Consider the following 114,180-nt stretch of genomic DNA (forward strand, 5'->3'; position numbering starts at 1 on the left):
GGCACCGCACGTGTTGACTGGCACACCGCCTTCGCGAGCAGGCTCACTCCTACATTGGTATGCGCTGAGCCAATAGCTCTTCAACACCCACTCATTCTTTTTGTTCCTGGGTGATTCAGCGCGGCAGGATGTACTTCTCGATGGCCTGCGCTACGCCATCTTCGGTGTTTGTGCCGGTGATTACATCGGCCTGACGCTTCACCGCCTCTTCGGCCTGCCCCATGGCAATCGATAACCCCGCGCAGTGGAACATCGCCGGGTCGTTGCCGCCATCGCCAATCGCCGCCGTCTGCTCCAGCGGGACGCCGAGGTGCGCGGCAATGGTCGCCAGCGCGCTACCCTTGTTGGCTTCCAGCGCCGTCACGTCCAGGTAAACCGGTTGCGAGCGCGAGACCTGGGCCATGCCGTTGACCTTGGGCAACAGGCGCGCTTCAAGCTCGATCAGCAAATCCGTGTTGTTGCTGGTGGCGACGATCTTGTCGATCCGCTCCAGGTACGGCTCGAAACTCTCGACCACCACCGGCGGATAACCGAGGCCGTGCTGTTCGCGTGGCACCATCGGCCCGTGCGGATCCTTGAGCAACCAGTCACCACCGCTGAACACCCAGATTTCGACATCCGGTTGATCCGCGAAGGTCGCCAATGCAATTAACGCTGTCGCAGCGGGCAGGTAATGCGCGACCAGCAAGCTGCCATCCGGGTTGACAATGGTGCCGCCATTGAACGCCGCCGTCGGCAGATCAACACCCAGGGCTTCGATCTGCTGCAGCATGGCTTTGGGTGGGCGGCCGGTCGCCAGGCTGAACAACACGCCAGCCTCGCGCAGTGAACGAACGGCGTCGATGGTTCGCTGACTCAGGCTGTGATCAGGCAGCAACAGCGTGCCGTCCATATCGCTGAGTAAAAAACGGATCGCGTCACTCATCCCAGGCCATGCCAGACGCGACCATCGCGAGTCAGCAGATCGTTGGCAGCTTGCGGGCCGTCTTCGCCGGCAGCGTAAGTCTGTACGCTCGCGTCCTGCTGCCAGGCGTCGAGGAACGGTTGCACTGCGCGCCAGCCGTTCTCGATGTTGTCGGCGCGCTGGAACAGCGTCTGGTCACCGGTCAGGCAGTCGTAGATCAGGGTTTCGTAGCCGGTGGACGGCTGCATCTCGAAAAAGTCTTTGTACGCGAAACCCAGCTCAATGTTGGCCATGTTCAGCGCCGGCCCCGGCCGTTTGGCCAGCAGGTCGAACCACATGCCTTCGTTGGGCTGGATCTGGATGCGCAGATAGGTCGGCTGCAATTCATCGACCTCGGTGTCACGGAACTGCGCGTATGGCGCCGGCTTGAAGCAGATGACAATTTCGGTGTCGCGCACGCTCATGCGCTTGCCGGTGCGCAGGTAGAACGGCACGCCGACCCAGCGCCAATTGTCGATCATGACTTTCAGGGCGACGTAGGTTTCGGTGTTGCTGTCGGGCGACACGTTGGCCTCCTGGCGATAACCGGCCAGCGGCTTGCCATCGATCTCGCCGGCGCTGTACTGGCCACGCACCGAGTTGGCCCGCGCCTCTTCAACGGTCCATGGGCGAATCGCGCCGACCACCTTGGCCTTCTCGCCACGCACCGCATCGGCGCCGAACGCGGCCGGCGGCTCCATGGCAACCATCGCCAGCAGCTGGAACAGGTGATTGGGCACCATGTCGCGCAGCGCACCGGTGTGCTCGTAAAAACTGCCACGGGTTTCTACGCCGACGGTTTCGGCGGCGGTGATCTGCACGTGGTCGATGTAGTGGTTGTTCCAGAACGCTTCGAACAGGCTGTTGGAGAACCGGCTGACCAGAATGTTCTGCACGGTTTCCTTGCCCAGATAGTGATCGATCCGGTAGATCTGCTTTTCCGACATCACCTTGAGCAGGCAGGCGTTCAACGCCTCGGCGGTCTGCAGATCGGAGCCGAACGGTTTTTCGATGACCACCCTTCTGAACGCTTCGGGCGTTTCTTCCAGCAGTTTGGCGGCGCCCAGACGGCGCACCACTTCACTGAAGAAACGCGGCGCGGTGGCCAGGTAGAACACCGCATTGCCAGTGCCGCTGTCGGCGATTTTCGCCGCCAGCGCAGAATAAGTGCTGTCGTCCAGGAAGTCGCCCTGAACGTAGCTGATACCTTTGGCGAGCTTGGCCCACAAGGCCGGATCAAGCATCTGATCGCCCTTGCCGACCTTCGCTGCCACTTCGGTACGGATGAAGTCTTCGAGTTTTTGCGCGAAGGCTTCATCGGTAATGGCGTTGTGGTCAACGCCGACGATCCGCAGATTGTCGTCAAGCAAGCCGTCGCGACTGAGGTTGTACAGCGCCGGCATCAGCAAGCGCTTGACCAGGTCGCCGTGGGCACCGAACAAAAACAGAGTGGTCGGTGGTGCGGGTTCTGCCTTGGATTTTCTGCGGATCGTATGGGTCATTTCTTCGGTGTCTCCACGTGGCCGCCGAAGCCGAAGCGCTGGGCCGAAAGAATCTTGTCGCCAAAGGTGCCCTGGCCGCGGGAGCGGTAGCGCGAGAACAGCGAGTTCGACAACACCGGTACCGGCACCGCTTGCTCCATGGCCGCTTCGATGGTCCATTGACCTTCGCCGCTGTCAGCCACCGAACCAGAGAAACCGTCGAGCTTCGGATCGCTCGCCAGCGCATCGGCGGTCAGATCGAGCAGCCAGGACGACACCACGCTGCCACGACGCCACACTTCAGCGATGTCGGCAACGTTCAGGTCGAAACGCTGATCTTCCGGCAGGCGCTCGCTGGACTTGGTCTTGAGGATGTCAAAGCCTTCGGCGAATGCGGCCATCATGCCGTACTCGATACCGTTGTGAATCATCTTCACGAAGTGCCCGGCACCGGCAGGACCGGCGTGGATGTAGCCGTGCTCGGCACGGTGGTCCTCGGACTTGCGATCCTTGGTGCGCGGAATCTCGCCCATGCCCGGCGCCAGTGCGGCGAACAGCGGATCCAGACGCGAAACGGTCTCGGCATCACCGCCGATCATCATGCAGTAACCGCGCTCCAGGCCCCAGACGCCGCCGGAGGTGCCGACGTCGATGTAGTGCAGGCCCTTTTCAGACAGGGCCTTGGCCCGGCGGATATCATCTTTGTAGTTGGTGTTGCCGCCGTCGATGATGGTGTCGCCGGCTTCGAGCAAATTGCTCAGGGTGTTGATGGTGTCTTCGGTCGGCGCGCCGGCCGGCAGCATGACCCACACTGCGCGTGGCTTGGCCAGGCCTGCGACCAGTGCCGGCAGGTCGGCGACGCCCGTGGCGCCCTCGGCGGCCAGGGTGTCGACAAAGGCGGTATTGCGGTCGTAAACAACGGTAGTGTGCCCGTTGAGCATCAGGCGCCGCGCAATATTGCCGCCCATGCGGCCCAGTCCAATAATCCCGAGTTGCATGTGCTGATGCTCCTTACTACAAATAAATGTGTGACATTGGTTATAGCCCAACGCGACTAATGGAGGTTAGTCCAGAGCGTCCGGCGGAAGTTTCCGGGCATTGTGCCCGATCCAGACTGATAACGCCCCGAATCATGCCGAAGACACACCGACCATGAAAAATAAAAAAGTTCCATTCATGAGCGAAAGAAATCAAAATTGGCGCCGATAGCAGATCAGTACCCCGAAACCGGGACGATTTGCAGTTGAGACACGCCGTTTGCGAGGTGAGCAATGGGCACAGTACACACAGCAATGCCGCCACAAACCCTGTACGTCACGATCCGTCGCGATGAATTGCGTCAGTTGAAAGACGAGCGCGACCAATTGAAACAGGAGCTGGCGCAGCTGCGCTCGCTGACCCAGGGCGCTCAGCCCAAACCTTTGCCGGTTGTCCAGCGCAACCCGCACGCCTGACCTGCCCCGCCAGCTTCGGGAACGGCGCCTGTCGTTCCCGACATGATCCTCTTCTGCCCCTGATCAGCAACTAACGAAGTTTTCACATTCCGTTCGTGATACTCCGGCGCATTCTGGCCGTGCGTTTGCGCGCGGCCTCCGTTCGTCGGTTTCATGAAGCGTTCCGGCGGTGGTTAGTGACGATGAGCTGGAGTGCTGAATGGCATTGTTCAAACGCAGCAAAACGACTGCGACAGGTTTCGACTGGGCCGGGGTTCTCTGGCTTTTCGCGTTTTTCTGGTATTTCTCGGGTATCACCCAACTGTTGATCCAGCTGACCGGCACTTCCGGCTTCAGCGGATTCCGTCAGGCCTTTGTGATGAGCGCGGTCTGGCTCGCACCGATGCTGCTCTTCCCCAAGCGCACCAAGCTGCTGGCCGCATTGATCGGCATCGTCTTGTGGGCCTGCTCGATGGCCAGCCTGGGCTACTTCTTCATCTATCAGCAGGAATTCTCGCAAAGCGTCATCTTCATCATGTTCGAGTCGAACATTTCTGAAGCCGGCGAATACATGACCCAGTACTTTGCCTGGTGGATGATTCCGGCGTTCCTCGCGCATACCGCTTTCGCCTACTTCCTGTGGACTCGCCTGCGTCCGGTGTACATGCCCCGTGGGCGCGCTTTCGTCGCCGCCATGGCGATCCTGATTGCCGTGGTCGGCTACCCGCTGATCAAGCAGACCCAGCGCACCGGCAGTTTCGCCGGGGGCTTCGAGAAGTTCGAAGACCGCATCGAGCCTGCCGTGCCTTGGCAAATGGCCGTGGCTTACCACCGTTACCTCGATACTCTGGCCGGCATGCAAGACATGCTGCACAGCACGAGCAAGGTTCCGCCACTGCATAACCTCAAGGCAGCAGACGCCGATAAACCTTCGACCCTGGTGCTGGTGATCGGCGAATCGACCAACCGTCAGCGCATGAGCCTGTACGGCTATGGACGCAAGACCACACCGGAACTGGACAAGCTCAAGGATCAGCTCGCGGTGTTCGACAACGTCATCACCCCGCGTCCTTACACCATTGAAGCGCTGCAGCAGGTCCTGACCTTCGCCGACGAAGAGCATCCGGATCTGTACCTGTCCACGCCGTCGCTGGTCAGCATGATGAAACAGGCCGGCTACAAGACGTTCTGGATCACCAACCAGCAGACCATGACCAAGCGCAACACCATGCTCACGACGTTCTCAGAACAGGCCGACGAGCAGGTGTACCTGAACAACAACCGCAACCAGAACGCCGCTCAGTACGACGGCGACGTGATCGAGCCATTCAACAAGGCGTTGACCGACCCGGCGCAGCGCAAGTTGATCGTCGTGCACCTGCTCGGCACTCACATGAGCTACCAGTACCGCTATCCGCCGAGCTTCGACCAGTTCCAGGACCGTACCGGCGTGCCAGCCGGCGTGCGTGACGATCAGGTGCCAACCTACAACAGCTACGACAACGCCGTGCTGTACAACGACTTCGTGGTGTCCAGCCTGATCAAGGACTACGCCAAGTCCGACCCGAACGGTTTCCTGCTGTACCTCTCCGACCACGGTGAAGACGTGTTCGATTCGGCCGGCCACAGCACCCTGGGCCGCAACGAGAACAAACCGACGGCGCCGATGTACACCATTCCGTTCATGGCCTGGGCTTCGCCGAAATGGCGCGAGAACCATAACTGGAACTTCGCCGCCGATCTGGGGCGGCCGTACAGCAGCTCGCACCTGATCCACACCTGGGCGGACATGGCCGGTTTGAGTTTCGATGAGCTGGACCGCAGCAAGAGCCTGGTCAGCGACAGCTTCAAACCGCGTCCGCTGATGATCGGCAACCCGTACGAGCGTGAGCAGCGGGCGCTGATTGATTTCAGCCTGATGAAGCCGAAGAAAGTCGAGCCGACCGCCGCGAATGTCGTTCAGCAGTAACCGTGTAAAAGACGCCGGTTTCGAGAGATCACAATCGGCGTAACGCATAAAGAAAAAGCTCCGTATCGCAAGATACGGAGCTTTTTTCGTTCTGGTCAACTGTAGCGCCCGCGCATACAAGCCCCTGTCGTGACGCCTGAGAGAAAATGGGCGCAACTGCACCCTCTCAGCCCCTCCCCCCTCGAACTGGCAGCCTGCGCGCTCAGAGGGCGCCAGTTAACGTCCTTGATGCACTCGGTGCTTTCACCGCACAAAAACAAACGCCCCGAACAAGTCGGGGCGTTTGCGTGTGCTTGCGCCAGAGTGTTCTCACACTCTGGCGCTGCAGATCCGGCGTTATCAGTAAGCTTTGCCGGTCTTGTAGAAGTTCTCGAAGCAGAAGTTGGTTGCTTCGATGTAGCCTTCCGCACCACCGCAGTCGAAACGCTTGCCTTTGAACTTGTAGGCCATGACGCAGCCGTTCTGGGCTTGTTTCATCAGGGCGTCAGTGATCTGAATTTCACCGCCCTTGCCTGGCTCGGTTTGTTCGATCAGGTCGAAGATGTCCGGAGTCAGGATGTAGCGGCCGATGATGGCCAGGTTCGACGGTGCATCTTCAGGCTTTGGCTTCTCGACCATGCTGTGTACGCGGTAGATGTCGTCGCGGATCATCTCGCCGGCGATCACGCCGTACTTGCTGGTCTCCTGCGGATCGACTTCCTGGATGGCGATGATCGAGCAGCGGAACTGCTTGTACAGCTTGACCATCTGGGTCAGTACGCCGTCGCCTTCGAGGTTGACGCACAGGTCGTCCGCCAATACCACGGCGAACGGTTCGTCACCGATCAGCGGGCGACCGGTCAGGATCGCGTGGCCCAGGCCTTTCATTTCGGTCTGACGGGTGTAGGAGAACGAGCACTCATCCAGCAGTTTGCGGATGCCGACCAGGTATTTCTCCTTGTCGGTACCTTTGATCTGGTTTTCCAGCTCATAGCTGATGTCGAAGTGGTCTTCCAGAGCACGCTTGCCACGACCGGTCACGATGGAGATTTCTGTCAGGCCAGCGTCCAGAGCTTCTTCAACGCCGTACTGGATCAGTGGCTTGTTTACCACCGGCAGCATTTCTTTGGGCATGGCTTTAGTCGCTGGCAGGAAGCGAGTACCGTAACCGGCTGCTGGGAACAAGCATTTCTTGATCATATAAGTCCTTGAAAGGGCTGTGTGTACGAGTTTCGGCGCAGTCTAATCAGGCGGCGTGCACCTTACAATGCCCCGCACTGGCTAACCGATGCCAACATAGAGAAATATTCTCGCCGATAGTTCCGTTGGCGCCTTTTGGCGGCGAAAACAGAGTAGCTCAAAGACGCAGCTGCGCTGCACCACCATACGCCGATCGCCCCCCAATGTGAGCATTTGTCGGTATCATGGCGCCTTTGAACCAGCGAACGAGACAGATAGATGGCCGCGGTAAAAATCATCAACGGGTATGTGATCGACAAGAAAGACGGCAAGTGGACGCTGACCACGACCAATGGCGAACACATCGCCGGGCCGTTCGACAGTGAGCAGATGGCGACGGATGTAGCGTCGGTGTTCACAGACACCCCGGCATCGTCCAAGCGTCGTGGCAAAGATCAAGACTGATCGGCTGCGACACATGATGCCGAGCCCTGCCCTTGCGCAGGGCTTTTTTGTGGCCACCGGAAAGATCAATGAAACAAGTGGCCTATCGCTATAACCTTTTCACTGCGGCGCTGTCAGAGCGTTTAGCCCCTCCCTCGCTGAAGACGACACTCCTATGAACATGAACAGATTGCTGCCGCTGCTCGCGGTATTGGCCCTCGGTGGCTGTGCCACTTCGCAAACCACTTACCTGAACAACGGCGAACAGGGCTTGACCATCGACTGCTCCGGCGAGGCCAACTCCTGGGCCACCTGCTACGAAAAGGCTGATGCCTCCTGCGCCGGCACCGGGTATCGCATCGTTGGTACCGATGGCACGCCGGCGCCGAAGGAAAGCGACAAGACCCTGGGGGTCGATGTCGGCAACTACAAGAACCGCAGTGTGGTGGTGGTCTGCAAATAGACCCTACATGTGAATCTCGGCGAATTTGATTCCGAGCCCGCGTACGATCTCGATCAAGTCATCGAGCCGGGCAAAGGATTCGACTTCGTCGTTATCGTCCACCAGAAAATAGCTGCGCCCGGCGCTCTTCTTGAAAAACACGATCCACTCGCCCGGATTGGCCGGGTTCTGAATGACATGCGTGGCAGAAATCAGGCCTTCTGCGTGGCGCTCCCGTACTTGCTCTCGCTTCATTCGCGACTCCAGAAATGAAAATGCCGTCACAGCATGGCTGTGACGGCATTGGTGCTGATGACTATCAGTCTATCAGCCGGAAATACAGGCATTGGCAGCGTTTTGCACGTCACGCGGACGAACCGGCACATTGGACATGCGCTCGTGCAGCTTGATGCTGCTGCCGCCGGAGCGATCGTCGATATCAAACACGGCAGCCGCACCGGTCGAAAACTTCCCGGGAACAATCACTCGAACGCCATCCTTGTGCGGTTCCATCTGTAACGCGCCACGGCTGCTGGCAAGCTTTTGCGCCAGGCACTGAGCATACTCATGGGGTTTCTTGCCGGAAATCACGCTCATGGTCGGCAACGTCTCATTGATTTCGGAAACGCTCGCGCAACCACCCACGGCCAACATCAACGGCAGACACACCACACCCCACTTCATACAAACACCTCCCATAAAGACCGTCGGACAGCAGTAATGCCATTTTTCTCCGAGGCTCACTCCATTAAACCCGCATCGAATCGCGAATAACTGTTTTTAATTGTCAAAGCGGCGCTCGACGGCGGGATAATAACCCGTTCGGGCTGATAAACTGCGCCAATCGCACATGCTATCGTTTTGATTTAGTAGAAAAAGCCCTTTTGGAGGCGCCCATGAAATTCATTCACCAGCGCGAGCACCTCAACGAAGACGACATCGTCGTCATCCAATGCTCGCAAACCTGCAACATCCGTTTGATGAACGACGCCAACTTCCGCGCGTTCAAGAACGGCGGACGCCACACCTACCACGGCGGCGCTTTCGACACGTTTCCTGCGCGCATCACCGCGCCGAGCACCGGTTTCTGGAACATCACCATCGACACCGTCAACCGTCGCGCCATCAGCGTCACGCGCAAACCGACCCTGACCCACTCGATCAAAATCATCCGCCGCTCCAGCACCAAACTCAGCTGAGTCGCCCCCAACGCAAGGTAAGCACGACCGTGGCCCAAACGACCAAATACGTCATCAAATACAAGCTCAACGGTGAGCGCCGCTTCGAGTTCGCGCAACTGGAGCACGGCACTGTGGAAGAGGCCAAGGCGGCGCTGGACGCGATCCACGGCACCACTGAAGACGTGATCAGCGATATCGCCGTCAGCAAAGCCCTGTAACGCAACACATCGGATTTGACCGCAAGCGGCGGAGTGTTCTGCCGCCGGGACCTGCCCAGACTGAGCGCCCAGACCACGCGTTCAGGAGTCAGCATGTCAATGTCCCCCTCACGGCTGGATGCGCTCGATTGGGCAGCCCTGGAACAGCAACTGGATGAGCAAGGCTACGCCATCATCCGTGCGCTGCTTTCGGCCCACACCTGCGAGCGCCTGAGTGTCCTGTATCCGCAGACCGAACCGTTTCGCTCGCAGGTCGTCATGGCCCGTCACGGTTTCGGTCGCGGGCAATACAAATATTTTCGCTATCCCCTGCCGACCACGGTCGAGCGCCTGCGCAACGCGCTTTATCCGCGCCTGGTGCCGCTGGCCAACCGCTGGAACGAACGCATGGGTTTGCCCGCACGTTTCCCTGTCGCCCATGCCGAATTTCTTCAGCGCTGCCACGCCGCCGGTCAGTTGCGGCCAACGCCGCTGTTGCTGCAGTACGGCCCGCAGGACTACAACTGCCTGCATCAGGACCTCTACGGGGAGCTGGTTTTCCCACTGCAAGTTGCGATTCTTCTGTCAGCACCGGGGCAAGACTTTACCGGCGGCGAGTTCGTCATGACCGAGCAGCGGCCGCGCATGCAATCGCGCCCGCATGTGGTGGATCTGCAACAAGGTGACGCGGTGATCTTTGCGGTCAACCAGCGTCCGGTCAGAGGCACACGCGGCGACTATAAGGTGACCCTGCGGCATGGCGTCAGTCGCCTGCACAGTGGAAATCGGCATACCCTAGGCATCATTTTCCACGACGCAACATGAGCAGCATGCAACCGACCACCTTCGACCTGCTCGCCGACCACGAACCTGCGCAACAACCGCGTGCCGAGCAAATCGGTGAACAGTCATGGGTGTTGCGCGGCTTCGCGCTGCCGATTGTCGATCAGGTGTTGTCGGCGCTGGATGCCCTGCTCGCTGCCGCGCCGTTGCGCCACATGGTCACACCGGGAGGTTTCAGCATGTCGGTGGGCACCAGCAGTTGCGGGGCGCTGGGCTGGATCACCGATCGCAGCGGCTATCGTTACAGCGCCGTCGACCCGCTGAGCGGCAGGCCATGGCCGGCGATGCCACTGGTGCTGTTCGAACTGGCGCAAACAGCCGCGCAACGCGCAGGATTTGCCGACTTTCACGCGGATTCCTGCCTGATCAACCAATATATCCCCGGCGCCAAGATGTCTTTGCACCAGGACAAAGACGAACATGCCTACGCGGCGCCAATCGTTTCGTTGTCATTGGGCTTGCCGGCAATGTTCCTGTTCGGTGGTTTTGCCCGGAGCGACAAGAGCCAGCGCATTCCCCTGCTGCACGGCGACATGGTGGTCTGGGGCGGCGTCGATCGCCTGCGTTTTCACGGCGTGCTGCCGATCAAGCCAGGGCGGCATCCACGCTTGGGCGAACGCCGGATCAACCTGACTTTTCGCGTTGCCGGATGAGCCTGAAAAATTTGACCGCAAGGCGCGGAGTGTTACTGACATCGCCGCTGATTAACCTGAATCAAACAGGTCAACGGACTACTCGCCATGAAAAAGCTTTCGCCCATCATCAACGTTGAAACCGATCCACGCTGGGCCGCCGTCGTTGCGCGGGACCCGCGGGCCGACGGGCAGTTTGTCTATGCAGTGAAAACCACCGGGGTCTATTGCCGCCCGAGCAGTCTTTCGCGCTTGCCCAAGCCGCAGAACGTCGAGTTCTTCGACAACGCCGAAGCCGCCGAGGCGGCGGGTTATCGTCCGAGCAAACGCACCAGCAAGGATCAGACTGACGTCGCCACCCAACACGCCGCGACCGTGGCGCTGGCCTGCCGGCAGATCGAAACCTGCGAAACGACGCCCGCGCTCAACGAACTCGCCGAGGTGGCCGGACTCAGCCCGTTTCATTTTCACCGTGTGTTCAAGGCTGCAACCGGCCTCACGCCCAAGGGTTACGCGGCGGCGCATCGCTCACGCCGGGTGCGTGAACGACTGGCGGACGGTGGTTCGGTGACCGATGCGCTGTACGACGCAGGCTTCAACTCCAACAGCCGCTTCTACGAATCGGCCGACAAGGTGCTGGGCATGAAGCCTGGCGACTATCGCGCGGCCGGGCGCAACAACGACATTCACTTTGCCGTCGGCCAATGCTCACTCGGGGCGATTCTGGTGGCACAGAGTGAGCGCGGAGTGTGCGCGATTCTGTTAGGAGATGATCCGCATCAACTGGTGTGTGATCTGCAGGATCAGTTCCGTCAGGCCAACCTGATTGGCGCCGATGCCGGCTTCGAGCAGTTGATTGCCCAAGTGGTCGGCTTCATCGAGGCGCCAGCGCTGGGCCTCGATTTGCCTCTGGACGTGCGCGGCACGGCTTTTCAGGAGCGAGTGTGGCAGGCGCTGCGGGAAATCCCGGCTGGGCGCACCGCCAGTTACGCCGAGATCGCCCAGCGCATTGGTGCGCCGACCTCCATGCGCGCCGTCGCCCAGGCTTGCGGCGCTAATCGCCTAGCCGTGGCGATCCCCTGCCATCGCGTGGTGCGCAGCGACGGCAATCTCTCAGGGTATCGCTGGGGCGTGGAGCGCAAGCGCCAACTGCTGGAGCGCGAAACGCAGCCTTAATGGATGCCGATGTAGACCGCCACTGACTCGGGGCCGGTATAGGCCTCGAAGTCGGTGGCGTAACGGCGCTGAATCTGCGGATTGTCTGCAAAGAACGTCCAGATCCGCCCCCAGGTCGCAATGACCGCGTCAGGCAGCGTGCCCTGTGCTTCAAACACCAGATACTCACCCGCTTCAATCTGCACCGCTTCGTAGTCCTTGGTGCGCGCACTCACGGCGACGCCAGCGGTGACATCGAACGCACCCGAGGCATCGGACTCGTAAGCCGAGTACACACCATAAATTGGCGAGTTGGCGGTCTTGGCAGGAATGCTCTCGGCCAGTTCTTCGCTGAAAAACTGCCCCCACATCGGACCGATCTTTGCGGTCGCAGGTTGGTGCTCTGCGGCGTTGGTGGTACGTACGCGCAGGCCGGCAACGGTAAAGGCGTCGATTTGCTGTCGTTTCAAGTCCATCGAAATTGCGGCTCCCTGTTATAGAAGTGCGGCCACAGAGGGCCGCAATGAGGCCTACTTTGTCAGCGATTGACGTCGACCACAACCCTGCCGCGCAACTGCCCGGCGAGCAGTTTTGGTGCCGCATCAATGGCTTCGCTCAGCGCGATTTCGTGGCTGATCAATGGCAACAGGGCGCAGTCCAGATCGCGGGCCAGACGTTCCCAGGCTTCGATCCGGCGTGCCTTGGGTTGGGTCACGCTATTGATCCCGGCCAGAGTTACCCCGCGTAAAATGAACGGCGCCACCGACGCCGGGAAATCCATGCCCTGAGCCAGACCGCAGGCCGCCACCGTTCCTTCGGCACGGGTGCTGGCACAGGCGTTGGCCAACGTATGGCTGCCGACCGAATCGATCACCGCTGCCCAGCGCTCCTTGGCCAGTGGTTTGCCCGGCTGCGACAGGGTCGCGCGATCTATGATTTCGCTGGCGCCCAGTTGCTTCAGATATTCATGCTCGGACACCCGGCCGGTTGACGCCACTACCCGATAACCCAGTTTGCCGAGCAAGGCGATAGCGAAGCTGCCCACCCCGCCATTCGCGCCAGTCACCAGCACCTCGCCCTGAGTCGCGGTCACGCCGTTACGTTCCAGCGCCAGAATGCACAGCATCGCCGTGTAGCCGGCGGTGCCGATGGCCATCGCTTGCGCGGCGCTGAACGCTTTGGGCAAAGGAATCAGCCAGTCGCCATTGAGTCGCGCCTTTTGCGCCAGCCCGCCCCAATGATTCTCGCCCACGCCCCAGCCATTGAGCAGCACTGAGTCACCGGCCTTGTAGTCGGGGTGCGAACTGACCTCGACCGTTCCTGCCAGATCGATGCCCGGAACCATCGGGAACTTGCGCACCACCGGACTGCTGCCGGTAATCGCCAGACCGTCCTTGAAATTCAGCGTGCTGTACGCAACCTTCACCGTCACGTCACCATCAGGCAGCTGCGCCTCGCTGATCTGCTGCAGACTGGCGTGGTAACCGTTGTCGTCTTTGTCGATCAAAATGCCGTTGAACATGGCTGCCTCGCAATCAATGGATTCAAATCCTCGCGCCTTGAAATAACACAAAGCAACACATTGCCCCAGCCGACTTTGCGCCAATTCGCAAATCTGCAAAGTAATTCCAGAGCGGGCGGCTATGCTTTTTCGACGGTCATGCTTTCGCTGCCCTCCCTCCCGAAAGTGACCCTGTCGATGGAGCTGACAATGTCTTACCCGCGTTCATTGCTTGCGATGTTATTGCTGTGCCTGCTGACCGTTGGCACCACTTGGGCGGCCCCGGCCACTGCCACTAAACCTGCCGCAGCCGATGCCGCGCCCAGCGCGCCGACATGGCCGCAAGTAATCACCAGCGGCAAGGCCAAACTGACCGTGTACCAGCCGCAACTCGACAGTTGGGACGGCTACACCCTAAATGCCCGGGCGGCGGTCGAAGCCACCGGTGCCGATGGCAAACCCACCTACGGAATTGTGCAGTTCAGCGCACACACCCTGGTCGACAAGGCCACACGCTGGGTCGCGCTGGATCAATACAGGATCATCAAGGCCGACTTCCCCGCTGATGCCAGCCAGACCGATGTGTGGCTCGCAGCGCTGCAAAAGGATGCCGAAAGCCGCAAGAAAACCATTTCCCTCGATCAACTCGAGGCCGCCGTCGGCGTGCTGTCGGCCGAGCAGAAAGCCGACAGCGCACCGCTGGAAAACACCCCGCCGGCGATCATCAGCGCCGACGTCCCCGTCCTGCTCGTCTACATCGATGGTGACGCGGCCTACCGCGCCGTCGATGGCACCGCGTTGCAACGGGTGATCAACACCCGCCCACTGCTGCTCAAGGACGCTGAGGGCAAGCACTACCTGCACGTGTTTGATGGCTGGATGGTTGCCGACAGTCTCAGCGGCGAGTACACGCGCCTGACCACACCCCCGGCCGATCTGGAGAAAGCCAGGCAGGCGGCGATTCAGAGCCGTCAGGTCGATCTGCTGACTGGCCAGAGTGATCCGAAAGACAAGGCCCCCAGCCTGGCCAAGGCGCCACAGCCGAGAATCTTCATCGCCACCACCCCCACCGAACTGATCGTCACCGACGGGCCGCCACAGTGGTCGCCGATTCAAGGCACCAGCCTGTTGTACGTAAGCAATACCACCGGCCACATTTTCAAGGAAATCGGCGACCAGAACAGTTACGTGCTGATCTCCGGCCGCTGGTTCCGTGCCGCCGACATGAGCGGTCCCTGGACGTTTACCCCGGCGGACAAACTGCCGGCAGACTTTGCCAACATTCCCGACGACAGCCCAAAAGAAAACGTCAAGGCCTCCGTCGCCGGCACGCCACAGGCCAAGGAAGCCGCGATCGCCGCGACCATTCCGCAAACCTCGGCGATCAAGAAAAGCGCAGTGAAAATGACCGCGCCGCAGTTCGACGGCGAGCCGCAACTCAAGGCGATCAACAACACATCGCTGCAGTACGTGGTCAACAGTGCCACACCGATCATTCGCGTCGACAATGACAGCTGGTATGCGGTGGAAAACGGTATCTGGTTCACCGCGACATCAGTGAACGGGCCGTGGGTCGTCGCCAGTTCGGTACCGGCGGTGATCTACTCGATTCCGCCAAGCTCACCGATGCATTACCTCACTTACGTCAAGGTCTATGAGTCCAGCGGCGATACCGTGGTCGTCGGCTACACCCCGGGTTATCAGGGTTCGAACCTGGACCCGGCCACGGGTGTGGTGGTCTATGGCACCGGTTATCCGTACACGCCATGGGTCGGCAACGTCTGGTACGGGCCACCGGTGACGTACGGTTTCGGCGTCGCGATTCGCTACACGCCGTGGACCGGCTGGACCTTCGGTTTCGGCTTCGGCTGGAGCTGGGGCGGCAATACCGTGGCGATGGGCTGGGGCTGGGGCGCTTACCCGTGGTGGGGCAATTATGGCTGGGGTTACGCCTGGGGGCCGCACTTGTACCCGGCGCCGCTGGCCTGGGGCGGCGCCGCTTACGGTTATCGAGGTGGTGCCGTGGCCTGGGGCCCTGGCGGCTGGGCCGGCACCACCGGCAATATCTATCGTCAATGGGGTGACCGCGCGACCGTGAGTCGCTATGGCGCCGGCTACAACGCCTGGACCGGCAATCGCTGGGCGGGTCAGGTCGGGTCGTCCTATAACTCGCGCACCGGCATTGCTGCGGCGGGTCAGCGCGGGGCCGTACACAATGTCTACAACGGCAACTACGCGGCCGGACGCAGCGGCGAAGTGGTCGGGCCGAACGGTGGCGCCATTGCCGGCGGCCGGGTGACGGCGGGCAACGCACGCAATGGCACTCAGGTCACCGCCAATCGTGGCGCGGTCTACAACCCCAACACCGACAAGACCACGCAATATGGCGGCGTGAAGGGACGCAACGGCGGTGCCGCACGGGTCGGCGACAACGTGTATGCCGGGCACGACGGCAATGTCTACAAGAAGACCGACAACGGTTGGCAATCAATGGTCAAGGGCAGTCCGACACGCACGGCACCGGTCAACAACAATGCCCAGTTGCAAAACCTCAATCGCGAATCGGCGGCGCGCAACTTCGGCAACCAGCGCACCAATAACTTTCACAACTCTTCGCAAAACATGAATCGCTCCTTTGGAGGCGGCGGTGGTGGCGGACTTCATCGACGCTGACAGGGGACGATTGCCCCTGCCCTGAAAATCCGGGCTGGCCCTGAGTCCGGTTTTGCTGTTAAAAAACCGGCTCTGCCGTCCCTGCCCCGTTTCATCGTTCGGAGAACTGCTTCCATGAGTCAATGGCCTGACACCCGCTTGCTTGACCTTCTCGGCATCGAACTGCCGATCATTCAGGCTCCCATGGCCGGCGCCACGACTCCGGCCATGGTGATCGCTGTGTGCAACGCGGGCGGGTTGGGTTCGATGCCTGCCGCCATGCTGAGCATCGAGCAACTGCGCGAAGATCTGCAGACCGTTCGCGAGCACACCCGCAATCCGTTCAACGTCAATTTTTTCTGTCATCAGCCACCGGCCACCGATGAACAACGGGCACGCGACTGGAAAAATCTGCTGGAGCCTTATTACCGCGAGCTGGGTGTCGATTTCGATGCGCCGACACCGGTTTCCAATCGGGCGCCATTCGATGCGGCGGCGTGCGCCGTGCTGGAAGAGTTTCGCCCGCCGGTGGTGAGTTTTCACTTTGGCCTGCCGGAGAAGTCCCTGCTGGATCGGGTCAAGGCCACTGGCGCGAAAATCCTCTCTTCCGCGACTACCGTCGATGAAGCGTTATGGCTTGAACAACACGGCTGCGATGCGATCATCGCGATGGGTTACGAGGCGGGTGGACACCGCGGGATGTTTCTCAGTGATGACTTGAGCAGCCAGGTCGGCACCTTTGCCCTGGTGCCGCAGATTGCTGACGCGGTCAAGGTCCCGGTCATTGCTGCCGGCGGCATCGCCGATAGCCGAGGTGTGGCGGCGGCATTGATGCTGGGCGCATCGGCAGTCCAGGTCGGCACCGCCTACCTGTTCACGCCGGAAGCCAAGGTCAGTGCCTCCCATCACCAGGCGCTACGCAGCGCCAAGGAAAGCGAAACCGCCCTGACCAACCTATTCACCGGGCGCCCCGCTCGGGGGATTTTCAATCGGGTGATGCGCGAGATCGGCCCGATGTCGCCCAACGCGCCGGCGTTCCCACTGGCCGGCGGAGCATTGATGCCGTTGCGCGCCAAAAACGAAGCGCAATTCAGCAATCTCTGGGCCGGTCAGGCCTTTCCTCTGGGCGAGGAGCGGAGCAGCGCCGAACTGACCCGGCAACTGGCTGAAGGCGCCCTGGCAAAACTGGCGCGCCGATGATCCGGCACGGGGTGAGGAACGGCACAGCCTCACCCCGTGTTTATAAGCACTTCCTGTTTAGCGGCATTTCGCTATATATTTCGCTATATAGCGTTTCACCCCCTCGCATCGGTGCAGTCCACCCCCAACAATAACTGCCCTCTGCACTCGCCAATAACGGAGCTGTTACATGACCATTCGTGCCTCACGTTTTGCCCCAACTTGCCTGGCCACATTGCTGGCGGTATTCGCCTTCGGCGCCGCTCAGGCTGATGAAGTGCAGGTGGCAGTTGCCGCTAACTTCACCGCACCGATCCAGGCGATCGCTGCCGATTTCGAAAAAGACACCGGGCACAAACTGGTGGCTGCCTACGGCGCCACCGGCCAGTTCTACACCCAGATCAAGAACGGCGCGCCGTTCGAAGTGTTCCTCTCGGCCGATGACACCACCCCGGAAAAACTGGAAAAAGAAGGCGACACCGTCAAAGGCTCGCGCTTCACCTACGCCATCGGCACCCTGGCACTGTGGTCGGCGAAAGAAGGTTATGTCGACGCCAAAGGTGACGTACTGAAGAAAAACGAATACCAGCACCTGTCCATCGCCAACCCGAAAGCCGCGCCGTATGGCCTGGCGGCCACTCAGGTGCTGGAAAAACTCAAACTGACTGAAGCGACCAAAGCCAAGATCGTCGAAGGCCAGAACATTACCCAGGCTTACCAGTTTGTCTCCACCGGCAACGCCGAACTGGGCTTCGTCGCGCTGTCGCAGATCTACAAGGACGGCAAGGTCACCAGCGGTTCGGCGTGGATCGTTCCAGCCAGCATGCACGACCCGATCAAACAGGACGCAGTCATTCTGAACAAAGGCAAGGACAGCGCCGCCGCCAAGGCACTGGTTGAATACCTCAAAGGCCCGAAAGCTGCTGCGGTCATCAAGTCCTACGGCTACCAGCTCTAAATGGCACTCTCGAGTGCCGACTTTGCGGCGATCTGGCTGACCCTGAAACTGGCGTCCCTGACCACCGCGATCTTGCTGGTCGTCGGCACTCCGATTGCCTTGTGGTTGTCGCGCAGCCGTTCCTGGCTGCGCGGCCCGATCGGGGCGATCGTCGCCTTGCCCCTCGTGCTGCCACCGACCGTGATCGGTTTCTATCTGTTGCTGATGATGGGCCCCAATGGTTTTCTCGGGCATTTCACCCAATGGCTGGGCCTGGGCACCCTGACCTTCAGCTTCACCGGGCTGGTGATCGGTTCGGTGATCTATTCCATGCCGTTTGTGGTGCAACCGCTGCAAAACGCCTTCTCGGCGATAGGCACTCGCCCACTGGAAGTGGCCGCGACCTTGCGCGCCAATCCCTGGGACACTTTTTTCAGCGTGATACTGCCATTGGCCCGCCCCGGATTCGTGACGGCGGCGATTCTCGGTTTCGCGCATACCGTCGGCGAATTCGGCGTAGTGCTGATGATCGGCGGCAACATTCCCGACAAGACCCGGGTGGTCTCGGTGCAGATCTACGACCACGTCGAGGCCATGGAATACGCTCAGGCCCATTGGCTGGCCGGAGCAATGCTGGTGTTTTCGTTTCTGGTGTTGCTGGCGCTGTACTCCAGCCGCAAGACCCGTGCGGGCTGGAGCTGATTGATGATTGATGCACGTCTGAAAATCGCCTATTCAGGATTCAGCCTGGATGTCGATCTGCACTTGCCGGGGCGTGGAGTGACCGCGCTGTACGGTCATTCCGGTTCGGGAAAAACCACCTGCCTGCGCTGTATCGCCGGCCTTGAGCGGGCCGAACAGGGTTTTATCCAGGTCAACGAAGAAGTCTGGCAGGACAGCGAACGGCGCATTTTTGTCCCGCCGCACAAACGTGCACTGGGTTATGTGTTCCAGGAAGCCAGTCTGTTCCCGCACTTGTCGGTGCTGGCCAACCTGCAGTTCGGCCTCAAGCGCATCGCCAAGGCCCAGCGTCGGGTCGACATGGCGCAAGCCACCGAACTGCTGGGCATCGGTCATTTGCTGGAACGCCATCCGCAGCACCTGTCCGGCGGCGAACGCCAGCGTGTCGGCATCGCCCGCGCACTGCTGACCAGCCCGAAACTGCTGCTGATGGACGAGCCATTGGCCGCCCTCGATAGCCAGCGCAAAAACGAAATCCTGCCGTACCTGCAACGCCTGCACGATGAACTGGACATTCCGGTGCTGTACGTCAGCCACGCTCAGGATGAGGTCGCGCGCCTTGCCGATCATTTGGTGCTGCTCAGCGACGGCAAGGCGCTGGCCAGCGGCCCGATCGGCGAGACCCTCGCCCGTCTGGACCTGCCAATGGCCATGGGCGATGACGCTGGCGTGATCATCGAAGGCCAGGTCAGCGCCTACGACGCCGATTATCAGTTGCTCAGCCTGCAACTGCCGGCCACCGAGATGAACATCCGCGTGACCCACGCGCCCATGACCGTGGGCCAGGCCTTGCGCGCCAAGGTGCACGCGCGCGACATCAGCCTGAGCCTGCACGACAGTGAAGCCAGCAGCATTCTCAATCGGTTGCCGGTCACCGTGGTCAGCGAGCAGGCGGCGGACAACGCCGCGCATGTATTGATTCGGCTGGATGCCGGTGGCACGCCGCTGTTGGCGCGAATTACCCGGTTCTCCCGGGATCAGTTGGGCATCCATCCGGGCCAGCATTTGTGGGCGCAGATCAAGGCTGTCGCGGTACTGGCCTGAATTCGTTGGCACGACGGCCATGGCGCGCGGTCAATCGCTGTAACAGAGCGATTCGCCGCCAAGGACCTCCGCCATGCCCGACACTGCGCCAGCCGACCTGCTGCCACCCGATCTGCATTACGTCGACGACACCCAACCCGGCCTGACCCGCAAGAAGCTGCGCGGTAAATTCGCCTATTTCGATCCGACCGGACAGCGCATCAGCGACCCTGACGAGATCCGCCGGATCAACGCACTGGCGGTGCCACCGGCCTACACCGACGTGTGGATCTGCGCCGACCCGCGCGGCCATTTGCAGGCCACCGGCCGCGATGCCCGGGGCCGCAAGCAATATCGGTATCACCCACGCTGGCGTGAAGTGCGCGACGCCGACAAGTACTCGCGCCTGCGTGAGTTCGGCCTGGCACTGCCAAAGTTGCGTAAACAACTCGAAACCTTACTGGCCGCGCCCGGTTTCAGCCGCGACAAGGTCATGGCCACAGTCATCACGTTGCTCGACGCCACGCTGATCCGCGTCGGCAACACTCAATACGCGCGGGACAACCGTTCCTACGGCCTGACCACCCTGCGCAGCCGGCATGTCGAGGTCAATGGCAGCGCGATCCTGTTCCAGTTTCGCGGCAAGAGCGGCATCGAGCACCAGATCACCGTCAAGGATCGGCGCCTGGCGCGCATCATCAAGCGTTGCCTGGAGATTCCCGGACAAAATCTGTTCCAGTACCTGGACGACAACGGCGAGCGGCACACCGTCAGCTCGCAGGACGTCAATACTTACCTGCAGACTCTCACCGGCGCCGACTTCACCGCCAAGGACTACCGCACCTGGGCCGGCAGCGCGCTGGCTCTGGCGGTGTTGCGCGAGCTGCAATGGGAGTCGGAAGCCGAGGCGAAACGACACGTGGTGGACATGGTCAAGAGCGTGTCCAAGCAACTGGGCAACACTCCCGCGGTGTGCCGCAAGTGCTACATCCATCCAGCGGTGGTCGAGCGGTTCCTGCTGGGTGCGCTGGCCGAACTGCCGCGTCCAAGAGTGCGCAAGGGCCTGCGCTCCGAGGAAGTGGCCCTGGCGATGTTTCTGGAGCAAATGCTGGATGTGCCTTGATCGAGCCGCACAGCTGAACTAGGCTAGCCACCTTTCCCCTCTTCAGGACAACCGCAGAAAGTGAACAATCAAGCCTTCTGAAAATGTAATCGCGACACGCGCTGAATCGCGCCTGTCAGTGTTCACGACATTTTTCGGAGGTGCCGATGACTCACGTCTCGCGTACGCCTGCCCTCGTCTCCCTGAATCAAACGGCTTTTCAGTTCGCCAATGGCGAGGCGATTTTCAACGACCTGAATCTGCAATTCGATCACACCCACACCGCGATCGTCGGACGCAATGGCGTCGGTAAAAGCGTCCTCGCACGGCTGATTGCCGGACGTCTGCAACCGACTGCCGGCAGCGTTACCTGCACGGTTGTCACGGCCTATGTCGCGCAGACACTCATTGCCGAACCGGGGCAGACCGTGGCCGACGCCACGGGCAGCGCTGCCGCCCTTCAAGCGCTGGAGCGTCTGCAGCGCGGCGAGGCGACGGCGGAAGATTTCGACATCCTCGGCGAACGCTGGGACTTACCCGAACGTCTGCGCCAATGGCTGGATGATGCCGGTCTGCCGGACGTTGCACCGACGGATTTGACCCAGTCTTTGAGCGGCGGTCAGCAAGCACGACTGGCGTTGATCGGCGCCTTCCTGAGCCCGGCGCGCCTGCTGGTGCTGGATGAGCCGACCAACCATCTGGACGCCGCCGGGCGGCACTGGTTGATGAGTGAGCTGCAACGCTGGCGCGGCGCCCTGATCGTCGTCAGCCACGACCGGCAGTTACTTGAGCGCATGCAGCGTATCGTCGAGCTGACGCCATTGGGCGCCACGGTGTTCGGCGGCAACTTTTGCACGTATCAACACCAGCGGCAGATCCATCAAGCGGCGGCGCAAGCAACGCTCGATCAAAGCCGGACCGAACGCCGGCGTGAGCAGCAACGCCTGCAAAGCGAGCACGACACCATTCAGCGCCATGCCGCGCGCTCGTTGCGCAATGCCAGAACCGCCAATGTTTCGGGCTTCGAACGCGCCAGCCTCAAAGGTGCCGCGCGACAGATCATGGGGCATGTGCGTTACGACCATCAGCAACGCAAATCACAACTGGACGCCCGAGTGCGCGACGCCTACGCCAAAGTGCTCGCGGACGATGTGGTACTGATGAACATTCCAGGCAGCGCAGTGCCCTCCTCGCGCAGGGTCTGCACATTGATTGACGCCCGCCTGCCATGGCTGCCGGCACACACGCTCAATCTGACGCTTAGCGGCCCGGCACGCGTTGCCGTCAATGGCCCCAATGGCTGCGGCAAATCGACCTTGCTCAGACTGCTTGCCGAAGAACTGCACCCCGTCAGCGGCGAATGCACCCTTCATGTTCCAGTGGCCTATCTGGACCAGCATCTCGCGCTGCTGGACGATCGCCTCAGCGTTATTGAACAACTGAGCGCACTGCATAGCCCATGGAGTGAAAGCGAACTGCGCAGCCATCTGAAGCACTTGCACCTGGACGCACAACGGGTCACCCGCCCAAGCGGGTCGCTGAGCGGCGGCGAGCGCTTGAAAGCCGCGTTGGCGGTGGCCTTGTGGCGCAAGATCCCCGCGCAATTGTTGCTGCTTGATGAGCCGAGCAATCATCTGGACCTGGCCTCGGTACAGGCTTTCGAACAGGCATTGCAGACGTTTCCCGGCGCAATCGTCGCGGTTTCCCACGACCCGGACTTTCTACTGGCGTTGAAACCGACGCATCGCCTGGATTGGCATCACGCGGGATGGCGATTGCAACCGACGAACTGACTGTCTATTTTTTGCACGATTGGCCAAGGCTTCTATAGTTGATCTGACACCTAATTGCTGTGGTGACGCCATGGAAGACATATTTGTCGTGAAGCGCTGCAACAAGATCATCATTCACGGCCGCCGCGCCGGGGAAAGCCTGCATGAGCCCGCCGAGGCCATCAGTTGGTATCGAATCAACGACACCCGCACCGGCGGCTTCATCGGCGATGGCTACGACCTAGAGGACGATGCCCGACGCGAATGCCGTCGTCTCAATGCCGCCAGCGCGCCACTGCCGGCGCGCCAGTCGGCTGGCTGATGCAATTGACAGGCGGGGTCTATACTCAATTCAGCTGACGGACCAGCGCCCCAACGGCAGAGAGCTCGCAGCCCTGCGGGCTTTTTGCTGCCTCTCAACGGTTTTCTGAACGGAGGTGTTTCATGTCCGAAAAAGAGTCCATCACCACCCTCCTCACCCTGCTCGACTCCCGTCAGGCGCGCCTTGCTGCAGCCTGCAAGGAGATCGCCGACTGGGTTGATCATCAAGGCGGGCATCCGACCGCCCTGCGCATCCGTGATCGCCTGAACGACATCGAAAAAGACACGCCGCTGATCCGCAGCACCCTGTCTTCGCTGCAACCTGTCGAACGACCATTGCCGCGCTTCAGATGATTGCACAGCGATAAACGACAGTACTCGTCGTACCATTTGGCCGATGCAACGAACGCCCTGGGTCGTGGGAGGTCATAACCTGTACACGTCACCCAGGAGACTGGTCATGGTTATCCATTTCAAAACAGACGGACATCTGGCTTGTGGTCACAAGGGCAACAACCTTGCCTCGAGCCTGGAACTCAATCGCGTCAAATGCCGTAGCTGCCGCAATACCGATGCCTTCAAAGAGGCGCGCAAAACCCAGCGCAATGCTGCACGCCGCGCAGCCCGTCTTGCCAAAACCGATCACGGTGCGTCGAACTGGCGCTCGGAATGGATCGAACGATTGACCGCACTGGCCGGGCCGCAGCGTCTGCCACGAGGCTTTCACGGGCAGGCGTTTGTCTAGATCCGACTAAAAATGGGCCGACATGATCGGCCCATTGGCTTGAGACGCCTTCCGTATTTTTTAAAAGCACCTTTCCTCGATTCTCCTGCCCCACCGGCCATCTCTTTTATTCAACGCCGATTTGAAAGTGCCCATAACCTGTGCTTTAAACAGTGAGCCACGAGATCGGATTCCGTGGTTTATCGCGCCAGGAAGGCGCCGGCCAACAGAGGCGGATTGTCTCCAGGTGTGCCCGGAAACAACTAAAAGGATTTTAGCTATGACTTTGTCTTTGCAAGATCTCAAGCCCGACCAGATCGAAGCGTTCAAGAAGCAGTCACAAGTTGCATTCGACGCTGAAATCAAACGCCGACAGGATGTCGTCGCTGCACAACCGGCACTTCGTGAGGTTCTCCACCAGAATGTGCATCCACAAACGCTGTGCGGTTGCGGCTGTCAGCAGAACATCTGCGGCTACTTCAACTTTTCAGGGTGCGGATGTGGCTGCGGCCCTCAGACCGAGACGATCCAGATCAGCTCATCTCTTTGCAATATCGGTCCTGAAGCGCCCCAGCAAGGGACAAGTGTCCGGTTCATCGGCCAAGCGACAGGAACCGGCACCAGCCTCAATATTTCCAACGCCTATCTGCAGGGCACAGTGCCTGATGCGGAGAATCTGATCGGCATCCAGCTGACACTGCAACTGTCGATCAATCAAGGGGCACTCTCACTTGCCATCCTGGAAGGAAACCGGTTGTTAGCCGTACTGGTCCATCCATCGCAATATGCCGCCAACATCAACGGCCAGTTCTATGGCAGTGGTTTTGGTACGTTCACCCGAGCGTGAAGTAACTGACCTGGACAAACGGTCCGAGTCAAAAAAAGCCCCGGCCTCAACCGCCGGGGCTTTTTATTGCGCCTGTGCAACGCCAGCTCGAATGTTAAAGTTTGAGCGTACTTTCAAGGACGACACCTCGTGCGCGCACAAAGATTTGCTGTATCGGCTGCGATGTTCACCCTCAGCCTTTCTGCTCACGCTGCCTCCGCCTGCATCGTGACTGCCGAAAAGCGTTTAAACGAAATAGGTTAAGCGTCGGCCAGGTTCGCAGACCGGTGGACCTTGGAATCAGCCAACACGCCCTCATAACAATGGCTATACGCACTGCCACCGAGAGGAAGCAAAAATCATGACCGGACAAACCGAAACCGCCATTCTCGCCGGCGGCTGCTTCTGGGGGATGCAGGATCTGCTGCGTCGCTATCCCGGCGTGCTGCAGACCCGAGTCGGATACACCGGCGGAGACGTAGCGAATGCCACCTACCGCAATCACGGCAACCACGCCGAAGCCATCGAAATCGTGTTCGATCCGGCCGTGATCAGCTACCGGCAGATCCTCGAGTTCTTCTTCCAGATTCATGACCCGAGCACGCCCAACCGTCAGGGCAACGACCGCGGTCCCAGCTATCGTTCGGCAATCTATTACCTCAACGAGCAGCAACGCGATATCGCCGAAGACACCGCTGCCGATGTCGATGCCTCAAAATTGTGGCCTGGCCGTGTAGTCACCGAAATCGAGCCGGCGGGACCATTCTGGGAAGCGGAGCCCGAGCATCAGGACTACCTGGAGCGGATCCCGAATGGCTACACCTGCCACTTCATCCGTCCGAACTGGAAGCTGCCCAAGCGCGGCTGAGGACCTGTCGGTCGACTTCGGCAGAGGCTCAAGTCAGTCCGACAGGACAGCCGTGAGCAGGGTCTTCGGCTCCAGAAAAGCACTCATCCCCCACTTGCCCATTTCGCGCCCAAGGCCTGAATGCTTGAACCCGCCGAATGGCGCACGCGGCTCGTGGGCCAGGGTGTTGATGAGTACACGTCCCGAGTCGATCTGCCGAGCGATATTCACACAGCGTTCGCGGCTTTTTCCCAGCACCAGGGCACTCAGTCCATAGTCGGTATCGTTGGCAATGCTGAGCGCATCGGCGTCATCCTCGTAAGGAATGATCGTCAGTACCGGGCCGAAGATTTCGTCACGCGCAATGCGCATCCCGTTGTGCGCATCGGTGAAGATCGTGGGCTTCACGAACCACCCGGCGTGCAAGCCTTGCGGGCGCCCTTCGCCACCTGCCAGCAACCGCGCACCCTCGTCCTGGCCAATACGGATGTAACGCTGTACCCGCTCCCATTGCTTCTGGCTCACCATCGGACCGATGTCGGTATCGGCGTTGCGCGGATCACCCGAACGAATCTGGGCGACCGCCTCTTTCGCCACACCTTCGAACTCTGCCAACCGGCTGCGCGGCACCAGGATGCGTGTGCCCGCGACGCAGGCTTGGCCGCTGTTGAGAAACCCGGCCTGTAGCACCAGCGGCATGACCGCTTGAAAATCAGCGTCGTCGAGCACCACGGTGGGCGACTTGCCGCCAAGCTCGAGCGTCACGCGTTTCATGGTGTCAGCACCGGTCCTTACCAAGTGCTGACCGACTGCGGACGACCCCGTGAACGAGATTTTGGCAACGTCGGGATGATGGGCGATTTCCTCGCCCACCACATCGCCTCGTCCGTTGACAATATTGAATACGCCCGGTGGCAACTGCGCTTCGTGCAACGCCTTGAGTACAACCTGCGTTTGCAGCGCGCTCATCTCGCTGGGCTTGATGACAGCAGTGCAACCTGCTGCCAGCGCCGTCGCCAGTTTGTTGCAGATGAAGCCGGCATTGCTGTTCCACGGCGTGATCAGACCGGTAACGCCCACAGGTGTCAGAATGACCCGTGCCATGCCGACCTGCTCCTCGAACTCGAACGTCTGCAGTGCATCGATTGCCTGCGCAATCACATCCGCCGGATAGGTTGCCATCCAGCGCCCGCGAACCGCAGGCGATCCATATTCCAGAAGGATGGCTTCCAGCAACTCCTCCTCCCTCGCCGCCACAGCCCGGTGCATGCGTTGCAATGCGCCAATGCGCTCGTCCCGAGTGGTACGAGACCAGGCCGGGAATGCGGCCTTGGCAGCGGCAATTGCATGCTGAGCGTCCACCGCGTCGCCCAGTCGAACCTGGCCGATAACCTCTTCGGTGCTCGGATTATGCAGGTCGAACCACTCCTGACCGTGGGGAACGACGTATTCGCCGTTGATGTAGATGTGTTCAATGCGCTGCATGACGACTCCTCACTCAAATTGACTCGGCTGAATCGAGCCTCTGTGAACCGAAGTCTAAGAAGGGTTTATTATTCCGATAAGCCATCCATTGATTGATGAAGCATCCGCATTTTCAGGACAATCCATGCACAAGACAGGAATGACCGAGCTGGAAGTGGTTCTGGCCGTTGCGCGCCGCAACAGTTTTCGTGGCGCAGCGCAGGAACTGGGCATGTCCACCACCGCTGTGAGCAGCGCAGTGGCTGGCCTCGAAGCGCGCCTGAAGGTGCGTCTGTTCAATCGCTCCACGCGCAGCGTCGCCCTCACCGATATCGGGCAACGTTATGTAGAGCGTATTGCTCCCGCCTTGGCCCAGATCAAAAGTGCCGGCGAAGAAGCCAGCGTCGGCCTCGATCAACCCAGTGGCACCTTGCGCATCAATGCGCCCTATGGCGCGGCCTACCTGTTGCTTGAGCCGCTGTTCAAACAATACGCGCAGCGCTATCCCGAGGTACGCATCGACATCGTCAGTGAAGCCAGCATGATCGACATCGTCGCCGGAGGCTTCGACGCCGGGATTCGTCTGGCGGAGTCCGTCCCCCAAGACATGATTGCCGTCGCGCTGTCAGACGATATCCGCATGCTCGTGGTAGCAACGCCTGAGTACCTCGAGCGCCACGGCGTGCCTGAGCATCCGCGAGACCTGCTGACTCACCAGAGCATCGGCATGCGCATGGCTCATGGCGGCCTCTATCACTGGGAACTGCAGCGCGACGGCGAAAAACTGCAAATGGATCTGCCGGTGCGCTTTGCATTCAACGAGTTGCTCGCGATCAAACAGGCCGTGGTGTCGGGCCTTGGCATCGGCTTCATTTCCGAATGGTTCATCCAGCAAGAACTGGCCAGTGGCGCACTTGTGCCGGTGCTGATGCCCTGGTGTCCTTCGTTTGACGGACTGCGGCTTTATTACTCGGGGCACCGCTTCGTACCGGCGCGATTGCGCGCGTTGATTGCTCTGGTGCATGAATTGCGGCCCGGCGTAACTTGATCCAGAACGCATATTTTGTGTTCGAAAACAGAGCGTCGCCTTAGCACAGTTCAAACCTTCGAGGATGAACATACGTTCATCGCAAGCAGGGCTCAATGCGTCTAGCCTGCGGGTTCCAACATAGTGACTACAGGAGTACCCCACCATGTTCTCGCACGAAAGCATACCGCTGATTGCCATTTTCATCATCATGCTGCTGTGCGTGCTTGCGGCCTTTCTACATCCGGTTCACGCACTTTTCAGTTGGATTCGCAGGCGCCGGGATAGATCATCCACCCGGATTTGCAAAGAAGCCGATTCGCGCTGAACATTTATCCTGACAGGCCCGGACAAACCCGGGCTTTTTGTTTCCTGCCTGGAGGCGCGGAAACGAAAAAGCCCAGCGCAGGGCTGGGCTCAGTTTTTTTTGTACGACGGCCGAAGAGGTGCACCTCGAGACGGCAACAGCCCACGCCTCGTCGATGGCGAAGCTCGTCGCAGATCACAACATCTCATCATTGCCTCAATGTCGCAGGCTTCACACAGGAATCTCGGCGAGCAGCCTATGCGAGCGACCGCTCGTGCTCGCTCTCGTGAACGTAAATCCACGAGATGCCCGATGGAGAAGCGTGGTCGACGCGCATAAGCGCTGAGTCGACTTTCTTCTTGGTAATGCCATCCTTGACCAGATCGAAGACTGCGAGGAAGAAATCCCCGGGAAGCGGTGTGATCGAGAGATTGGTGATATGCGATTCCGGGCTTCCGGCACGCTTGCCGTACAGCCCCCAAAGTCGCTCCCAATAGTCCGCCCGACTCATGATCTGACCGTCGGTGAGCACCACTCGGAACTCGCTGGACAGCGCATCGTACAAGGGTTTGATCGCACCTTCAGATTGGGAAGACACGCCGCGTGACCACGGGAAAAAGAGGTTGTACCAACGGTACACCTCGGCTTTGACGAGCGCTGTTTTGTCTGAGGTTGCAAGTGTTTGACTGATAGCCATCTGTGTTCTCCATAACACGTTAAAGGTGGCGGGTTTTGCGTTACAGACTCAACGTCTGCTCCCCATCGCCTGAGCGATGCACCGCGCCTTGATCAAGATCCATCCTGACATCGACGTCGTGGGGGCCTGCTCCATTATCGCTTCAATGACTTCTGGCATCTGCCACGACTTTTTCGACCCAGCCACAAAAGTAGCCCCTTGCCTGGCGGATTGCATTGAGAGCTGACCAACGGTTTTAGGACCCGATGGTCTGGATCAGAACTCATCACTTCTCGCGTCCCAAACCGAGCGATGTTCTGTGTCTGCGCTGGGAATGCCAGTCGGCCCAAGCGTTTGAGGAAATCAGAGAAGGAAAAACACGCAGACGATGGAGTGGATTCCAGGCCGCGCGGCCGGTTGGCCGCCCGATTCAATGAGCCCAAGCCCCACTGAGAGGATGACCGAACAATCCATCCGCGATCACAATGGCAACAAGATCGTGCTTGCACAATGAATTGCGAACCACTGTCAGAATGGCGGCCCGGAAACAAACAAGGGTTTGCATCAGCTTTCGCCCGCAAACCCTTGATTTAAGATGGTGCCCGAAGCCGGAATCGAACCGGCACGCCCTTACGGGCGGGGGATTTTAAGTCCATAACTTTTCACCTTTAAATCATAAGCTTAGGTTCAGTTTTTTTCCGCATCAAACAAATTTTCTCTCCGCTCCAAGGCAGCAAAACCAGCACCTCCAAATAAATTGCGGAAAGGAATCGGGCTGCAGGATCCCGCTTTCAGGCAATGGTGGACCAGACAGGTCAGGTGGTGATCTCTGAAGTAGTCGTGATACTTTCCTGAGATCGGTTTTGCCAATGACGCGTGAACGAACTCGATGAAGCCCAGGACGAGCAAGGTGTCCGGCGCCAACGGCCAAACCAGCCCCGGCATTTCTGCGCTTACCGAAGTCGCCAAGACTCCCGCATCGCCACCGCAAGTTGCTTGTCCGTCCGGGCAGCGTTCGGGGAAACGCAGGCCGAATGCGCCGCTATTGATCAACGCCTGCACCGCTGCCACCCGGCCCGCCCTGACCGTGGGCGAAATCACCTGCTCGGTGCGTGCGCGCGGACCATTCCGACGATCGCTGAAGTAGTCGCTCATCACGTTGACTCCGTTCGCGGCCCAGACGCGATGGTGGCGACGTGTCTATCCAAAAAATTCATTTCCCTGCGCAGTACCATGGTGCTCATGCTTGTGGCCTCAATAAGGGCGCGCTAGTTGGGCCAATGCATGCTTCTAGCCGCTCTAAGCTCAAGTCGTTCACAGCTTCCGGCGTCAAGCATCCGGCATTGAAGAGCCCGAGGTACTGCCCCCTAGTCAGAGCAATCGGCAAGTTTGTGAGTGGCAACGCACCGGCTGGAAGGCCGAATTCGAGCCGCTGCAGGATTTCGTCGAGTCCCGCCAAGAACGTAGGCTGGTCCGGGAAAAGTGCCGATAGGATTTGATGCGTCGAGCGCAGGTGAAAGCGGGTTGCGTCGGCGATACCGATGATGTTTCCGTATCCGACGGCGCCTCCGAAGGGCGTAGTAGAGAACCGCTTCTCCAACACATCGACGGGGGTGCCCTCGATCCAGTCGTACAAGAGCGCGGCGCGCTTGCATCGGCACCAGAACTCAATTTCGTCCCGACAATATCGCTGCAGTGCCTGCGTCATCGCATGCCCATAACGCTGCGCAACATCATTGGAGCGCACGCTCTCCGACCTGCCACGCTTCATGACCGGTGTATAGATCGCATCCATCTCGTCGAGCACCTGCACCATCGCCAGCACCTGGGTGGGCGACGTCTGTGCGGCGTTGAGTTGTTTCATCAACTCGACCAGCCGCAGGCTCGACTCAAACGACAAGGACGAAGCGCCGCAGGCGCGTCCGAGCAAGGTAAGGTGGATCAACTCGCCCTCGCGCTCGGCCAGCCCGGCCTGCAACAGGCGCACGACCAAAGCGGTGACTTCGTGCTCCACCATCGGGATCCATTGAGGATTCGCACGTGATGCAGAGTAGCCACCGAACGTGTTGACCAACAGGCCAGGAATTTCGATGGCACGCACGCCCCGGACTTGGCTAAGCAAGCGCAGCGTCCAGGTTGGCAGGTCGCGTTGCTGGAAGGATGACTTCACATCTTCCGGCACACCGAGCACGTATTTCTGGAATAGCTGCGCGCGCTCCATCGGAGTGTCGGCGAGAATGATGGCCTTGCCGGTCTCGTTGTATCCGAGCCGTCCCGCACGCCCCGCCATGTTCTTGTACTCGGCTACGGTGAATGGCCGGCCGTCCTCTCCGACGAATTCGTTCTCCGCGAGGATCACCGTAGATGCCGGAGTGTTGATGCCGGCAGCCAGCGTCGTCGTGGCCACCAGCGCATGGATGCCGCCGCCTGCATCGCGATACCCCTTCTCGACGGCTTCGCGCTCCGCACGCAAGAGATTGGTGTTGTGGAATGCAGTACCGCCAGCGAGGCATTCCCGCAGATCCTGCGAGGCGCCAGTCAAATCCTGCGTCGGAAGCACGGCCAAAACTCTAGTCGCGGGACCGAGTACCAATTCCTTGGACAAGTATTTGGCGCAGCCCTGCGCCGGACCACGCATGTTACGGAAGACCAGCAACTTTTCGCCCTGTGCGACCAGTTGCTGGACCAGCGGCACGATCACGTCCTGCGAGCTGGGCTTTTCGCGACGCTGTACGATGCGATGCGCTGGCAAGAGGGCTTCGGTCATGGTGGTGCCGTCCACATCGACGAACTGGAACGTCCCGCGTCGATCAAGCACGCCCTTGACCAGGGGCACAGGCCGCTCGCGGGATATCAGCAAAGGCAAGTCGAGCCAGCGATCAAAGCTGTTGAGGTTGCCAATCACCGCCGACAAGATCACAAGTTGCGGTTCAACGCCACGCTGACGTGCTCGTAGCAGGAGCGCTAAGATCAGCTCAACAGTAATACCTCGATTAGGGTCCGTAATGAACTGCCCCTCGTCAAGCACGACGAGGCCGAGCTGGTTGAGCACGCGCGGCGAACCGAGCGCCAGATTGAGAAAGGTTTCATAGGTGAAGAAACCCAGGTCATAGCGGCCGGCCAACACGGGACCGATGCCATCCGTTGCATCACCGCTGCACCGAACGACGCGCAGCCCCGCAGCTCCGTATCGCTCGCTGAACTCCTCGAATTTCTCGCTGACTAGCGCCCGATACGGCAGCAGAAACGCGGCTTTCTTGCCGGCTGTGACTGCCTGAATCGCAGCCAGTTCGCCGATCATGGTCTTACCCGAACTGGTCGGCGCAGCCACCAGCAGCGATTTGCCGGCCAGTACGCCGTGTTCATTGACTGCCTTAAGTTGCAGTGCGTTGAGGCCTCGCGGGAAGTCCGTTGTCCACTGTTCGACGATATCCGGAGGAAAGCCGTGCGCAGAAAATTCCGCAAACGCCCCCGACATTTGCTGGACCGCTCTGGCCGGGAACGCAGCGGCGTAGTTGTCACCGCGTTTGAGAGCCGGAAACACGAGACCACCCTGGACGTTGCCCAGGAATACGGGCGTCTGTGTCACGCTGATGCGCTCGGCCTCGACACGCGCCAACCTGATGATCTCTCCGGCGATTTCCGGAAAGCTGACCGAGTCGCCGACCGCCCCCGTCAACGCCTCGATCACAGCATGCGTGAGCAATCCGTGTCCGGTGCCCGGCTGCTCCCAGGCCGACTCGTTGGTTGCACAGGCGGCGAGCAGAATGCGGCCCTCACCGTAAATCCCAGTCAACGCAAATGCACTTCGCGGTCGCGCTGCAGCCTCCAGCACGCGCGCAGGTGCCTGCCCGCTGAAGCAGCAGTCAAGCACGCACAGGACCGCACGCGCCTTCGTCGTCTTAAAGGCATCGGCCAAGCCCGCCATAGACAGGCCTGTGCTGGAAAGATCGGCTGCGTTGGTATCGAACAGGACCAGGTTTCCATCGGGAGAACCGTGGCCAGCGAATGTGATGACTATCACGTCGTCCTGGCCAGCGGCCGACAGCGTTCCGAGGATGGCCTGCGACACCTCTGCATGCGTGGCGACCTCATCGACAAGCAGTCGGCCAGCAAGGCCTTCAACGGTGTCGGTGAACAGCGCCCACAACGCCGTCGCATCGCGGCGGGCCCCGCCCAGCTCGGGGATTGTCGCGTCGAGGTGCTTGTTGATGCCCACGAAAATAGCTTTGATCGCCACGTCGCCCCCCCCTATCCGCTTTGCGCCAAGAGTCATTCGATCACGTCGCTCGCCGCGCGCGGACGCAACGCCCTCAGGTACACCGAGCATAGTCGCATCCGCCGATTTAATTGCGCCAACTATCTCGATGAAACGAGGCAGATTTTCGGTTGAGCGTTCGCTTAGAGGCTTTGTCTCGCGATACGCTGTTCGGCAACTTAGCCAAGTACCGCGTCATTGAAGCAGCGAGACGCTTCGGCAATTGGCGTGCTTCCCGCGTGACTCAATATGGCCATCAACGACTACATGAATTTCTTTTTCTTACGGTTGCTTTTCTATTCTCACACGATAGATGTCTCGCATTGGTCGCGAGGCAGAGCTTTGCTTCCCCCCCTTCTCTCGTCGCTACTGGCGGCTTAAAGCCAACATTAATCGGTCTCTCTGTTCAATCCTTTGGCGTTTTGTGGTCTGTCGCGGCCCTGGATTTGCCCTCAACATAATTGTGAGCACACCGATCCCGCTATCTGGATCGGAGGTCAGTGGTTAGCAGACGTTAGCGAGTGACTGCTCACTACCCAGCTAGCGGTGTCCCCATAAGCAGGCACTCATGACCGACCGCTTCCGGCCAAAAGCGGACGTTTGAAAGCAGCACCTTTCGGCCATAAATAGACGCTCGGAAGCGACCGTCAACGGCCAATTGTTGACCCTCTCGAAGATGAGGGGGGAAATGACTGTAGAATGGGCAGCCTCGATCACCAAGGTCTGTCTCCATGCATCAACTGCTTGAGCACTTTCTCAATCGCGCACTTGATGTCATGTCATTGGGCGCTCCTCCTGTTCCTCTGTTGCGTGAGCTCGCCAGCGCAGTACAAGACCTCCTCCCGGGTTGTTTGGTTGGAATCAATGTTCTTGATAAGCCGAGGCGCACGTTCCGCCACTCGATTTTCCCAGGGCTGCCCGAGGAGTTCGCTCGTAGGTTGGAAGGCAATGTAATCGATGGAAAAAGAGGTTCTTGCGGCCTCGGCGTACTGACAGGCAAGGTCATTAATGTTGCCGATGTAGCAAGTGATGAGCGATTTTCTAAGGAATGGAAAGCGCTATTTGCTCAGTATCAGCTTGCCTCGCTGGTCTCGATACCTGCCATTACGTCAAATGGCGATGCTCAGGGCAGTGTCGCAGTCATACATCCGAAATCGACACCACTTCAGCCAGAGCAAATCGAATCTATTAAATCAGTGGCTGAGCTTTGCGCAAAGATATGCGCATACAGCAGAACCCTGGAAACAAACCAGATTCTGTTGGGAGAGCTCGAGCACCGAATCCGAAACCTTTATTTAACTGTAGGTGGGGTAGCTAATCTCACGATTAAGAGCTATCCCACACCCAGTGAGTTTCGCAAGGTATTCAGCGACCGCCTCAACATGATGCATCGTGCTCACTCATTTGCTCTAGGCAGGAACACAATAGGGTTAAGCCAATTGATGGAAGAAATGCTTGCGCCCTATTCAAAAGACTACCAAATTTCAATCAGTGGGCCTGACATCACCCTGGCGCCGGATGCAGCTTGTGCACTGGCATTAGCAGTACATGAGCTAGGTACTAATGCATCAAAATATGGAGCCCTGTCTAGTTCCGGCGGCGTGTTAACGGTGCGATGGAACATTCTTTCAAATTCAGAATTAGGCTCCCTTCCTATTTTCATACTGAAGTGGGAGGAGAGTCGCGGACCTCTAGTGATACCACCTAGCCGCAAAGGATATGGGACATCGATGATTGGAGGGGCACTTCGAAACGCATTCGATGGTGGGGCAATATTTACATTCGATCCATGTGGATTCACTTGCGAGATTACTGCACCGCTCTCATCAAGCCTATGTAACGAAGCAATCAACACAACCACATTAGTATGATGCCAAATTTATTTCCGGGTTAGCCGGCGCAGAATTCACCTTTGGCTTTCGCCGCCCGCTTGCCCAGCACATACCACACAAACATTTTGCCGCTGTAATCACCGTTGCCACTGGACGTGACTGTCAGCAGCCCCAGCCATTGAGCATGTGCTTGTTGGCATTCTCGGCAACAACCGCCTGTACCACCGTTGTCGTTTCAATTATTCGCATCGGTATTGCTTCCTTGGAACTGATGCGGAGAAAGCCGCCTTGACGCGGGTTCTTTCCCACTCGTTTTATCTGTCATCAAAGAGCGAAAGTGGCAATTTCGGGTACATAGATTTCAGACCCACTAGCGTTTGTGGGTCGTTCCAGCACCTTGTTGAGTATTCAACCCAGGACAACTCGGTTGGTCAGGATTGTCCTCACAGCTCTCCTGATAGCTGAAGTACTGACAACTCGATAAAAACAGTGCAAATGCAATTGCAAAAATGAGCTTCATGCTCCCCCCAATTTCGGCGCTGTGTAGTGGTCAGCCATGCTTCAAATGCTCAAGAGCTTTGTTGGCCAGCGTCATGCAGGCTTTGTATTCTCCGGAGGCGTGTGCATCTATGGCCTTCCGATACTCGTCGTGTACTCTGGCAGTGAAATCCTGCTCGCCTGTTGACCTCAATGCTTCTAGAGCTGCATCACATTCATCATGATCATCCCTGCCGAAAACCAGTCCTAAGCATAAGACCAGCACGACCCCGGCAATAACGACCGCAAAAGTTTGCATACCTGGCCCCATGAAATGGTGAACTTGAGACTAGCCCACGACACGGACTAATCAAGAAACGTATCCGTAGTCTACTGCGTTGGCGCCATGCTCTGTTTATGACTAACGTATGACAGGTGCCTGTCCATGAAGGACTCGCGGATTAAACAGGAGCCACATCATGCGCAACGTTGAAGCATTGGTCATTTCGCTAGTCTTGGCATTCGGCCTCGGCCATGTGGGTTTAGCTACCGCTGAGGGCGATATCGCCACAGATGTTCGCGACGCGAACCGTGATCTTGATAAAGGTGTGGATCATGATGCAAAAGAGCTGGACAAAGGTGCTAAGCATGACGGGAAAGAGATTGACAAAGGCGCCAAGCACCTCAACAAAGAGCGTCACAAGGAAGGTCACGATCTGAGTAAGGACATCAAGAAAGACCTCTGACAAACCAGTATCGAGCGGATTTGATACCTCACGCTGAAAAAAGGGATCATCTTTTTGATGATCCCTGGCGATCTCCCAATGGTGAAACACTCGCAGTCGTTGCCCAACGTGATAACTTGACTCCATAGCGAGGGCAAACCATGGAAGAATTTTTTGTAGTACAAAAGCGTCCCACCACTTGTGGTAGCCACGACGAATTCTATTTTCGTATCGTAGATACGCGGACTGGCGAGCAGCTAATGAACAGCTTTCGAGACCACAATCGGGCAGAAGTGCAGTGCCAACGCCTTAACGAACTGATCGCTCTCCAATCAGAGCCCCCGCTCCAAAAGCAGTCAACTAAGTCGAGCAGTTGAAATAGATCGTTTAAATCAAAACATGAGCTAAAGTAGAGATGCTCACCTCTCCAGTCATTTCCCCTTCAACTCGTCCCTGATCGGCTAGAGAGGCGAGCGCCGTCCAGCAATATGCCTACAAGCTCTAGTCCTTGATCGTTTCCTCTAGCCACAAATAGCATGGGGCAACGGACAATTTCCGACTGTGCGGAATAATATGGCCGATCTATTGCCTCGACCGGTCGAGCCGTAGCCGAAAACAGCCATTCTTTTGCCATTATCCATGTTTTTCGGGATTGACCGTTACTGTCCGCTATTGGCCGATTTCTGCCTGTCGTGAAGGACTGCACCCGACTCATAGCTGTGATTGAACTGAGGTAACGAAGCGGGTTTCAAGGCCTGCATTTACTGGCGGTAGCGCATTAATCAATACTACGGCATCGTCGCCCTGGTTAAGGTAGATCAATGAGTCACCGGTCTCGCACGTAACTCTGAATCCGGCGAGCCAAGGCTCTTGCCCGTTGAAAGAGTCAAGAATTCCCTCAACTGCGCAAATTTTTGTGTTCTCGACGTGGGTTGCTGATAGAGCTGCAAGCAGGTTTTCCCTTTTCCAGGAGCATGTCACGTTCGGCTCTATCTCGAAGGAAATCGGCGTATCAGAAGGCAACAAGTCCGCGCCTACTCTTGCGCCATCACTCAAGAGATACATGGATAGAAGTTCTCGCTCGCCAAAATGCCACTCTAGAGAACCTATGTCTCCCAGTTCCTTCTCGTCGTTGAAATAGTACTGGTCGTGCAGCAGCGCACCCAGCCGCTTTCCCAAAAGCGAACGTGCGTTTTGCAGGTCCAGGACAGCTCTTGCAGGGGATGGGGAGTGTCGGCTAGACATCGGGCAGCTCTATACAGGTCGAAAGAGAAGCAGATACTACACAAGCACCGTTACGTCCGCTTCTGGCCGTTTTCTACCCTCCACGACCGGCACAGATTGGCCAGAAGCAGACGTGCACAAGTGACGGCTAACGGCCAAAAGCAGACGATCGCTGGAACGCTACAGACCAGATGCTTTTCCAATCATGCTGAAATTATGAGCATCGTCGCTGTGCAGGTGGCGGTGGAGGCTCGATGCGTCTTAGCATGTCGCTGCTTTGAGGTCTGAATCCCTCCCGACCTTTCAATAACATTCGATGCGGTTGCGCCCGGCACGCTTTGCGCAATAGAGCGCCTTATCGCTGCGCGACAGGCTGGCCTCGGCGCTGACATCGGCTGAATGGAGGGCGGCGATACCTACGCTGACCGCCAGTGTCAGACGTTCGTCTCCGTGGTCTAGTGGCGCACTGGCCAGCGCATCCTGGACTCGTTGGGCGAAGATTTTGGCCTCGTCGACGGAAGCATTGCTCAACACCACTGCGAACTCTTCGCCGCCCATGCGACCGGCGGCATCGGTTCTGCGCAGCTGTGTGCAGAGGATGGCCGAGAAGTGCTGAAGCGCGAGATCACCTACCGAATGGCCCCAGCGATCATTAATGGCTTTGAAGTGGTCAAGGTCGAACATCAGGATTACCGCGGGATAGCCGGCAGAGCGCTGCACCCGCGCCAACTCGCTTTCGAGGTGCTGCAAAAAATGGCGACGATTGGAGAGTTGCGTCAAGGAATCCGTGCTGGCGAGCACCTGCAGTTCTGCTTCGATTAGCTTGCGCTCGGTGATATCGGTGATGATGCCGTGCCAGAGAACACTCCCGTCCGCCAGTGCCCTGGGACGCGCAGCACCATGACGCCAATCGGCGCCCACACCGGGCAGCAGTACCCGGTATTCTAGGCTCCAGGGGTTGAGATCCGTCGCAGACGCTTCCAGGGAGCCGAGGTAGGCAGCCAGATCGTCCGGATGGATGATCATGTGCAGCATGTCGGCATGTTGCATCAGTTGCTCCGGCGTCACTCCATAAATGTCGCGGGCCCCGATACTGACGAAGGAAAAGCTGTACTGTCCATGCAACTGCCGCAGACTCTGGAAAACCATGCCAGGGATTTCGTTGGTCAGGTCGGTCAGCAGAGCGGCGTTCAGCTGTATCTGTTCCGACAGGGCGTATATTGAAGTGACGTCAGTGGTGGTTCCGACCATGCGCGAGGGTTTGCCGGCACCGTCAAATTCGACCACTTTGCCGCGACTGCAGACCCACTTGTAACTGCCGTCCCGGCAACGTAGTCGGTGCTCGACTTCGAAAACCTCGGTGCGCCCGTCGATGGCCTCCTGGTAGACGGCCAGCACGTATGCGAAGTCGGCAGGATGGATGCGGGTGTAGGCCTCGGCAGCGTCGCTGCCGATCTCGTTGTTGGTGTAGCCCAGCAAGGCCTTCCAACTATCGGAATAGTTGACTATGCCGGTGAGCATGTTTCGGTCCCAAACACCGGTGCCGCTAGTGGCGATGGCCAGCGCCTTACGTCGCTCGCTTTCGCTCGGAAGCTCAAACTCCGCTCGGTCCGAATCCTTCAGCAGCAGCGCCCCAACTGCCAATTGAGCGAACTCCTGCAACCCTTTTTGTTGCTCGGAATCGAGCTCGCGGGGTTGGTCGTGAAGCAGACAGAGAAGGCCGAGCTGCCCTCCACCTGGCGCCTGCAGGGGGCAGGCGGCGAGAAAGCGAAGCGAGGGAAACGTTTTTGTCAGTTGGTGATTGCGCAGATTCTCGTCGCGGCTGATATCGGGTACAAGCAGAAGTGTATGGGCATTGGCATCGGAGGGAAGAGGCATGTGAAGGTCTGGCAGTGTGTCGCGCACAATCGGGCCGGCGCCAGCGCAAAAGCGCTGTAGATCCTGGGCCCCGGTTGTCAACAGGACGGCCACGACACCGAACTGCCGCCTGACCATATGGAGCAGGCCGTCGAAGCGCTCGTCTCGGGAATCTCCTGACGACTTGGATCTGCTGGACAACATTCGGATTTCTCCACTCCGGGGTGCGAGTTGTGCCTCCTGGCGATTATCGGCTTGGGGTTGGAAAACTTAACAATAATAGCTTTCTGCCGTCATAATTTCGTTAAACCGTGACGAATTGGCTGGCAGCCCCTGCCGTTGTCTCAGTGGAACCGAAGAGGGACGGACTCGAGTTCCTATATTCGCTGGCGATGGCCAACCCTCATCCGGTGAATAAATAGCTCTAATTTACCTACCCCCGTAAACCCGAGTCGGGTCATAACGAGCCATCAGCTGGTTACTGACTTATGTTTACGATTTGACTTGCTGCTACTTGAGGTAAGGGGCCGAGTCGATTACGAGGGGCATCTAATGGCCGAATGCGGTTTGCCAAAAAGGGCAGCAACCGGCCACAAGCGGCCATTCACGAAGGGCCAGAATCGTTCAGTCGGAGCTACAGCAATTGCTTCGGTTGGTAAGTCGTCCTTGTTGGACGAGGAGTTCTTACACAGCATTGACACCCTCTAAAGTTGCAAAGGAAATGTCTTTTGCTGTGAGAAGGAAATCACTCAAGTAGGGCACTTCAAGCATGTCGCTGCGCACAGCCGCGAATAGTTGGGCCTGCAAACCTTTCTCCCCAAGACGCTTGGCGATAACGTAGCCACGTGAGGTGTATTCATGCACGGCCCAGTTCGGCAAGCAGCATACGCCGCGACCGCTGGCCACCAGTTGCATCATCATGATCGTCATCTCGCAGGTACGCACCTGGGCGGGTTCGATGTCGGCCGGATCAAGAAAGCGAGTGAAGATATCCAGACGGTTTCGCTCGATGGGGTAAGTGATGAGGGTCTGGTCGGCGATGTCAGTGGGCTCAAGATACGGTTTATCGCGCAGGGCATGATGCTTGTCGATGGCCAGCAGGGCCTCGTAACCGAAAAGCGGCACATAGGTAATCCCTGGCAAGCTCACAGGATCGGAAGTCACCACCAGGTCTAGATCTCCCCGCTCCAGAGCCGGCAACGGCGCGAACGACAGCCCGGATGCCAGGTCGAGTTCAACCTCTGGCCAGGTGCTACGGAACTCGTCCACCGAAGGCATCAGCCATTGGTAACAACTGTGACATTCAATCGCGATGTACAGCCGCCCAGCGGTGCCACCCGCCAGCCTCCCCAGTTCGCGTTCCGTCGTGCGAATGAGCGGCAGGACTTCATCCGCCAGCCGTAACAGCTTGAGCCCCGCGCTGGTGAAGCGCACCGGCTTGGTCTTTCGCGCGAACAACGGCATGCCCAGGCGTTCTTCCAGCTCACGGAACTGATGCGACAGAGCCGACTGCGACAGGTGCAGACGTTCGGCTGCTTCGTGCAGGCTATCCGTTTCCCGCAGCGCATCAAGGGTGCGCAGGTGTCTCAAATCGATCATGAGCAGAACTACATGGGTGTGCAGAAAATGGGCGTGATCGCCACCGCTCCACCACTTGGTGGATTGACAAAAACTCGGTCAGTGATCAACGGTTAATCGAGGTGATGGGGTCAAGCAGTCAGGTCACGCAATGCGTGGCAAGATCGCGATACTGCCCTTTGAAATACAGTAGTGGCTGCGTAGCCGTCGCTTCCAGAAGGTTCAAAGCTTTCACTTCACCGATCACAATCAGGTGATCACCGGCGGCATGCTCGGCGTGTATTTCGCAATCAAGCCAGTGCAGGTTGCCGCCAATGATTGGATTACCCAGCGGTGAAAGCTGCCATTCAACCCCGCTCCACTTGTCCGCCCCTCGCCGGGCGAACTGATTGGAAATCCTGACCTGTTCACCGGAGAGGATATTCACGGCGAATCGGCCGGCCTGGCGAATTTTGGGATAGCTGGCCGAACTGGACATGACGCTGAACGACACCAGCGGCGGGTTCATCGACACGCTATAGAACGACTGGCAGGTAAAGCCGATCGGCTCGTCGTCCGTGTGCGATGTAATCACCGTAATGCCAGAAGCAAAGTGCCCAAGCGCTTCGCGGAAAATCGACGGGTCGATAGCAATACTGGGGAAAGACATGGTTGCTCCTGGAAATGAGGCACCGCCCGCAAGTGCCAAGGAAGGCCTGAACCCGCCTGAACCCCGTGTCAGGTCTCGGCTTGCCGGGCCTTCGCTCGCCACTTTCGATGGACTGCGAATTAGTTCGAGAGCTCTCTTCGGACTATGTCGGCACCCGCGCTCAGCGCCTTGAGTTTGCCGCGTGCAATTGAACGTGGCAGAGGAGCCATGCCGCAGTTGGTGCACGGGTAAAGCTTGTCGGCATCCACAAATTGCAGCGCCTTGCGCAAGGTATTGGCCACTTCCTCGGGGGTTTCGATGGCATGGTTGGCCACGTCTATGGCTCCGACCATCACTTTCTTGCCTCGGATGAGTTCGATCAGATCCATCGGCACATGGGAGTTGTGGCACTCCAGCGAAACGATATCGATGCTGGACTTTTGCAGCTTGGGGAAGGCCTCTTCATATTGCCGCCACTCAGAGCCCAGCGTCTTTTTCCAGTCGGTGTTGGCCTTGATGCCGTAACCGTAGCAAATGTGCACGGCGGTCTCGCACTTGAGGCCTTCGATGGCCCGCTCCAGAGTGGCGACACCCCACTCGTTCACCTCGTCGAAGAAGACGTTGAAGGCAGGTTCATCGAACTGGATGATATCGACACCGGCCGCTTCGAGTTCCCGGGCTTCGTCGTTAAGAATCTTGGCGAATTCCCAGGCCAGTTTTTCACGACTCTTGTAATGAGCGTCGTACAACGTGTCGATCATGGTCATGGGGCCTGGCAGCGCCCATTTGATCGGTTGTGAGGTTTGCTGACGCAAGAACCGGGCGTCTTCGACGAATACCGGCTTCTGGCGAGTGACCGCCCCCACCACCGTCGGCACGCTCGCATCGTAGCGATCACGGATTCTGACCGTCTCACGTTTCTCGAAATCCACACCGTCCAGATGTTCGATAAACGTCGTGACAAAGTGCTGACGGGTCTGTTCGCCATCGCTGACGATGTCGATACCAGCATGTTGCTGTTCTTGCAGAGACAAGCGCAGTGCATCTTGCTTGCCTTCGATCAACTCCTCTTCTTGCAGTTTCCAGGGCGACCAAAGTGTCTCGGGCTGTGCGAGCCAGGAAGGTTTAGGCAAGCTGCCGGCAGTTGAAGTGGGTAGCAGTTTTTTCACAATAAAGACCTTGTACTTTGGATTAATTAAAGAGCGTAGCTGGCAGACCATTGCTCAAGAACAGCACGGTGTGGCTTGATGAACTGTTCTTCAGCAAACTGCCCTTGCTCGACAGCCAGTCGGCTACGTTCTTCTCGATCGTAGACAATACGAGTCAATGAATAATCCTGGTGTTGCAAACTTGGCCTGTAGGATTTTCCGGCCGCAGAGTTGGCATTATAAATTTCAGGCCGGTAAATCTTCTGAAAAGTGTCCATCGTGCTTATGGTACTAATCAGCTCAAGGTTGGTGTAATCGCCAAGCAAGTCACCAGAGAAATAAAAAGCCAGTGGTGCAACACTGTTTTGAGGCATGAAGTATCGAACCTTCAAGCCCATCTTCTTGAAATATTCATCCGTCAGCGAGTATTCATCTTGCTTGTATTCGACACCCAGCACTGGATGCTGGTTTTCAGTCCGCAGGTAGGTACGGCTGCTGGAAACACTGAGGCAGATGACCGGTGCCTTCTTGAAATGCTCTTTGTAAGCGACTGAACTCACAAATGATTTGAACAGTTTTCCATGCAAATCGCCGAAATTGTCTGGGACACTGAAGGTCGGCTGATCCTTGTTATGACCCAGCAACAGCACGCTGAAATCGTAATCGCGCACGTACGAGGAAAAGTTATTGCCGACGATGCCATCACTGCGTTCGTCGGTTTTGCGATCAATAACCGTGGTTTTCAAAATTTCAATCAATGGAAGCGCATGACTGCTGCGCTCGGCATCGATATTCATTTCAACGGAAATAATCTCGAGCCCGACCGTGTAACGGTCGCCTTTGGGATTATCCCAATGCGCCAGAGCATTGAACCGATTGTCAATCATTTTCAAGGTATTGCGCAGATTCTCTTGCCGACTATTGCCTCGGGCCAGATTGGCAAAGTTGGTTGTGATGCGCGTATTTTCCGAGGGCTGATAATCCTCATCAAAACAAATGCTCTTGATGGCAAATGTAAATTCATTGTTCATATCGGCCTGACACCCTGTCTTGTAATGGTTCGAGCGCAGCTGGAAACTTCTGACATCCAGAAGTCCAAGCTGCGCTTTCTAATTGAGAGCAATTTTAAAGGGCGTACCTGAGTGGCGGCTAATGAATTGAATTCAAAAAAACTTTAGCTATGTTCATGCTGTGTAACTTCCGTATGAAGAAATGTCATCTCACGGATCAGCCTGGTTTCGATGTCGACTCTTTCGGTTCGAACCATTGAGGCCATGAGCTGCAGTGCCTGTTGCTGGCATCGATACAAGGGATCAATGTCTGCTCCAGGACAGGTAATCGATTGACAGATTTGGCAATCCGGTATTTGACGCTGTGCACGCACTCGCGATCCGCGAATTCGCAACGATTGAGCCGGGTACCGCCACAGGGGCCGTTCGCCAGTCCTTTAGGGCATGTCTCGGGACAAACATACAAGGTGTCTTGCAAGCGGCAGCTGCCGCAAGTGTCACAGCCAACCAGCGGGCGCTTCACCGCTCGCTCGGCAATCTGTAGCGCATTCGCAGCCACACCGGTTTTCCATATTTGCCGAGTCACGCTCCAACCAAAGGCTTTGCTGAGCCATCCAGCCCGGCTGAAGAGCTTGTCATGTACCGACGAAAGCAACGTATATCGCAGACGCTCCCGGCGCGTGGCAGTGACGTCGGATTGCCCGAATTGCCAGGCAGCGCTTTCAGGGGCAAAACATACCCCGGAAGCTCGTGGCATTTTCCAGCTTACATGCCATTGCTCAAACCAATCGCTCAGTGAATTGATGTTACTGCGCCGCTCAGTAATTGCCTGTTCCAACGACAGCAACTCGTCCAGCGTATGCAAACCGGATAGATGAATACCGGCATAACCCATCAGTTGCAGACCGACAATTTGCAGAGCCAACCGTTGGAGACTTCGTGCGCCGCCGTAGTCCGAGGATATCTGCTGCTCGCTTTTCAACAGTTCGCACATGGATCCAGTGACGACGATACCGGGCACGTTCTTCAGTAAAGCCGCGCGCTTTGCGGTTAGCTCCATCACACAAGCCAGCATGGGCTTCAAACCTGGCCGAGCGCGCATCCAGGCTTGAGCCTCCACATGCTTTGCGGCGTCGAAGCCCAGCTGGAGGGTCAGAAAATCAGCACCGGCCGTCAGCTTTTTCTGTGCCTTCAGATACTGTGCGCCACCCTCTTCCTCACGGTATTTGAACGGGTTCAACGCAGCGCCCAGTAGCCAGTGCGGGCAGTGTTCACGGACAATCTGCAGCGCCGGTACAGACTCCAGATAGCGCACCGGCGCCTGCCCCGGTTGATGGCTTGGCAAACGATCACCGCTGAGAATCAACAATTGCTCCTGACCTCGGGCCTTCATCAACGCCAATTGCTGCAGTAGGTCTGCCCGCTCGCGATCCTTGCCAGAAAAATGCAGCAAGGAAGCGGCCGGACTTCCCAATGCCGCCGCACCTTCCAAAGGGCTCAAGTCTGAGTGCAGGCCGACACGGTCAGCGAAGGCTGGCACCAGTTGCCAGCCTGCCAAGTGCCCGCGTTGAACGATTTGCCCTAATGCGGCCAGGCGCGTAGCCGACTGTTGAGGAACAACCTCTAGCACGCAGACGAAGCGGCCTTCGTTCAGCGCCTGTTTCAATGTAGTCAAGACAGCTCGATACCTTATTAGTCAGCGAGGAGACGCACCGCCCGAACGTTGTTTGAGCTGACGGTATACATCCAGGCGCATCAACGTGTCTGTGCGGGGTTCATACACATAGGTATGACCCTCAATGGTCACGCGACCATAACGTCGGGCGATGCTGTAACGGGTACTTTTGACCTGCTGAATGATCTCGGGAGGGAGCGCGGGCGGCAAATCTATCTCGACGGCTCAGACGTTTGTTGCAGGTATGACTGAAGCTGAAGCGGGATTTTGTTCGTACTCCTCATCGCCGTAGTACTTGACTCCCATCCGGATAATGTCCCGTCCTTGAGCCTTGCGGTGATGGTTGGTGTCTCGCAGCGAGTAGATGCAGCCACAGTACTCCTGCTGATAAAAGCGCTCGCGCTTGCTGATCTCGACCATGCGCGCAGCCCCACCGCCCTTGCGCCAGTTGTAGTCCCAATAACTGATACCAGGGTACTTGTCCGCAGAGCGATGACCGCAACCGTTGATTTGCTGCATGTCCTTCCAGCGCGAGATGCCCAGCGAACTGCTGATGACTGAGAAACCATGCTCATAGGCGTACAAGGCGGTACGTTCGAAACGCATATCGAAGCACATCGTGCAACGTTCGCCACGCTCGGGTGCGTCCTCCATGCCTTTGGCGCGGGCGAACCAATTGTCGGTATCATAGTCGGCGTCGACGAACGGCACGTTGTGCTGTTCGGCGAAGCGGATGTTCTCTTCCTTGCGCAGCAGGTACTCGCGCTGGGGATGAATGTTGGGATTGTAAAAGAAGATGGTGTAATCGATCCCGGATGCCGTGATGGCTTCCATTACCTCACCGGAACACGGTGCACAGCAGGAGTGCAGCAGCAGGCGATCAGCACCGCCCGGCAAGGTGAGTTTTGGTCGATCGATGACGCTCATGTCCACTCCTTTCAAAAGCAAAACGGGACGCTAGGCGTCCCGCTTCTACATCCTGAATCAAAGATTTTTCCGCCTGTTCCGAGTGCCTCGGACGCTCGACGTTCTCGTCGTTGTTCGGCTACGGAAAATGCAAAGAAGATTGTCAGGCTCGAGGCGACCTGAGGCAAACGCATTTTTTTGCACGCGACTTTAGTTTTGCTCATGATCAACTTGTCTCGCCTACCCCCGCTCTTTCTGTATGGAGCACACCAACTGCATGACACCGCAAAGGATCAGGGCAATGTTGCGTAAAAAAAAACGCCCGATGTTTTGAACATCGGGCGTTAGCTTCTCGGAGGCCAGCTATCAAATGATCAGGACTGCAGCTGTGCATTGTGTCGAACACCCGGAGTCGTTAGCTGACGTTCGGCCAGCCAGCCGAACGTGACGCCGAGCACCGACCACAACACCACGTGAATACCCAGAGAGGCTATGCGAAAGTTCCACAGCAATGAGGCGGAAAATTCTTTGGGCACTTCATTGATAGTCGGGAACAGTGCGCTGGCCACGGCCATGATCAAAACGTAGAGGACGATGGCGATCATGGATGCAGACCAGATGCCTTGGGATGCAAGCAGTTTGCGAAACAGGTTCACCGACACGACGAGCGCAGCAATGGACACCACCAGCATCAGGAAAAATAGCTTGGTCTGCTGACGGATGGTATCGGGATCACCCACCGATGGTGGATTTGCCGGGTACTTGAGGCCAGGAATGAGGATGACGCTGATGAACGCCAACAGGGCAAGAATCGCTGCCAGCCCGCGCGGGCCGACTTTCAGCCTTCCCATGCGTCCCATGGCGAATGCATACACCAGAGCAAAGATCCCTCCAATGGATACGCTGTAAATCACGATGCCCGTAAACAACCCCACGGTGCTTTGCACTTCGCGGCTGACCAATTCTTCCTCTTCTTCACCAACGTTCCCGTGATCATGTGCACGCGCCATGACCTCTTCAAAGGCGATGGCCTTATCAACAGAAGGCTCACCGAAAACCTTGGCAAAACCAAAAGCCAGGATGCCGGCCAGCAACCCCGCGATCATGCCGCGAAGCAATAGATTACCTGTCATGTCTATCTCCAGCGTCAGTGGCAAGGAAAGCCAAGCAGGTGGCGGCCGTCATGCACAAACTCATGCACATACATTCCGGAGATCAGCGAAGTAGCGCCCTGCTCCGCCCCGACGAAATAGATCGCAAGCAGCATCAACAGCCCCGCAAACAGGGCCCAGGGCAGAACTTCACTCAAAGGAAGGGTGGGAAGTGACAAATCACTTTCGGGTGTAGCAACGGAGGCGGACATAAGAAGTCTCCTGAGAATAACGCGTTCGGGCAGGATTGCGGGCTTGACGATATGGGGTCTGGCTTTCATGGATTGATTACAGTGGCGCGACCGCACCGGATTTACACCGGCTTTCCCAATTCGTAACAAAATGATACATCCTAATTGGAAGCACTGTTCATGAAGGTTTTTGTCATAGGTGGTAAACAGCACTAGGTCTTGTAGACATTTCCTAGTGACCGCTGTAGGTCGATTGAGGCCTCCGGCGATCGGTAGACAGAACGCCGTTTATGTTCAAAAGCCCTCCCACACCTGAGCCCGGTCACACATGAGCCCCGATGCGGGGGCCTTTTTGTGGGGCCGCGGAAACCACCCCCGCCAGGACTGGTCTACCATCACCTGACGGTTCGGTTATATGAGGGGCCGTTCACTCGCGAAAAGGAACGGCGCTAATGTCCTATACCTATGAAGGATTGGCGACCGTCGGTGTGCTAGCCCTGTACCAAGGGCAGCCAGCGAACAGCTGACCACTTACGAATTGAACGTCCGTATCTGCAAGGTCGACCCGAAACACGTTCGCGTGGAATTCGACCGCTACCTCCAAGACCCCAAAGAAGCCAATGCCCTGCAACTGATGTTGCCCGACGGCTTACTGCTGCGAAGTCCGATCATCGACGGCAGCAATCCGCCCGGTGGCGGCTGGCTGTTGATCACGGTTGAGCCGTACGAATTGCCAATTGAACCGCCGCCAAATCTCAAAGGCTGGACATGGGGGTGAACATGACTGAAGCATTGGCGGCACTGGATCTGCCGCCGGCAGTGAAGATCCAGACTCTCAAACTCCTGGCCCGCATCAGCCAGGCCGCCGGCGCTGACGAGCTGTGGCGGGCCAGTGATCGCGCCGCAGGGTTTGTCCTGGGATTGGAGACGGTCGAAGTGCTGGACGCGACGAGCATCAAGGCGCTGTATGAAATCTTCGACGTTGCTACCACGGCGCGTCGGCAGGAGGATGCACAGTGATCGGTAACGGCATTCACGAAGAGATGTTGCGGGCCCCGGTCGAACAGCACGCGGGGCGCGAATGCCTAGTGGCCAAGGTCGATAGTGGTCTCACGTGGGGTTTGTCGATTCGCCTAAGCAGCAGCGGTGCCCGCTGGGTGCCGGTGCGCTCGCGCCGTCAGACGCTACGCACCTGGGCCGGCCTAACGGCAGTCGGACGCTTTGCCGACAGCGTGGGCCTGCGCGGATTCAGTGTGGAGTTGTGACCAGCGCTAGCTAGGCTATTGGCCGAAAACGCCGTTCCTGAGCGCCAGCTATCGGCCAATAGCGGACGTTTTATAGTGGCACCTTTCGGCCAATAGTCGCCTTTCTCAAAAGGCCGCTTTCGGTCCAGCGCACTCTCCCTTACGAAACCGAGTATCTGGACATCGTCTGACCACTTGGCAGTTCTCGTGACAATGCTTGGCCTGTTTGAGCGACAACAAGATATACATGGGCAAGCTCAAGAGATTATTAATGAAATACTTGCGCCATTGTTTCCATCCAACAACCGGCTACATCAATTGTCACGCATATGCCGCTCATGTCTTTCCTGGCGTTCCTTAGCTTCTACGCACAAGGTAGCAGTTGGCCTAAGCAACAAACGCTTGAGACCGATCGCTTCGCCGGTTTCCTGGCACCAACCATACTCGCCACGGGCTACACGCTCCAAAGCCTCGTCGATCTTGTCCAGCAGTTTCTTCTCCCGCTCCAGCAGCCTCAATTGCCACTGACGATGCTCCTCCGCGGTGCCGATGTCGGAGGGATCACTGCTGGGCTCGAAGTCGCGGATTACTTCGAACTCTTCAGCGATGCGTTGTTGAAGTTCCCTGCGTTGAGCATGCAGCAACTCACGGAAAAACGTTTGCTGCTCAGCATCCATATAAGCGTCTTCAGGTTGGGATAGCAGCTCTTGCTCGGTCATTGCAGATGTACTCACGTCAATGTAAAGAGGGATAGGCAGCCGCGTCGGGAACTGGAGGCCAGCGGCAAGCATTGGCAGCCCTCGACCAGCCGGCCTTTATGCCAGACCAGATGCCCGGAAACCAAGGTCGTGAAAACTCGGGGGGGCATACGGTGGTGCACGAACAGCGTCCACTGGTAGTGCGCAAGAACCGAATCGAGAAGCCACAGCCGATCCCGCCGCCTCTGAAGTGCAACATTGCGTACTGTCGCCTCCAGAGTGCGCTGAAGCGATACCTCCTTCCTGTCTAGTCAGCCGCTTACGATGGTTTGCCGCCAAATCCGGAAAAACGTTTGTTGAAGTTAGCTATGCGACCTTCGGTTGTGGCCTGACGTTGCTGGCCGGTATACACCGGGTGCGAGGCGCTCGACACGTCCAGTTGGACGTAGGGATAGGTCTTGCCATCGACATGCTGGTGAGTACGGTCGGTTTCGGCTGTCGAACCGATGAGGAAGAACACGTTGGCCGAAGTGTCGTGGAACAACACTGGACGGTAGTCAGGGTGGATGCCGGGTTTCATGAGAAGCTCCTTAAGTTACGGAATAACATTGCACACATAACGCGAATCATTTGCAAATAAGGCTGCGCGCCTCCCCGCTATCGTTACGTTATTACATAATATAACATGCACACGCACCGGATGAAATTTTCTTCATCAGGGTTCAGTTGTTACACCTGAAACATGACGGATCGCTGTCGTGACCCGCCTGCGCGTCAGGCGAGCTTCCGGTGTCAGCGTTAAACGCTCCAGGTTGTGTCGCCCACTTCAGGTGCGCACGCCAGTCAAATCAGGACAGACAAGCAAGTGCCCACTCAGGACAGGCTATAAAATGCAACGCTATATCGTGCAAAAATGGAAAGTTTACTCGAATCGTCGTACTCCCCTTCTGGCCGGCCTAACCCTGGGCTTGCTCGGCCAGCCTGTTTCTGCGGTCGAACCATTGATATTGAACGAAATTTCAATCTCCGATGCCTACCTCGAAGAACGCGCCGATGGGCCGGTGCAAGGCTATCGCGCCAACCGCTCGGCCACGGCGACCCGAACCGATACCGACATTCGCGACACGCCGCAGAGCATCGACGTGGTACCCGCGCAGGTAATCAAGGACCTCAACACCACCCGCATCGACCGCGCCCTGGACTTTGCCGGTGGGGTTTCGCGGCAGAACAACTTCGGCGGCCTGACCTTCCTTAACTACAGCGTTCGCGGCTTTACCACCGGCGAGCTGTATAAGAACGGTTTCGCCATCAACCGCGGTAGCTATAGCGCGCCCGATACATTCAACATCGAGCGCATCGAAGTGCTCAAAGGCCCTGCTGCCAGCCTCTACGGCCGTGGCGACCCTGGCGGACTGGTCAACATCGTCACCAAGCGCCCCCAGGCCGAAGCCTTCAGCAACTTCACCCTCAGCGCAGGCAGCTGGGACCGCTACCGCACTGCTCTGGACGCCAACTCGCCGCTGGACAGCGAAGGCAATCTGCTCGGTCGGATCAACCTGGCGGTCGAGGACAACGACAGCTTCCGTGATCATGTCGGCAGCGAACGCCGTATCGTCAGCCCCTCCCTGAGCTGGCAACTGTCTCCCGACACCCAGCTGATGATCGACACTGAATTTTCCCGCACCGAGTCGGTGTTCGACCGCGGCATTCCGGCGGTCAACGGCGAAATGGGCTCGATCAAGCGCTCGACCTTTCTTGGCGAGCCAAATGACGGCGAGATCCGCAACGACAACCAGTCACTCGACGTCGCCCTGGAACACGTGCTCAACGACAACTGGAAGCTGCGCCTGGCCAATCACTACACCCAAGGAACGCTCAAGGGCAACAGCTCCGAACCCCAGGCCCTTCTCGGTACCACCATCACGCGTTTCTATCGCGAACGCGACTTCGAATGGAACGACAACATCACCCAGGCCGAGCTGCACGGCCAAGTCGAACTGGGCGGCTGGCAGCATCAGACCCTGGTCGGGCTGGAGTACGAAAACTACCGCAACAGCCAGAAGTACCCACAAACTGCCACCTCCGCAGGATATGGGCTGGACATCTACAACCCGGTCTACGGCAAGCCGAAGCCAGCCATCACCCGGCCCAACGACTTTTTCGAGCACACCGAGAGCTATGCGCTCAACCTGCAAGACCAGATCACGTTCACCGAACGGCTTCGCGGGTTGCTGGGCGTGCGCCTGGAACGCGTCGAACAGATTTCGCAAAACCGCGCCACCGGCGTCAGCAACAGCCAGTAAAAGGACGTCGTCACACCGCGCATCGGGGTCTTGTATCAACTGACCCCGCAAGTGGGTGTGTTCGCCAACGCATCCACCTCGTTCAAACCCAACACCATCGGCACTCAAGGCCAAGTGTACAAACCTGAAAAGGGCCTGGGTTACGAGACCGGGTTCAAGCTCGACCTGCTCGACAGCCGCGTGGGGGCAACCATCGCCCTGTTCCACATCGACAAGGAGAACGTCATCACCAACGATGCCCTTGGCGAGAGCGTGGCGGCCGGCGAGGCGCGCAGCCAGGGCCTGGACCTGCAGTTCAGCGGCCAGCTAACCGACGCGCTGCGGGTGATCGGTGCCTATGCCTATATCGACGCCGAAGTCACCAAGGGCGACGCGGCCCTGCCGAAGGGCAGCGACCTGCTGGGCATCGCCCGCAACAGCGGCAGTCTGATGAGTGTGTATGAATTCCAGAACGGCGCCCTGCGCGGCTCGGACGTGGGCGCAGCGGTCAACTACGTCGGCGAACGCTCCGGCCAGGCTGGCAGCAACTTCACCCTGGACTCTTACAGCACTGTCGACCTGTTGGCGCACTACAAGGCCAGCGAACAGGTCACCGTCGGCCTGAACCTCAACAACCTGTTCGATCGCAAGTACTACGAACGCTCGTACAACAGTTCCTGGGTGCTGCCCGGGGAGCCACGCAACTTCAGTGTGAGCCTGACCCTGAATCTTTGAGCAGAGGACCTATCATGCATCCATCGTTGAAAGTAGCCACCTTGGTGGCGTTTGTGATCAGCGCCAACGCCAGTGCCCACGGCCTGTGGACCGAGCAGCGACGCGGCAACATCGAGGCAGTGTACGGCCACGGTGCCGAGGACAACGCCTACAAGGCGGAGAAGATCAAGCGCGCCTGGGCGTTCGACCCAGCCGGGAAGATGATCCCGGTCACCGTCGAGCGCCTGGCGGATCATGCGGTGCTGCGACCGCTTACCTCACCTGCGGCACTTGCCGTGCTGTTGGACAACGGGCCTTGGTCCCAGCGCCCGGACAAGCAATGGGTCAATCAGGACCGCACCCAGGTCAAGGATGCGATCGCCTCCACCCACAGTTTCAAGTACAGCCTGGCCATTTACCAGCGCGATGCCCGCCTGCCGAAATTGGACATGCTGCGTTTGGCGATCGTCCCCCTGAGCGACCCCGTGCAAGTTGGGCCTGGGAAGACGCTGGAAGTGCAGGTGCTGCTCGACGGAGAACCGGCTGTGGATATACCACTGCAAGGGGACTACCGAGGCGCGCCTCACCACGTCAGCGCCACCACTGACAAGCAAGGCAAGGCACGCATCACTGTACGTAACGAGGGCCTCAACATCATCGCGGCCCAAGCCACCCTGCCACTCGCAGAAGGCGGCCCCGTGGCCCAGCAGAGTCTGTTCAGTTCGCTGACGTTCCTGGGGGAGCCACATCACGAGTAATACTTGCATCGTGCCTCGGTCATTTCGGCCGAGGCACGGGAGACACTCCCAGCCATAAGATCGACGGTCGACCCAGCCGTTAGACGCCGCCCCGCTCGGCAACTACCCTGAAGTCTCGGTATTCGTTAAAGGAGTACGAAATGGGTACCTGCAACCAGCATCCACACCATGACCATCAGCACAAGCCGGGCTGCGGCCATACGGCAATCGAACACAATGGACATGTCGATTACTTGCATGACGGACACTTGCATCACGTGCATGGCGATCATGTCGACGAACACTCACTGGAAACCAACGGCCAGAACCCTGACCGCTGTACCCCCAGCCACCAATGTGGCGGGCATTCCGCCGACCACGTTCATGGCCCGGGTTGCGGCCATGAGGCGGTACCCCACGGCGACCATGTCGATTATCTGGTCAACGGCCACCTGCACCACCCCCATGGCGATCATTGCGACGACCATGGGCCGGTGACTGTGGTCAAATGATCCTTGCCGCCCCCAGCCGAAGGGTTGGAGGCGTTACCGCATGCGACAGAGCATGAGCCGTCGTGGAAGCTGTTGGGATAATGTGCCGAGGGAGCGCTTGTTTCACAGGCTGCTATTGGCCGGTAGTGGGCGCGGGCGAACGTCCGTTATTGACCGAAAGTCGACACTCAAAACCACACCGATTTCATGTCTGTTATGTTGCGCTTACAGCGAATAGCTACCTGCCGGCGCGCAATACAATAGAAGTCGCACGCCTTCACTTTTTGCCTCTCCGGTTAACGGCCAAGTTGACGGTGCCCGGAGTAAAGCGGGCACCGCTCCCTATTTGGGAAAAAGGCTGACGCGCCTGCTTACCAGTTGTAACTCACTTTGGCGGTAATTTCGCGACCCGGATTATAGAAATTCGCAGTGCCGGAGCCGACCACGTGCTGCTCATCCAGCAGGTTGCTGACGTTCACCGCCAGGTCGGTGCCCTTGGCGATCTTGTAGTTGAAGGCAGCGTCGAACAGCGTGGTGCCATCGCTTTTGCCGGTGTTGGCTGCATCGAAGTAATAAGCGCCGACGTAGCGCGCACCCAAGCCCAGGCTTACATCGGTACCGGGAACGTCGTAGTAGCTCCAGAGCGAAGCAGAATGCTTGGGTGCCGTGGTGAACTCATTACCCTTGAGGGAGCTGCCGTCGTACAACGATCCGCGCAGGACCTCGGACTCCATGTAGGAATAGCCGCCGATCAGGCTAAGGTTCTGCGTCACCTGCGCCTTGGCCTCAAGGTCGAGGCCACGCGCCCGCGATTCGCCCACCGTCTGCTGCTCAATGATGCCGCTCGGAAGCACCACAGCAATGGTGACGTTTTCCTGGGTCAAGTCATAAACGGCTGCGGAGAACAGGGCGTCCATCCCCATCGGCGCATACTTCACGCCCACTTCGTACTGCCGGCCCGTCTGCGGTGTTACGCCTACCTGCGGCGGCGAGACGGACTCCACCATGCTCACGTAGGTGGAAACTTCATCGTTGACGATGTAAGTCAGCGCACCGCGATAGGAGGTTTCGGAGAAGTTGTCTTTCTCACTGGACTGCAAGCCTTTGCTGGTCAGATCCATGGAGTCGTTGCGCACACCACCGGTGACGATGAAACGCTCGTAGAACGACAGGTTCTGCTGAAGGAATACGGCCTTGGTGGTCGCGTCCCGTTTGTTGACGGCATACGGTGTAATCGAGCGGGAAACGCCTGTAAATACAGGGTTGGCAACGTCAATCGAGGTGGTCGGGGCGTAGACCGAGCTTTCCTTGGTGGTCGAATCGAGGTATTCCACGCCCACCAGGCTGCTGCTGTCGATGTTCTCGAAGCGGGCATCGTATTGCAGCATCAGATTGCCGTTGAACTGGTCGGCTTCGGTGTCCGTTCCAAAGAGAAAGCGGTCAACCGTAGTGCCGACGCGTGCGGCACTGTCGCTGAGGTACACGTAGCCAAAATCATCGGTCAACTTGCTGTAACGCAGGTTGCTGCGCAGTACAAAGCCGTTGTCGAAATCATGGGTTACGTTGCCGCTTAGGCTGGTGCGCTCGACATTGTGAAAGTTGTAGCTGGGCTCACCATAAAACTTGCTGCGGTCGTATTCCTTGTCCAGCGGATATCCGCCACTGTTGGGCGAACTGTCGGTTTTCAGATAGTCCAGAATCATGGTGGCCGACGTGTAATCTGTTGGTGCCCAGGTGAGGCCACCCATCACCAAGCGGTTGTCGTCCTGCGAGTGGTTGTACTCGCGGTCGCTGTTTTGGCCTTTGGCAGTGAAGCGGCCAGCCAGGGTTTTTTCGTCGTTCAGAGCATCGCCCACATCGATGCCAGTCTCGACATGGTCAAAGGAACCGTAGGTCACATAGCCCTGGCCGAACTGCTCAAAGCGTGGCTGCTTGGTCACGAAGTTCACCGAGCCGCCCGGGTCAGCCGGGCCAAACAGCGTGGAGTTGGCGCCACGCAGAATCTCGATGCGCTCATAGGCGAAAGGATCTTCGCGTACACCGCGCATCGAACTTAGGGTCAAGCCATCACGGTAGGTGGTGGCTTGGAAACCGCGGATCTGGAAATAGTCGTTGCGGTCATCCGTACCATAGAAGTCACTGACCACGCCCGGCGTGTATTGCAATGCCTCTTCCGTGGTACTGACGCTGCGTTGCTGCATTTCCTTGTTGGTAACAACCGACACCGATGCAGGTGTGTTGAGAATGCTGGTCACCACCTTGCCGCCAACCCAGAGTTCCTTGGCGACCACCGAGTTGGCGTCGTCGTCGGCACTGACCCTAACCTTGGCATTGATGATGAGGGGCGCAAGGCGGTAGTCCTCGACGGACGTTGCGTCGAGTTCCAGCGGACCGGCGGGCTTTGCTTGAGGAACCAGCAGGTAGGCATTCGGGCCTTGCTGTTTGATCTGCAATTCGCTCCCTTGCAACAACGATGACAGGGCTGCCGATGTTTCGAGCGTGCCATTTACGCCAGCCGTGGTGCGGTTCGCTACGCTTGACGCGTCGAAGGAAAGACTGATGCCAGCTTCACGCGCAAATTGGTCAAGCGCCGGCGCCAGTGGGCCGCCAGCGATGTTCCACTGTTTGACTGGGTTGCTGTGGTCAGCACTCGACGTTTGCGCCAGCAACGGCAATGCGTAGCTGCTCACGATCAATCCCAACATCGCACCCTGTAAGGCACGATTGAGTGGATGGCGCTGTGAAACCGGGGACGAACTCATTTTCTCGCTCCAAGAAAGAACATCGGCAGACTGGCCTGTATTCCGGCCTTTCTTAGAGGTCGAACGAGAATGAGAAACCACCTCATTATTTTTTCAGGTGAGACTAGGTTCTGATGGACTCAGGTGGCAGCGGTAACGGTTACCCAATAACGGGTCCGATAATCAACGTACAAGCGCAGTGACTGCGCGATCAATGCTAGGACTTGATCGTTGTCGGCAAGCTGGAAAGTGCCCGAAACGCGACGATCAGCGACCTCTTCGGCGCAGCGCAGTACCCCGGGGCGATAACGCGACAACTCCACAATGAAATCACTGAGGCGCATATTGCGCGCACTGATCACCCCATCCCCCCAGCTCCATAGATCAAGGCCGTTGTCCTTGAACATTCGGGCGCCGCTTGATGTGAATAGCAGCTGATTGCCTGCCTGGACGCTGCGGCTCGCAATAGTTTGACTGGAGCCGGGGAACACCGTGACCGATCCCTCCTGCGCCGCGACCAGCGTGCCATCATCACGTTCGCGTGTCAGAAATCGGCGACTCTGGGCACGCATGACCCCGTCGCGTGTCTGCACCCAGAACGGTCGCGCCTGAGGTGAACGTTGATCCGCGCCGACATTCACGATGATTTCCCCCCGGCGCAAGATGAGCAGGCGTTGCTGGTCGTCAAAATCGCTGTCGACGGCGCTATCGCTATTGAGCTGGATAAGGCTGCCATCATCGAGCTGGAAGCGTCGTTGCTCGCCGGTGCTACTGCGCTGCTGCGCAAGCATCGCCGGCACAGGCGTGTAGTCGCGGCCAAGCCAGGCTGCAGTGCCTACGGTAGCCAATATGCCCAGTAGCTTCAGGCTTTCCCGCCGTCGCATTCCATGTTGGGTGCCATTCAGGGTTTGCCGGGCTAATTGAGTTGGTACGCCTGCGAATTCATCCCCCAGCGTTTCCACGCGCTGCCATGCCAACACATGCTCTGGACGCTGTTGCAGCCAGTGCTCAAAAGTGCGCTGTGTTTGTTCATCGGCTTGATCGAAGCGAAGGCGTACCAGCCATTGGATCGCCTGCTCGACAATAACCGGATCCAGCGCCTGCGACTCACGCCTCGACATAACGCAAGCGATAGCAGTGTTGCAGGGCCGTGGCCAGGTCGCGTTCCACTGTCGCGCGGGAAACATCCAGCTTTTCGGCTATTTGCGCGCAGGTCAGACCGTCGAGGCGGGCAAATAAAAACGCCTGGCGAACTCTCGGTTTAAGCTTATCGAGCATGCGGTCTATGCGCTCGAGCGCATCAAGAATCATCAGCCGGCTTTCTTCCGAGGGAACCTCGTGTTGAGGCAGCAACGCGACGCTTTCCAGATAGGCACGCTCAAGTTCGCGACGACGATACTGATCAATCATCAGTCCGCGGGCGATGCTGCTCAGATAGGCACGGGGTTCGCGCAAGGGGCCGAATTGACGGGATTTGAGCAGACGCACGAAAGTGTCTTGCGCCAGATCTGCCGCGTTATCGCGACAGCCAATGCGTCGGATCAGCCAGCCATGTAACCACGAATGATGGGTGCGATAGAGCAGCCCTAGATCTGCAGTACCTAGTGTTTCGTCGCTGCGCATCGGCATTCCGCAAAAATACACAATTGATAATGAATCGCATTCTATCTATGGAACATGCCTTCAAGCAAATGCGTGGTTCTCAGTACCCTCTTCTTCCGGAACCTTTTAGCCGAATGAACTCCAACTAGCGCATTCGTTAGCAGACGTCCAGCGCAAATCCAAAATCGTCGCTGGACACTTGAGCCGCTTCGTTGAGTCGCTGGCGTAGCGCAGCGGTCAATTGCCGCTCTACCTCCCATGCATCCGACAGCGCAGCTAGCTGGGGTGCCAGTTGCGGCGATAGGCTCATCAGCGACTGGTTGAGCGAGCGTGCCGTCTCATACGCAGCCTTCTGCACAAAGCTGATCTCCACCAGTTCGCCCTGCGCCTTGCGAAACTCCATCTCTGCCATGCGCGCCAGGTAGTGCTCGCGATGCGCACGCGCTTTCTGAAAGTCCGGGGTCTGCCCTTGTGCAGGATCAGCGGGCGACGGCGCAGCCATGTTCGTCGGCTCGGATTGTGCAGCGACGTGGCTGTACACATCACGCTGAAGCCGCTCCTGTTGGTGGCGAGCAGCAACGGCAGCTTTGCTCGGATCGGCGGTATCGCGGATCAGCGCTTCAGTGGCCAGCACGTCGACCTGCTTGCCATTGGGTGAGAGCACCAGGCGGCCATTCTCTTTCAGCCAGGTGATGTAACTTGGTGAGCGACCAATGTGCGCGGCGAAGGCGCTCTTGGACAGGTAAGTGACTGTGTTCATAAGCCCTCCTCTTCAGCGGCTTTTCAATGAATCCTTTCAAGATTTCAGTGGGTTGAAATTTCAGTAAGCTGGCGGGCCTCCCACTAACACGATCCCGCGGGTTTCCGACCCCGTGTCCTTTGGAAGTCCCCAGGGTCCCCGGCGACTTTTCGGTGGCCTGGGCTGCAGATCCGCCTCGCTCGACTAGCATCAGTGGACGATCCGTCAGAGGGAGAGATGTCATGGAAATGATTGCCGTGCGTTCCAGTGCGATGACCGCCGTTGGCTACGATCCAGCAACGAGACGAATGAGGATCCGCTTTGAACAGGGTCACTCTTACGATTTCTGCGGCGTCCCATCGGCCATCCACAATGGCTTGATGGCCGCGGTGTCTAAAGGTGCCTATTACAACCTGCACATCCGTGATCGTTATCAGTGCTGAGCCCCGTCTTCCACTTGGAAAGACGGACATCCCTGCGCACGTTTCAGCTAGAGAGAATCCGCGAGTTCGATAACCCGTGTAGGGGGCGGGCCTCGGGGAGGACCCGTGAAATCTGCGTCCTAGCCGGCCTGCCCGGCTCATGCTTTCGGTTCCGCTTCGCTCAGGTCCAGCCGCTTGGCCATCCAGCGTTCGTATAAGCCGATGGCGACATCGGCGCCGGCCATCGCTGTTAGGCAACCCAGGGCGCCGGCTGTCCAGATCGACAGGCCCGCGCCAAACAGCAACATCATCGCTGACACGCCGCAGACGATGCAGGCGCCGGACCGAAGTGCGAGGCGGCGCAGTAACGCCCAGCCTCTTGCCCCATCTTTGTCAGCGCGCCACATCTCGCCGGACACACCGCCAACCAATGACAGGGCAATCACCAACCAGATCGGCATCTCTGCCAGTGCCTGTTGCTCGTTCGTCATTGCCCTGCCCCTCAAACAAAAAGACCCGGCGCTATGGCCGGGTCGGGTGGTGGGTGGCCTGCCGCGCTTTGCGGTCGCACCCATCGAAGATGGCCTCTTTTTACAGCTGTATTCTGGTGGCAGCAAGACCGGTTTAATGCCATCCGGTGAATATGTGGGTGATGCCCAGTGAACGGCTGGCGAATGTCGGTGAATATTTCATCCCGGCTGGCTTTTGCTTCTGTTGTTTCAGTGGCGTCCCATGCGTCCCACCTTCTAAAAACAAGGTGGGACGTCTGAAAGCCCCGCAGATTGGGGCGTTGCCCCACCGTCCTACTTTTCTTTCTCTTTTCTCGTGTATAGAGAGAAATTTAAAAAGCACGCGTGCGCGTGAACGCGCGTACCTGTGCCCGCTACGCATACACGGGCGGGAGGCAAAAAAGGTGGGACGGTGGGACAGCCCAACAATGACGGGGCCTGCGCCCGTCCCATGACTGCAAAAGCAGTAGGACGAGCGCAGGTCGGTGGGACGGCGTGAGCCAGAGGGATGCCCACGATCAAGCCGCTTCCCCCAGGAGGAAGTGCTCGACCACGATGTGGGCGTCATGCAGGCGTTGGTAGTAGACGTTGCGTGTGCAGCCACTGCGCGTCAGACGTGCCGCCAACGGCGAATCAGGCTGGAAGTAATGCACCTGCACCACCGTCATCAGCTCGGGATCGAGGCGTTTCTTGACGATGCGCTCAATGTCCAAAGACGCCTCGAGCGGCACTCGGCTCCCGCGCCGTCCGCGCACCAGCTGACCGCCGCTTTCCATCATCATCGCAACCATGTTGCCGCCTGAGTAACCGGCGGCCACCTCGTCGCTGTGCAGCTCCTGCGCCCATTGTTTGAGGGCCATATCGATCGCCTTAATCATCGAAGCATGGCTCCTCGAACTCGTCCCGCTGCAGCGCAGACGCCCTGCCCCAGTGCTCGGGTTTCTTGTACGCCCATGGCCGCTGACCGCTCTTGTTCAACGCCCCCAGACGGAAGCGTCGCCAGCCGAGCCGGTGCAGGATTGCGCCGACGCGCATCTGCTCGGGCTTACCCCAATGACCGGGATCGAGCTTGAGCGCCTGACCCATCACTTCACTGCCGGTGGTGGTCTCGCCGATCTGCGACTCTTCGAGCCAGGTCAGGATCGGTGTTTCCCATTCGTCCACCACAAAGCGTTCGTCCTGCTCCTCGCTGAACATCGGCGCTTCCTCTCGCGTGACCCACCAAAGGTCGCCGGCCTCAAAGCAGAACACCGCTTCGGCCCACAGCTGGTCGCGGATCTCGCGCAGCAACGGCACGTCGACCTTGGTACACGCCACCGGCCAATACCGGCGGTTGCCGGTGGCGTCCTTGAGGTATTCGTCCTGGTTGGTGGTGCCGACGAAGACACACTGGCGTGGCACGTCCAGGGTTCTGCGGCCATAGCTTTCGCGGTAGGTGTCGGTCGACGCCGAGAAGAACTGTTTGGCCTTGGTGCTCTCGGCCTTGTTGAAGCTGTCCAGCTCGCCGAGCTCGACAATCCACTTACCGCGAATTGCCTGGAAGCCGTCCTTGTCGCCGAGGGCAAACGGCGTGTCCATGAACCACTCACCGCCGAGCACACTCATCGCGGTCGACTTACCGGCACCCTGTACGCCTTCGAGGATCATCACCGAGTCAGCCTTGCAGCCGGGCTTCATCACCCGTGCCACGGCCGAAATCAGCCAGCGTTTGCCAACCTTGGAGGTGTAGTCGGTTTCCTTCACCCCCATCACATCCGTCAGCCAACGCTCCACGCGCGGCACGCGATCCCACTCGAGTTTTTTCAGGTACTCGCGCACCGGGTGAAAGGCGTGGTCGTGCGCCACGACACTCACCGCCTCGATGACGTGCGAGGACTTCACGCGCAGGTTGTACTGCTGGGCGAGCCACTTCATCACGCGCACGTCATCGATGTCGGCCCACTCGCCGGTGCCACCGCCATAAGGGGCCGCGCGCAACTTGACGATCTTCGAGCTGAAGGCGCAGTAGCTGATCACCCCGGCCCAGCGTTCGTCGTGAGCGAGGATCAATTCGACGTTCTGCATGTGCGCGATCAAGGCGCCGCTCTCACTGCGGGCCAGTTGATCTTTCCAGCCACCGGCCGCCGGTGGGCGGACCACCGCGAGCACTTGTCGGCGAACTGCGTCGAGGCCTTCGGCGACGTGCAGGTCGTTGAAGTCGGTCCACTTGTCGTGGCGCTCGACCGCGAAGATCGGCGCGACGATCTGGGCACCAACGATCAGCGCGGCGTTGCTGGCCTTCTCGTCGCCCGGGTTCCAGGCATCGCCGTTGGGCTTGGTGGTTTTCCAGTCGTCATCGCGGCAGATGATCAGCGGGCAACCGGCGAAGCGTTCGCGCATGACCTTGCACACGGCCAGCAGGTTGCCCGCATCGAAGGCCACGGCCACCGCAAGCGACGTCGCCATGTGTAGGCTGGCGCCGGTGGCGTAACCCTCACAGACCAGCACCGGCTCGCCCGGAACCGGGTGCGGACCGAGCAGGTGAAAGGTGCCCTCCTTCGCCATGCCGTAGGGCCAGTAGGATTTGTCGCGGCCGGTGTCTTCCTGTTTGTTCGGGAAGATCACCTGCAGGCCCATGATCTGATCACGGGCGTTCTTCATTGGGACCAGCACGGCACCGGTGCGTGGCGCGTAACGCACGTTGATGCCGACGATCTGTTTGCGGTCCAGGTAGTCGCTGCGCCCGGTGGTCGGCATGCGTTCGAACAAACCCTGCGCCCTTTTCGCGGCCCGCCGCGCAGCGTTATTCGCGATTTCGGCGGCGCGGCGCTTGGCTTCCTCCTGGCGAGCGCGCATCACTTCGCGCTCCTCGGGGGACATGCGGCCGGCCTTGACCTTGATCTTCTGCGTCTCGCCCGAACGCCAGTCACCGAAGGCGCCGAAGATCAGGGTGTCGCCCTTCTCCGTGCGCTGCTCGTGAACCACGTACCAGCCGTTCTTTTCCTTGCCCTTGTCCTGCGATGTCTTGCAGCGGGTCAGCTTGCCGAACACCAGCGGTTGCGCTGGCTCCAGACCGTAATCGGCGAATTGGCCCAATACCTCATCGAGCATGCTGAATCCCCCGCTCAGAGAGGGACTGGCAGCTGATGCACTGCGAGCAACCCGGCTGGGCCAGACGACGCGCCTCCGGTATCGGATCGTCACAGGCTTCACAGAACAGCAAGGAATGGGCCGCGCTTTCTGCCTTGGCAGCGCTGCGCGCGGCCATGGCCTGATCGATGCGTTCCTGCACCAGATCGTTGGCAAAATCGGCGATGTCAGCCACGGTCAGCACCTCGCGTCGTCTGGTTGACGTAGGTGGCGCGGTTGAACAACCCCAGCAGACCTTGAATACCCCGGAACACCTGCAGACGAATCGCCGCCAGTTCCTGATCAGTCACCACACCGTCGCCGATGCTCTTGGCCCAGGTCTCGGCCAGATCGGCGACCTGGCGGAAGTATTCGGCGATGCCGGTGGTCAAGGTCTCGGGCATGTCGTTGGTGTAGGTGTCGGCCAGTTCCTGCCAGATCGTGTCGCCGACCAGCGCGTGCACCGCATCCAGAATGCGGCGATCCTTGGTCAGTTCGAGGATCTCGCCAAACTCCTGAATGTTGATGGAGTGGCTCGGGTGGGTCGGCGACAGTTTGTGCTGCAGCGTGGTCGGGTTACGACCGGTCGTGGCAGCGATGGCAGCAGCGCCACCCGGGTACTCGCGAGCGGCGTGGTACAGCGCTAAATCGAGCGGCAGGATTTCCCGCTGCGCCCGTTCCAGAGAACTAAGAGCGATTCGGCTCATGGCATTAATCCTAAAAGTTGCCAGTGCCATGCGACAGATGTTGGTGATACATTTGCCGCGTGGTCTGGAGAGGCCCAAACGCCGGCTAGATCCGCTAGATCGAAACCGGCACCGTGCCGGGGCGAACAATCCGTTGTTCACCCCTGGCGCAACAGCTGCCAGCTCTGTGGTAAGAACGGCAGCAACACCAAGGCTTCCGAGCCTTGGAAACGCGATGAGGGTCGGCGGCATGTGGTGTGCGCACCTACTGACATCGCGGCCCGATAGCATTGTGGTGATGCTATCGGGAGAAACTGGGCGACCCTTGGGTCGCCTTTTTTCTATGCAGAGTTTTTTTCTGAAACTGACTCCGCTGGAAAGATTTCTGGGAGGTCTGGCCTAAGCTGGTGTGGCTGCAGCAACCCGGCAAGAGCGTTCGATAAAGGTCGAACCTGCGCAACGGGGATACCCCTTCGTCGCCAATTGAAAAATCGTTGAGGACTGATTTTGCACTGTCGCGAAAGCTGCGAAGGACTTTTGCCGGCAGCTTCAGCAACCTGCAATACCAAATCAAAAATCTGAGCAGGTGTACTCATGACGTTAACCGCACCAAACAAATTGAATGAACAAACCAAACAATACGTTTGTTATCTTTTAAACGCAAGCGCTGTAACATCCTGTTTATGAGCAAACAGACGCAACAACTCAAAGGCAAACGATTTCGGGAAGCACTTCAGGGGTCCGGATTGACAGGATCTCAGCTGGCTCGAATCCTCGATCTAGAGAACGATCAGAACATCACGAACTGGAAAGCGAGGGGTGTTCCAGCCTACATGGCGGGTGAAGTCGCGCGCACTCTGATCGTAGAGCGTGAATGGCTGGAAGGAAGAGATGTACCAATGCGTACATCGACTACGGAACGCACCCCCACACCTCCAGAAAATGGATCTCCGATTTACGCTCTGGAGTTGAGGTCACCTTGGGATCCTGGCACCTCTCTGGAAGTAGACGAAGTGGAGTTGAGGCTGTATCGCGAGGTCGAGTTTATAAATGGGCCTGGCAAGGTCCCACGTGCAGAAGTTCAAGAGATCACTGGCCCTAAGCTTCGCTTTTCTCGGGATACGATGCGTGACTGCGGGGTAGATCCACAAAACGCAGTTTTCGCTATGAATCATTGCAATAGCACCGAACCCTTGATTCGATTGGGAGCGACCGTAGGAATAGATACCGGCATGACCCGCATCGTAGACGGAGAAATGTACGCGATTGATCACAACGGGCTGTTGCGAATCAAATTTGTTGAGAAAACCCCCAGCGGTATAACGCTGAAAAGCTTCAATTCTAAAGAATATCCAGACGAAGACTATGATTTTGACAAGATAATATCTCAGCGATTTGTAATCCTCGGTCGCATATTTTGGTGGTCCTACATTAGACCGCTAGGCAGCAGATCGATGGCATAGCAAACAAAATGTGTTGACCACCCACCAAACAAACTGTTTACTCGCCTCACTCTCCTACCACAGTGAGGCTTTACAATGCGTACCACCGCATCCCTGCATATCCATCCTGCATGCGTCAGCAATCGCAAACTGATCGAACAGCTGCAGCTCGCCACGGGCTGCCTGGTCGTCATTCATAACAGCAAACCCAAGCTTGTCGCCAAGTCCTGTCAGCCCTCTCCTGTCGATCCGAACGGCGGAGGACACGCGGCATGATCAAGTACAAGATCGACAACCGCACCCTGCAGTTGCTCAATGCACAGGTCAACTTGACCGAAACCTTCAACCACGTCCTGCGCACAGCGCCGAAGCGCGAGTGCCTGGCATTCCGTCTCAAGGCCGAACGCGGCACAGTGGAAAGCACTTTCGTCATCGAGCTGGGCAGTGAACGCCACACGCTGACCCTGCCGAACGACAAGAAGATGCACCTCAAGCTGGCCGACTTCATCGAAGAGATTGCCAACGGCCCGCTTGATCCGAGCACCACCAGCGACTTGGTGCATCGTGCGCATGCCGATCGCCAATACGGACGCTTTGACGTCCAGGACAAACAACGGGTATTCGAACTGATTCGCACCGGCGGCGTGCTGAGCCTCGACATGGGCTTCGACCTGCCTCTGCACGTGGCTGTTCATCGCCCGCACACTCTTTCCTGCATCACCGCCATCCTCAGCATCGGCAAAAAGAGCCCGCGCACCCGGTGTTTTACCGCGTGCGGTACCGATGTCGAAATCTACGGCAAGGTCAGCGAATCCATCAGCCAAATTGCTGCGGCAGCCACTCCTGCCGCACACGCGGCTTAAGGAGGCGCCATGGAACGAACCCTCGCCCAAACAGCTGCTCATCTCGGCCTGACCCGACCCAAGCTCATCGCCCGCATGCGCGAAAAGGGTCTGCTTAAGGGAAACCTGCCGGCGGACCTCGAGCGCGACAACGATTATCTACGGATCAAGGACAGCCCCTGGTACGACGAGAAATACGGCATGCAGTACAGCCAGTCGACCCGGATCAAACAAGCCGGCATCCGCTGGCTGGCTGAGCAGCTGGGCATTGATCTTCCCGCCATCCCGGCAGACCGCCGTGACGTGGCCTAGGGAGTACGCCCGCCAGATCGTTGCCATGCGCACACGCGAGGAGCGCAACGCCGCGCTCCTCGAAGTGCCCGAACATCTGCGCGAGCTGACTAAACGCCACTGCCTGAACACCTGGAACCACCCGGCACGACAACAACGCAAGGAGGCTCGACAAGGCCATGAGTAACGCTACGCAGAATCCGCTTCGCCTGCATCCGGCGCCTGAATCGACCACCGTTGAAATGCTCTATCGCACTTTCGGGAATGTACTGATCCCGCTAGAGAAAATACGAGAGGCCTATTTTCGGAACCTGAATTCACAGCTGTTCGTGACTGAGATCTACAACGGCAGGATTCAGCTTCCGATCACCACGATCGACGCCAGTCGCAAGGCACTCAAATACGTCCACATACGGCACATGGCCTCGTTGATCGACATCTGCGCCTACAAGGCTGATGAGGACATGCAGCGACAGCAGGACGACCAACCCGATGCTGCACCCACATCACTGACGGCAGTTTCCACCAGCCAACGACAGCCCCAGGAGCACACCAAATGATGACTTCAGTACAAGCAGGTGCACTCGTCATCCTGATCATTATGGCGGCCCTCCTAGTTTGGGGCGGTTACATCATGGGCCGTAGCGATGGCCTGGAGACCGGCCTGCGCAAGGGTGAAGACATCCAGCGCGCCGCAAGCGCCAAAACCATCCGCGAGCTTCAGGCCTCCCCGCAGTTCATCCGGCCCGATCACGCGCGCCTGGCACACACCTGCAAACGATTTGAAGCAGGTCCACTCTTCGGCCCGGCCGAGCACCAGACGCTGGTCGATATCGGCGAGCTGCTGCGGATCGCCGCCGAGACCTACAGCGCCTTTCGTACCGGCAAGAAGCTTGAGCGTGATGCCCGGTCCCTGCGCGATCAGGTGCTTGCGATGGCTGCGCAGTTGCAATCAGGAATTGAGGGCAACAAAGTCGGACAACCACTCTCCAGCGCCGCGCAAGTCACTGTGGAGGCTGCGTGAATGAGTTGGCTCTTTTCGCAGGCGCTGGTGGCGGAATACTCGGCGGACACCTCCTCGGCTGGCGCACCGTCTGCGCCGTTGAGTGTGATGCCTACGCCGCACAGATTCTGGCGCAACGACAAACCGATGGACTGCTCCCGCCTTTCCCGATTTGGTCTGACGTGTGCAGTTTTGACGGACGTCCTTGGCGAGGCCTTGTTGACGTGGTTTCAGGAGGATTTCCTTGCCAAGACATCTCGGTTGCAGGCAACGGGCTCGGTATCGCCGGCGCCCGTTCCGGACTGCGGCGGCAGATGGCACGAATTACCGATGAGGTACGACCGCGTTACGTCGAACTGGAGAACTCACCATTGCTTGTGGGAAGAGGACTTGCCGTGGTGCTCGGTGACCTTGCCGAAATGGGGTATGACGCGCGATGGGGTGTTATCGGAGCGGCTGACCTTGGTGCCCCTTATCAGCGCGACCGGATCTGGCTCATCGCAGAAGACACCCACCAGACGATGGCCAACACCAGTGGCGAGCATGGCAAAGGGATCCTCCCCCGCGGCACTAACTCGCCGATCAGGGGCCGACCGTTCGAACGATCGGCTGGATCACGCCGTGATGGCACAGGATGGTGGTCATCTGAACCCGGAATGGGCCGAGTGGCTAATGGGATGGCCCATCGGGTGGACCGACTTAAGGCCATTGGCAACGGACAGGTTCCAGTCGTGGCAGCAAGCGCATTCGAAGCGCTCTGTATTTCCTAGCAAGGAGGCAGCATGAACATTCAATTTCTTAGCCATGAGCAGGTTTGCGAGCTGACCGGAGCTAAAACTAAGGCCGGTCAGATAACGGTACTGAAGCGCAATGGCATTCGTCATACCATCAAGCGCAATGGCTGGCCTTGCGTGATTGCATCCGCGCTGACAGGAGCAACAACCAACGCGACAGAAACTCCAACGTGGCAGCCGCGCCTGGTGGGATAAATGGGACGAAGACCAACAAAGCCGGGGAGCATTCCTCGGCTGCGCGAGAGAAAACGCGGCAACACCACCTATTACCTCTATGACACTGGCGGGAAACCACGCAAGGAAATCCCGCTAGGTACAGATTACGGCCTAGCCGTACTAGAGTACGCAAAACTCGAAAAAAGCCGTGTCTCTCAAGCTCTGACGCAAACCGTACTTACCTTTGCTTACGTAGCCGAGCTTTATATGAATGAGGTGGTTCCCACAAAAGCCCACGCCACCCAAAAGGACAACGCGCGCGAACTGAAAAACCTTCTTCTGTTCTTCAATGACCCGCCCGCTCCTCTAGAAGCTATCGAACCGAAACATGTCAGCCAGTACCTTCGTCATCGTGGCAAGACAGCACCTATTCGCGCGAATCGGGAGAAGGCACTACTCAGCTCCATCTGGAACTTTGCTCGCGAGAATGGCTATACATCCTTGGCAAATCCTTGCTCAGGCGTGAAAGGCAATAAAGAAACAGGTCGCGACATATATGTTGAAGACGACGTACTTGCCAGAGCCTACCGGCATGCGGATCAACCATTGAGGGACGCTTTGGACCTGTTCTACCTAACGGGCCAGAGGATCGCAGACACATTGAAGATGGATGAGCGAGACATCAAAGACGGAAAGCTCTCCGTTCAGCAAGGCAAGACCGGGGCTAAACGAAGGATCGAGATCATTGGTGAGCTCAAAGTCGTAATCGATCGGATCATGACACGAAAGGCTGGACACAAAATCAGATCAACACGTCTGGTAGTAATCGACTCTGGGCAGCCAATGACGACCAGCATGCTCAGAAAGCGGTTTGATGACGCCAGGGAAGCAGCCGGAATTCCAAAAGCAGAATTTCAGATGCGCGACCTAAGAGCAAAAGCGGCGACGGATAAGGAGGAGTCAACAGGGAGCATCCGAGAAGCTAGGGACCAGCTAGGACATACGACCGTTGGGATGACAGAACAGTACATCCGAATGCGCAAGGGGATGAAGGTTACCCCTACGAAGTGACTGACGGTCACGAATTGCGGAAAAGATTTTTTCATTGCGGAAAAAAGAACTAAGGGCTTGCATGAGGTATGTCATGCAAGCCCTTGATATTAATGGTGCCCGAAGCCGGAATCGAACCGGCACGCCCTTACGAGCGGGGGATTTTAAGTCCCATGCGTCTACCAGTTTCGCCATTCGGGCGGTAGCGCGGTACGGCGCTCATATCAGTCGTTCAACGAACCTGACACTGTTGAGCCGTGTGAAGCAGAGCGGGAAATATATACATCAGTTCCCGGTGAAGCAAGTTCACAGTGGCTCATTTCAAGACTAAATCTTGCAGCGCACTGAAAATAAAAAAGCTGAGTAAATCATAGATCTACAGAGCTTGTTTGCGGTGGAGCTCGAGGTTGGTATCGAACTGCTGCAAGTAGATTTGCAGTTCACCTATAAAGCTCAGAATTTCAATAGGTTAGCACTATTCGTCGCTCGCAAGCTACTGATTTTTAAGGCCCCTTCACGCCAGGTTGATCCCACGGCTTGCCGTTCTGAGCGCACGTCAAAGGCTCGTCGGCAGCAGCGCATCGCAAGTCAACAAACCTGCACGTAAAAACCTTACTGATTGGTATCAATCGCGACCTCCCTCGCCCCTTGAATCCACCGTGCGCTGGAGGGCGACTTAACAATTTTCAGCGAGACATCACAAATCCAAAAAAATTCCGTAACAATTCAGTTACATTTTTTATACAAATCTGTACCATGCCGCGCAAAAAACAACAACAAGGAACTGGATGATGGGATTCTTCCGACTAATACTGGCATTGGCAGTATTCATCGACCACGCACATGAAATTCTAGGACGAGAGATTTCAGTAACCCACCAAAGTGCAAACATTTTCATTTGGTCAGGGCACGCAGTTTTTGCATTTTTTATTTTGTCTGGCTTTTACATTTCAATGGTGATCACAGAGAAATACTCAAAGCTAAGCAATGGCGCCGGTAAATTTTACCTTAATCGGGCTCTAAGACTTTATCCTGTCAACTGGCTGATGCTTATACTCTTTGCATGGCTGATACTCTCAACGGGTGAAAAATCATTTCTGGTTTTCGACACCGAACCAGGAAAAGAGTGGCTCATGCCGGTCGCTCTTTTTTGTAATGCCTTTTTCTTTGGCGCCGAACTCATTCCTTTCTCCACACCGGAGAACTGGAACTATGTCATCGGCCCTGTATGGTCCCTCAGCCTGGAACTGTATTTTTACGTCCTTGCACCATTCATTGTTACCAGATCGCTCAAAACGATACTCGCCTTGACGATGGCCGGAGTAGTACTGAGAATCACCCTTTACGCCTTGGATTTCCCCGTCGTCCCTTGGAGATATTTCTTCTTCCCATCGTCGATAGCCTTCTTCATGCTCGGCGTATTGGCCTACAGGTTGTATATCGAAGCCAAAAACAAATCCTGGGTCATAATGGCCGGAAAGATTTCTGCATTAGCTTTAATTGTTTTCATAGTCACCCCTCAACTCTGGACAAGCGGCGATCAGGACGCTCCGCTCTCCTGGTTGTTTTACTTGACTGTTTTTGTCTGCACGCCCTTCTTGTTTGAGCTTACAAAAAAATCAAAGATCGACAGGATTACCGGCCAGCTCGCGTACCCGGTATACCTCGGACATTTTGTCGTAATGTCCGTGGTACTGCATTACTACGAAGGCGAATTGGATAAATCAGTTGTCTCACTAATCGGCACTTTCTTGTTTGCCTTTATCGCCTATTATGCAGTAGACATTCCAATCGAGAGAATTCGCTTGATAATCTCGAAAACAAACAACGCAAAAGAATTGAATACTCTGAATCAAGTCATTTCAAGAGTTGCAACATAGAAACGCCCACCAAGGCAGAAGGAAGGAGCATTAGCAACTCCTTCCCTCTGCCTCTATCGCATCAAATTCAAAAGCGTCTAGACGAGCACTGCGCGATCTTTTCTCTGCATCCTGCACGACCAGCCATGCCCCCATGAGCTGAAGCCAGCCGCACACGCATTAAAAAAAAGCTAGAGCCCGATGCCTTCTATAATGCGGCGCAGAGAGGATGAAATCCGACGCAAGGAAATGGCGATGCCTGTCTGGAACGCCATTGAGGAAATAAACGAGGAGCTACGCAACCCGACTTTAAACACTCATGCGCTTGAGGCACATCAAGCACTTTAGAGTCCACGCAGAAGCGACACAGGACCAAGGCCGCAAGGTTATTTCCCCTCTATAGCCTTGAACTGCTCCCAAGCCCCCATCAACTCTTTCTGAGCGCTGTCGACGTGGGGGTAATTCAGTTTTACATATTTACTGTAGCGCTGAATAAGCTCTCTGGAAGCGTCACACAAAGTATCGTGATCAATACCAAGCTCGGCAGCCGCGCCAAACGCTGCGACAAGCGCCTGCTCCAACGCAATTTCACGATCAGATATCACCACCGCCCCCTCACTCAACCTCAATTTGAATACAAATCGTACCGAAAACGACATCAAATTGCCACGTTTGCGACCACCACCGATCATCGAGATCGGAATCCACATCAGCATGCCTGCCAAGTTGCGGAGCATATGAGAAAAATTGCGGAACACCCGACTTTCTTGCAGGCAATAAAAAACCCCGTAGATCATTGATCTACGGGGTTTTTAAGAGTGGAGGCCGAGGTCGGAATCGAACCGGCGTAGGTGGATTTGCAATCCACTGCATAACCATTTTGCTACTCGGCCTCAAACGATCGCTGCTAGTAGCACAACAACAACCGCGTACAAACTTGGAGCGGGAAACGAGACTCGAACTCGCGACCCCGACCTTGGCAAGGTCGTGCTCTACCAACTGAGCTATTCCCGCTTGGTGTTGCGCATTCTATAGATTTCAGAAGCCCCGTCAACCCTTTGATTCAAAAAACTTTTATTTCTTTTCAACGTCGGTTTTCAGATGCGGCCAGGCAGCCCGCAAGTATTGAACCATCGACCACAATGTCAGGCCTGCCGAGATCAGCAACAAGGCGTAACCCAGGAAGACCCAGAAGCTGAAGTCACGAGGGTTGGCCAGCAGGATCACCAGCGCCAGCATCTGGGCGGCGGTTTTCCACTTGCCGAGATTGGACACCGCCACATGAGCGCGGGCACCGAGTTCGGCCATCCATTCACGCAAGGCCGATACGACAATCTCGCGGCCAATGATGACGGCAGCAGGAAGTGTCAGCCACAAGTTGCCGTGTTCCTGTACCAGCAGCACCAAAGCCACTGCCACCATCAGTTTGTCGGCGACCGGATCGAGGAACGCACCGAACGGCGTGCTTTGTTCCAGACGACGGGCCAGATAGCCATCCAGCCAGTCAGTCGCCGCCGCAAAGGCGAATACCGAGGCGGAAGCCATGTAACTCCACTGGTAAGGCAGGTAAAACAGCAAAATGAAGATCGGGATGAGCAGGACGCGGAGAACGGTAATCAGATTAGGGATATTCATCGGCACAACTGGCTACGAGGTGAGTTGGCATTCTACTCGCTATGCAGGTTTGCATAAATCGACTCTGCGAGCTTTTTACTGATCCCCGGTGCTTTGGCGATCTCTTCGATGCTTGCACGAGACAGCTCCTGCAATCCACCAAAATGTTTCAACAAGTCGCGGCGCCGGGTAGGCCCGACACCTGCAACGCCTTCAAGTGTCGACGTACGGCGGGTTTTACCGCGGCGCGCGCGGTGTCCGGTAATCGCGAACCGGTGGGCTTCGTCGCGAATCTGCTGGATCAGATGCAGTGCCGGCGAGTCGCCCCGCAGAGTGAACTCGTGCGCAGCATCATTAAGATACAAAGTCTCGAAACCAGCCTTACGTGTTGCTCCTTTCGCCACACCCAAGAGAATGAGATCAGGCACTGCCAGCTCATTCAGCACATCACGGGCCATCGACAACTGCCCTTTGCCGCCGTCCACCAACAGAATGTCCGGCAGTTTGCCCTCCCCGTCCTTCAGTTTGCTGAAGCGGCGGGTCAACGCCTGGTGCATGGCGGCATAGTCATCGCCAGCTGTGACGCCCTCAATGTTGTAGCGACGATAATCGGACTTGATCGCGCCTTCCGGGCCGAACACGACACAGGAGGCAACGGTCGCCTCACCACTGGAATGACTGATGTCATAGCACTCCAGGCGCTGCGGCGGCTCATCCAGGTTCAACACTTCGGCCAGCGCATCGAAGCGCGCGGCCGTGTGTTGCCGGTTGGCCAGGCGCGCGCCCAGCGCCTGCTCGGCATTGGTGACCGCCAATTGCTGCCAGCGCGCCCGCGTGCCACGTACCCGAAGACTGATGGTCAATTCTCGACCGCGTAACTCGTGAATGACTTCGATCAACGCCGTTGCGTCTTCTGGAACCACGTTGACGATCAACTCGCTCGGCAAGTCGCGCTCCGGACTGCTGATGAAGTACTGGCCAAGGAACGCGGCCATGACTTCAGCAACGTCTTCTTCAATACCCACCTGCGGAAAGAAATTCTTGCTGCCCAGCACGCGCCCGCCGCGCACACTGATCAAATGAACGCAGGCGCCGCCCGGGTTGACGAAGGCTGCGATGACGTCGATATCGCCGGTGCCGCCCTCCATGCTTTGCTGATCCTGAACCCTGCGCAGCAAGGCAATCTGGTCGCGCAACTCGGCAGCACGCTCGAACTCCAGATTGATTGCTGCCTCTTCCATCGCCGTAGAAAGCTCATTGGTCAGTGCGTGACTGCGGCCCTCAAGAAACATCACCGAATGGCGAACATCCTCGGCATACACCTCAGGTTCGACCAGGCCGACACAAGGCGCCTTGCAGCGCTTGATCTGATATTGCAGACACGGGCGTGTGCGGTTCTTGTAGTAACTGTCTTCGCACTGACGGACGAAAAAGGTTTTTTGCAACAGGCTGAGGCTTTCGCGGATGGCCCCGGCGCTCGGGTATGGGCCGAAATACTTGCCCTTGGCTTTCTTTGCACCGCGGTGGATGCTCAGCCGCGGAAATTGACCGTCGGAAAGAAACACATAGGGGTAGGACTTATCGTCGCGCAACAGAATGTTGTACGGCGGGCGCCACTCCTTGATCAGGGTCTGCTCAAGCAGCAACGCTTCGGTTTCGTTGGCGGTGATGGTCGTTTCGACCTGCGCGATACGCCCGACAAGCGCAGCAGTCTTCGGCGCCAGTCCGGTCTTGCGGAAGTAGCTGGCAAGGCGCTTCTTGAGATTCTTGGCCTTGCCGACGTAAAGCAGGCGTGCCTCGCTGTCGAACATGCGATAGACGCCGGGACGCCCACTGACAGTCGCCAGGAAGGCGCCGGAATCGAATGTTTCAGTCATGATCAGGCGCTGGCATCAACCATGCCGTGGCGCACAGCCAGCAACGTCAACTCGACATCACTGCTGATCGACAGCTTTTCGAAGATCCGATAGCGATAGGTGTTCACCGTTTTCGGCGACAGGCAAAGTTTGTCGGAAATAATCTGCACCTTCTGGCAGCCGACAATCATCAATGCGATCTGGATTTCCCGTTCGGACAGAGCATCGAACGGCGAATCGTTGGTCGGCTGAAACGACTTGATCGCCAGTTGCTGGGCGATCTGCGGGCTGATGTAACGCTGCCCGGCAAATACCAGCCGAATGGCCTGGACCATTTCCGGCAACCCGGCGCCCTTGGTCAGGTAACCGGCGGCACCGGCCTGCAACAGGCGTGTAGGAAACGGATCTTCCTCACATACCGTGACGGCGACGACCTTGATGTCCGGATGGCTGCGCAACAGCTTGCGCGTCGCCTCAAGACCACCGATACCGGGCATCTTGACGTCCATCAGGACTACATCGGGTTTCAACTCACGGGCCTTGATCAGGGATTCTTCCCCGGATTCGGCCTGGCCAACCACCTGCAAGCCATCGATATCGGCCAGCATACGTGTAATGCCTGTACGAACGAGATCATGGTCATCGACCACTAGCACCCTAATCAAGCAGACACCTCGCGAAATGGTCTTATTGGGATGCCCGACACCTTAGCAAAAAGTGCCAGACAGACCTAGCGGCAAGCAGCATTTAAAAAGTTTCAATTCATCATCGAAGGCTTGCCAGCCGTGGGTTTCAGAGCACAGGTGTACCGAATTCGAGCTGCATCCTCAGGAAACACTCGTCCTCGCCGCACACCTTCAAGCCTTTTCTCTTATACAGGCTTTGCGCCGGATTATTTTTGAATACGGTCAAACGCAACGCCGGGAACCCTTCAGTGCGGGCCATCACGATAACCTGATCAAGCGCCCAGGATCCTGCACCCTGACCGCGAAACGCTTCAGTCACTTGCAACTCGCGTATGTACAGTGCCCGGCGATCCCGACTGAGACTGAAGAATCCCACGGCGATTTCAGCACGCATGATCAACCAGTTGTCACGCCCGGACCAGGCAACATCAAACGCTTCGTCCTGCCAAAGCAGGTCGTGATCAATGTAATAGCGCAGCATGTTCCGACACGCCAGGTCACGGGCAAATGCCGTGTCATTTGGTTGCGCGCGACGCAAACTGTAGCTCATTGCGCGATCGTCACTGGCACCACCTGCCCCTGCCATCCACCGGCGTCACGCCGAGCGACCACCAACAACTCTCCAGGCCCGGGCGCGGCAACGATCAACGCCCCGATTTCAGACCAGAACGCGCTGCGCCCTGCTGACTGCCACCCACCCGTGAGCCCGGCATGATTGGCCATCAGCACCGCCATCGAGTGCTTTTCCGCGTAGCCCTGTAGCAGCGCGCTGTCCGCGCCATAGCCGCTTTCCCCAATCAGCACACCTGCGGCGTACAGGTCGGCACCAAGACCAGCAGCCGCTGCCGCGTGGCTGGCGTGGGAAAAATCAGCACAGACCGCCAGTGACACGGTATCGCGGCCTATTCGAAGGGTCGAGCCACCGGTGCCAGGCGCAAAGAAACGCTCTTCGCCAGCGTGCAGATGCTGTTTGCTGTAAACCTCAAGAGAGCCGTCCTTCGCTAACGTCAACGCACCAATCAATACCTGCGAACTTCCCTTCAGACGAATCGGCATACCGACGACAGCACTGATGCCCAGTTCTCGGGCGTAATCGCGCAGGGGTTGCAGCACCGCGTCCAGCGGATCGATCGCCATGTCTGCGGCAAGCTGGCCTTCGTAGCCTGTCAGGGACAGTTCCGGGAACACCAGAAGCTCGACACCCTGCTCCGCCGCTGCGGCCATGAAGCGCAAATGAGCGGTGATGTTCGCGGCCAGATCACCTGCAACGGAAAACGATTGGGCTGCTGCGACAGTGAAAACCGACATGACTCTTCCTTGGACTCTGACAAAACATCCAGTGTGTCACAACGCCTGCAGCACTCAAGCGATAGGTCACACGCTGAATGAGCGATAGCAATTTCTGATTGCTCAGGCGTACGGGCCTCTAGTAAGCTCGGCGCATTCATCGGAGACAGACCATGTTCAACGCCCTCTCACAGCTTTGTGCCGACAGCGCCCCGCGCTCGGTTGCGGCTGCCCGGGTGAATGACGTTTGCGCTCCAGTCAGCTTTTATTTTGGGTATTGGTTTAGCCACTGGCGCGCCTGATACCCACACGGCGCCCATGTAAACGGGTCGCCTACCAGAGAATTCTCAACCCCCGGTCGGCCTCCCGACCGGGGGTTTTGTTTTTTCAGGCCCACACTTTTTCAGCAACACACCAGACACTTTGAGGATTTACGCCATGAACTACGCCACTTATTACCGTTACGACAGTTTTACCGCCTGGCGATTTACCAGCCTCCGCTCGGGACAGCCTGCCGCCTCCGATCGGTCACCCACAGGTGGCAAGCACACACACGTAGCCAATACGGCCAATTGTCGAACACCCCAGTAGGGCCGAGTGAGCGGGAAGCACCCGCCACCAGCCCAGGAATCCCGAATATGAACTCGTCTGTTTCTGCTCTGCCACTGTCCACCCTCAATTCTGCCAACGAAGCGCTGACCCTGCGCCTGCCCAGCTCGCTGCAGCTCAAGCAGCAATTGCCGCTGAACAATGCTCTCGCCCAGCAAGTCGCCGCCCACCGCCAGGCGATCCGCGCGATTCTCGATGGTGAAGACCAGCGCCTGCTGATTGTCGTCGGCCCATGCTCGATTCACGACCCGCGCTCCGCGCTGGAATATGCCGAAAAACTTGCCCGGTTGGCACAGGACGTCAGCGACGAAATGCTGCTGGTCATGCGCGCCTATGTCGAAAAACCACGCACCACGGTCGGCTGGAAAGGCTTGGCCTATGACCCACATCTGGACGGCAGCGACGACATGGCCGCCGGTCTGACCCTGTCGCGCGAATTGATGCTCGAGATGGTTCGCCTGGGACTACCCATCGCCACCGAACTGCTGCAGCCGATGGCTGCCGGCTACTTCGACGACCTGCTTGGCTGGGTTGCCATCGGCGCACGTACGACCGAATCGCAGATCCACCGGGAAATGGCCAGTGGTCTGAGCATGCCCGTAGGTTTCAAGAACGGCACCGACGGTGGCGTGACCGTAGCCGTCGACGCCATGCGTTCGGCTGCCCATCCACATCGGCACTTCGGCGTCGACAGCCAAGGCCACCCGGCGATCATCCAGACCTCGGGCAACCCCGACACTCACCTGGTACTGCGCGGTGGCCATCATGGGCCGAACTATGATCGCGAAAGCGTGGCCCGGGTACATGCCGACTTGACCCGCCTGAAGATTCCAGGCCGGATCATGGTCGACTGCAGTCACGCCAACAGCGGCAAGGATCCACTGCGCCAGCCCCACGTATTCAACGAGGTGCTCGAGCAACGCTTGCAAGGTGATCGCTCCTTGATCGGCATGATGATCGAGTCCCATCTGTTCGAGGGTTGCCAACCTTTGAGCCCTGCCCTGCGCTATGGCGTATCGGTCACCGACGGCTGCCTGGGATTCAGCGCGACGGAACAGTTGCTGTCGAGCGCAGCCGAACGTCTTCGGGCACGCCCTCAGGCCTGATGCTCTGAACGACCTCTGCGGGCGAGCCAGCATCCCGCAAAGGCTGAACTGTCACTCGGAACTTCAACCCAGGCTTACGCCCGCACCCGGATACGGGTAACGCCGGAAGCCTGGCTGACGTCATCCAGCCGCTCCACCGAGTAGGACACCTGCACCACGGTTTCCCGATGCTCTCGCCAGAATCGGTGAGGCACGATGAATACCAGTGGCTGACCGGCAGTTTCCCGAGTGATATCGCGATCATCGCGATGACCGAAATACTCCCCGTCGCACTTGAGGTACACCAACTCCCCTTCCTCTGCATGCGGATCAGTGATCACCACGGTCACGCCGTCCACGGCATCGTCTGCGTCCAGTTCGCCGTCCTGCGCTTCCAGCACCTGCGGCGCCGGCAGATCGCCACGAATCAACGGTGCGATCAGAATTCGGGAGGTTGCGGAGTTCCTCACCTGTCCGTCCATTGACTTGATCTGATAGCTGACCATTACCGATTGAGTGGAACAGGCTGCGATGCAGTCGGCAGCAATCCAGAAAGAAAGCGCTTCGCCGACGGCAAACTGCTCCACAGTCACAACATCATTGAACACCGACGCTGGTGCGGCACCTTGCCAGGACAGCGTGACCCGATCACTGGCAGCCATGCGCGCATAAGGTCGCACGGTGACGCTCGTGCCGTGCGGCACACGAACGGGATCAAGTGTGCCACCCACCGTTTCTTCGATGATCGGTGCAAGCAACTCGGGTTCTGGATCGCCTACATCCAGTTGCAGGCGACAGGATGACACCGGTTCGGACAGGGCCACGCTATATAGCGTCCAGTAAAGCTCCAGCGAACCGCGCTCCAGCGCTGCGACGTGTACGCCTTTTATGGCAAACACGATTTCCTTGCCCACTTGCCCATCGCTGACAGAGCGCGAGGCCTCATGCCGATAGGGCAATCCTTCGTCATCGATCCCGTGCCAACTCAATACCAGTCTGTCGCCGCTCATCATGTTCGGGTAAGGCGCAACCCTGACGAATGCGTTGCCCAGCGAAGGATCAAGCATTCCCTGCTCCAGGACCTCAAGCATCGGAGCAGGCAGGCACAAGTTCGAAGTTGGCGCAGCTACGCAGGTGGAGTGATAGCTGAATTCGAGGCTACCTCCGTCCACCTTAAAATTCAGATGACCACAGCCATCGCTATCAATCGACAAGGGAGATGTATTGGCTATCGGCTTTACAGAAGAGTCGTCATTGGCTTCGTACATAGACATTCGTGGCTCCATTCCTTGGATAGAACGCCGCCATCAAGGCCGCGTCGAACGAAACCCATTGAACATCATCCAGCGAATCCTCGAAGTCAGCCCTGAGCCTTGCGAACCGGGGGTAAACACACCGCATGACGTAGGCATCCGGCAGCGTTTTGGTAGAAACAGGGCAAAAGATTGCCAAATGTTCCGACTCCCCCCTCAAGCAGAATCGAAAAATCGCACAGTTTTTTGTCCAGTTTCCTCACAAACAGGCGGACTTTTCAGACATCACCCGCCCTTAGGCCTGTTTTACAGTGGCACGCATCAACCACTGACAAACATCTGCAAAAGAGGCAGGAACATGCAACGGAATGCGACAACACGCTACCCCATCCTTTTGGTCCATGGCCTGTTCGGCTTTGACCGTATCGGTCATTTCGAGCTTTTTCATGATGTCAAGCAAGCACTGCGGGAAGCTGGCGGCCAGGTGTTCGTGCCACAGCTGTCTGCTACCCATGACAACGAAGTACGCGGCCAGCAATTAATCTGGCAGATCGAACGCGTGCTGCAAGGCACCGGTGCCGGCAAGGTCAACCTGATCGGGCATAGCCAAGGCGCGCTGGCCTGCCGCTACGCCGCTGCCCTGATGCCGGAGAACGTGGCCTCAGTGACATCCGTCAGCGGCCCCAACCACGGTTCGGAACTGGCTGACGCTTTACGCATGGCGCTGATTCCGGGAAACCTGCCGGAGCAGGTGGCAGAGCAGGTTGCAACGCAATTCGCTGACTTTCTCTCGTTGCTCAGCGGTCAACCGGCGATGCCACGCAACGCCGTGGCGGCACTCAACGCCCTGACAACTGCGGGCGTCGGCGAATTCAATCGCAAATACCCTCAAGGCCTGCCCTCGACTTGGGGTGGTCACGGCGCGGAATGCGTCAATGGCGTCCACTACTATTCCTGGAGCGGCACGCTGCAAGGCGATTTGCTACAGACACTCGATCCGGTGAATGCCGTCTGCCGGGCATTGTCGGGACATTTTGCGATGGAAGCCGGGCAGAATGACGGTTTCGTCGGTCGTTACAGCTCGCATCTGGGCACGGTCATCCGCTCCGACTACCCTTTCGATCACCTCGCCAGCCTGGGTCACCCCCGCGGTCTGCGAAAACGCGACGATGATCCGGTCGAACTGTATGTCGAGCACACGATGCGCCTGAAGGCTGCACAGCTGTAGGCACGTGCCAATGTACCGAGCGGAACTTTGCCGAGAAATCGCTTACTGAATCCGGTAGGCTCCACACTTTACTGAAATAGATTGGAGAGTTTCCCCATGGCCAAAGCCACTGCCCGCCACATCCTGGTTTCCAGCGAAGACAAGTGCAACGAACTCAAGGCCCAGATCGAAGGCGGTGCTGATTTCGCCGAAGTCGCCAAAGCCAACTCCACCTGCCCGTCCAGCCGTCAGGGCGGCGACCTGGGTTCGTTCGGTCCTGGCCAGATGGTCAAGGAATTCGACACTGTGGTATTCAGCGCGCCGATCAACGTCGTGCAAGGCCCGGTGAAGACCCAGTTCGGTTATCACCTGCTCGAAGTCACCAGCCGCCAGGACTGATCCGTCGCCTGATTGCTGTCCAACGGCCCGCCTTTTGGTGGGCCGTTGTGTTTCGGTTACAGGATACGGCTGGCGGCTGACGCACCGCTCGCGTACAAATTGCGCTTATCGATCACCCGGCTTTAAGGCTGACAATGCGACTGGCTTTCCCTTCTCTGCTGTTCACTGCCGTGGCCCTGCTGTTGGGCGCCGCTGGTGTGGACGCCACCCCGCAACACGCGTTGACCGTCTATGGCGAACCTGCCAAATACCCGGCCGGTTTCAGCCACTTCGACTACACCAATCCGCAGGCGCCCAAGGGCGGCACCCTGCGCCGTTCGGCGATAGAGATCGGTCACTTCGATCACATCCTTCCGTACATCGACAAAGGCATCGGCGTCACGCAGATTGACGGCATGCTTTATTCGCCGCTGGCCCAGCGTTCGATGGACGAGCCTTACACCGTCTACGGCCTGGTGGCGCAAAAGATGGAGCGCGCTGAAGACGGGTTGTCCCTGCGCTTCTTTATCAACCCCAAGGCGCGCTTCGCCGATGGCACACCGATCACCGCCGAAGACGTGCGCTACACCTATGACTTGTTGATGACCCAGGGCAGCCTGCGCTATCGCACGCAATTCGCCGACGTCAAAGGCGTCGAAGTGGAAGCGCCACTGACCGTGCGTTTCGACTTCAAGAGCAATGAGAATCGTACCTTGCCGCTGGACATCGCCACCCTGCCGGTGTTTCCCGAACATTGGTGGAAAACCCGCGACTTCGCTGGTGGCGGCGGCTACGAGCCGCCACTGGGCAGCGGCCCGTACCGGGTGGGCAAGGTCGACTCCGGCCGCAGCATCACTTTTGAGCGCAACCCCGACTGGTGGGGCAAGGACCTGCCGGTCAGTCGCGGCCTGTACAACTTCGATCACTTCAGCATCGAGTACTTCGGCGACACCGATGTTGCCCGCCAGGTGCTGCGCGGCGGCGCCTATGACTACAACCGCGAGTTTTCCGCGACCGGCTACTCGATCGGCTATGACAGCCCGGCGCTGAGCGACGGCCGCTTGCAGAAAGCGCACCTCGCCACCGAAGCCCCGCAGTCGGCCCAGGGTTTCGTGTTCAATCTGCAAAAACCGATGTTCCAGGATCGCCGGGTGCGCCAAGCGCTGGCGATGCTCTGGGATTTCGAGTGGAGCAACCGGCAGATGATGCGCAACATGTACATCCGCCAGCAGAGTTACTTCTCCAACTCCGCGCTGGCCGCCCGCCAATTGCCGGATGCCGCAGAACTGAAGATCCTTGAACCGTTGCGCGGGCAGATTCCCGATGAAGTCTTCACCCAGGTCTTCGAAGCACCGAAAACCGATGGCAGCGGCTTGATCCGCGACAAACAGTTGCAAGCCCTGCAGTTGCTCGAACAGGCCGGCTGGAAACCTGATGGCGACCAACTGGTCAACGCCGAGGGCGAACCGTTGAGCTTCACCTTTCTGGTCAGCCAGAACGGCATGGACCGCCTGCTCCTGCCATATAAACGCACGCTTAAGCAGATCGGCATCGACCTCAATATCCGGCGCATCGACTCCTCGCAATACGTCAACCGCCTGATGAGCCGTGACTACGACATGATCGTCACCGGCTACCCGGTCACCACGTCACCGGGTGGCGAGTTGCTCAACTACTTCGGTTCGATTTCGGCCAACGACCCCGGCGCCAACAACTACATGGTGCTGAAGAACCCGGCGGTCGACAGCTTGATCAACGGCCTGATCCGCGCCTCGACCCAGAGCGACATGCTGCATTACGCCCATGCGCTGGACCGCGTGCTGCAGTGGAACTACTACTGGATCCCCAACTATTACCCGCCGGGCACTTCCACCGTCTGGTGGAACCGTTTCGGCATGCCGGCGATACAGGCCAGCAATGACGAAGCCATCGAGAGCTGGTGGGAGATCAGTAGCACGCCGCTGACCAACCAGCAGATGACCGCCGAGAAAATCGGCCGTGGCAGACCTGGAGGACCGCACTGATGTGGGCATACATTCTGCGGCGACTGTTGCTGATCATCCCGACGCTGGTGATCATCCTGCTGGTCAATTTCGTGATCATTCAGGCGGCTCCCGGCGGCCCGGTCGAACAGGCCATCGCCCATTTGCAGGGGATTGGCGGCGCCGGCGTCGGCGGCAGTGCCAGCGAAACCATGAGCAGCACCTCGCGCGCCAGCCGTGGCCTTGATCCGCAACTGATCAAGGACATCGAAAAACAGTACGGTTTCGACAAACCGGCGCATGAACGCCTGTGGTTGATGCTCAAGAACTATGCGCAGCTGGATTTCGGCAAAAGCTTTTTCCGCGGTGCCACGGTGACTGATCTGATCCTCGAAAAAATGCCGGTGACCATCTCCCTCGGTCTGTGGGCGACGCTGATCACCTATCTGGTGTCGATCCCGCTGGGCATTCGCAAGGCGGTGCATCATGGCAGCCATTTCGACATCTGGAGCAGCACCGCGATCATCATCGGCTACGCGATGCCGGCGTTTCTGTTTGCGATGTTTCTGATCGTGGTGTTTGCCGGTGGCACCTCGCTGAACTGGTTCCCGGTGCGTGGGCTGGTCTCCGACAATTTCGAATCGCTGTCGACCCTGGGCAAGATCGCCGACTACTTCTGGCATCTGGTGTTGCCAGTGACGGCGCTGGTGATCGGCGGCTTCGCCACGTTGACGATCCTCACCAAAAACTCGTTCCTCAATGAAATCACCCGCCAGTATGTGGTCACCGCCCGCGCCAAAGGTCTGAGCGAACGCCGTGTGCTCTACGGCCATGTGTTCCGCAACGCAATGCTGCTGGTGGTGTCGGGGATTCCACAGGTGTTCATCAGCGTGTTCTTTGCCGGCTCGCTGCTGATCGAAGTGATCTTCTCCCTCGACGGTCTCGGCCGCATGAGTTACGAGGCTGCGGTTTCCCGGGACTACCCGGTGGTGTTCGGTTCACTGTTCATCTTCACCCTGTTCGGCCTCTTGATAAAACTGATCGGCGACCTGTGCTACACCCTGGTCGATCCACGCATCGACTTCGCCGCGAGGAACGCCTGATGTTCAAGCTCTCGCCTCTGGGCCGTCGCCGTTTCACGCGATTCAAGAAAAACCGCCGTGGCTGGTGGTCGCTGTGGCTGTTCATCGGACTGTTCATCATGACGCTGGGCGGTGAACTGATCGCCAACGACAAACCGCTGGTCGTCAGTTATCAGGGCCAGTTCTACTTCCCGGTGTTCAAGCGTTACACCGAGCAGGCGTTTGGCGGGCAACTGCCGTTCCAGGCCGACTACCGCAGTGACTATGTGCAGAAGCTGATCCGCAAGGACGGTGGCTGGCTGGTGTTTCCGCCGATTCCGTTCAGCGATGACACGCCCAACTACGACCTCAATCAGCCCGCGCCGAGCCCACCTTCGACGGTCAACTGGCTGGGCACTGACGATCAGGCGCGCGACGTGTTGGCGCGGGTGATTTTCGGTGCTCGGGTATCGATCCTGTTTGCCTTGATGCTGACCGCCGTCAGCGCGCTGATCGGCATTGCCGCCGGCGCTCTGCAAGGCTATTACGGCGGCTGGGTCGATCTGCTCGGACAACGCCTGCTGGAGGTCTGGAGCGGATTGCCAGTGTTGTACCTGCTGATCATCCTGTCCGGTTTCGTCGAGCCAAACTTCTGGTGGCTGCTGGGGATCATGGCGCTGTTTTCGTGGCTGTCCCTGGTGGACGTGGTGCGCGCCGAGTTCCTGCGCGGGCGCAACCTGGAATACGTCAAAGCAGCTCGTGCGCTAGGCCTGAGCGACCGCAAGGTGATTTTCCGACACATCCTGCCCAACGCCATGAACGCGACGTTGAGTTACTTGCCGTTCATTCTGACCGGGGCGATTTCCACCCTCACCGCCCTCGACTTCCTCGGCTTCGGCATGCCCGCTGGCAGTGCCTCGCTGGGCGAGTTGATCGGTCAGGGCAAACAGAACCTGCAAGCGCCGTGGCTCGGACTGACGGCGTTTTTCACCCTGGCACTGATTCTGTCCTTGCTGGTGTTCATTGGCGAAGCGTTACGCGACGCGTTCGATCCACGATCCTGAAGTGCAACCATGACTGATAATCTGATCGAAATTCGTGACCTCAACGTCGCCTTCCATGGCCAGCCAGCGGTGCGCGACCTGTGCCTGGACATTCGTCCCGGTGAATGCCTGGCGCTGGTCGGCGAGTCGGGCTCGGGCAAGTCGGTAACCGCACATTCGATCCTGCAGTTGCTCCCCGAAGGCGATGCGCAAACCACTGGCAGCATTCGCTATCGCGGCCAGGAGCTGGTCGGCGCCGAGCCCAAGGTGCTGCGCGAACTGCGTGGCAACCGTATCGCGATGATCTTCCAGGAGCCGATGACCTCGCTCAATCCCCTGCACAGCATCGAAAAGCAGATCGGCGAAACCCTGCTGGTGCATCGGGGCCTGGGCGGCAAAGCGGCGCAGCAGCGCATTCTCGAACTGCTGGAACTGGTGGGCATTCAGAAACCCAAGGAGCGCCTCAAGGCCTATCCGCACCAACTGTCCGGCGGTCAGCGGCAACGGGTGATGATTGCCATGGCGCTGGCCTGCGAGCCGGAACTGCTGATTGCCGACGAGCCAACCACCGCGCTCGATGTGACCGTGCAGCGCAAGATCCTGCTGCTGCTCAAATCCTTGCAGCAGCGCCTGGGCATGTCGCTGTTGCTGATCAGCCATGACCTCAATCTGGTGCGCAGCATCGCGCAACGGGTATGCGTGATGAAGTCTGGCGAGATCGTCGAGCAGGCGCCGTGTGAAACCCTGTTTACCGCGCCGAAGCATCCTTATAGCTGTGTGCTGCTCAACGCCGAACCGGAAGGCGAGGCATTGCCTCGGGACGAGCGCGAAAACGTGCTGGAAGTCGATGATCTGCGAGTCGAATTCGTCGTCGGTGGCGGGCTGTTCCAGCGCAAGCAATACCTGCGGGCAGTGGACGGCATCAGCCTGAATATCCAGCGGGGCAAAACCCTGGGCATTGTCGGTGAGTCCGGTTCGGGCAAATCGACCCTGGGTCAGGCGATTCTGCGCCTGCTCGATTCCGAGGGCAGTATCCGCTTCCAGGGCACCGCCCTCGACGGCCTCGATCAGAAGCAATTGCGACCGTGGCGGAGGCAGATGCAGGTGGTGTTTCAGGACCCGTTCGGCAGCCTCAGCCCACGGATGTCAGTGGCGCAAATCATCAGCGAAGGGCTGGAGGTGCATTGTCAGTCCAGCGCTGATGAGTGCGATGAACAGGTGATCCGCGTACTCAAGGAAGTCGGCCTTGACCCGCAGAGCCGCCATCGCTACCCGCACGAGTTTTCCGGCGGTCAGCGCCAGCGCATCGCCATCGCCCGTGCACTGGTGCTGAAACCGGCATTGATCCTGCTCGACGAGCCGACCTCGGCCCTCGACCGTACAGTGCAGAAGCAAGTGGTCGCCCTGCTCCGCGATCTACAGGAAAAACACGGCCTGACCTACCTGTTCATCAGCCATGACCTGGCGGTGGTGCGGGCCCTGGCGCACGACATGATCGTGATCAAGGATGGCAAGGTGGTCGAGCGGGGAGCCAGCCATGATGTGTTCGATTCGCCGCAGCATCCGTACACGAAGGAGCTGTTGGCGGCGGCGCATCCGGGGTAGGCATGATCAGCGCTTGCCTTGAAACCGAGTCGCGGCCTTCGCGAGCAAGCCCGCTCCCACAGGAGAATGCACTTCAAAATGTGGGAGCGGGCTTGCTCGCGAAGAGGCCCTCACAAACAACCCAAATTCCGGATCAGCCCGCCCATGAACACCACCGAAAGCCTCAAGGACTACCAACGCGTTCGCACGCTGGCGATCCGCTCGCTGTTCGAGATCATCGAGCAGTCCAGCGAAGGCACGGTGATTGTCGATCGTGATGCCAATATCGTCTGGATGAACGAGCGCTATGCCCGGCGTTTTGGTCTTGAGTCGGCGAAACGGGCCATCGGCAAGCCCTGCGAAAGCGTGATCCCCGGCAGTTTGCTGCGCGAAGTGGTGCGCACCGGCCGGCCGATCCTGCTGGACATGCAGGACACGCCCAAAGAGCCGCTGGTGGTGATGCGCCTGCCGATCCACGACGACGCCGGCGCAGTGATCGGGGCGATCGGTTTTGCCCTGTTCGATGAGTTGCGCACGCTGTCGCCGATGCTCAAGCGCTACCTGAGCATGCAGGAGGAACTGGCCTCGACCCGCTCCCTGCTGCGGGCGCGACAGACCAAATACAACTTCGCCCATTTCATCGGCACCAGCGCCGCCAGCCTTGAGGTCAAACGCCGCGCCCGACGCAGTGCCAGTGCCGAGTCGGCGGTGTTGCTGCTTGGCGAAACCGGCACCGGCAAGGAGCTGCTGGCCCAGGCGATCCACAGTGCCTCGCCTCGCGCGCACAAAGCCTTCGTCAGCATTAACAGCGCGGCAATTCCCGAGGCGTTGCTGGAAGCCGAATTTTTCGGCACCGCACCCGGCGCGTTTACCGGCGCTGACCGCAAGGGGCGCACCGGCAAGTTGCAGATCGCCCAGGGCGGCACGCTGTTTCTCGACGAGATCGGCGACATGCCGCTGCCTTTGCAAAGCAAACTGCTGCGGGTGCTACAGGAAAAGGAGTTCGAACCGGTCGGCTCCAATGACGTGATCCAGAGCGATGTGCGGGTGATCGCAGCGACTTCGACCGACCTGCAAGCGGCGATCAAGCGTGGCGAGTTTCGCGCCGACCTGTATTACCGCCTCAACGTGCTGCCGATTCATGTCCCGCCGCTGCGCGAGCGTCTCGACGATTTGCCGGCGCTCAGCGAAGCGATCCTCGAAGAGCTGCGCAGTCAGCATGAACTGAGCCGTGCGGCGCTGGAGTTGCTCGGCCAGCATGCGTGGCCGGGGAATATCCGTGAGTTGCGTAATGTGCTGGAGCGCGCGGCGCTGCTCGGTGATGAGCTGATTCTGAGCGCAGAGGATATTCGCGCCGCCATCGGTACCTTCACCCCGATTGAACGTACCTCGGCGCCGATGGTGGAGTCCTTGGCAAACGAAACATTCGCCCAGGCGCGCCAGCGTTTTGATCGGCAACTGATCGAGTCAGCCCTCGCGCAATGCGCGGGCAAGGTGCCAGAGGCGGCGGCTCGTCTGGGGCTGGGACGGTCGACGCTGTACAAGAAGATGCTGGCCTTGGGCATCGCCTAGTCTCAATAAAGAGACTCGAGTCTCCATAAAAGGACAACAGCCAAAGCTTCGCGAGCAAGCCCGCTCCCACAGGGAAATGCATTCCAAGTGTGGGAGCGGGCTTGCTCGCGAAGACGTCAGTACATTCAAAAATATCTCAGAAAAGAGACAAAACTTCTAAACCGAACGCAAAAGAAAAATAAAAACTTTAGATTTCAATAACTTGATCACCTGGCACAGATCTCGCTAAAGCCTCTCCCACACCCGTTTCACCCACAAAAATAACAATCCCTGGAGACACACCATGAGTGTGATCATTGCCTTGGCAGCCCTCGCGCTGCTGATGCTTGCTGCCTACCGTGGCTACAGCGTTATCCTCTTCGCCCCGATCGCCGCCCTCGGCGCTGTCCTGCTCACCGACCCGTCCGCCGTCGCCCCTGCATTCACCGGGGTGTTCATGGAGAAAATGGTCGGTTTCATCAAACTGTATTTCCCGGTATTCCTGCTCGGCGCCGTGTTCGGCAAGTTGATCGAGTTGTCGGGGTTCTCCCGTTCAATCGTGGCCGCGGCCATTCGCCTGCTGGGCACCCGGCAGGCGATGCTGGTGATCGTGCTGGTCTGCGCCCTCCTCACCTATGGCGGCGTGTCGCTATTCGTCGTGGTGTTTGCGGTTTATCCGTTCGCGGCGGAGATGTTCCGTCAGAGCAATATCCCCAAACGCCTGATCCCGGCGACCATCGCCCTCGGCGCGTTCTCGTTCACCATGGACGCCCTGCCCGGCACCCCGCAGATCCAGAACATCATCCCCAGCACCTTCTTCAACACCAATGCCTGGGCGGCGCCGTGGCTGGGCCTGATCGGCACGATTTTCGTGTTCTGCGCCGGCATGCTGTTCCTGCAGCGCCAACGCAACAAGGCCCAGCGCGCCGGCGAAGGCTATGGCACCGAGTTGCGTAACGAACCGGAAACGGCTGAAGACCTGAAGTTGCCAAACCCGTGGGTCGCCCTGTCGCCGCTGTTGGCAGTGGGCATCATGAACCTGCTGTTCACCCAGTGGATTCCGCAGTGGTACGGCAAAACCCACAGCCTCGCGTTGCCGGGCATGGCCACGCCAGTAACCACGGAAATCGCCAAGCTGACCGCAATCTGGGCGGTGCAAGCAGCCTTGCTGATCGGCATCCTGATGGTGCTGGCGTTCGGCTTCAAAGCGATCCGCAGCAAACTCGCCGAAGGCAGCAAAAGTGCGGTCAGCGGTGCGTTGCTGGCGGCGATGAACACGGCCTCCGAATACGGTTTCGGCGCGGTGATCGCCTCGTTGCCGGGCTTCCTGGTGCTGGCCGACTGGCTCAAGCAAATCCCCAACCCGCTGGTCAACGAAGCGATCACCGTCACCCTGCTGGCCGGCATCACCGGCTCGGCGTCGGGCGGCATGAGCATTGCGCTGGCGGCGATGTCCGAGCAGTTCATCACGGCGGCCCACGCGGCGAATATTCCGCTGGAAGTGCTGCACCGCGTGGCGGCAATGGCCAGCGGCGGCATGGACACCCTGCCGCACAACGGCGCGGTGATCACCCTGCTGGCCGTTACCGGCCTGACCCACCGCGAAGCCTATAAAGACATTTTCTGTATTACGCTGATCAAGACCCTGGCGGTCTTCGTAGTGATCGGCACTTTCTACGCCACTGGCATTGTGTGAGGTATTCATGACCACTCTTTCGGGCAAGACCGCACTGGTTACCGGTTCCACCAGCGGCATTGGCCTGGGCATCGCCCTGAGCCTGGCCAAGGCTGGCGCCAACCTGATTCTCAACGGTTTCGGTGATGCGTCGAGCGTCATCGCCGAAGTCCGCCAGTTCGGGGGCAAGGTCGGTCACCACCCTGCAGATGTCAGCGATCCAGTGCAGATTGCCGACATGATCGCCTACGCCGAGCGCGAGTTTGGCGGCGTCGACATTCTGGTCAACAACGCCGGGATCCAGCATGTGGCGGCCGTGGAAGAGTTCCCGGTGGAGCGCTGGGACTCGATCATCGCGATCAACCTGTCGTCGGTGTTTCACAGTACCCGCCTGAGCCTGCCGGGGATGCGCGCCAAAGGCTGGGGGCGGATCGTCAACATTGCCTCGGTGCACGGTCAGGTCGGTTCGACCGGCAAGGCTGCTTATGTCGCGGCCAAACACGGGGTGATCGGTCTGACCAAAGTGGTCGGGCTGGAGACTGCGACCAGTAATGTCACTTGCAACGCGATCTGCCCGGGCTGGGTGCTGACGCCGTTGGTGCAAAAACAGATCGACGACCGGGCGGCCAAGGGTGTCGATCCGCAGCAGGCGCAGCATGATCTGTTGGCCGAGAAACAACCGTCACTGGCGTTCGTCACGCCGCAGCATCTGGGGGAGCTGGTGCTGTTTTTGTGCAGCGAGGCTGGCAGCCAGGTGCGGGGCGCGGCGTGGAATATTGATGGGGGGTGGTTGGCGCAGTAACTTTTCGCACAGAAATCCCCCTTGTGGGTGATGCGTCACCCTGGCGTGTGCATGAACAACAAAACAAGAGGCAAACCAATGTCCGACATCCTCTGGCAACCCGATGCCGAGCGTATCGCCCACTCGCGCATGGATCACTTTCGCCGCGACATCAATCAGCGTCATGGCCTGGCCCTGAGCAGCTATAACGACCTGCACCGCTGGAGCGTCGAACATCGCGAGGCGTTCTGGCAGGCGATTGTCGACGGCTTCGACATCCGTTTTCACACCCAGCCCGACGCCGTCCTGCGTGAAGGCGCACACATGCCCAGCGCCGAGTGGTTCCCCGGCGCGACCCTGAATTTTGCCGAACACCTGCTTCGCCGGCGCGACGATGCCGTGGCGGTGATTGCCGTGGCGGAAAACGGTCAGCGCGAACAACTGACCTGGGCCGAACTGGCCGAGCAGGTTGCCGGTGTTCAGGCCAGCCTGAAGGCCGCCGGTGTCGGCCTCGGGGACCGCGTGGCTGCGTGCATGCCGAATACCTGGCAGACACTAGTGGCGATGCTCGCGACCACCAGCCTGGGCGCAATCTGGTCCTGCTCGTCGCCGGACTTCGGCACCCACGGGGTGATCGACCGTTTCGGCCAGATCGAACCCAAAGTGCTGATCACCTGCGCGGGCTACCGTTACGCCGGCAAAGACATCGACCAGACCACCAAAGTCAACGAAATCCTCGCGCAGTTGCCGTCGCTGCAACAGTTGATCATCGTGCCCTATGCCCGCCCGCAGGCCTGCATCGGGGACTACCACACCCACGCCAACGTGACATTGTGGGACGACTTCTACCAACCCGGCGGCGAGCCGCGATTCATCCCGGTGCCCTTCAATCACCCGCTTTACGTGCTGTATTCCAGCGGCACCACCGGCGTGCCCAAATGCATCGTGCACAGTACCGGGGGAGTGCTGTTGCAGCATGCCAAGGAGCACGGCCTGCACGTAGATCTCGGTCCCGGCGACCGATTGTTCTACTACACCACCTGCGGCTGGATGATGTGGAACTGGCTGGTCTCGGCCCTCGCGGTCGGAAGCGCGGTGGTGCTGTATGACGGCTCGCCGTTTCATCCGGATAACCAACGCCTGCTCGACCTGATCGACGATGAGCGCATCAGCGTGTTCGGTACCAGCCCCAAGTTTCTGGCGACGCTGGAAAGCAGCGGCGTCAAACCGGCCGCCAGCCATGACCTGGGTAGCCTCAAGACCTTGCTCTGCACCGGCTCGGCGCTGTCGCCACAAAGCTACGACTTCGTCTACCGCGACTTCAAGTACGACGTGTGCCTGGCGTCGATGTCGGGCGGCACCGATGTGGTGTCCTGCTTCGTCAATGGCAATCCGATGTCCGCGGTGCGCCGCGGCGAGATCATGGGCAAGAGCCTGGGCATGGCGGTTGAAGTGTGGAACGACGCGGGCGTCGCCGTCATCGGCGAGAAAGGTGAACTGGTCTGCACCCGGCACTTTCCGGCCATGCCCGTCGGGCTCTGGCACGATGCCGATGGCGAAAAGCTGCGCAAATCCTATTTCAGCCTGTTCCCCGGGGTCTGGGCCCAGGGCGATTACGCTGAGCAATTGCCCCACGGCGGGATGCTGATCCACGGCCGCTCCGACGCGGTGCTCAACCCCGGCGGCGTACGCATCGGCACGGCGGAAATCTATCGTCAGGTGGAGAAAGTCCCGCAGGTGCTGGACTGCGTGGCCATCGGTCAGCAATGGCAGGACGATGTGCGCGTGGTGTTGTTCGTGCGCCTGCAGGATGACGTGGCGCTGAATGACAACCTGCAACAACAGATCCGCCAGGTGATTCGCGCCAACACCACACCGCGCCATGTGCCGGCGAAGATCGTTGCCGTCACTGACATCCCGCGCACCATCAGCGGCAAAGTGGTCGAACTTGCCGTGCGCAATGTGGTGCACGGTGAGCCGGTGAAAAACACCGATGCGCTGGCCAATCCCGAGGCGCTGGAGCAGTTTCGCCATCGCCCGGAGTTATCGGATTAACACGCCATCCCCTTGTGGGAGCGGGCTTGCTCGCGAATGCAATCTGTCAGTTGATAACAATGTGACTGACACACCGCTTTCGCGAGCAAGCCCGCTCCCACAGGGGGTCGTCGGTGGATGGAGAATTCGGGGCTATCCGGGATCTAGGGTGGGAGTGGGCTTGCTCACGAAGCCGGTGGGTCATCCGGTGAAGATGGCGGCTGAACCGGCGCTTTCGCGAGCAAGCCCGCTCCCACAGGGGGGCGTCGGTGGATGGTGGATCTGCGGCTGGTCGGGATCAAGGGTGGGAGTGGGCTTGCTCACGAAGGCGGTGTGTCATTCGGTCAAGATGGCGGCTGAACCGGCGCCTTCGCGAGCAAGCCCGCTCCCACAGGGGGGCGTCGGTGGATGGTGGATCTGCGGCTGGTCGGGATCAAGGGTGGGAGTGGGCTTGCTCACGAAGGCGGTGGGTCATCCGGTGAAGATGGCGGCTGAACCGGCGCCTTCGCGAGCAAGCCCGCTCCCACAGAGGGTCGTCGGTGGATGGTGGATCTGCGGCTGGTCGGGATCAAGCGTGGGAGTGGGCTTGCTCACGAAGGCGGTGTGTCATTCGGTGAAGATGGCGGCTGAACCGGCGCCTTCGCGAGCAAGCCCGCTCCCACAGGGGCAAGGGTTAATCCATCAGGCCCCAATCCCCCGATGCCGGTGGTGCCGGCGTCGGCGCCGCCTCGGCATGCAGCTTCAGGCGCAGGCGCAGATTGTTTTGTGAGTCGGCATGCTTGAGCGCCTCGTCTTCGCTGATCACCCCTTCCACCACCAGCGCATACAGCGCAGCGTCGAAGGTCTGCATGCCGACCTCGGCAGATTTGTCCATGATGCCCTTGAGCTCGCCCAACTCGTTGCGGCGGATCAGGTCGGCAATGGTCGGGGTGCCCAACATGACTTCGACCGCCGCCCGCCGCTGCCCGTCGAGGGTGCGCACCAGCCGTTGCGAGACAAACGCCTTGAGATTATTGCCCAGCGCATGCAGCAACTGCGGGCGGCGTTCTTCGGGGAACAGATTGACGATACGGTCCAGCGCCTGATTGGCGTTGTGCGCGTGCAGTGTCGACAGCACCAGGTGCCCGGTGTCCGCGAACGTCAGGGCATGCTCCATGGTTTCGCGGTCGCGGATTTCGCCGATCAGCACCACATCCGGCGCTTGGCGCAGGGTGTTTTTCAGCGCGGCCTGGAAACTGCGGGTATCGACCCCGACTTCGCGCTGGTTGATGATCGAGTGCTTGTGCCGATGGATATACTCCACCGGGTCTTCGATGGTGATGATGTGCCCGCTGCTGTGCCGGTTGCGGTGATCGATCAGCGCGGCCAGCGAGGTGGACTTGCCGGAGTCGGTGGCGCCGACGAACAGAATCAGCCCTTGCTTGAGCATCACTGTTTCCAGCAGCACCGGAGGCAGCTTGAGGTCTTCGAAGCGCGGGATATCGAGTTTGACGTTGCGGATCACGATTGACACGTCGTTGCGCTGTTTGAAGATGTTCAGGCGAAAACGCCCGACACCGGTGCGTGAAATCGCCAGGTTCATTTCCAGTTCCCGATCGAACTCGCGCCGCTGCTCGGCGTCCATCAAGGAGTTGGCGATGGCCTGGACCTCACCCGGTTTGAACGGCCGCTCGCTGAACGGCGTCAGCACGCCGTCGATGCGAGCGCTGGGCGGCGCGCCGGTGGAGAGGAAAAGGTCAGAGCCGTGCTGGCTCGACAGGCGGATCAACAGTGCATCGATTTCCATGGCAAAAAGCACCCGCGAAGCATTCAATGAACAGAAATAACCCAGTGTCGTGACGTAATGGGTCATACAGCGTCTACCGCAAGTGCAAGAATAGTAGACGCCTACGCACTGACCGACGCTCAGGATAGATGTGATGAACGCAGCCCCTTCCCCCGACGACGCCCAAGCCTTGATCGCCCGTACCGACTGGAGTCGTACGCCGTTGGGCGCGGCGGGCACCTGGCCACAAAGCCTGCGCACCGCGGTGGACATCGTGATTCACTCGCCGATGCCGATGCTGCTGTTGTGGGGCGCGCAGCTCACACAGATCTACAACAACGGCTTCGCGATGCTCGCCGGGAGCAAGCATCCGCACGCTTTCGGACAGCCGGCACACCTTATATGGCCGGAACTTCAAGACTTTACCGACCCGATTTATCGAGCCGTCCTACAAGGCCAGGTGCGCACCTACAGCGAGCGGCGATTTACCCTGCAACGCGAAGGGAAGGAATCCGACTTCTGGCTGGACCTGACCTACAGCCCGATCCGGGACGAGAATGCGCAAGTGGCCGGCATTCTGGTGACCGCCATTGAAACCAACGAACGCCGACGCATCGCGCTCGAACTGCAACGCCGTTCCGAAGAAAGCCTCAAAGCCCAGCGCAACACTGAAGAACGCCTGCAGCTCGCGCTGGCCGCCACCGATGCCGTCGGCACCTGGGACTGGGACATCGGCGAAGACCGCTTCATCGCCGACGCCCATTTCGCCCAGTTGCATGGCATCGATCCGGCTCTGGCCAGCCAATTGCCGATCAGCGATTACCTGCAAGGCGTGCATCCCGAAGACCGCGCCCTGATCGCCCGCAGCATCAAGCACTGCATCACCCATGGCACCGAATACGCCGAGGAATATCGTCTGCTGCGCGCCGACGGCGAACTGCGTTGGGTGTTTGCCCGAGGCCGCTGCTACAAGGATCACCACGGGCGCCCGGTACGGTTCCTCGGGGCCGCACTCGACCTGACCGAGCGTAAACACACCGAGCAGGCGCTGCGCCAAAGCCAGACGGAGTTGCAGCTGATCATCAACGCGATGCCGATCCTCATCAGTTACGTTGACCATGAAGAGCGTTTTCGCCTGAACAATGCTGCTTATCTGGACTGGTACGGTCTCACCCCGCAGGAGCTGTATGGCCGTACCATTCGCGACGTGATCGGCGAAGAAGCCTACTTTTTGCGCGCGCCGTACATCGCCGAAGCGCTGGCCGGGCGACCCTGCTCGTTCAGTCTGTACACCCCCCACCGTGACGGCAGCAACCGCCATGCGCTGATGAACTACCTGCCGCGCCACGGTGCCGATGGCGCGGTCAACGGTTTCTACATTTTCGTGATCGACGAGACCGAACGCAAAAAGACCGAAGAAGCCCTGCGCAATCTCAATGAAACCCTGGAGGAGCGGGTCAGCGCCCGCACCGAACAACTGGCCCAGGCCAATCAGCGACTGCAGAACGAGATGTTCGAACGCGAGCGCGCCGAAGATGCCTTGCGCCATGCGCAAAAGATGGAAGCGGTCGGCCAGCTCACCGGCGGTATCGCCCACGACTTCAACAATATGCTGACCGGGATCATCGGCAGTCTCGACCTGATGCAACGCTACATCGCCGACGGCCGCGCCGATGAGATCGGACGTTTCACCGAGGCGGCGGTGTCGTCGGCCAACCGTGCCGCCGCCCTGACTCATCGCTTGCTGGCGTTCTCCCGCCGACAGTCACTGGACCGCAAGCCCCTCAACGTCAACGAGCTGATTCATTCGCTGGAGGACTTGATCCGCCGCACCAAGGGCGACCCGATCGACCTCACACTGCGCTTGGCCGCCAATGTATGGGCGATCAGCACCGATGTCAGTCAGTTGGAAAACGCCCTGCTCAACCTGGTGATCAACGCCCGGGACGCGATGCCCAATGGCGGCGAACTGCTGATTGAAACCGCCAACGTCTACCTCGACGGCAGCGACATCACCACCCTCGAACCGGTCAAGGCCGGCGACTATCTGATGCTGGCGGTCAGCGATAACGGTACCGGCATGACCCCGTCGGTGCGGGCCAAGGCGTTCGATCCATTCTTCACCACCAAACCGATCGGCCAGGGCACCGGGCTGGGCCTGTCGATGATCTATGGCTTCGCCCAGCAGTCGGGCGGCCATGTCAGCCTCGACAGCCTGCCCGATCAGGGCACGTGCGTGCGCCTGTACCTGCCGCGCCTGAATCTGCTGGAACCCGAGCAGCCAATCGTGGAAACCCTCAGCACCGCGCCGGCTGCCAGGTCCGGGGAAACCGTGGTGGTGGTCGAGGATGACCCAGCGGTGCGCATGCTGGTCCTCGACTTGCTCAAGGAGCTGGGTTACCTCGCCCACGAAGCCGCCGACGCCAGCGCCGCCCTGCCGCTGCTGGAGTCGGATCTGCGCGTGGACTTGCTGGTAACCGACGTCGGCCTGCCGGGCATGAACGGCCGCCAATTGGCGGAAATCGCCCGTCAGCATCGCCCTGGCCTGAAAGTCCTGTTCATGACCGGTTATGCGCAGAAAGCCGCCGAGCGCCAAGGGTTTCTGGAGGATGGCATGGACATGGTCGCCAAACCGTTTTCGCTTGACGTGCTGGCGAACAAGATCCGCACGATGATCCACCAAACGCCGTCACTTGAGGCATAATCCCGCGCCCCGCCGTCACCCCGTTACAGGTATCGCACGATGAAAGCCCAAGCCCGCCACATTCTGGTGAAAACCGCCGAAGAGGCCGAACAGCTCAAACAACGCATTGCCAAGGGCGAAGCGTTCGATGTGCTGGCGAAGAAATATTCGACCTGCCCGTCCGGCAAACGCGGCGGCGATCTGGGTGAAGTGCGGCCGGGGCAGATGGTCGGCGCGATTGACGCGGTGATTTTCAAGAAGCCGTTGCGCACGGTGCATGGACCGATCAAGAGCAAGTTCGGTTATCACCTGGTCCAGGTGTTTTACCGCGATTGAGTGTTTGGCCTTAGGGCCTCTTCGCGAGCAAGCCCGCTCCCACAGTTTGGAATGCGTCACTGTGGGGGCACGTTCGGTTATCACTTGGTGCAGGTGTTTTTTCGCGGTTGAGTGTTTGGCTCCAGGGCCTCTTCGCGAGCAGGCTCGTTCCTACAGTTGGAATGCGTCATTGTGGGAGCGGGCTTGCTCGCGAACCGATTGCGCAGCAAACGGCCATTCACCGCTTACTTGGGGATCAACGCCCCTGGCACCTGAATCACCCGACTCGCCAGCAAATGCCCCGCCTCGGCCGCCTCAGCCGGGCAGCCCCCCAGCAAGCGGCTCGCCAGATACGCGGCACTGAACGAATCCCCCGCCGCCGTGGTGTCCACGACCTTCTCGACCTTCTGCGCCGGCACTTCGAACGCTTCGCCATCACAGCGAATCAGACACGCCTCAGCACCACGCTTGAGCACCACTTCCGGTGTGCCGACCTGCGCATAAGCCTCGAACACGGCATCGCAATCAGCAAAATGGAACAGCGCCTGCTCGTCATCCACGGTCAGCAATGCCAGATCGACATGCGGCAACACACTGCGATACGCCGCCCGAGCCTCTTCCTGCGAGGCCCACAAGCGTGGTCGATAGTTGTTATCGAAGACAATCCGCGCATCGCGCTGCCGGGCCTCGATCAGGGTCTGGAGCAATCGTTCGCGGCCCTTGGCGCCCAGCACTGCGAGGGTGATACCGCTGAAATACAACACGTCGTAATCCGCCAGCGCGGCCAGAATCGGCTCGGCGGCCGGTGTAGTGAAGCAGTCGCGCACCGCCGCTTCATTGCGCCAGTAGAGAAAACGACGCTCGCCGTTGGCGTCGGTCTGGATGCAATACAGGCCCGGCAAGCGACCGGGCAGACGCTGCACCCTTTGCAGGCCAATGCCTTCTTCGGCCCAGCTCTGGCACATGGCGTCGCTGAAGCTGTCGTCACCCAGCGCCGTGACGTAATCGACCTGAGCTTTATCGCCGAGGGCGCGGGACAGGTACACCGCCGTGTTCAAGGTGTCACCGCCGAAGCTTTGCTGCAGGCTGCCGTCGGCGCGGTGCTGGAGTTCGATCATGCACTCACCGATCAGGGCGATGCGCGGGGTGTTCGGGCCCAGGGGGCTGAGGGTGGTCATTGGGTGGGTCTCCAGTTGCTCGATGGTGTCTGGTCTGGCGCCTTCGCGAGCAGGCTCGCTCCCACAGGGAAATGCATTCCAAATGTGGGAGCGGGCTTGCTCGCGAATGGCTGCACCTCGGTTTCAGGCCTTAGAAACAGGTCCCCATGCTCTCGACCACCGCCAACTGTTCATCCACCAGCAACCCCACCCGCCACTTGTCGAACGTCAGGCACGGGTGCGAAGTGCCGAAGGAAATGATGTCACCCACCCGCAGTTCAACGCCCGGCGCCACAGTCATGAACGCATGCTGATCCATCACCGCCGTCACCTTGCACGCTCCGACATCGTCGCCCACCGCCGGCACCCCACCGGCCTTGTAGCGCAGCAACGGCACCGGCAGCCCTGCGTCGAATGCCACATCGCGTTTGCCGAGGGCTATCACCGCAAAGCCCGGTTCCGGCATCGATTGCACATGGGCCCAGACTTCCAGCGCCGGGCGCAGGCCTTCATGCAGATCGCTGCGACGATCAAGCACGCAGCACTGAGCTTCCTTATAGATGCCATGGTCGTGGGCCACATAGCTGCCCGGACGCAGCACGCTGAGGAAACGTCCGCCCGCATTCTGCGCCTCGAACGACTCGGCGATCAGGTCATACCATGCCGAACCCGAGGCCGTGATGATCGGCTTGGCAATGGCAAACGCGCCGCTGTCCTGCAGTTGCACCGCCAGGCGCACCAGCGACGCAGCAAATTCGCGAATGCCGCTGACCGCGTGATCGCCGTGGATTACGCCTTCGTAGCCTTCGATCCCGGTCAGGGCCAACGCCGGCTGCGCACTGATCGCCTTGGCCAGTTGGATGACTTCCTGCTCGCTGCGGCAACCGCAACGGCCGCCGACCACGCCGTACTCGATCATCACGTTCAACTTGACCCCGCGCGAGGCGAAGTAAGCCCCGAGATCGGCGACGTTGTCCGGGTGATCGACCATGCAGTAGAAATCGAAGACAGGGTCTGCCAGCAGATCGGCAATCAGCGCCATGTTCGGCGTGCCGACCAGTTGGTTGGCCATCAGTACCCGGCGTACGCCGTGGGCATACGCAGCGCGAGTCTGCGTCGCGCTGGCGAGGGTGATGCCCCACGCACCGGCGTCGAGCTGACGCTTGAACAGGGCCGGGGTCATGCTGGTCTTGCCGTGCGGCGCGAGCTCTGCGCCGCTGTCACTGACGAACTTCTGCATCCAGCGAATGTTGTGCTCCAGCGCTTCGCGGTGCAGCACCAGCGCTGGCAGGCTGACGTCTCGCACCAGATGCGCGCCGATGGCGGCATCGCCCTTTTCCACAGCAGAATTGATGGCAGTCGTCATGGTCGAACTCCTCACTGTCGCGGCCGGCAGGCAGCCGCGGTTATTCGTTGATCCGCCGGGCGAGGCTGTTGGCGCTCTCGATCAGAACCCGGCGATAGTCGTTGTAATTGTTCTTCGCATCAGCCCGTGGAGCAACGATGCACAGGGTGCAGATGGCCACGCCGCCGGGGTCTTTGACCGGGGCGGCGAAACAATGGGTGAAGGTGTCGGCAACACTGTCGAAGGAGAAGAAGCCATCGATGCCGGCCTGACGGATTTCCGCCAGAAAGCGTTCCAGCGGCAGGCGTTCGCCATCGGGCAGGATGTAGTCGTCTTCGTCGATCAGGTCGATGATCTGCTGGTCACTCAGGTGCGCCAGCAGCAGGCGCCCCGAGGCCGTCCACGGGATCGGCGCGTTTTCGCCAATGTCAGAAGAAATACGAAAATGCCGCTCTCCCTCCTTCATCAATGCCACCGTGTATTTGCGCCCGTTGAGCAGGCACATCTGCGCGGTCTCCCGGGTCTGGCTGACGATTTCCTGCAAGGCCTGATCGGCCTCGCGACTGAGGTCGAAATGGCGCAAGTGCGCCTGCCCGAGGAAATACAACTGGCGACCGAGATAGACGTGACCGTCCTTGCCCACCGGCTCCAGAATCCGCCGTTCGAGCAGCGAGGCAACCAGCTCGTAGACCGTGGATTTCGGACCGCCGATGCCATTGGCGATGTCGTTCGGACGCAACGGCTGGCCGATTTCCTTGAGGAAATCGAGGATATCGAACGCCCGGTCCAGACCGCGGGCCCGGCGTTTGATGGTGTCTTCGGTCATGTCTTCAGTTCCCAATGAATGTGCCGGGAGTTTACCGAGAGTGCGGTGTCGACGGTTAGATCGCTTTCGCGAGCAGGCTCGCCCCCACATTTGGAACGCAATCCCCTGTGGGAGCGAGCCTGCTCGCGAAGAATTCGGCGCAAATCTCAGGCCTTCTTCTTGTACGCGATGCAGTCGATCTCGACCTTGCAGTCGACCATCATGCTCGCCTGCACGCAGGCTCGCGCCGGTGCGTGCTCAGGCTTGAAGTACTCGCCGAAGACCTTGTTGAAACTGCTGAAATCCCGCGGATCGTCCAGCCACACCCCGGCGCGCACCACATCTTCCAGGCCATAACCCGCCTCTTCGAGAATCGCGATCAGGTTTTTCATGGTCTGGTGGGTCTGTTCGACGATGCCGCCAGCGATAATCTCGCCATCCACTGCCGGCACCTGACCGGACACGTGCAGCCAGCCATCCGCTTCAACGGCGCGGGCGAATGGGCGTGGCTGGCCACCAGCGGCGGTGCTGCCGGTGCCAAAACGGGTAATGCTCATGGGTACTTCTCCTGATTACAAACCTGAAGTTAAAACCGCGTGCTCTTGAGAAACTCAGCCAGCCGCGGTGATTGCGGGCGTTCGAACAGCTGCTTGGGAGGCCCTTGCTCTTCGATCCGCCCCTGATTCATGAAAACGATCTTGTCCGAGACCTCGAAGGCGAATCGCATCTCGTGGGTCACCAGCAACATGGTCATGCCGTCCTCGGCCAGGCCCTTGATCACGTTCAGCACTTCGCCGACCAGTTCCGGGTCGAGGGCCGAGGTGACCTCATCGAAGAGCATCAGGCTCGGGTTCATCGCGATCGCCCGGGCGATCGCCACCCGCTGTTGCTGACCACCGGACAACTGACCGGGAAAGTGATTGCGCCGTTCCAGCAGGCCGACCCGCTCCAGCCATTTTTCGGCCAGCACCACGGCTTCGTCCTTGTGCATTTTCTTCACCTTGAGCAGGCCCAGGGTGACGTTCTGCAACGCCGTCAGGTGCGGAAACAGGTTGAATTGCTGGAAGGCCATGCCGGTCATTGCGCGATGGCGGGCGATGACTTTTTCCGCGTGGCGCAGGCGCTTGCCACCGACTTCGTCATAACCGATGGATTCGCCGTCGAGCAGAATCTGCCCGCCCTGGAACTCTTCGAGCATGTTCACGCAGCGCAGCAGCGTGGTTTTGCCCGAGCCGCTGGAGCCGATCAGCGTCACGACATTGCCGCGCTGCATGCTCAGGTCGACGCCCTTGAGCACTTCGACCGCGCCGTACTGTTTGTGCAGGCCACGAATGTCCAGCAGTGGCTGGCCGTTTTCAACGGTGGAAACTTGAGCTTGAGTCATGGCAGGGCCACCCGCTTTTCAATGTGCCGGCCGAGTAATTCGATGCCGTAGTTGATGACAAAAAACAGAAAACCGGCGAACAGATAGAACTCCAGAGTCATGAAGGTCCGGGCGATGATCTGTTGCGTGCTGAGCAGCAATTCGGCCACGCCGATCACCGAAAGCAAGGTCGAGGCCTTGACGATTTCGGTGGACGAGTTGACCCAGGTTGGCAGGATCTGCCGCAACGCTTGTGGCAGCAGCACGTAGCCAAGGGATTGATAAAACGTCAGGCCGATCGCCTTGCTTGCCTCCATCTGCCCGCGCGGCAGTGCCTGCAGGGCTCCGCGCACAATCTCGGCAACGTGCGAGCCGCAGAACAGCGTCAGGCCCAACGCTCCTGCCTGAAACGCGCTGATCTGCCAGCCCAGCGCAGGCGCCATATAGAAGCAAGCCAGCACCAGCACAAACACTGGTGTGCCGCGAATCAGATCGACGTAAAAGCGGAACGGCGCGCGCATCCAGAACTTGCCGTACGTCAGCACCAGACCGGTGACAACACCCAGCAACGTGCCAAACAGAATCGCCAGCGCCGACACCTGCACACTGGTCAGAAACCCTTGCAGCAACGTCTCGCGTGCCACCCACAACTCATGCAACCAACTGGGGGATTGGTACATCACAGCCTCCTATCGGCGGATCGCCAGACGCTGCTCGAGGTAACGCAGCAGCATGGCAATGAGGTAACAGGCCGCGACATACAACGCCGTGGTCACCAGCCAGGTTTCGATCACTCGGTAGCTCTCGACGTTGATCTTGCGCGCGTAATAGGTCAGTTCCGGCACCGCAATCGCGGCAGCCAGCGAGGTGTCCTTGAACAGCGAGATGAAGTTGTTCGACAGCGCGGGCAACACGTTGCGCAACATCACCGGCACCGTGACATAGGCCTTGACCTGCCATTCACCAAGACCGATCGCCAGCCCCGCTTCACGCTGGCCCTTGGGGATGCTCAGCAAGCCGCCACGGAACACTTCGGTCAGATAGGCCCCGGCATACAGTGACAACGTGATGATGAACGACGGGATCTTGTCCAGACGGATCCCCAGACTCGGCAAGGCAAAGTAGATCAACAGAATCAACACCAGAATCGGCGTGTTACGGACCACCGTGACGTACACCGAGGCCAGCACCCGCAAGGCGCGATGCTTCGACAGCAAGGCAAACGCCATCAGCAGGCCGATCACGCAACCGATGGCGATCGACACCAGCGCCAGTTCAAGGCCCAGACCGAGCCCCGCCAGCAAGGTGTCGAAATCGCGCCATACGGCGGCAAAGTTCAACTGATAGTTCATGGTCAGCATTACCTTGAGCGGGGCGATTCGAGTCGCCCCACTCTCACGGGATCATTTGAATTCGACAGGGAAACCGATCGCCGGCGACGGCAGATCGACACCGAACCATTGCTTGAACGATGCGGCGTAGGTCGGGAACTCGACGCCGGTCATGGCCTCATGCAGGGTGGTGTTGACGAAGTTCAGCCAGTCCTGATCGCCGCGCTTGACTGCGCAGGCGTAGGTCTGCGGGCTCCAGGCGTAGGTCGGGCTGCGGTAGCGGCCAGGGTTCTGCACCATCAGGTACTTGACCGACGACTGATCAGTGGCAGCGGTATCGGCGCGGCCGGAGTTCACCGCCTGGTACATCAGGTCGACGCTGTCGTACTGATCGACCTTGGCCTTGGGCAACGCCTGATGCACCAGTTCTTCGGCATAGACGTTTTGCAGCACGGCCACGGTGACGCTGTCGCCGGCAGCCTGCAGGTCCTCGATTTCCTTGTACTTGCTGTTGGCCGGCAGCAGCAGGCCGACGCCTTCGCGGTAGTACGGCAAGGTGAACGCCACTTGCTGCGCACGGCTCGCGGTGACGGTGATGAACTGGCAGCTCATGTCGACCTTGTCGGTCAGCAGATTGGGAATCCGCGCATCGGACGACTGCACCACGAACTCGACTTTGTTCGGATCATTGAACAGACCTTTGGCCACCATCCTGGCGATGTCGATATCAAAACCCTGCAACTTGCCGTCAGCGCCCTGAAAGTGCCAAGGCGCATTGGTGCTGCCGGTACCCACAATCAGCTTCCCACGGACCAGAACACTGTCGAGTTTGCTGTCGGCTGCCTGGGCCATGCCCATGACAGCGGACGAAGCCGCAAAAACAAAAACACACGCTTTGAACAACGAAGGACGGCGATGCATGGCAAGCACTCCAGGATGATGTTTATTCCGTTATACCGGAACACGGTTTGTTACTACGGAATAGACAGCAGAAAGTGTGCCACAGGAATCAGGTGGAATCTGTAGTGGTTTGAAATGTTTTTGGAATCAACAAGATGCCCAACAATGTTGGACGGGCGTAACCAGCAGTGAGTTTTCTCAGGCGCTACCGAGGGCTACACCGATCGAGTACTGGGGCCACATTTGAGTGCGCGCTCACCGAAAAGACGCACGGTCTACTGTCAACTCTGACAGTAGAGGAAAGTCACCCATGGGATTAGCGTCAGCAACGCGTACTGCGCTTTTCAAGGAGGTTCCCATGCGTTCGACATCTCGCCTTTCAGACCTTCCGCCCACCTACCGCAAAGCCCTGAAAACCTGGCGCCCGGTGATCCTGTACTTCGCCAACGAATACTGCCCCGCCTGCGAATGGGCCGGACCGGTGTTTCGTGAGGTTGCCGAGCCGTATCGGCTGCGGGCGAACATTTACATGCTCGACACGCGCCAGTCACCGCGCCATCCGCTGGTCACCGGCACGCCCACGGTGTTGTTCTACAAGAACGGCAAGCTGATCAAGAAGCTCAAAGGCATCGGCACGCCAGAAACATTAAGTGATGATTTCGCCAGGCACATCGGCAAGACCAAGGCGCCGGCCGCCACCCGCCAGCCACGGCACGATATGGCCTGGTTGCGCCGCACCCTGTGCACACTCTGCACCCTCCCTCGCACACGTCAGCGGAACTTTTGCTGAAAGTGCCACCTAAGAGCCATCAACCGATGGCACTTTCGTTCCAAATCATCGGTAACACACAAGCCTCAGGCCGGATTGGACAAGCTCCCATCTGGCTGCTTTTCTTTATTTCTCAGTAAGAGAACACACGCTCGCGGCAGTTGTGCCCAAGCGTTGCCATGTCCCAGGAGGGGTCAATGTCGTTTAAAGTCATGATGGTTTTCGGTACTCGTCCGGAGGCCATCAAAATGGCCCCGTTAGCCCGGGTTCTGCGTCAGAGGCCTGACATCCAACTGAACATCTGCTCCACCGGCCAGCATCGGGAGATGCTCACCCAGGTGCTCGATGCCTTCGAACTGGCGGTCGACGAAGACCTGCAAGTGATGACTCAGGGCCAGACCATCAACGGCCTCTCGCAACATCTGCTGGCACAACTCGACCAGGCCTATGACCGGGTCAAACCGGATATCGTGCTGGTACACGGCGACACCACCACCAGCTTCATCGCCGCCCTTGCCGCGTTCAATCGTCAATTGCCGATCGGTCACGTCGAAGCCGGGTTGCGCACCGGCAACTTGCGCGCGCCCTGGCCGGAAGAGGCCAATCGGCGCCTCACCGGAGTGATCGCCGACCTGCATTTCGCTCCCACATCCAAAACAGCCGCCAATCTACTGCGCGAAGGTGTCCCCGAGGACAACATCGAAATCACCGGCAACACCGTGATCGATGCCTTGCTGTGGATGCGTGATCATCAGCAGAAAACCGCTTGGCAGCCAGCAGCTGATTCACCATTGGCAGCCCTCGATGAACAGCGCCGGATGATTTTGATCACCAGCCATCGCCGGGAAAACATCGGCGATGGCTTCCGCAACATCTGTCAGGCGCTGGCCGAACTGGCCGAGCGTTATCCCGACGTCCAGTTCGTTTACCCGGTACACCTCAACCCGCTGGTGCAGGAGGTGGTGTACGGCACTCTTTCGGACAAACCCAACATCTATCTGATCGCACCGCAGGACTACCCTAGCTTCGTGTGGCTGATGAGCCGTGCGCATTTCATCCTCACCGATTCCGGGGGCGTGCAGGAAGAAGCGCCGGCCATCGGCAAACCGCTGCTGGTGCTGCGTGACGTCACGGAGCGGCCGTCCGTGCTGGAGAGTGGCACCATGCTGCTGGTGGGGACCGACAAGGCGCGTATTGTCGAGGAGTCCAGCCGGCTGCTGGATGACGCAGACACCTACACCCGTATGAGCCGCGTGCACTTCCCTTATGGCGACGGCCACGCCAGCGAATTGATTGCCACCCGCCTCCACGCCTGGTTGAGCGCACGCTCGGCGGCGGGTACCGGGGTATGAGTCTGGGTTGGGTCGACTTCTTTGCGTACGTGCTGTTTGCTCTTAAATATGTGGCGATTGCTCTCGCCCTGTTGATGTTCATCCTCGGCCTCGATGACCTGTTCATCGACCTGGTCTACTGGTCCCGCAAACTGATCCGGCGCTGGCGGATCTACGAGAAATTCGAGCGCGCCGACGAAGAGCGCCTCTACAGCATTCCCGAGAAGCCACTGGCAATCATGGTACCGGCATGGAATGAAGTCGGTGTGGTCGGCGAAATGGCCCGTCTGGCCGCCTCGACCATCGATTACGAGAACTATCAGATTTTCGTCGGCACCTACCCCAACGACGCCGAAACCCAGGCTGACGTCGACGCGGTCTGTCAGCACTACCCCAACGTGCACAAAGTGGTCTGCGCCCGCCCTGGCCCGACCAGCAAGGCCGACTGCCTGAACAACATCATCGACGCGATCCTGCGCTTTGAAAGCGAGGCGAAAATCCAGTTTGCCGGTTTCATCCTGCATGACGCCGAGGACGTGATTTCGCCGATGGAGTTGCGCCTCTACAACTACCTGCTGCCGAACAAGGATCTGATCCAGATTCCGGTCTACCCCTATGCGCCGGAGTGGAAAGGCTTCACCGCCGGGCACTATGTCGACGAGTTCGCCGAGAACCACGGCAAGGACGTCATCGTGCGCGAAGCGCTGACCGGCCAGGTGCCGAGCGCCGGTGTCGGCACCTGCTTCAGTCGCAAGGCCATCAGCGCCCTGCTCGAAGACGGCGATGGCATCGCCTTCGATGTGCAGAGTCTCACCGAAGATTACGACATCGGTTTCCGTCTCAAGCAGAAAGGCATGAAATGCATCTTTGCCCGCTATTCGGTCAGCGATCCGAAACTGGCACTGGAGCAGCCTTGGGTGTTCGGCATGAACCGCGAGTTCTCCCAGGTGATCTGCGTGCGCGAGCACTTTCCTCGCGACTTGCAACACGCGATCCGCCAGAAATCACGCTGGATCGTCGGCATCGTATTCCAGGGCACCAAGAACCTTGGCTGGAGCCGCAAGGGCTTGCTCAACTACTTCCTGTGGCGTGACCGGCGCGGCCTGATCGCCTACATGCTGAGTTTCCTCGTCAACCTGCTGTTCGTGGTTCTCATCGCGATGTGGCTGGTCACGGTGATTTCGCCCGAATCGTGGCGTTATCCATCGATCCTCTCTGACAGCTCGCTGCTCTCGGTTCTGCTCTGGCTCAACGGCTTCATGCTGCTCAACCGGCTGTTCCAGCGTGGCTGGTTCGTCACCCGCTATTACGGTCTGGTGGAAGGCCTGCTCTCGGCACCCCGCATGATGTGGAGCAACTTCGTCAACTTCTTCGCCAACCTGCGCGCGCTGCGCCAGGTCATGGAGATGGGCGACTCGCGGCGCGTGGCATGGGACAAGACCACCCATGAATTTCCAGCATTGACCAAGGCGCAACGGACGCCGCTGGGCCACCGTCTGGTGGAAAAAGGCCTGCTTACCGAAGAACAGCTGGAAGCGGCGATCACCAGCCCGGTGCGTCGGCGCCTGGGTCGCGAACTGCTACTGCGTGAGTACATCAACAGTACCCAACTCGTACAGGAACTGGCCGAACAACTGGAGCTGGAATGGGCTCCGCTTAATCCGTTCAAGCTCGACAAGCGCCTGATCGACGCAGTGCCGCGCCGGGTCGCTTCGCACTACGGCGTGCTACCGGTTGCCGAGGAAGGCGACACGTTGGTGCTGGCCTCCGAAGGCCCGGTCAGTCAGGTATCGCTAGGCGCGATCAGTCGCCAGCTGAAACGCCCGGTGCGTTGCCGACTGGCACCGCAGGGCCGCGTGACATTGGGGATTCGCTACTGGTACGCCAGCCCCCGGCAAAGTGAGGAAGTGCGACATATGCTGCAAGTGCTCGAGCGTCATCAGGACGATGAGGCCCTGCTGGAACGCGTCAGCCGCCATCAGGTACTGCTCGGCAACCTGCTGCAAGTGCGCGGCATGGTGCCGCCGACCCTGTTCAATCAGGCACTGATCGATTTCGATGCGGAACAGATGTCCCTCGGCGAGCACCTGATTTCCCGCGGCATGATCACTCAGCAAGTGCTCCAGCAAGCCCTGGCCGATCAGGCCAGCGAACAACAAGCGGCTTACCGCATCGTCCGGGAGGTCGCATGAAACCTGTACATCGTCATACCTTGTTGATGGGCAGCCTGCTGCTCGGCCTGAGCACCGCCTACCCGCTGCAAGCTGCGCCGCTGAGCGACTTTGAACAGTTCCGCAGCTATCCGTACATGGACCGCAGCTACCGCGAGGCGAGAAAAGGCAACTGGAAAGAAGTCGAGCGGCTGATGCGCCACCTGCTGGAAAAGGTTCCGAAGAACGATGAAGCACGGGCTTTGCTGGTGGAATCCCTGGCCAAGCAACGACGTTACAAAGACGCCGTCGAAGCCTTGCCGGCCAACGACAGCGAAGCCACGCTGGACTTGCGCTTGACCTGGATCGAACAGGATCCGCCGAGCAGCACTCAGGTTGAACAGTGGATGGCAGGCAGCGACCTCAATGACCGCGTGCGCCTGTGGCAGGCCTACAGCCTGAGCCTGGCCAAGTTCGGCGGTGCGGCCAAGGCCCACGACTGGCTGGCACATCTGGCCCCCAAGGGCGATGACAATATCTTGCGTCTGGCCCGCGCCAACTGGTCCGAGCAATTGCGTGACTGGAGCGGCACCATCGACCAACTGGCCCCGCTCGCGGCGCGCAAGCAACTGGATGCCGAGGGCTGGCAACGCCTGGCCAATGCCTATGTGCAGCGCCTGGACGAAAAGCCGCTGCAGCAACTGCTGCAACAGGCGCCCAGTCCTGACGCCGCACGCAAGGTGCGTCTGGCGATGGTCGATCGCGCCATCGCCATGGGACACGATCAACAGGCTCAGCGCTGGCTGCAGTCACTGCCTGCAGAAGATCTGGCAGATCCGGCCCAGCGCCAGCGGCTGTGGGAACTGGCACGCCAGACCGACGATGTACCCAGCGTGCAACGCCTGAGCAACGACCTGCAGCGCCCCTGCCTGGAAACCGTCGACTGGTTGTCGCGTCACGATCCGGAAGCAGCGTTGAAACAACTGCGCGGCTGCCAGCCCAGTGATGATCCCCAAGCGTGGCTGGTACTCGCCCAGCGCCTGCAAGCTACCGACCTGCTGCAAAGCACAACCTTGCCGCCGCCGTGGGAAAGCCGTCGACAGGCACAACTGCTCGACGTCTGGCAGGAGCAGGGTCAGAGCAGCAAAGTCATGGTCTGGCTCGCGGGGCAGCAGCAGACCCCGGCGGTAGTCAAACGCCGCGCGCAACTCGCCCAGTCCATGGGCCGCCACACCGAAGAACAGACACTGTGGGAATACCACTACCGTCAGACCGGCGATCTGGCGTCGCTGAATCAGGCCAGTTTCCTGGCGCTCAACAGCGGCGATCGTGCGCACGCACAGGAACTGCTGGAAAACGCCTATGACCGCGTCGGCGGGCGCCTGCCTGCCACGGCGCTCCAACGCCTGGCCGGCCTCTACGCGTCAGCCAAAGATACGACACCCGCACAACAGCGGCGGATGGCGTCACTGATCAGCCATATCGACGGCGCCACTCGTGGCCAACTGCTTGCGCAACTGGCGGAAAACGGCCAGTGCGAGGCTGTTCAACAAGCGATTGGCAGCCATCCGCAAGCCGCTGGGGACTATCGTGCGCTGGGTCGGTGTGCCATGCCGGATCGTCCCGGTGAAGCGGTGATTTATTACCAGCAAGCGGAAAAACTCGGTGACCGAAGCAGCCGCTTGCCACTGGCCTATGCCCTGGAAGCGGCAGGTGACTCCGCGGGTGCCTTGGCGATCTGGCGCAGCCTCCCTGCTGCCGAGCTCAGCGACAACGCTCGACTGACTGCCAGCCGCAGCGCGCTGAATGCCGGTAACAGCCAGATCGCCGAACGCTATTGGCAACAAAGCACAACCCGCGGCGCCAACGAATGGGCGCTCGGCGCGGCCATTGCCGATGCCCGTGGCGATCATGCCCAGGCCTTGCAACGCCAGCGTCAGGCGTTGCAACAAGCGCCGGACGCCGGACATTTCTATACCGCTTCCGTCACTGCGCAAAAGGCCGGCGACCTGGCGCAGAGCAACGTCTGGCTGGCGGAGGCGGTACGCCGCGATCCGAATAACCCGCGTTACCGCGCTGATTACGGCATGCGCCTGTCCGGCGCGCCCACTCGCGAAGAGCGCGCCCGCGCCATTGCGTATCTGCAGCAAGCCACCCGGGATTTCCCCGAGGACTATCGTCTGGGCGAAACCCTCGCCTGGCGCTATGACGAAGTCGAAGACAGCGCCTCGGCACGCAAGGAACTGCGTCGGGTCATTGATCTGGAACAGAACCCGGTGGCCGCCGACGACGAAGACGGAAGCATGGAAGCCCGGCGCTACCGTCAGCGTCGAGCCCACGAAACCTTGTCCCGGCGTGACAGCTTCACCATTGCCAGTACCTGGTCGCCTGCAGGGGTGTCCACCAACGATTTCCTGCGCGACGACGACAGCAAAGGCTCGCGTCGCAGCGCCAACTCGCAGAACGTGCAGGTGGCGATGTGGGATCACGCCCTGGGTGAAGAACCGAGCCGCGCCGGCAGCACGCTGTCGGTCTACGGGCGGGTGCTGCTCGGTGGTCAAAGTCGCTCCAGCTACGCTGAATCCGCTGCGGCAGGCGTCGGCCTGCGGTACAAACCGTGGAGTACGCAGAACATCAACCTTTACGCCGAGATCTACAAGCAGAGCCAGTTCGATGATCAGGACAACCATGGCCTGAGCCTGGGGCAGATGATCAACCCGCACAAACTCTCGGACCAGCTCGACGATCATCGCCAGGACGGCCACACCACCACCGACTACCTGCTGCGCGCCACGGCCTCGTTCCTCGATCAGGGCAAGTACCGCAACGACTGGCGGGTGGATGAAAGCGACTGGGACGAACGCTTCCTCTATCTGGATGCCGCGTGGTGGACCAAGGCCGGCGATCACCAGTGGCTGTCGCGTTTCCAGCAAGGTCATGCGTGGAAACTGCCGTCCAGCGCCGCGCAGACGATCATGCCATACGGCTTCCTCGAATTTGCCAGTCAGGACCCGAGCAACGACTGGCGCCAGGACCTGCGCACCGGGATCGGCCTGCGCTGGCAATGGTGGTACGACGAGGATCGCTACAACGCTTACCGCTCGAAGTTGACGGTGCGCACCGAATACCAGCAGTCGCTGGGCGGCAATCTGTATGAAGGCGGCAACGGTGTGCTGCTGGGCGTGGAGTGGAACTTCTGATGGCGCGCTGGATAATGTTTTTCTGCCTGTTGCTGGGCGCCGTCGTCGTACGGGCCGACGAGCGCGTGTTCTATCAACCGCTGAATGTCGACGCCAGTCTCACTCAGGCACAGTGGCAGCAGATCTGGCAGGACACCGCCCGACAAGGCACCCGGACGCTGATCGTGCAGTGGACAGCTTACGGAGATTCGGACTTTGGCGGCGCCGACGGCTGGCTCGCCAACAGCCTGAAACTGGCGCAACAACAAGGCCTGCAACTGGTCCTGGGGCTGAGGATGGATCCGGCTTACTACCAGCGCATCGATGAACTGGACAGCGCCGGCCTCGGCACTTACTGGCAGGCGCAACTGGGACAAGCGCTGGGTCAGCAGCAAAAGTTGCGCAAGGACTGGAAACTGCCGGTCAGTGGCTGGTACCTGCCGCTGGAACTGGATGACTTCCATTTCGTCGCGGCAGATCGCCGAGCCACGCTGCAGCGTCAGCTCAAGGATTTTGCCGGCAAGCTTGATGCACCGTTGCACATCAGTGCCTTCAGCGCCGGCAAACTTGCCCCCAGCGTCAATGGGCAATGGCTGGGCGAACTGAGCGCTGCGGGCATTCAGGTGTGGTGGCAGGACGGCGCAGGCACGGGCAAGTTGTCACCACTGGTGCGCAATGGTTATGCGAGTGCCCTGCCCTGCTCCGTGGGTATCGTGCGCGAGGCGTTCCGGCAGGTCAGTGCCGAAGGCCAGCCGTTTCGTGCCGAGCCTGCGCGGCCCGATGTGACACCTGCCGGCTGTCACAACAGCGCTGTGTTTTCCCTGCGTTACCGCCCTTGGGGCCGGGTGATTCTCGACAACCAGCACAGGCATCAGGTTGGCGATGTACAAAACCATTGAAGAGCAAGTGCTGAAGAAAACCGCGCCCGCCGCCATATGGAACGAGTTCATCCAGCATGAGTTCGAACGGTTGCACTCGTTCTGCGTACTGATCTATATCGCCAGCATTAGTGTCTGGGTGGCGTTCGACCTGATCGTCAGCTTCCTCGCCGGCCAGGGCTTTACCTGGCTGTCGATGGTGTTCATGACGGCATTCGCGATTCTGACGCTGGTGCTGCTGTTCACCCGCAAGGCGAGGCACTTCAACGTGTTGAACCTGTTGTTTGTCGCGACCATCACATTGGGCATTCGCCTGATAGTCGACGGGCTGCCGCCAACTTTCCATGGCGTCTGGCTGGTGCTGGCCGCCGCCAGCACGCTGTACAGCGCTTCGGTGCTGCCACTGAGTCGCTGGTCGTTTTTCGCCGCACAGGCAATCACTTGGCTGGTACTCAATCCGTTCATCCATACCGGAGTCGATCTGTTCGAGCTCAAAGGGGTGATGACCATTTGCTACAGCGTGTTTCTCTGCTCACTGACCATCTACACCTTTCTCAAACTGCGCGAGGCCAAGCTCTACAACTACATCATGTCCAGACTGTTGCTGGATCAGGCCTACAACGACACGCTGACCGAAATCCCCAACCGTCGATCATTCATGACGGTGGCGCAAAAACACCTGCAAGCCGTCCCTCGCGAGCACGACCATTATCTGGCGATGATCGACATCGATAACTTCAAGAAGGTGAATGATGTGTACGGTCACGACATCGGCGATGAAGTGCTGAAACGCGTGGCAGCGGACATAAAAACGGTGATGGTGCAGCACGAATTCGCGCGGCTGGGTGGCGAGGAATTCGCGATTTACCTGGCGGGCGTGCGGCGCGAGGATGTCGAAGCACTGGCGGGTGAATTGTGCCGGGTGGTTCGCGACCAACCGACGCAGCACCCGGTCACGATCAGCATCGGTGTGACGCGGGTGGAGGATGGCGATACGTTGAATCAGGCCCTGGTCAAGGCGGATGACGCGCTGTATGAGTCAAAGCACGCGGGGAAGGATCGCTTTACTTTCCATCAGTGATTTTTGCAGCGCCGGACAGATTGCATTCGCGAGCAGGCTCGCTCCCACACTGGCGTGCGTTGCACCTGTGGGGGCGAGCCTGCTCGCGAAGGGGGCGCACACGGATTACACGGCGTCGCGCACCAGCAACACCCGCGTCACCCGCCGTTCTTCCACCGCCACCACCGTCATCTGCCAGCCTTCGTACTGCAGGCGATCGCCCTTCATCGGCAAGCGGTCCAGCAGGCTCATCACCAACCCGGCCAGGGTCTGGTAGTCCTCGGTCGGCTGCGCACCAAACCCCGTGCGTTCCCGCACACGCATCAGGTTCAGCGCGCCGCTGACCACGAACCCGCCTTGCTCTTCGATCACGTCCGGGCCTTCGATTTCGCTGGCATCGGGTAATTCGCCAGCAA

At 59.0% G+C, this 114,180-nt stretch carries 112 protein-coding genes, 3 tRNA genes, 1 pseudogene and 1 riboswitch (1 of these 117 only partly in view); of the genes and pseudogenes, 62 read left to right on the top strand and 54 right to left on the bottom strand.

Annotation, left to right across the window (positions count from 1 at the left end):
* Positions 1–115 precede the first annotated feature (115 nt).
* From U862_RS0122230 to gnd, 3 genes are read right to left on the bottom strand one after another with little or no spacing between them, the layout of a single operon-like run.
* On the bottom strand, positions 116–925 hold the full coding sequence (locus U862_RS0122230; RefSeq protein WP_025112435.1) for a Cof-type HAD-IIB family hydrolase: 810 nt from the start codon (positions 923–925) through the stop codon (positions 116–118).
* A complete protein-coding gene (gene zwf / locus U862_RS0122235) occupies positions 922–2,445 on the bottom strand; it encodes a glucose-6-phosphate dehydrogenase (RefSeq protein ID WP_025112436.1) in 1,524 nt (507 codons plus the stop codon). The genes U862_RS0122230 and zwf overlap by 4 nt, the downstream gene beginning before the upstream one ends.
* Positions 2,442–3,446, bottom strand: coding sequence for a phosphogluconate dehydrogenase (NAD(+)-dependent, decarboxylating) (gnd, locus tag U862_RS0122240; protein WP_256214731.1), 1,005 nt, complete (start codon positions 3,444–3,446; stop codon positions 2,442–2,444). Before gnd ends, zwf begins: the two co-directional genes overlap by 4 nt.
* A gap of 249 nt (positions 3,447–3,695) precedes the next feature.
* Between gnd and U862_RS0122245 the strand changes: the two genes are divergently transcribed.
* Positions 3,696–3,878, top strand: coding sequence for a DUF6026 family protein (locus U862_RS0122245; RefSeq protein ID WP_003225385.1), 183 nt, complete (start codon positions 3,696–3,698; stop codon positions 3,876–3,878).
* A 199-nt stretch (positions 3,879–4,077) separates the two neighbouring features.
* The gene (locus U862_RS0122250) at positions 4,078–5,826 is read left to right on the top strand and encodes a phosphoethanolamine transferase CptA (RefSeq protein WP_025112438.1); all 1,749 of its coding nucleotides are present in this window, start codon (positions 4,078–4,080) and stop codon (positions 5,824–5,826) included.
* Between the two features lie 339 nt (positions 5,827–6,165).
* Here U862_RS0122250 and galU read toward each other — a convergent pair whose 3' ends face one another.
* Entirely contained in the window at positions 6,166–7,005 is an 840-nt protein-coding gene (gene galU, locus U862_RS0122255; protein WP_007912230.1) for a UTP--glucose-1-phosphate uridylyltransferase GalU, read from the bottom strand.
* Positions 7,006–7,263: 258 nt separating this feature from the next.
* Between galU and U862_RS0122260 the strand changes: the two genes are divergently transcribed.
* Together U862_RS0122260 and U862_RS0122265 are read left to right on the top strand one after the other, a co-directional pair.
* A complete protein-coding gene (locus U862_RS0122260; RefSeq protein ID WP_016774922.1) occupies positions 7,264–7,449 on the top strand; it encodes a hypothetical protein in 186 nt (61 codons plus the stop codon).
* Between the two features lie 154 nt (positions 7,450–7,603).
* Positions 7,604–7,891, top strand: a complete 288-nt coding sequence (locus U862_RS0122265; RefSeq protein ID WP_081794906.1) for a hypothetical protein — start codon at positions 7,604–7,606, stop codon at positions 7,889–7,891.
* A gap of 3 nt (positions 7,892–7,894) precedes the next feature.
* On the opposite strand, the gene U862_RS0122270 is transcribed toward U862_RS0122265, so the two are convergent.
* Together U862_RS0122270 and U862_RS0122275 are read right to left on the bottom strand one after the other, a co-directional pair.
* Complete coding sequence (locus tag U862_RS0122270; protein ID WP_003225391.1) at positions 7,895–8,125, bottom strand: hypothetical protein; 231 nt, start codon at positions 8,123–8,125, stop codon at positions 7,895–7,897.
* 72 nt (positions 8,126–8,197) lie between these two features.
* Complete coding sequence (locus U862_RS0122275) at positions 8,198–8,554, bottom strand: hypothetical protein (protein ID WP_025112440.1); 357 nt, start codon at positions 8,552–8,554, stop codon at positions 8,198–8,200.
* Between the two features lie 212 nt (positions 8,555–8,766).
* On the opposite strand from U862_RS0122275, the gene U862_RS0122280 reads away from it, so the two are divergent.
* From U862_RS0122280 to ada, 5 genes are all read left to right on the top strand, one after another.
* Complete coding sequence (locus tag U862_RS0122280) at positions 8,767–9,069, top strand: DUF1883 domain-containing protein (protein ID WP_025112441.1); 303 nt, start codon at positions 8,767–8,769, stop codon at positions 9,067–9,069.
* Between the two features lie 29 nt (positions 9,070–9,098).
* Positions 9,099–9,269 carry a hypothetical protein gene (locus U862_RS30935; protein ID WP_177327363.1) on the top strand — a complete coding sequence of 57 codons (171 nt, stop codon included), beginning with the start codon at positions 9,099–9,101 and terminating at the stop codon, positions 9,267–9,269.
* A 93-nt stretch (positions 9,270–9,362) separates the two neighbouring features.
* Positions 9,363–10,073, top strand: a complete 711-nt coding sequence (locus tag U862_RS0122290) for a 2OG-Fe(II) oxygenase (protein WP_025112442.1) — start codon at positions 9,363–9,365, stop codon at positions 10,071–10,073.
* A 5-nt stretch (positions 10,074–10,078) separates the two neighbouring features.
* Positions 10,079–10,744 (top strand): DNA oxidative demethylase AlkB, encoded by a 666-nt coding sequence (gene alkB, locus U862_RS0122295; RefSeq protein ID WP_025112443.1) that lies wholly within the window; start codon positions 10,079–10,081, stop codon positions 10,742–10,744.
* Positions 10,745–10,831: 87 nt separating this feature from the next.
* Entirely contained in the window at positions 10,832–11,899 is a 1,068-nt protein-coding gene (gene ada, locus U862_RS0122300; protein WP_025112444.1) for a bifunctional DNA-binding transcriptional regulator/O6-methylguanine-DNA methyltransferase Ada, read from the top strand.
* Here ada and U862_RS0122305 read toward each other — a convergent pair.
* On the bottom strand, positions 11,896–12,354 hold the full coding sequence (locus U862_RS0122305; protein WP_025112445.1) for a GyrI-like domain-containing protein: 459 nt from the start codon (positions 12,352–12,354) through the stop codon (positions 11,896–11,898). The genes ada and U862_RS0122305 overlap by 4 nt on opposite strands.
* Before the next feature lie 62 nt (positions 12,355–12,416).
* Positions 12,417–13,400, bottom strand: a complete 984-nt coding sequence (locus U862_RS0122310) for an MDR family oxidoreductase (protein WP_025112446.1) — start codon at positions 13,398–13,400, stop codon at positions 12,417–12,419.
* Between the two features lie 189 nt (positions 13,401–13,589).
* On the opposite strand from U862_RS0122310, the gene U862_RS0122315 reads away from it, so the two are divergent.
* The 12 genes from U862_RS0122315 to msrA all read left to right on the top strand — a co-directional run bounded on the left by U862_RS0122315 (position 13,590) and on the right by msrA (position 25,524).
* The gene (locus tag U862_RS0122315) at positions 13,590–16,052 is read left to right on the top strand and encodes a hypothetical protein (protein ID WP_025112447.1); all 2,463 of its coding nucleotides are present in this window, start codon (positions 13,590–13,592) and stop codon (positions 16,050–16,052) included.
* 114 nt (positions 16,053–16,166) lie between these two features.
* Entirely contained in the window at positions 16,167–17,231 is a 1,065-nt protein-coding gene (locus U862_RS0122320) for a nitronate monooxygenase family protein (protein WP_025112448.1), read from the top strand.
* 169 nt (positions 17,232–17,400) lie between these two features.
* Positions 17,401–18,168, top strand: a complete 768-nt coding sequence (gene modA / locus U862_RS0122325) for a molybdate ABC transporter substrate-binding protein (RefSeq protein WP_025112449.1) — start codon at positions 17,401–17,403, stop codon at positions 18,166–18,168.
* Positions 18,169–18,849, top strand: a complete 681-nt coding sequence (gene modB / locus U862_RS0122330) for a molybdate ABC transporter permease subunit (RefSeq protein ID WP_025112450.1) — start codon at positions 18,169–18,171, stop codon at positions 18,847–18,849.
* Between the two features lie 3 nt (positions 18,850–18,852).
* Entirely contained in the window at positions 18,853–19,932 is a 1,080-nt protein-coding gene (gene modC, locus U862_RS0122335) for a molybdenum ABC transporter ATP-binding protein (RefSeq protein WP_025112451.1), read from the top strand.
* 73 nt (positions 19,933–20,005) lie between these two features.
* A complete protein-coding gene (locus tag U862_RS0122340; RefSeq protein ID WP_025112452.1) occupies positions 20,006–21,034 on the top strand; it encodes a DNA topoisomerase IB in 1,029 nt (342 codons plus the stop codon).
* Positions 21,035–21,180: 146 nt separating this feature from the next.
* On the top strand, positions 21,181–22,806 hold the full coding sequence (locus U862_RS0122345; protein WP_025112453.1) for an ABC-F family ATP-binding cassette domain-containing protein: 1,626 nt from the start codon (positions 21,181–21,183) through the stop codon (positions 22,804–22,806).
* A 70-nt stretch (positions 22,807–22,876) separates the two neighbouring features.
* Positions 22,877–23,107 (top strand): hypothetical protein, encoded by a 231-nt coding sequence (locus tag U862_RS0122350; protein WP_025112454.1) that lies wholly within the window; start codon positions 22,877–22,879, stop codon positions 23,105–23,107.
* A gap of 122 nt (positions 23,108–23,229) precedes the next feature.
* A complete protein-coding gene (locus U862_RS0122355; RefSeq protein ID WP_007964939.1) occupies positions 23,230–23,460 on the top strand; it encodes a hypothetical protein in 231 nt (76 codons plus the stop codon).
* A gap of 106 nt (positions 23,461–23,566) precedes the next feature.
* On the top strand, positions 23,567–23,851 hold the full coding sequence (locus U862_RS0122360) for a hypothetical protein (RefSeq protein ID WP_025112455.1): 285 nt from the start codon (positions 23,567–23,569) through the stop codon (positions 23,849–23,851).
* A gap of 259 nt (positions 23,852–24,110) precedes the next feature.
* On the top strand, positions 24,111–24,677 hold the full coding sequence (locus tag U862_RS0122365; RefSeq protein WP_025112456.1) for a hypothetical protein: 567 nt from the start codon (positions 24,111–24,113) through the stop codon (positions 24,675–24,677).
* A 340-nt stretch (positions 24,678–25,017) separates the two neighbouring features.
* Positions 25,018–25,524: a peptide-methionine (S)-S-oxide reductase MsrA gene (gene msrA / locus U862_RS0122370; RefSeq protein WP_025112457.1), complete on the top strand. Its 507-nt coding sequence runs from the start codon at positions 25,018–25,020 to the stop codon at positions 25,522–25,524.
* 33 nt (positions 25,525–25,557) lie between these two features.
* On the opposite strand, the gene U862_RS0122375 is transcribed toward msrA, so the two are convergent.
* Positions 25,558–26,988 carry an aldehyde dehydrogenase family protein gene (locus U862_RS0122375; RefSeq protein WP_025112458.1) on the bottom strand — a complete coding sequence of 477 codons (1,431 nt, stop codon included), beginning with the start codon at positions 26,986–26,988 and terminating at the stop codon, positions 25,558–25,560.
* A 124-nt stretch (positions 26,989–27,112) separates the two neighbouring features.
* Between U862_RS0122375 and U862_RS0122380 the strand changes: the two genes are divergently transcribed.
* Both U862_RS0122380 and U862_RS30940 read left to right on the top strand, forming a co-directional pair.
* A complete protein-coding gene (locus U862_RS0122380; protein ID WP_025112459.1) occupies positions 27,113–28,015 on the top strand; it encodes a LysR family transcriptional regulator in 903 nt (300 codons plus the stop codon).
* 145 nt (positions 28,016–28,160) lie between these two features.
* On the top strand, positions 28,161–28,322 hold the full coding sequence (locus U862_RS30940) for a hypothetical protein (protein WP_177327364.1): 162 nt from the start codon (positions 28,161–28,163) through the stop codon (positions 28,320–28,322).
* A gap of 235 nt (positions 28,323–28,557) precedes the next feature.
* On the opposite strand, the gene U862_RS0122390 is transcribed toward U862_RS30940, so the two are convergent.
* The 3 genes from U862_RS0122390 to U862_RS0122405 form a co-directional block, all read right to left on the bottom strand.
* A complete protein-coding gene (locus tag U862_RS0122390; RefSeq protein ID WP_025112460.1) occupies positions 28,558–28,998 on the bottom strand; it encodes a hypothetical protein in 441 nt (146 codons plus the stop codon).
* A gap of 666 nt (positions 28,999–29,664) precedes the next feature.
* Entirely contained in the window at positions 29,665–30,132 is a 468-nt protein-coding gene (locus U862_RS0122400) for a hypothetical protein (RefSeq protein WP_025112461.1), read from the bottom strand.
* An 85-nt stretch (positions 30,133–30,217) separates the two neighbouring features.
* Positions 30,218–33,217, bottom strand: coding sequence for a DEAD/DEAH box helicase (locus tag U862_RS0122405; protein WP_025112462.1), 3,000 nt, complete (start codon positions 33,215–33,217; stop codon positions 30,218–30,220).
* A gap of 749 nt (positions 33,218–33,966) precedes the next feature.
* On the opposite strand from U862_RS0122405, the gene U862_RS29790 reads away from it, so the two are divergent.
* Entirely contained in the window at positions 33,967–35,106 is a 1,140-nt protein-coding gene (locus U862_RS29790) for an HWE histidine kinase domain-containing protein (protein WP_081794908.1), read from the top strand.
* 511 nt (positions 35,107–35,617) lie between these two features.
* Here U862_RS29790 and U862_RS0122415 read toward each other — a convergent pair.
* Entirely contained in the window at positions 35,618–35,863 is a 246-nt protein-coding gene (locus tag U862_RS0122415; protein ID WP_025112463.1) for a hypothetical protein, read from the bottom strand.
* Positions 35,864–36,023: 160 nt separating this feature from the next.
* Between U862_RS0122415 and U862_RS0122420 the strand changes: the two genes are divergently transcribed.
* Positions 36,024–36,290, top strand: coding sequence for a hypothetical protein (locus U862_RS0122420; RefSeq protein WP_025112464.1), 267 nt, complete (start codon positions 36,024–36,026; stop codon positions 36,288–36,290).
* Positions 36,291–36,980: 690 nt separating this feature from the next.
* On the opposite strand, the gene U862_RS0122425 is transcribed toward U862_RS0122420, so the two are convergent.
* The 10 genes from U862_RS0122425 to U862_RS0122470 all read right to left on the bottom strand — a co-directional run bounded on the left by U862_RS0122425 (position 36,981) and on the right by U862_RS0122470 (position 47,658).
* Positions 36,981–37,514, bottom strand: coding sequence for a hypothetical protein (locus U862_RS0122425; protein WP_025112465.1), 534 nt, complete (start codon positions 37,512–37,514; stop codon positions 36,981–36,983).
* Between the two features lie 282 nt (positions 37,515–37,796).
* Positions 37,797–39,554: a sensor domain-containing diguanylate cyclase gene (locus tag U862_RS0122430; protein WP_029977783.1), complete on the bottom strand. Its 1,758-nt coding sequence runs from the start codon at positions 39,552–39,554 to the stop codon at positions 37,797–37,799.
* 480 nt (positions 39,555–40,034) lie between these two features.
* Entirely contained in the window at positions 40,035–40,949 is a 915-nt protein-coding gene (locus U862_RS0122435) for a LysR family transcriptional regulator (RefSeq protein WP_025112467.1), read from the bottom strand.
* A gap of 118 nt (positions 40,950–41,067) precedes the next feature.
* Positions 41,068–41,577 (bottom strand): flavin reductase family protein, encoded by a 510-nt coding sequence (locus U862_RS0122440; RefSeq protein ID WP_025112468.1) that lies wholly within the window; start codon positions 41,575–41,577, stop codon positions 41,068–41,070.
* 119 nt (positions 41,578–41,696) lie between these two features.
* The gene (locus U862_RS0122445; RefSeq protein WP_025112469.1) at positions 41,697–42,725 is read right to left on the bottom strand and encodes a methionine synthase; all 1,029 of its coding nucleotides are present in this window, start codon (positions 42,723–42,725) and stop codon (positions 41,697–41,699) included.
* Positions 42,726–42,751: 26 nt separating this feature from the next.
* Entirely contained in the window at positions 42,752–43,735 is a 984-nt protein-coding gene (locus tag U862_RS0122450) for a DUF1852 domain-containing protein (RefSeq protein ID WP_025112470.1), read from the bottom strand.
* Between the two features lie 196 nt (positions 43,736–43,931).
* Positions 43,932–45,389: a methylenetetrahydrofolate reductase C-terminal domain-containing protein gene (locus tag U862_RS0122455; RefSeq protein WP_025112471.1), complete on the bottom strand. Its 1,458-nt coding sequence runs from the start codon at positions 45,387–45,389 to the stop codon at positions 43,932–43,934.
* Positions 45,390–45,614: 225 nt separating this feature from the next.
* Positions 45,615–46,316 carry an epoxyqueuosine reductase QueH gene (locus U862_RS0122460; protein WP_025112472.1) on the bottom strand — a complete coding sequence of 234 codons (702 nt, stop codon included), beginning with the start codon at positions 46,314–46,316 and terminating at the stop codon, positions 45,615–45,617.
* 353 nt (positions 46,317–46,669) lie between these two features.
* The gene (locus U862_RS0122465; RefSeq protein WP_049828036.1) at positions 46,670–47,428 is read right to left on the bottom strand and encodes a CbtA family protein; all 759 of its coding nucleotides are present in this window, start codon (positions 47,426–47,428) and stop codon (positions 46,670–46,672) included.
* Between the two features lie 14 nt (positions 47,429–47,442).
* Positions 47,443–47,658, bottom strand: a complete 216-nt coding sequence (locus U862_RS0122470) for a CbtB domain-containing protein (protein ID WP_025112474.1) — start codon at positions 47,656–47,658, stop codon at positions 47,443–47,445.
* A 35-nt stretch (positions 47,659–47,693) separates the two neighbouring features.
* A riboswitch (cobalamin riboswitch) is annotated at positions 47,694–47,816 on the bottom strand.
* Positions 47,817–48,217: 401 nt separating this feature from the next.
* Here U862_RS0122470 and U862_RS31220 point away from each other — a divergent pair.
* The 3 genes from U862_RS31220 to U862_RS0122485 are packed head-to-tail and all read left to right on the top strand — an operon-like array spanning position 48,218 to position 48,902.
* A complete protein-coding gene (locus U862_RS31220; RefSeq protein ID WP_256214726.1) occupies positions 48,218–48,415 on the top strand; it encodes a hypothetical protein in 198 nt (65 codons plus the stop codon).
* 2 nt (positions 48,416–48,417) lie between these two features.
* Entirely contained in the window at positions 48,418–48,657 is a 240-nt protein-coding gene (locus U862_RS0122480; protein ID WP_025112476.1) for a hypothetical protein, read from the top strand.
* Positions 48,654–48,902, top strand: coding sequence for a hypothetical protein (locus U862_RS0122485; protein WP_025112477.1), 249 nt, complete (start codon positions 48,654–48,656; stop codon positions 48,900–48,902). The genes U862_RS0122480 and U862_RS0122485 overlap by 4 nt, the downstream gene beginning before the upstream one ends.
* Positions 48,903–49,195: 293 nt before the next feature.
* On the opposite strand, the gene dksA is transcribed toward U862_RS0122485, so the two are convergent.
* Together dksA and U862_RS0122495 are read right to left on the bottom strand one after the other, a co-directional pair.
* Positions 49,196–49,600 carry an RNA polymerase-binding protein DksA gene (gene dksA, locus U862_RS0122490; protein ID WP_025112478.1) on the bottom strand — a complete coding sequence of 135 codons (405 nt, stop codon included), beginning with the start codon at positions 49,598–49,600 and terminating at the stop codon, positions 49,196–49,198.
* Positions 49,601–49,898: 298 nt separating this feature from the next.
* Entirely contained in the window at positions 49,899–50,159 is a 261-nt protein-coding gene (locus U862_RS0122495; RefSeq protein ID WP_025112479.1) for a type B 50S ribosomal protein L31, read from the bottom strand.
* A gap of 310 nt (positions 50,160–50,469) precedes the next feature.
* On the opposite strand from U862_RS0122495, the pseudogene U862_RS0122500 reads away from it, so the two are divergent.
* The 3 genes and pseudogenes from U862_RS0122500 (at position 50,470) to U862_RS29795 (ending at position 53,824) form a co-directional block, all read left to right on the top strand.
* Positions 50,470–52,596 (top strand): annotated as a pseudogene (locus U862_RS0122500) (TonB-dependent siderophore receptor).
* A gap of 14 nt (positions 52,597–52,610) precedes the next feature.
* Positions 52,611–53,333 (top strand): DUF4198 domain-containing protein, encoded by a 723-nt coding sequence (locus U862_RS0122505; protein WP_025112480.1) that lies wholly within the window; start codon positions 52,611–52,613, stop codon positions 53,331–53,333.
* Between the two features lie 140 nt (positions 53,334–53,473).
* Positions 53,474–53,824 (top strand): hypothetical protein, encoded by a 351-nt coding sequence (locus U862_RS29795; protein ID WP_081794911.1) that lies wholly within the window; start codon positions 53,474–53,476, stop codon positions 53,822–53,824.
* A 350-nt stretch (positions 53,825–54,174) separates the two neighbouring features.
* On the opposite strand, the gene U862_RS0122520 is transcribed toward U862_RS29795, so the two are convergent.
* The 4 genes from U862_RS0122520 to U862_RS0122535 form a co-directional block, all read right to left on the bottom strand.
* The gene (locus U862_RS0122520; RefSeq protein WP_025112482.1) at positions 54,175–56,565 is read right to left on the bottom strand and encodes a TonB-dependent siderophore receptor; all 2,391 of its coding nucleotides are present in this window, start codon (positions 56,563–56,565) and stop codon (positions 54,175–54,177) included.
* Positions 56,566–56,684: 119 nt separating this feature from the next.
* Entirely contained in the window at positions 56,685–57,665 is a 981-nt protein-coding gene (locus tag U862_RS0122525) for a FecR domain-containing protein (protein ID WP_025112483.1), read from the bottom strand.
* Positions 57,652–58,167 carry a sigma-70 family RNA polymerase sigma factor gene (locus U862_RS0122530; RefSeq protein WP_025112484.1) on the bottom strand — a complete coding sequence of 172 codons (516 nt, stop codon included), beginning with the start codon at positions 58,165–58,167 and terminating at the stop codon, positions 57,652–57,654. The genes U862_RS0122525 and U862_RS0122530 overlap by 14 nt, the downstream gene beginning before the upstream one ends.
* A 136-nt stretch (positions 58,168–58,303) precedes the next feature.
* On the bottom strand, positions 58,304–58,906 hold the full coding sequence (locus U862_RS0122535; protein ID WP_025112485.1) for a hypothetical protein: 603 nt from the start codon (positions 58,904–58,906) through the stop codon (positions 58,304–58,306).
* Positions 58,907–59,127: 221 nt separating this feature from the next.
* Here U862_RS0122535 and U862_RS0122540 point away from each other — a divergent pair, with 221 nt between their 5' ends.
* Entirely contained in the window at positions 59,128–59,328 is a 201-nt protein-coding gene (locus tag U862_RS0122540; RefSeq protein ID WP_025112486.1) for a KTSC domain-containing protein, read from the top strand.
* 137 nt (positions 59,329–59,465) lie between these two features.
* Here the strand turns inward: U862_RS0122540 and U862_RS0122545 are convergent, their stop codons facing one another.
* The 5 genes from U862_RS0122545 to U862_RS0122565 all read right to left on the bottom strand — a co-directional run bounded on the left by U862_RS0122545 (position 59,466) and on the right by U862_RS0122565 (position 63,631).
* Complete coding sequence (locus U862_RS0122545) at positions 59,466–59,798, bottom strand: phage holin family protein (RefSeq protein WP_025112487.1); 333 nt, start codon at positions 59,796–59,798, stop codon at positions 59,466–59,468.
* Between the two features lie 536 nt (positions 59,799–60,334).
* A complete protein-coding gene (locus U862_RS0122550) occupies positions 60,335–60,694 on the bottom strand; it encodes a hypothetical protein (protein WP_025112488.1) in 360 nt (119 codons plus the stop codon).
* The gene (locus U862_RS0122555) at positions 60,687–62,906 is read right to left on the bottom strand and encodes a VapE domain-containing protein (protein WP_025112489.1); all 2,220 of its coding nucleotides are present in this window, start codon (positions 62,904–62,906) and stop codon (positions 60,687–60,689) included. Before U862_RS0122555 ends, U862_RS0122550 begins: the two co-directional genes overlap by 8 nt.
* A complete protein-coding gene (locus tag U862_RS0122560) occupies positions 62,896–63,120 on the bottom strand; it encodes a TraR/DksA family transcriptional regulator (RefSeq protein WP_008080171.1) in 225 nt (74 codons plus the stop codon). Before U862_RS0122560 ends, U862_RS0122555 begins: the two co-directional genes overlap by 11 nt.
* Positions 63,113–63,631 carry a phage regulatory CII family protein gene (locus U862_RS0122565; protein WP_025112490.1) on the bottom strand — a complete coding sequence of 173 codons (519 nt, stop codon included), beginning with the start codon at positions 63,629–63,631 and terminating at the stop codon, positions 63,113–63,115. Before U862_RS0122565 ends, U862_RS0122560 begins: the two co-directional genes overlap by 8 nt.
* Positions 63,632–64,293: 662 nt before the next feature.
* Here U862_RS0122565 and U862_RS0122570 point away from each other — a divergent pair.
* The 10 genes from U862_RS0122570 to xerC all read left to right on the top strand — a co-directional run bounded on the left by U862_RS0122570 (position 64,294) and on the right by xerC (position 69,209).
* Entirely contained in the window at positions 64,294–65,073 is a 780-nt protein-coding gene (locus U862_RS0122570) for a S24 family peptidase (protein ID WP_025112491.1), read from the top strand.
* A 75-nt stretch (positions 65,074–65,148) separates the two neighbouring features.
* Positions 65,149–65,328 carry a hypothetical protein gene (locus tag U862_RS29800; protein WP_081794912.1) on the top strand — a complete coding sequence of 60 codons (180 nt, stop codon included), beginning with the start codon at positions 65,149–65,151 and terminating at the stop codon, positions 65,326–65,328.
* Positions 65,325–65,915, top strand: coding sequence for a hypothetical protein (locus U862_RS0122580; protein WP_025112493.1), 591 nt, complete (start codon positions 65,325–65,327; stop codon positions 65,913–65,915). Before U862_RS29800 ends, U862_RS0122580 begins: the two co-directional genes overlap by 4 nt.
* Before the next feature lie 9 nt (positions 65,916–65,924).
* Positions 65,925–66,206, top strand: coding sequence for a phage antirepressor KilAC domain-containing protein (locus tag U862_RS0122585; protein ID WP_025112494.1), 282 nt, complete (start codon positions 65,925–65,927; stop codon positions 66,204–66,206).
* On the top strand, positions 66,193–66,372 hold the full coding sequence (locus U862_RS30805) for a hypothetical protein (protein WP_025112495.1): 180 nt from the start codon (positions 66,193–66,195) through the stop codon (positions 66,370–66,372). Before U862_RS0122585 ends, U862_RS30805 begins: the two co-directional genes overlap by 14 nt.
* Complete coding sequence (locus U862_RS0122595) at positions 66,365–66,745, top strand: pyocin activator PrtN family protein (protein WP_025112496.1); 381 nt, start codon at positions 66,365–66,367, stop codon at positions 66,743–66,745. Before U862_RS30805 ends, U862_RS0122595 begins: the two co-directional genes overlap by 8 nt.
* On the top strand, positions 66,742–67,209 hold the full coding sequence (locus U862_RS0122600; RefSeq protein WP_029977793.1) for a hypothetical protein: 468 nt from the start codon (positions 66,742–66,744) through the stop codon (positions 67,207–67,209). The genes U862_RS0122595 and U862_RS0122600 overlap by 4 nt, the downstream gene beginning before the upstream one ends.
* Complete coding sequence (locus U862_RS0122605) at positions 67,206–67,958, top strand: DNA cytosine methyltransferase (RefSeq protein ID WP_025112498.1); 753 nt, start codon at positions 67,206–67,208, stop codon at positions 67,956–67,958. The genes U862_RS0122600 and U862_RS0122605 overlap by 4 nt, the downstream gene beginning before the upstream one ends.
* A 12-nt stretch (positions 67,959–67,970) precedes the next feature.
* Positions 67,971–68,177 carry a DUF4224 domain-containing protein gene (locus U862_RS0122610; protein ID WP_025112499.1) on the top strand — a complete coding sequence of 69 codons (207 nt, stop codon included), beginning with the start codon at positions 67,971–67,973 and terminating at the stop codon, positions 68,175–68,177.
* Positions 68,178–69,209: a tyrosine recombinase XerC gene (gene xerC / locus U862_RS0122615; protein ID WP_025112500.1), complete on the top strand. Its 1,032-nt coding sequence runs from the start codon at positions 68,178–68,180 to the stop codon at positions 69,207–69,209. It begins immediately after the preceding gene.
* Between the two features lie 93 nt (positions 69,210–69,302).
* Here the strand turns inward: xerC and U862_RS0122620 are convergent.
* Positions 69,303–69,389: transfer RNA gene (locus tag U862_RS0122620), tRNA-Leu, on the bottom strand.
* Between the two features lie 587 nt (positions 69,390–69,976).
* Here U862_RS0122620 and U862_RS0122625 point away from each other — a divergent pair.
* Positions 69,977–71,068 (top strand): acyltransferase, encoded by a 1,092-nt coding sequence (locus U862_RS0122625; RefSeq protein ID WP_081794913.1) that lies wholly within the window; start codon positions 69,977–69,979, stop codon positions 71,066–71,068.
* Positions 71,069–71,433: 365 nt separating this feature from the next.
* On the opposite strand, the gene U862_RS0122635 is transcribed toward U862_RS0122625, so the two are convergent.
* The 8 genes from U862_RS0122635 to U862_RS0122670 all read right to left on the bottom strand — a co-directional run bounded on the left by U862_RS0122635 (position 71,434) and on the right by U862_RS0122670 (position 76,511).
* Entirely contained in the window at positions 71,434–71,844 is a 411-nt protein-coding gene (locus U862_RS0122635; protein ID WP_049828038.1) for a hypothetical protein, read from the bottom strand.
* A 22-nt stretch (positions 71,845–71,866) separates the two neighbouring features.
* Positions 71,867–71,940: transfer RNA gene (locus tag U862_RS0122640), tRNA-Cys, on the bottom strand.
* A gap of 45 nt (positions 71,941–71,985) precedes the next feature.
* Positions 71,986–72,061 (bottom strand) — tRNA-Gly (locus U862_RS0122645).
* Between the two features lie 60 nt (positions 72,062–72,121).
* Positions 72,122–72,682 carry a CDP-diacylglycerol--glycerol-3-phosphate 3-phosphatidyltransferase gene (gene pgsA / locus U862_RS0122650; protein ID WP_025112503.1) on the bottom strand — a complete coding sequence of 187 codons (561 nt, stop codon included), beginning with the start codon at positions 72,680–72,682 and terminating at the stop codon, positions 72,122–72,124.
* A 32-nt stretch (positions 72,683–72,714) separates the two neighbouring features.
* Positions 72,715–74,538, bottom strand: coding sequence for an excinuclease ABC subunit UvrC (gene uvrC / locus U862_RS0122655; protein WP_025112504.1), 1,824 nt, complete (start codon positions 74,536–74,538; stop codon positions 72,715–72,717).
* Between the two features lie 2 nt (positions 74,539–74,540).
* Entirely contained in the window at positions 74,541–75,182 is a 642-nt protein-coding gene (gene uvrY, locus U862_RS0122660) for a UvrY/SirA/GacA family response regulator transcription factor (RefSeq protein ID WP_024012761.1), read from the bottom strand.
* A gap of 127 nt (positions 75,183–75,309) precedes the next feature.
* The gene (locus U862_RS0122665) at positions 75,310–75,753 is read right to left on the bottom strand and encodes a GNAT family N-acetyltransferase (RefSeq protein WP_025112505.1); all 444 of its coding nucleotides are present in this window, start codon (positions 75,751–75,753) and stop codon (positions 75,310–75,312) included.
* Positions 75,750–76,511, bottom strand: coding sequence for a carbon-nitrogen hydrolase family protein (locus U862_RS0122670; RefSeq protein WP_025112506.1), 762 nt, complete (start codon positions 76,509–76,511; stop codon positions 75,750–75,752). The genes U862_RS0122665 and U862_RS0122670 overlap by 4 nt, the downstream gene beginning before the upstream one ends.
* Before the next feature lie 617 nt (positions 76,512–77,128).
* Between U862_RS0122670 and U862_RS0122675 the strand changes: the two genes are divergently transcribed.
* Positions 77,129–78,205: a 3-deoxy-7-phosphoheptulonate synthase gene (locus tag U862_RS0122675; RefSeq protein ID WP_025112507.1), complete on the top strand. Its 1,077-nt coding sequence runs from the start codon at positions 77,129–77,131 to the stop codon at positions 78,203–78,205.
* A 74-nt stretch (positions 78,206–78,279) separates the two neighbouring features.
* On the opposite strand, the gene U862_RS0122680 is transcribed toward U862_RS0122675, so the two are convergent.
* A complete protein-coding gene (locus U862_RS0122680; protein ID WP_256214728.1) occupies positions 78,280–79,251 on the bottom strand; it encodes a hypothetical protein in 972 nt (323 codons plus the stop codon).
* A 544-nt stretch (positions 79,252–79,795) separates the two neighbouring features.
* Here U862_RS0122680 and U862_RS0122685 point away from each other — a divergent pair.
* From U862_RS0122685 to U862_RS0122730, 10 genes are all read left to right on the top strand, one after another.
* Positions 79,796–80,665 (top strand): triacylglycerol lipase, encoded by an 870-nt coding sequence (locus U862_RS0122685; protein ID WP_025112509.1) that lies wholly within the window; start codon positions 79,796–79,798, stop codon positions 80,663–80,665.
* 96 nt (positions 80,666–80,761) lie between these two features.
* Positions 80,762–81,043, top strand: a complete 282-nt coding sequence (locus tag U862_RS0122690; protein ID WP_007912303.1) for a peptidylprolyl isomerase — start codon at positions 80,762–80,764, stop codon at positions 81,041–81,043.
* A 134-nt stretch (positions 81,044–81,177) separates the two neighbouring features.
* The gene (locus tag U862_RS0122695) at positions 81,178–83,046 is read left to right on the top strand and encodes an extracellular solute-binding protein (protein ID WP_025112510.1); all 1,869 of its coding nucleotides are present in this window, start codon (positions 81,178–81,180) and stop codon (positions 83,044–83,046) included.
* Positions 83,046–84,107 carry a microcin C ABC transporter permease YejB gene (locus U862_RS0122700; protein ID WP_025112511.1) on the top strand — a complete coding sequence of 354 codons (1,062 nt, stop codon included), beginning with the start codon at positions 83,046–83,048 and terminating at the stop codon, positions 84,105–84,107. Before U862_RS0122695 ends, U862_RS0122700 begins: the two co-directional genes overlap by 1 nt.
* Positions 84,107–85,129 carry an ABC transporter permease gene (locus tag U862_RS0122705; protein WP_025112512.1) on the top strand — a complete coding sequence of 341 codons (1,023 nt, stop codon included), beginning with the start codon at positions 84,107–84,109 and terminating at the stop codon, positions 85,127–85,129. Before U862_RS0122700 ends, U862_RS0122705 begins: the two co-directional genes overlap by 1 nt.
* Before the next feature lie 9 nt (positions 85,130–85,138).
* Positions 85,139–86,713 (top strand): ABC transporter ATP-binding protein, encoded by a 1,575-nt coding sequence (locus U862_RS0122710; RefSeq protein WP_025112513.1) that lies wholly within the window; start codon positions 85,139–85,141, stop codon positions 86,711–86,713.
* A gap of 144 nt (positions 86,714–86,857) precedes the next feature.
* Entirely contained in the window at positions 86,858–88,264 is a 1,407-nt protein-coding gene (locus tag U862_RS0122715) for a sigma-54-dependent Fis family transcriptional regulator (RefSeq protein ID WP_025112514.1), read from the top strand.
* Between the two features lie 283 nt (positions 88,265–88,547).
* Positions 88,548–89,939 (top strand): GntP family permease, encoded by a 1,392-nt coding sequence (locus U862_RS0122720; RefSeq protein ID WP_025112515.1) that lies wholly within the window; start codon positions 88,548–88,550, stop codon positions 89,937–89,939.
* Positions 89,940–89,946: 7 nt separating this feature from the next.
* Positions 89,947–90,720 (top strand): 3-hydroxybutyrate dehydrogenase, encoded by a 774-nt coding sequence (hbdH, locus tag U862_RS0122725; RefSeq protein WP_025112516.1) that lies wholly within the window; start codon positions 89,947–89,949, stop codon positions 90,718–90,720.
* 78 nt (positions 90,721–90,798) lie between these two features.
* The gene (locus U862_RS0122730; protein WP_025112517.1) at positions 90,799–92,754 is read left to right on the top strand and encodes an acetoacetate--CoA ligase; all 1,956 of its coding nucleotides are present in this window, start codon (positions 90,799–90,801) and stop codon (positions 92,752–92,754) included.
* A 652-nt stretch (positions 92,755–93,406) separates the two neighbouring features.
* Here the strand turns inward: U862_RS0122730 and U862_RS0122735 are convergent.
* The gene (locus U862_RS0122735) at positions 93,407–94,519 is read right to left on the bottom strand and encodes a PilT/PilU family type 4a pilus ATPase (protein WP_025112518.1); all 1,113 of its coding nucleotides are present in this window, start codon (positions 94,517–94,519) and stop codon (positions 93,407–93,409) included.
* Positions 94,520–94,652: 133 nt separating this feature from the next.
* Between U862_RS0122735 and U862_RS0122740 the strand changes: the two genes are divergently transcribed.
* Together U862_RS0122740 and U862_RS0122745 are read left to right on the top strand one after the other, a co-directional pair.
* Positions 94,653–97,202 (top strand): PAS domain-containing sensor histidine kinase, encoded by a 2,550-nt coding sequence (locus U862_RS0122740; RefSeq protein ID WP_025112519.1) that lies wholly within the window; start codon positions 94,653–94,655, stop codon positions 97,200–97,202.
* Positions 97,203–97,241: 39 nt separating this feature from the next.
* Positions 97,242–97,517, top strand: a complete 276-nt coding sequence (locus U862_RS0122745) for a peptidylprolyl isomerase (RefSeq protein ID WP_025112520.1) — start codon at positions 97,242–97,244, stop codon at positions 97,515–97,517.
* 224 nt (positions 97,518–97,741) lie between these two features.
* Here U862_RS0122745 and U862_RS0122750 read toward each other — a convergent pair whose 3' ends face one another.
* From U862_RS0122750 to U862_RS0122785, 8 genes are all read right to left on the bottom strand, one after another.
* Positions 97,742–98,674 carry a sugar kinase gene (locus tag U862_RS0122750; RefSeq protein ID WP_025112521.1) on the bottom strand — a complete coding sequence of 311 codons (933 nt, stop codon included), beginning with the start codon at positions 98,672–98,674 and terminating at the stop codon, positions 97,742–97,744.
* Between the two features lie 130 nt (positions 98,675–98,804).
* Positions 98,805–100,019 (bottom strand): amino acid deaminase, encoded by a 1,215-nt coding sequence (locus U862_RS0122755; RefSeq protein WP_025112522.1) that lies wholly within the window; start codon positions 100,017–100,019, stop codon positions 98,805–98,807.
* 40 nt (positions 100,020–100,059) lie between these two features.
* On the bottom strand, positions 100,060–100,824 hold the full coding sequence (locus U862_RS0122760; protein ID WP_025112523.1) for an IclR family transcriptional regulator: 765 nt from the start codon (positions 100,822–100,824) through the stop codon (positions 100,060–100,062).
* A 146-nt stretch (positions 100,825–100,970) separates the two neighbouring features.
* Positions 100,971–101,360 (bottom strand): RidA family protein, encoded by a 390-nt coding sequence (locus U862_RS0122765; protein ID WP_025112524.1) that lies wholly within the window; start codon positions 101,358–101,360, stop codon positions 100,971–100,973.
* Between the two features lie 29 nt (positions 101,361–101,389).
* The gene (locus U862_RS0122770) at positions 101,390–102,187 is read right to left on the bottom strand and encodes an amino acid ABC transporter ATP-binding protein (RefSeq protein ID WP_025112525.1); all 798 of its coding nucleotides are present in this window, start codon (positions 102,185–102,187) and stop codon (positions 101,390–101,392) included.
* Positions 102,184–102,846, bottom strand: coding sequence for an amino acid ABC transporter permease (locus U862_RS0122775; protein ID WP_025112526.1), 663 nt, complete (start codon positions 102,844–102,846; stop codon positions 102,184–102,186). The genes U862_RS0122770 and U862_RS0122775 overlap by 4 nt, the downstream gene beginning before the upstream one ends.
* Before the next feature lie 9 nt (positions 102,847–102,855).
* On the bottom strand, positions 102,856–103,518 hold the full coding sequence (locus tag U862_RS0122780; RefSeq protein ID WP_003225455.1) for an amino acid ABC transporter permease: 663 nt from the start codon (positions 103,516–103,518) through the stop codon (positions 102,856–102,858).
* Between the two features lie 51 nt (positions 103,519–103,569).
* Positions 103,570–104,418 carry a transporter substrate-binding domain-containing protein gene (locus tag U862_RS0122785; protein WP_025112527.1) on the bottom strand — a complete coding sequence of 283 codons (849 nt, stop codon included), beginning with the start codon at positions 104,416–104,418 and terminating at the stop codon, positions 103,570–103,572.
* A gap of 337 nt (positions 104,419–104,755) precedes the next feature.
* Between U862_RS0122785 and U862_RS0122790 the strand changes: the two genes are divergently transcribed.
* The 6 genes from U862_RS0122790 to U862_RS0122815 all read left to right on the top strand — a co-directional run bounded on the left by U862_RS0122790 (position 104,756) and on the right by U862_RS0122815 (position 113,785).
* A complete protein-coding gene (locus tag U862_RS0122790; protein ID WP_025112528.1) occupies positions 104,756–105,187 on the top strand; it encodes a co-chaperone YbbN in 432 nt (143 codons plus the stop codon).
* A 176-nt stretch (positions 105,188–105,363) separates the two neighbouring features.
* Positions 105,364–106,518, top strand: coding sequence for a non-hydrolyzing UDP-N-acetylglucosamine 2-epimerase (gene wecB, locus U862_RS0122795; protein ID WP_025112529.1), 1,155 nt, complete (start codon positions 105,364–105,366; stop codon positions 106,516–106,518).
* Complete coding sequence (gene nrfB, locus U862_RS0122800; protein ID WP_025112530.1) at positions 106,515–108,689, top strand: cyclic di-3',5'-guanylate-activated glycosyltransferase NrfB; 2,175 nt, start codon at positions 106,515–106,517, stop codon at positions 108,687–108,689. Before wecB ends, nrfB begins: the two co-directional genes overlap by 4 nt.
* Positions 108,686–111,847: a hypothetical protein gene (locus tag U862_RS0122805; RefSeq protein WP_025112531.1), complete on the top strand. Its 3,162-nt coding sequence runs from the start codon at positions 108,686–108,688 to the stop codon at positions 111,845–111,847. The genes nrfB and U862_RS0122805 overlap by 4 nt, the downstream gene beginning before the upstream one ends.
* Positions 111,847–112,725: a DUF4434 family protein gene (locus tag U862_RS0122810; RefSeq protein WP_025112532.1), complete on the top strand. Its 879-nt coding sequence runs from the start codon at positions 111,847–111,849 to the stop codon at positions 112,723–112,725. The genes U862_RS0122805 and U862_RS0122810 overlap by 1 nt, the downstream gene beginning before the upstream one ends.
* Positions 112,709–113,785 (top strand): GGDEF domain-containing protein, encoded by a 1,077-nt coding sequence (locus U862_RS0122815; RefSeq protein ID WP_025112533.1) that lies wholly within the window; start codon positions 112,709–112,711, stop codon positions 113,783–113,785. Before U862_RS0122810 ends, U862_RS0122815 begins: the two co-directional genes overlap by 17 nt.
* A 105-nt stretch (positions 113,786–113,890) precedes the next feature.
* Here U862_RS0122815 and U862_RS0122820 read toward each other — a convergent pair whose 3' ends face one another.
* Positions 113,891–114,180: the 3' end of a TerC family protein gene (locus U862_RS0122820; RefSeq protein ID WP_025112534.1), read on the bottom strand. It continues 1,270 nt past the right edge of the window; 290 of the gene's 1,560 nt are visible here — the last part of the coding sequence; the start codon falls outside the window, past its right edge — the gene reads right to left on this strand; the stop codon is at positions 113,891–113,893.

This window comes from Pseudomonas sp. H1h (assembly GCF_000633255.1).
Classification (GTDB): domain Bacteria; phylum Pseudomonadota; class Gammaproteobacteria; order Pseudomonadales; family Pseudomonadaceae; genus Aquipseudomonas.

Coding starts and splice junctions, on each gene's coding strand:
- U862_RS0122230 (WP_025112435.1), bottom strand. CDS start 925: ATGAGTGACGCGATCCGTTTTTTACTCAGCGATATGGACGGCACGCTG.
- zwf (WP_025112436.1), bottom strand. CDS start 2,445: ATGACCCATACGATCCGCAGAAAATCCAAGGCAGAACCCGCACCACCG.
- U862_RS0122245 (WP_003225385.1), top strand. CDS start 3,696: ATGGGCACAGTACACACAGCAATGCCGCCACAAACCCTGTACGTCACG.
- U862_RS0122250 (WP_025112438.1), top strand. CDS start 4,078: ATGGCATTGTTCAAACGCAGCAAAACGACTGCGACAGGTTTCGACTGG.
- galU (WP_007912230.1), bottom strand. CDS start 7,005: ATGATCAAGAAATGCTTGTTCCCAGCAGCCGGTTACGGTACTCGCTTC.
- U862_RS0122260 (WP_016774922.1), top strand. CDS start 7,264: ATGGCCGCGGTAAAAATCATCAACGGGTATGTGATCGACAAGAAAGAC.
- U862_RS0122265 (WP_081794906.1), top strand. CDS start 7,604: ATGAACATGAACAGATTGCTGCCGCTGCTCGCGGTATTGGCCCTCGGT.
- U862_RS0122270 (WP_003225391.1), bottom strand. CDS start 8,125: ATGAAGCGAGAGCAAGTACGGGAGCGCCACGCAGAAGGCCTGATTTCT.
- U862_RS0122275 (WP_025112440.1), bottom strand. CDS start 8,554: ATGAAGTGGGGTGTGGTGTGTCTGCCGTTGATGTTGGCCGTGGGTGGT.
- U862_RS0122280 (WP_025112441.1), top strand. CDS start 8,767: ATGAAATTCATTCACCAGCGCGAGCACCTCAACGAAGACGACATCGTC.
- U862_RS0122290 (WP_025112442.1), top strand. CDS start 9,363: ATGTCAATGTCCCCCTCACGGCTGGATGCGCTCGATTGGGCAGCCCTG.
- alkB (WP_025112443.1), top strand. CDS start 10,079: ATGCAACCGACCACCTTCGACCTGCTCGCCGACCACGAACCTGCGCAA.
- ada (WP_025112444.1), top strand. CDS start 10,832: ATGAAAAAGCTTTCGCCCATCATCAACGTTGAAACCGATCCACGCTGG.
- U862_RS0122305 (WP_025112445.1), bottom strand. CDS start 12,354: ATGGACTTGAAACGACAGCAAATCGACGCCTTTACCGTTGCCGGCCTG.
- U862_RS0122310 (WP_025112446.1), bottom strand. CDS start 13,400: ATGTTCAACGGCATTTTGATCGACAAAGACGACAACGGTTACCACGCC.
- U862_RS0122315 (WP_025112447.1), top strand. CDS start 13,590: ATGTCTTACCCGCGTTCATTGCTTGCGATGTTATTGCTGTGCCTGCTG.
- U862_RS0122320 (WP_025112448.1), top strand. CDS start 16,167: ATGAGTCAATGGCCTGACACCCGCTTGCTTGACCTTCTCGGCATCGAA.
- modA (WP_025112449.1), top strand. CDS start 17,401: ATGACCATTCGTGCCTCACGTTTTGCCCCAACTTGCCTGGCCACATTG.
- modB (WP_025112450.1), top strand. CDS start 18,169: ATGGCACTCTCGAGTGCCGACTTTGCGGCGATCTGGCTGACCCTGAAA.
- modC (WP_025112451.1), top strand. CDS start 18,853: ATGATTGATGCACGTCTGAAAATCGCCTATTCAGGATTCAGCCTGGAT.
- U862_RS0122340 (WP_025112452.1), top strand. CDS start 20,006: ATGCCCGACACTGCGCCAGCCGACCTGCTGCCACCCGATCTGCATTAC.
- U862_RS0122345 (WP_025112453.1), top strand. CDS start 21,181: ATGACTCACGTCTCGCGTACGCCTGCCCTCGTCTCCCTGAATCAAACG.
- U862_RS0122350 (WP_025112454.1), top strand. CDS start 22,877: ATGGAAGACATATTTGTCGTGAAGCGCTGCAACAAGATCATCATTCAC.
- U862_RS0122355 (WP_007964939.1), top strand. CDS start 23,230: ATGTCCGAAAAAGAGTCCATCACCACCCTCCTCACCCTGCTCGACTCC.
- U862_RS0122360 (WP_025112455.1), top strand. CDS start 23,567: ATGGTTATCCATTTCAAAACAGACGGACATCTGGCTTGTGGTCACAAG.
- U862_RS0122365 (WP_025112456.1), top strand. CDS start 24,111: ATGACTTTGTCTTTGCAAGATCTCAAGCCCGACCAGATCGAAGCGTTC.
- msrA (WP_025112457.1), top strand. CDS start 25,018: ATGACCGGACAAACCGAAACCGCCATTCTCGCCGGCGGCTGCTTCTGG.
- U862_RS0122375 (WP_025112458.1), bottom strand. CDS start 26,988: ATGCAGCGCATTGAACACATCTACATCAACGGCGAATACGTCGTTCCC.
- U862_RS0122380 (WP_025112459.1), top strand. CDS start 27,113: ATGCACAAGACAGGAATGACCGAGCTGGAAGTGGTTCTGGCCGTTGCG.
- U862_RS30940 (WP_177327364.1), top strand. CDS start 28,161: ATGTTCTCGCACGAAAGCATACCGCTGATTGCCATTTTCATCATCATG.
- U862_RS0122390 (WP_025112460.1), bottom strand. CDS start 28,998: ATGGCTATCAGTCAAACACTTGCAACCTCAGACAAAACAGCGCTCGTC.
- U862_RS0122400 (WP_025112461.1), bottom strand. CDS start 30,132: ATGAGCGACTACTTCAGCGATCGTCGGAATGGTCCGCGCGCACGCACC.
- U862_RS29790 (WP_081794908.1), top strand. CDS start 33,967: ATGCATCAACTGCTTGAGCACTTTCTCAATCGCGCACTTGATGTCATG.
- U862_RS0122415 (WP_025112463.1), bottom strand. CDS start 35,863: ATGCAAACTTTTGCGGTCGTTATTGCCGGGGTCGTGCTGGTCTTATGC.
- U862_RS0122420 (WP_025112464.1), top strand. CDS start 36,024: ATGCGCAACGTTGAAGCATTGGTCATTTCGCTAGTCTTGGCATTCGGC.
- U862_RS0122425 (WP_025112465.1), bottom strand. CDS start 37,514: ATGTCTAGCCGACACTCCCCATCCCCTGCAAGAGCTGTCCTGGACCTG.
- U862_RS0122430 (WP_029977783.1), bottom strand. CDS start 39,554: ATGTTGTCCAGCAGATCCAAGTCGTCAGGAGATTCCCGAGACGAGCGC.
- U862_RS0122435 (WP_025112467.1), bottom strand. CDS start 40,949: ATGATCGATTTGAGACACCTGCGCACCCTTGATGCGCTGCGGGAAACG.
- U862_RS0122440 (WP_025112468.1), bottom strand. CDS start 41,577: ATGTCTTTCCCCAGTATTGCTATCGACCCGTCGATTTTCCGCGAAGCG.
- U862_RS0122450 (WP_025112470.1), bottom strand. CDS start 43,735: ATGAACAATGAATTTACATTTGCCATCAAGAGCATTTGTTTTGATGAG.
- U862_RS0122460 (WP_025112472.1), bottom strand. CDS start 46,316: ATGAGCGTCATCGATCGACCAAAACTCACCTTGCCGGGCGGTGCTGAT.
- U862_RS0122465 (WP_049828036.1), bottom strand. CDS start 47,428: ATGACAGGTAATCTATTGCTTCGCGGCATGATCGCGGGGTTGCTGGCC.
- U862_RS0122470 (WP_025112474.1), bottom strand. CDS start 47,658: ATGTCCGCCTCCGTTGCTACACCCGAAAGTGATTTGTCACTTCCCACC.
- U862_RS0122480 (WP_025112476.1), top strand. CDS start 48,418: ATGACTGAAGCATTGGCGGCACTGGATCTGCCGCCGGCAGTGAAGATC.
- dksA (WP_025112478.1), bottom strand. CDS start 49,600: ATGACCGAGCAAGAGCTGCTATCCCAACCTGAAGACGCTTATATGGAT.
- U862_RS0122495 (WP_025112479.1), bottom strand. CDS start 50,159: ATGAAACCCGGCATCCACCCTGACTACCGTCCAGTGTTGTTCCACGAC.
- U862_RS0122505 (WP_025112480.1), top strand. CDS start 52,611: ATGCATCCATCGTTGAAAGTAGCCACCTTGGTGGCGTTTGTGATCAGC.
- U862_RS29795 (WP_081794911.1), top strand. CDS start 53,474: ATGGGTACCTGCAACCAGCATCCACACCATGACCATCAGCACAAGCCG.
- U862_RS0122520 (WP_025112482.1), bottom strand. CDS start 56,565: ATGAGTTCGTCCCCGGTTTCACAGCGCCATCCACTCAATCGTGCCTTA.
- U862_RS0122525 (WP_025112483.1), bottom strand. CDS start 57,665: ATGTCGAGGCGTGAGTCGCAGGCGCTGGATCCGGTTATTGTCGAGCAG.
- U862_RS0122530 (WP_025112484.1), bottom strand. CDS start 58,167: ATGCGCAGCGACGAAACACTAGGTACTGCAGATCTAGGGCTGCTCTAT.
- U862_RS0122535 (WP_025112485.1), bottom strand. CDS start 58,906: ATGAACACAGTCACTTACCTGTCCAAGAGCGCCTTCGCCGCGCACATT.
- U862_RS0122540 (WP_025112486.1), top strand. CDS start 59,128: ATGGAAATGATTGCCGTGCGTTCCAGTGCGATGACCGCCGTTGGCTAC.
- U862_RS0122545 (WP_025112487.1), bottom strand. CDS start 59,798: ATGACGAACGAGCAACAGGCACTGGCAGAGATGCCGATCTGGTTGGTG.
- U862_RS0122550 (WP_025112488.1), bottom strand. CDS start 60,694: ATGATTAAGGCGATCGATATGGCCCTCAAACAATGGGCGCAGGAGCTG.
- U862_RS0122555 (WP_025112489.1), bottom strand. CDS start 62,906: ATGCTCGATGAGGTATTGGGCCAATTCGCCGATTACGGTCTGGAGCCA.
- U862_RS0122565 (WP_025112490.1), bottom strand. CDS start 63,631: ATGAGCCGAATCGCTCTTAGTTCTCTGGAACGGGCGCAGCGGGAAATC.
- U862_RS0122570 (WP_025112491.1), top strand. CDS start 64,294: ATGAGCAAACAGACGCAACAACTCAAAGGCAAACGATTTCGGGAAGCA.
- U862_RS29800 (WP_081794912.1), top strand. CDS start 65,149: ATGCGTACCACCGCATCCCTGCATATCCATCCTGCATGCGTCAGCAAT.
- U862_RS0122580 (WP_025112493.1), top strand. CDS start 65,325: ATGATCAAGTACAAGATCGACAACCGCACCCTGCAGTTGCTCAATGCA.
- U862_RS0122585 (WP_025112494.1), top strand. CDS start 65,925: ATGGAACGAACCCTCGCCCAAACAGCTGCTCATCTCGGCCTGACCCGA.
- U862_RS0122595 (WP_025112496.1), top strand. CDS start 66,365: ATGAGTAACGCTACGCAGAATCCGCTTCGCCTGCATCCGGCGCCTGAA.
- U862_RS0122600 (WP_029977793.1), top strand. CDS start 66,742: ATGATGACTTCAGTACAAGCAGGTGCACTCGTCATCCTGATCATTATG.
- U862_RS0122610 (WP_025112499.1), top strand. CDS start 67,971: ATGAACATTCAATTTCTTAGCCATGAGCAGGTTTGCGAGCTGACCGGA.
- xerC (WP_025112500.1), top strand. CDS start 68,178: ATGGGACGAAGACCAACAAAGCCGGGGAGCATTCCTCGGCTGCGCGAG.
- U862_RS0122625 (WP_081794913.1), top strand. CDS start 69,977: ATGATGGGATTCTTCCGACTAATACTGGCATTGGCAGTATTCATCGAC.
- U862_RS0122635 (WP_049828038.1), bottom strand. CDS start 71,844: ATGATCTACGGGGTTTTTTATTGCCTGCAAGAAAGTCGGGTGTTCCGC.
- pgsA (WP_025112503.1), bottom strand. CDS start 72,682: ATGAATATCCCTAATCTGATTACCGTTCTCCGCGTCCTGCTCATCCCG.
- uvrC (WP_025112504.1), bottom strand. CDS start 74,538: ATGACTGAAACATTCGATTCCGGCGCCTTCCTGGCGACTGTCAGTGGG.
- U862_RS0122665 (WP_025112505.1), bottom strand. CDS start 75,753: ATGAGCTACAGTTTGCGTCGCGCGCAACCAAATGACACGGCATTTGCC.
- U862_RS0122670 (WP_025112506.1), bottom strand. CDS start 76,511: ATGTCGGTTTTCACTGTCGCAGCAGCCCAATCGTTTTCCGTTGCAGGT.
- U862_RS0122675 (WP_025112507.1), top strand. CDS start 77,129: ATGAACTCGTCTGTTTCTGCTCTGCCACTGTCCACCCTCAATTCTGCC.
- U862_RS0122680 (WP_256214728.1), bottom strand. CDS start 79,251: ATGCTTGATCCTTCGCTGGGCAACGCATTCGTCAGGGTTGCGCCTTAC.
- U862_RS0122685 (WP_025112509.1), top strand. CDS start 79,796: ATGCAACGGAATGCGACAACACGCTACCCCATCCTTTTGGTCCATGGC.
- U862_RS0122690 (WP_007912303.1), top strand. CDS start 80,762: ATGGCCAAAGCCACTGCCCGCCACATCCTGGTTTCCAGCGAAGACAAG.
- U862_RS0122695 (WP_025112510.1), top strand. CDS start 81,178: ATGCGACTGGCTTTCCCTTCTCTGCTGTTCACTGCCGTGGCCCTGCTG.
- U862_RS0122700 (WP_025112511.1), top strand. CDS start 83,046: ATGTGGGCATACATTCTGCGGCGACTGTTGCTGATCATCCCGACGCTG.
- U862_RS0122705 (WP_025112512.1), top strand. CDS start 84,107: ATGTTCAAGCTCTCGCCTCTGGGCCGTCGCCGTTTCACGCGATTCAAG.
- U862_RS0122710 (WP_025112513.1), top strand. CDS start 85,139: ATGACTGATAATCTGATCGAAATTCGTGACCTCAACGTCGCCTTCCAT.
- U862_RS0122715 (WP_025112514.1), top strand. CDS start 86,858: ATGAACACCACCGAAAGCCTCAAGGACTACCAACGCGTTCGCACGCTG.
- U862_RS0122720 (WP_025112515.1), top strand. CDS start 88,548: ATGAGTGTGATCATTGCCTTGGCAGCCCTCGCGCTGCTGATGCTTGCT.
- hbdH (WP_025112516.1), top strand. CDS start 89,947: ATGACCACTCTTTCGGGCAAGACCGCACTGGTTACCGGTTCCACCAGC.
- U862_RS0122730 (WP_025112517.1), top strand. CDS start 90,799: ATGTCCGACATCCTCTGGCAACCCGATGCCGAGCGTATCGCCCACTCG.
- U862_RS0122735 (WP_025112518.1), bottom strand. CDS start 94,519: ATGGAAATCGATGCACTGTTGATCCGCCTGTCGAGCCAGCACGGCTCT.
- U862_RS0122740 (WP_025112519.1), top strand. CDS start 94,653: ATGAACGCAGCCCCTTCCCCCGACGACGCCCAAGCCTTGATCGCCCGT.
- U862_RS0122745 (WP_025112520.1), top strand. CDS start 97,242: ATGAAAGCCCAAGCCCGCCACATTCTGGTGAAAACCGCCGAAGAGGCC.
- U862_RS0122750 (WP_025112521.1), bottom strand. CDS start 98,674: ATGACCACCCTCAGCCCCCTGGGCCCGAACACCCCGCGCATCGCCCTG.
- U862_RS0122755 (WP_025112522.1), bottom strand. CDS start 100,019: ATGACGACTGCCATCAATTCTGCTGTGGAAAAGGGCGATGCCGCCATC.
- U862_RS0122760 (WP_025112523.1), bottom strand. CDS start 100,824: ATGACCGAAGACACCATCAAACGCCGGGCCCGCGGTCTGGACCGGGCG.
- U862_RS0122765 (WP_025112524.1), bottom strand. CDS start 101,360: ATGAGCATTACCCGTTTTGGCACCGGCAGCACCGCCGCTGGTGGCCAG.
- U862_RS0122770 (WP_025112525.1), bottom strand. CDS start 102,187: ATGACTCAAGCTCAAGTTTCCACCGTTGAAAACGGCCAGCCACTGCTG.
- U862_RS0122775 (WP_025112526.1), bottom strand. CDS start 102,846: ATGTACCAATCCCCCAGTTGGTTGCATGAGTTGTGGGTGGCACGCGAG.
- U862_RS0122780 (WP_003225455.1), bottom strand. CDS start 103,518: ATGAACTATCAGTTGAACTTTGCCGCCGTATGGCGCGATTTCGACACC.
- U862_RS0122785 (WP_025112527.1), bottom strand. CDS start 104,418: ATGCATCGCCGTCCTTCGTTGTTCAAAGCGTGTGTTTTTGTTTTTGCG.
- U862_RS0122790 (WP_025112528.1), top strand. CDS start 104,756: ATGCGTTCGACATCTCGCCTTTCAGACCTTCCGCCCACCTACCGCAAA.
- wecB (WP_025112529.1), top strand. CDS start 105,364: ATGTCGTTTAAAGTCATGATGGTTTTCGGTACTCGTCCGGAGGCCATC.
- nrfB (WP_025112530.1), top strand. CDS start 106,515: ATGAGTCTGGGTTGGGTCGACTTCTTTGCGTACGTGCTGTTTGCTCTT.
- U862_RS0122805 (WP_025112531.1), top strand. CDS start 108,686: ATGAAACCTGTACATCGTCATACCTTGTTGATGGGCAGCCTGCTGCTC.
- U862_RS0122810 (WP_025112532.1), top strand. CDS start 111,847: ATGGCGCGCTGGATAATGTTTTTCTGCCTGTTGCTGGGCGCCGTCGTC.
- U862_RS0122815 (WP_025112533.1), top strand. CDS start 112,709: ATGTACAAAACCATTGAAGAGCAAGTGCTGAAGAAAACCGCGCCCGCC.